This is a genomic window from Kribbella sp. NPDC004138 (assembly GCF_053603655.1).
In genome coordinates, this window is record NZ_JBSGFZ010000013.1 from 110,966 (window position 1) to 224,139 (window position 113,174).

Sequence of the window (113,174 nt, forward strand, 5' to 3'; positions counted from 1 at the left end):
ACCGCGTGATCGCGTACGTGGTCGGCGTGATGCTGCTCCTGCTGCTGTTCGTGGCGATGCCGCTGAAGTACCTGGCCGACGACCCCGGCGCGATGAACGTGATCGGCCCGATGCACGGCTTCCTGTACGTCGTGTACCTCCTCGGCACGTTCGACCTGTTCCGCCGGGTCCGCTGGTCCTTCCCCCGGCTGGTCCTGATGGCGGTCGCCGGCACCATCCCGTTCCTCTCGTTCTACGCCGAGCGCAAGACGTCGCACGAGCTTCTCGGTCGCTAGTCGTCGATGTTTCACATGAAACATTCGCGGGGGGTGGCGACATGGATTTGTCGACATGTCTCTCTGGTGATGAATCCCGACAGTTCGTGCCGTTAACTAGCTCTGTCAGCGCGATCCTAAGCCACCCGGCCGGACTTACATCCGTGTGATTTCCGGGCTCGACGCCGCAGGATCGCGGCCATTTCAGGTCCGCAGAACGGCGTAGTGGAGCCGAACGCTGCCGCCGGCATCCGCTCGCATCGAGAGCAGCTGCAGCCGGGTCGGAGCCTCGCCGATCGCGAGCGGAGCGCCGTCCATGATCGACGGCGTGCCCAGCCCTCCGACCAGAGCGGGCGCCACCGTCAGGTGCAGCTCGTCGATCAGATCTGCTCGCAGCAGCGTGCCGTTCAAACCGCCGCCTGCCATCGACAACACGCAGCTGATGCCCAGCTCGGCACCCATCGCGGCGATCGCCTGCGCCAGGTCGACGCGCTCCTCGCCGGCGACGAGATAGCAGATGCGCTCCCGGCGGAGATACGCCAGATAGTCCGCCGGCGTCGATCGCGCCACCAGAACCAGCACATCCCAGCCTTCATGCTTCTCGGTCCAGCGCACCCGTCCGCGGCTGTCGACCACCGTGAACCACATGTGCGGCGGCGACGGCTGTCCGATCACGTCGGCCGGAAGGAAGTGGCCGTAGAGCCCGGCCGGATCACCGTCGTACGCCGGCAGCTCGTCGGGCGTATCGTCCTCGGCGACCAGGCTGCCACTCCCCTCCAGAACGGCGCTGCAGCCGTACTGCTGCCTGACCAGCTCGACGACGTCGAGCGCGACCGAGTCAGGCGCCGATGGAGTCATCGCCTCCCACAGCCGCGAGCTGGGCTCACGCATCAAGAGGGCATCCCGGACGAGCGCGACCTTCCCGTCGGCACTTGCTCCTACGCTGACCACCACGCGCGGTCGGTTCTGCACCTGGGCCTCCTCGGGCTCGACAGGCCCCAGACATACCAACGCCCGCCGACAATTCGGCGGGCGTTCGTCTGTGTGATCGGCGTCAGGCCCCGCTGGCCTTGTTCGGATCCATCAGCGTGACGATGCGCTCGAGGTCGTCGAGAGAGGCGAACTCGACGGTGATCTTGCCCTTGGTCTTTCCGAGGTCGACCTTCACGCGCGTCTCGAACCGGTCCGACAGCCGATCCGCGAGATCGACCAGCCGCGGTGCGACCGGCTTGTTCCGGCGGCGCGGCGCGGCCGTGTCGTCGCCGTGCATGTCCCCGAGCGCGACGATCTCCTCGACCGTCCGCACCGAGAGCCCTTCGGCGACGATCCGCTGCGCGAGCCGCTCGATCGCGTCACCGCTGGGCAGACCGAGCAGCGCCCGCGCGTGGCCGGCGGACAGCACCCCGGCCGCGACCCGGCGCTGAACGGATGCCGGCAGCTTCAGCAGTCGCAGTGTGTTGGAGATCTGCGGGCGCGACCGCCCGATCCGCGTGGCGAGCACCTCCTGCGTGCACCCGAAGTCGTCGAGCATCTGCTGGTACGCCGCGGCCTCTTCCAGCGGGTTCAGCTGGCTACGGTGCAGGTTCTCCAGCAGGGCGTCCCGGAGCATCGCGTCGTCCGAGGTCTCCCGCACGATCGCGGGGATCGTCGTCAGGCCGGCGGCCTGCGTCGCGCGCCAGCGGCGCTCGCCCATGACGAGTTCGTACGTGTCGTCCTCGAGCCGGCGGACGACGATCGGCTGCAGCAGGCCGATCTCCTTGACCGAGTGGACGAGCTCCTCCATCGCGTCCTCGTCGAAGACCGTTCGCGGCTGCTTCGGGTTCGGCGTGATCTTGTCGACCTCGATCTCCGCGAACGACGCTCCCGGCACCACGGCGAGCTCCGGCCCCTGCGCTCCCTGCGGCACGGTCGGCGTCGCCACCGGCGGCGCCCCCGGGATCGAGTTCGACTTACTGCCGAGGGTGGTGGTGCCAGGCGCCGGCGAGCTGGGGATCAGCGCACCAAGTCCGCGTCCGAGTCGGGTGTTCATCGCGCTCCCTCGAGTTCGACTGCCTGCTGAGCTACTGCTGACCTAATCACAACGCTGACCGACGACCGCAGCCGTCACCGCAGCCTGCGTGTCCTGTTTCACGTGAAACGAGCGGGGCCCGTTCCACGTGAAACACTGCCACGCCGCTGCGCCTGGCTCAGGAGTTGTTCCGCATCGCGATCTCGCGCGACGCCTCCAGGTACGACAGTGCACCGGCCGACGCCGGGTCGTACGCGAGCACGGTCTGCCCGTGGCTCGGGGCCTCCGAGATCCGCACCGACCGCGGTACGGCGGTGCGCAGGACGGCGTCCTTGAAGTGACCGCGGACCTCGGCCGCGACCTCGCCGGCCAGCTTCGTCCGGGCGTCGTACATGGTCAGCAGGATCGTCGACACGTCCAGCGACGGGTTGAGGTGCGACTTCACCATGTCGATGTGCCGCAGCAGTTGCGACAGACCCTCGAGCGCGTAGTACTCGCTCTGGATCGGGACCAGGACCTCGCGGGCGGCGGTCAGGGCGTTCACGGTCAGCAGGCCGAGCGACGGCGGGCAGTCGATGAAGACGTAGTCGTACTTCTCCCCCGCGGTCTCGGTCTCGGTCAGGTAGGCCTCGAGCACACTCTTCAGCCGGCTCTCCCGGGCCACCAGGCTGACGAGCTCGATCTCGGCGCCGGCCAGGTCGATGGTCGCCGGGATCACCTGGATGCCGGGGTGTTCGGCGCACGGCTGGATCAGCTTGCGCAGCGGCTCGCCTTCGATGATCGCCTCGTACACACCCGGCGTACCTTCGGCGTGGTCGATACCGAGGGCCGTCGACGCGTTGCCCTGTGGGTCGAGGTCGATGACGAGGATCTTCGCGCCGTAGAGGGCGAGGCCGGCCGCGACGTTCACCGTCGTCGTGGTCTTGCCCACGCCACCCTTCTGGTTGGCGACGACGAAGACTCGGGTCTCGGCAGGCAGCGGGAATTCGCGGCCCATCGTGCGTCCTTCATTCACCAGCAGGGTCCGTTCGGTGGCGGCGGCGATCGGAGTCTCCAGGAGTCGTCGCTGAAGCTCGTCCGACGTGGCCCGCGCGGCGATCTGTGCGGCAGTCATAGCGCCCATTCCAATAGGTGCGGGACTTGGCCCGAAGAGGATGTCTGTAGGGGTCGGGGCGGGTCTGCCCCCAGCTCCGTCCACAGGCTTCTGTGGACGAATTCCCGTGTGCAGAGGCAGTTTCATGCGGTGGTCATCCACAGGCGGTGGAGACTCCGAGAGGTCCGGCTCGACGTCCACCAGTGACGCCGAATCGGACCCGGGACCATCATCCCGCATCTCAGGCGTTTCACGTGAAACAGACGCCTGGTCGCCGTCCGCCGCACTGCCGAGACCGGCCGCGGCAGCGGCCTGGAGTCTCGAGGTGTCGATCGGCGGCGCGAGGTACGGCTGCTCGGCGGCCGGCGTCGAAGAGGTCTGGACAGGGGGTGCCGGCGCGGGCGACGAACTGGGAGCGGGTTCCTGAGTCACCACACGGACGGCGGAGTCCGGTTCGGTCGGCCAGCCGATCCCCTGGGACGCCCCTGGCTCCCCGGTGCTCTTCTCGGGCCATCCGAGGGCACGACTCACCAACCCGCTCACCTCCCGTGTCTTGCGTGCCGGGATCCCCCTGCAGCACGTCCGGCCACAATACTCACCACAGTCGTGGGGTTGGCCAGTTCATCGCCGCCAAGTTCGTGAATATGACAAACCTCTGCGCCGAGCTTCATCAACTCGCGTTCTGAGGCGTCCAGTTCCTCCTCTGCGGACGCCCCTTTCATGGCCAGCATCAGTCCGCCCTCGACACAGAGCGGCAGACACCAGCGGGCCAGTTTCCCGAGCGGAGCGACCGCCCGCGAGGTGACGACGTCGTACGACGCCGGCGGCAGATCCTCGGCCCGCGCGCGGACGACCGTCGCGTTGGCGAGCTCCAGGGAATCGACCGCCTCCTGGAGAAAGGTCGTGCGCCGGAGCAGGGGCTCGACCAGATCCACCTGGAGGTCGGGCCGCACGATCGCGAGCACGATGCCGGGCAGTCCGGCGCCGGTGCCCACGTCGGCGACCGACGCGCCCTCCGGGATCAGCCGCTCGACCACGGCGCAGTTCAGCAGGTGGCGGTCCCACAGCCGCGGAACCTCGCGCGGTCCGATCAGGCCGCGCAGCGTGCCCTCGGTCGCCAGCAACTCGGCGTACGCCGAAAGCCGGACCGCCGCCCGTGGAAACAGCTTGTCCACGAGCGGCGGTGTTTCACGTGAAACGTGTTCGGTCATCGGTGCGCTGTCATGGCTGAACCACCACGCGGCGGCGGGGCTCCTCGCCCTCGGACTCCGACGTCAGGCCGGCGGCCGCGACGACGTCGTGCACGACCTTGCGCTCGAACGGCGTCATCGGGTCCAGCCGCACCGGGGTGCCGGTCGCCTTCGCCTCCTCGACGGCCTTGCGGCCGACCTCTTCGAGCTCCGCCTTCCGGTTCGCCCGGTAGTTCGACACGTCGAGCATCAGCCGCGACCGCTCACCGGTCTCCCGGTACACCGCGAGCCGGGTCAGCTCCTGGAGCGCCTCCAGGACCTTGCCGTTCTCGCCGACGAGGTTGTTCAGCTCGGCGCCGACGATCGAGACCGCGGCCCGGTCCCCGTCGATGTCCATGTCGATGTCGCCGTCGAGATCGGCGATGTCCAGCAGTTCCTCGAGGTAGTCCGCCGCGATGTCGCTCTCCGCCTCGAGGGCCTTCAGGCGATCCTCGGCCGAGTTCGTACCGGCGGACTGCTCCGCCGTGTCGGTGTTCTGCATGCCGTCGGTCACGGCCACTCCTTCACAGTGTCGGGATCCGCCTCACGGGGACCCGGGGCTCGGGGCAATCAGGGGTGCGCCGGGTCAGCGCGAACCGCCGGAGCGCTTCTGCGCCGCCTTCTTCTGCGCGGCCGACTTCGCCGCGGGCTGGCGCTTGGCTCCGGTGCCCTTCTTGCCGGCCGGCTGCTTCTTGGCAGCTGCGGCCTGAGTCTTCTTCGGTGCGTCCTGCTTCGGCGCCGTGTCCTGCGGCCTGCTCGAGGACGGCTGTCCGTTGCTCGAGGCGTCCGCGCCGCCGGCTGCCGGTCCGCCGGTCCTCCGGTCACTGCGCGACTGCCGCTTCGGCTGCTGGCGCTGCGCGGGACGACGGTCCGTCGTCTCGGTCTCGGTGTCGGTGCCGACGGCGCCCGGGACGCCCTCGTCGGCCGCCCGGCCGTGGCGCAGGTTGTGCTCGCGCTTGCGGGCCTGCATCGCGTCGTACGCCGGGGTGCCCGGGGCGGGGTTGCGGCGGATCACGTAGAACTGCTGACCCATCGTCCACACGTTGGAGACGAACCAGTAGATCAGCACACCGATCGGGAAGTTGAAGCCACCGATGAGGAAGAAGATCGGGAAGACGTACAGCATGATCTTCTGCATCTGCGCGGCCTGGCCGGTGAGGGCCTCCTTCGGCATGTTCTTCCGCATCAGCTGCAGCTGAGTGATGAACATCGTCGTCGTCATCAGGATGATCAGGACGATCGCGACGACCTTGACGTTGTTGGCGCCGGGGCCGCTGGCCTTCAGGAAGGTCTGCGAGATTTCCGCGCCGAAGATCTTCGCGTGCTGCAGCGAGTAGACGTACGGCTCCATGATCGCGCTGTGCGCCTTGCCGTTCGCCGCGTAGTCGAGCACCCGGAACAGGGCCAGGAAGATCGGCGACTGCAGCAGCAGCGGCAGGCACGAGGAGAACGGGTTGGTCCCGGTCTCCTTGTACAGCTTCATCATTTCCTGACCGAGCTTCTCCCGGTCATGGCCGTACTTCTTCTGCAGCTCCTTCATCTTCGGCTGCAGCAGCTGCATGTTCCGGCTCGAGCGGATCTGCCGGACGAACAGCGGGATCAGCAGCGTCCGGATGGTGACGGTCAGACCGACGATGGACAGCGCCCACGCCCAGCCGCTGTTCGGGTCGAGCACCTGGCTGAACAGCCAGTGCCAGCCGACGAGCAGCGCCGACACGGCCCAGTAGAGCGGGGTCATCACCGTGTTGAACAGGTCTACGATCCCGTCCCACACCGCGAGTCCGGGGATGGCCAGAAGAGTCACTCACACACCTCGCTGCGCAGGCCCGGCGTCGGCCGACGGTCCGGGCTGGTTGGCGGAGAAAGACTCTCCGCGCTGGTCGACATCTCTGGGAGGAACGGGGTCGTAGCCTCCGGGGTTCCACGGGTGGCAGCGGATGAGTCTCCTCATCGCCAGCCAGCTACCGCGCACCGCACCGTGGCGTTCGACCGCTTCCAAGGCATACGCCGAACAACTCGGGTAGAACCTGCAGACCTGCCCGTACAGCGGGCTGATCAGCAGCCGGTACAACTTCAGGAAACCGATGATCCCGCTCCGCACGGGATTGATCCGCATCATGGCCGCAGCACCCGGCCCAGGGCGCCGTCGACGTCGGCCGCCAACTCGTCGTACGACGCCGCGGCGGACGACGGGAGAGCGCGGACGACGGTCAGGCTGCCGGCCGGCAGATCGGGTAAGCGCGTAGCCAGGACCGCACGCAGACGGCGGTGGACCCGGTTCCGCAGAACCGCGTTGCCCACCGCCTTGTTCACAACGAACCCGACGCGCGCCGGGCCGACAGCATCGCGTGTGTCGGCCTGCGCCAGCACATGCAGGACCACCGCGCGTCGCGCCGCGCGCCGACCGGACCGGACGGCGCGACGGAAGTCGTCGGACCGGCGCAATCGGTTCGACGCGGGCAACACGAGGTGGTCACCGTCCGACGGGTCGCTCAGGCCGCGAGGCGCTGACGACCCTTGCCACGGCGGGCGGCGATGATCGCGCGACCCGCGCGGGTGCGCATCCGAAGACGGAAGCCGTGCTTCTTGTGCCGACGACGGTTGTTCGGCTGGAACGTCCGCTTGCTCACTGGAATGACTCCGGTTACTCGAGAACACAAATTTGTCGACAAATCCACTGATTCGGATCTGCCCGTTGGTGCATCCTGCACACCGTCGGAGAACCAGAGATGGTCCCGCAGGGAGCGCAGCACGAAACGGCCGGCTCAACACCGACCGATCCACGGTACGTGGCTCCTTGTGGACAGGTCAAACCAGGTATCCCCAAGGTTTTCCACAGGCTTGTGGACAGGATAGTGGACGAGCGGTCGGTCGAGGACTCGTCACTGTCCGGCCGGATCGGCGACAGAGAGCGACCTCGCACCATGACTACGCTCCGGCGTCTACCCGACACGCCGCAAGTTGCCCCCAATTTCCTGTTCATAGCCTGTGGATGACGGCTTGAAGCCGTGTGGGCGGACTTGTTAGCGTCACTTCTTCACACCAGAGGTCCCACACCCCGCGATCGGTAACCAACCTGCTCCGGCGGTCGTTCACAACTGTGGACAACCGTGTGGACAGCGGCCCGCACGGTGGTCGGGTCGAATGGTCGCGCAGCCCGGATCAGTTCGGAACGCGCCGGCCACCGCAGCGATGGATTCGGGGAGCAACGCGTGGTCGAGGACCATTCCGCCAGTGCGGAATTCACACCGGTGGAATTCAGCCCGGCCGAGCACCGGACGGACCACACCGCTGACGGCCGGCAGGACCTCCGGCCCGAACCCGACGCCGGCCTCCGGCCCGAGCCCGAGGCCAACTTCCGCACCGAGGTGCCGACCGCGCCGGAGCCGCTGCCCCGGACCGAGACCACACCCGGTCCGCGCGCGGAGACGCCGATGCCGCGGATGGATCCCGGTGACTACCTGAGCCCGTCGCTCCCGATCCCGATGCCCGAGCCGCCGGCCGCCGGTTACCGGCCCGCGCCGCCCCCGGGTCCGTACGGCTACCGCTCCGAGCTCGAGCGTGCGGCCACCGATCTTCCGTCCGGCCCACCCCAGTCCACAGCAGGTACGTCGTACTTCGGTGCGGCACCGGCCGTGAATCAGCACCCCGGCGCGGGCAACGCCTGGGGTGCCGGCGATTGGGGTACTGGCGGCACTGCAGCAGGAGCGGTACCGATCGAGGGGGAGGCACGTGTGGACGACGCAGCCACTAACCAGTGGTCACCCGACGGCAGACCGGATCAGCAGAGCGCGGCGGCGCCACCAACCGCCGAGCACACCTCCACGGAGCTCCCCCAGGTAGAGCAGACGCCCGAGCCGGCCGTCTCCGACCAGCAGGCACCGCAGCAGCCGGTGGCCGTCGAGCGCACGCCCGACGAGCGAGCAGCTGAGCACCAGCCGGCCGAGCCGCAATCCGCTGACGTGCAGGCCCCGCATCGGGACGCACCGCAGCACCACCTGCCCCCGCAGCTCCACCACAACCAGCACCTGCCTCTGCAGCCGCACCAGCAGGCGCTACAGCCTCCGGTCGCTCAGCAGAGCGCTCCACAACACTCGCAGGAGCAACTGCCGCAACACCCCGCCCACCAGCAGGGCGCACCACAACACCCGCAGCAGCAGTCAGCGGAGCAGCAACCGCAGGCGCAGCAACCGACGCAGCAACCCACGCAGCCACAGCCGGCGGAACAGCAACCGCAGGCGCACGCGGCGCAGCAGCCACAGGCGCAGCAGCCACAGGCGCAGCAGCCACAGGCGCAGGCGCAACAGCCGGCAGTGCTACAGCCGACGCAACCGCAGGCGCAGCAGCACGCGCCAGCGCAGCAGCCGCAGCAGCCGCCACTCCAGCAGCCGCAGCACCACCAGCCGCAGCCACAGCCACCCCAGTCGCAGCCACAGCAGTCGCAGCCACAGCAGTCGCAGCCACAGCAGTCGCAGCCACAGCAGTCGCAGCCACAGCCGACTCACCAGGTGCAGCCCCAGCAGATGCACCCGCAGCACCCGCAGCAGCAGGTGCAGCAGGTGCAGCCGCCGGTGCAGGCGGTGCAGACGCAGCCGGCGGCTCCGGCTGCGACGGACCTGGGTGAGGCGTGGGCTCGCGTGCTTGCCGGGCTGCCGCCGAACCAGCGTGCCTGGTTGACGAACTCGCGTCCGGTCACGCTGCACGAAAGCACGGCGATCGTCGCGGTGCCTGACGACTTCACCCGCGGACAGCTCGAGACGCGCCTCCGTCCGGACCTCGAGCGGATCCTCACCGAGAGCTTCGGCCGCGACATCCGGATCGCCGTCACCGTCGACCCGTCCCTCGACCCGGAGCTCCGCGAACAGCAAGCTCCGCCGCAACCGCAGTACACACAGCAGCCTCCACAACAACACGCGCCGCAGCAGCACGCGCCCCAGCAGCACGCGCCGCAGCAGCCGATGCAGCAGCAGCCGCCGCCCGTCCGCGAGCCGCTGCGCACCGACGGTGCCTTCCAGCCGACCATCCAGTCCGCGCTGACCGATCCGGACAACCACTTCAGCGCGCCGCCGGCTCCGCAGCACTACGAGCAGCAGCCGGCCCCGCAGCAGCAGTCGTCGTTCGGTCAGCCGCTCGGATCGGTCGCCCCGCCGCCGAACGGTTCGTCGCAGGCGGCCACCGAGGCGCAGGGTGAAGCGCGGCTGAACCCGAAGTACACCTTCGAAACCTTCGTCATCGGCAGCTCGAACCGATTCGCGCACGCAGCGGCCGTCGCCGTCGCCGAGGCACCGGGCAAGGCGTACAACCCGCAGCTGATCTACGGCGACTCGGGTCTGGGCAAGACCCACCTGCTGCACGCGATCGGGCACTACGTCCGCAGCCTCTACACCGGCGCCCGCGTGCGGTACGTGTCCAGCGAAGAGTTCACCAACGACTTCATCAACGCGATCCGCGACGACAAGGCGTCCCAGTTCCAGCGCCGGTACCGCGACGTCGACGTGCTGCTGATCGACGACATCCAGTTCCTGGAAGGCAAGATCCAGACCCAGGAAGAGTTCTTCCACACCTTCAACACGCTGCACAATGCGAACAAGCAGATCGTGATCAGCTCCGACCGTGCGCCGAAACGCCTGGAGGCGCTGGAGGACCGGCTGCGGAACCGGTTCGAGTGGGGCCTGATCACCGACATCCAGCCGCCGGACCTCGAGACCCGGATCGCGATCCTGCGGAAGAAGGCCGCGACCGAGCGGCTGACGGCGCCGCCGGAGGTGCTGGAGTTCATCGCGTCGAAGGTGCAGACCAACATCCGCGAGCTCGAGGGCGCGCTGATCCGTGTCACCGCGTTCGCGAGCCTGAACCGGCAGCCGGTCGACCTGAGCCTGGCCGAGATCGTGCTGAAGGACCTGATCCCCGAAGGCAGCAAGCCCGAGGTGACCGCGAGCATGATCATGGGCCAGACGGCGTCGTACTTCGGTCTGTCGATCGACGACCTGTGCGGCTCGAGCCGGAGCCGCGTGCTGGTGACCGCCCGGCAGATCGCCATGTATCTGTGCCGTGAGCTGACCGACCTGTCGCTGCCGAAGATCGGTCAGCAGTTCGGCGGCCGCGACCACACGACGGTGATGCACGCCGAACGGAAGATCCGGCAACTGATGTCGGAGCGGCGCAGTGTCTTCAACCAGGTCACCGAACTGACCAACCGGATCAAGCACCAAGCCAAGCAGCAGTGAGAGGTCCCGAGATCAGGTGGTGCCGTCGCGAGCGTCGTCCCGCGGAGTGCTGGGCAAGGCGGAGGAGGGAGGCAGGACGGAGTCCTTCCGACCGACGACAACGCCGCCCAGTGCCCGCGGGACGACGCGTAGCAGGCGCCACCTGATCTCGGGACCTCTGACCACACAGGCTGGGGACACAGCTGTGGAAAAGTGTGGGTATCGCAGTGGAAAGACTCGTCTGTGGTGTGGATTGGCTGTGGGGACAGATTTCGCCATCCACCGTCGTCCTCAGCACAAGCGAGCGTCGTCCACACGGTGTCCCCACCCCGATTTGGCCTCTGACCTGGGAAGTCGCCGCTTTTCCACAGTATCCACCGGTGCGAAGAACACTATGGAAACTGTAGAGAGCTCGAAGGCCACAAAACGATCGAGCGGCCCGATCTGGGGAAAACCCCGATCTCGCGCCGGCTTGCGGGACCTGTCAGGCTGTTCTCGGAAGTACTCGGAGCAGTACTGGAACGACGCCGACGCGACCCGCCCGAAGCGCCACGTCAGGCCCGATGGGCGCACAGCACACTTGTCCGTGGCAGGATCTGCCTGGCACACAGCCGAATCAGGAGGCACCCAGCGGTGAAGTTTCGCGTCGAGCGCGACGTACTGGCCGAGTCGGTGGCCTGGGCCGCGCGCAGTTTGCCCAGTCGTCCCAGCGTCCCGATCCTTGCCGGCCTTCTCGTCGAAGCCGAGGACGGGCAGATCACCCTGTCCGGCTTCGACTACGAGACGTCGGTGCGGGTCACGGTGCCCGCGCAGGTGGCCGACTCGGGGAAGTGCCTGATCTCCGGCCGGCTCGTTGCCGACATCTCCAAGAGCCTTCCGAACCAGCCCGTGGACGTCGCAGTGGACGGCGCGAAGGCACAGGTCACCTGTGGCAGCTCGCGGTTCACGCTCCAGACGCTTCCCACAGAGGAATATCCGGCCTTGCCGGAGCTCCCGGCAGCCAGCGGGACGGTCAAGGCCGACGTCTTCGCCCAGGCCGTCTCCCAGGTGGTGACCGCGGCAGGCCGCGAGGACACGCTGCCGGTGCTGACCGGTGTCCGGGTCGAGATCGAGGGCTCCACGATCTCGCTGCTGGCCACCGACCGCTACCGGCTGGCGATCCGCGAGCTGCAGTGGAACCCGCAGTCCCCCGACGCCTCCGCGGCCGCGCTGGTGCCGGCCCGGGTGCTGTCGGAGACCGCCAAGGCGATGACCGGCTCCGACGTGATCGTGTCGCTGGCCGCCCCGGGCAGCGGTGACGGCATCGTCGGCTTCGAGGGCGAGGTGTCCGGTGGCAACCGGCGCGCCACCACCCGGTTGCTGGACGGCGAGTTCCCGAAGGTGCGCGGCATCATCCCGACCGACGCGGCGATCGCGACCCGGGTGCGGATCGACACCGCGACCCTGGTCGAGGCCGTGAAGCGCGTCGCACTGGTCGCTGAGCGCAACGCTCCGGTCCGGCTGACCTTCGAAGACGACAGCGTCACCCTCGACGCGGGCAGCGGTGACGAGGCGCAGGCGTCGGAGTCGCTCGAGGCCCGGGTGGTCGGCGATCCGGTGACCGTAGGCTTCAACCCGACGTACCTGCTCGACGGTCTCGGCGCGATCGGTACGCCGGTCGCGCACCTGGCGTTCACGCAGGCGACGAAGCCGGCCGAACTGACCGGTGTGACGGACTTCGACGGTGAACCGATCAGCGAGTTCCGCTACGTCCTGATGCCGGTCCGCCTGAACAGCTGAACACCAACAGAACAAGGGGATTCACGATGGAGCTCGGCCTTGTCGGTCTCGGCAAGATGGGCGGCAACATGCGCCAGCGGATCCGGAACGCCGGTCACACGGTGGTCGGGTTCGATCACAACCAGGACATCTCCGACGCCGAGGACCTGGCCGGCATGGTCGGCAAGCTCACCGCCTCCGACCAGCCCAAGGTGGTCTGGATCATGGTGCCGGTGCAGGCGATCGACGCGGTCGTCACCGAGCTGGCCGAGCTCCTGTCCCCCGGCGACATCGTGATCGACGGCGGCAACAGCCGCTGGACCGATGACACCCGGCGCGCCGCGCAGCTCGCCGAGAAGGACATCCGCTTCGTCGACTGCGGCGTGTCCGGCGGTGTCTGGGGCCTGGAGAACGGCTACGCGCTGATGTGCGGCGGCGACAAGGAAACCGTCGAGCAGGTGATGCCGATCTTCGAGGCGCTGAAGCCCGAGGGCGAGTTCGGCTTCGTGCACGCCGGCAAGGTCGGCGCCGGGCACTTCTCGAAGATGGTCCACAACGGCATCGAGTACGGGATCATGCAGGCCTACGCCGAGGGCTACGAGCTGCTCGAGGCCGCGGACGTCGTGGAGAACGTGCCGGAGGCCTTCGAGTCCTGGCGCGAGGGCACCGTGATCCGCTCCTGGCTGCTCGACCTGCTCGTCGCCTCGCTGAAGGACGACAGCCACCTGGCCAAGATCCGCGGGTACGCCGACGACTCCGGCGAGGGCCGCTGGACGGTCGAGGCCGCGATCGACCACGCGGTACCGATGCCGGCCATCTCGGCCGCGCTGTTCGCGCGGTTCGCGTCCCGGCAGGAGGACTCGCCGGCGATGAAGGCGATCGCCGCGATGCGCAACCAATTCGGCGGACACGCGGTGAAGGGTGCCGAGGCCGCCGATCCGTCGTACGCGACCCCGCCCAAGAACTGAGGTGTACGTCACCGCCCTGGGTCTGCTCGACTTCCGGTCCTACCAGCAGGCGGAGGTCCAGCTCGCTCCGGGCGTGACGGCCTTCGTCGGGCCGAACGGCCACGGCAAGACCAACCTGGTCGAGGCGATCCACTACACCGCGACGCTCGGTTCGCACCGGGTGGCCAACGACGCACCGCTGGTGCGGGCCGGCGCCACCCGGGCGATCGTGCGGACGGAGATCCGCAGCCAGTACGACCGCGACGTGGTGGTCGAGCTGGAAATCAATCCTGGGAAGGCAAACCGGGCCCGGATCAACCGGTCGCCGGTGCCGCGGCCACGGGAAGTGCTCGGTCTGCTGCGCACGGTGCTGTTCGCGCCGGAGGACCTCGCGCTGGTGAAGGGCGATCCGTCCGAGCGCCGGCGGTTCCTCGACGAGCTGCTGACGCTGCGAGCGCCGCGGATGGCCGGCGTACGGCAGGACTACGACCGGGTGCTCAAGCAGCGGAACTCGTTGCTGCGGAGCGCTTCGCAGGCGCGCCGGCAGAACCGGACGAGTGCCGCCGAGGGCCAGCTCCGGACGCTCGAGGTCTGGGACTCGCATCTCGCCCGCTCCGGGGCCGAGCTGCTGGCCACCCGCCTGGAGTTGCTGGAGTCGCTCCGCCCGCTGGTCTCGAGCGCGTACGACGCTGTTGCCCGCGGCAAGGGTGACGCGCGGCTCGAGTACAAGTCGTCCGTGCTGCTCGAGCCCGGGGTGGCGTCCCGGGAGCAGGTCGAGGAGGTGCTGCTCGCGGCGGTGCGGGAGAAGCGGCAGGACGAGCTCGACCGCGGCGTGTCGCTGGTCGGCCCGCACCGCGACGACGTACTGCTCGGGCTCGGGGACTTGCCCGCGAAGGGGTATGCGAGTCACGGTGAGTCCTGGTCGTTCGCGCTCGCGCTGCGACTGGCGTCGTACGACCTGCTCCGCGCGGACGGTGGTGAACCGGTGCTGATCCTCGACGACGTGTTCGCCGAGCTCGACTCGCAGCGCCGGGACCGGCTGGCCGAGCTGGTCGCACCGGCCGAGCAGGTGCTGGTGACCGCGGCGGTCGGCGCGGACGTGCCCGCCGAGCTCAGCGGAGCGCGCTTCGAGGTGGGTGAGGGGGTCGTTCAGCGTGCCTGAACCCCCGGATTCCTCCGAGAGCGTCCCCGAGAGCGAGGCCGAGCACGACAAGCAGGGCCTGGAGCTCGCCAAATCCCTGGCGGCGCGGCTGAAGCAGCAGGCGGCGAAGGGCGGGATCAAGCCGGTCAAACGCCGCCGCCGGCCGCGGCTCGGAGCCCAGATCAGCAGCGCCCGCCCCGACGACCGCGATCCCCAGCGCCTGACCAACACGCTCGGCCGGCTGATGCGCGACCAGGGCTGGGAGGTCGACGTCGCCGTTCACGGCGTGATGGCGCGCTGGCCGTCCATCGTCGGCCCCGAGATGGCCGAACACTGCAAGCCGGAGTCGTACGACGACACCGTCCTCACCGTCCGTACGTCGTCGACCGCGTGGAAGGTCCAGCTCGACCTGCTCGTCCCGCAACTGCTCTTCCGCCTGAACGCCGAACTCGGCGAAGGCACCGTCTCCCAGGTCAAGGTCCTCGGCCCCAACACCTACACCTGGCGCAAGGGCCCCCGCACCATCCGCGGCGGCCGCGGCCCCCGCGACACCTACGGATGACGGACTGAATTGCTCGGAGGACCCGGCCCTCCCCTAGGATCAGGCGCGATGCGCACGCTCGTCGACGGCTTTCGCGAGATGGTCCACCTGATCGGGGATACATTCCGGCTCTGGTGGAAGAACCTGCTGCCCATGACCACCTGGTGGGTGGCCGGGTTCGTCGGCTTCACGGTGTGCTCGCAGGGCGCGATCTGGCTGGCCGAGCACCTGCACTCGAGTCTCGGCACCGGCCTGTTTGCGGTCGGCGTCCTGCTGCAGATCATCGCGGCCGTCGGCATGATCCGGACCTGCGCCATGTCGCTGTACCGCTGGCGGGATGCGGCGAGTGACGACGCGGAGGAGACGTCGGACCCGACGCAGCGCGGCCTGCTCGAACTGCTGGCCGTCACACTGCTGCCGCTGGTCGCGGTCTGGTCGGCGTGGGGCTTCTTCGATGCTCAAGTCAGCCAGTTGAGTGCGACGTACCTCGTCCAGAACGGGCTGCAGCCCGGCTCGGGGTTCTTCAAGGTGGGAATCCACAGTTGGCACAACTACCTGCCCGCGCTTGCCGTCCTCCTGGTGCTGCGCCGCGTCCTCCAGTCCGTCGACGACCGCTGGCCGAGCCGGCCGGTCAAGCTGACCCAGGTCTGGGCCGAGGCGTTCTTCGTGCTGCTCACCTTCGTGATCACGCCGTACGCGATCGACGAGGGCAAGGAGTGGTTCAAGGACCGCAGCTTCTGGTACTGGTCGCTCGACTGGTGGGACGGCGTGAAGGGCTTCTTCGACAAGATCCACATCCCGATCCCGGCCGGTATCGAGTTCCTCTGGGGCTTCCTGTGGGAGACGCTCTGGCCGATGTTCAAGCTGGGCATCGCCGAGCCGTTGACCTGGCTGGCGATCACCACGGTCGTCTTCGGCCACCGGGTGCTGTCCAGCGGAGGCGTCTTCCGCGGGACGCGGCTGGAGCGCCGGCTCGGCGCGCAGACCGAGGCGGAGGAGGCGCCGCAGCGGGGCCGGATTGTCGGCCTGACCTACAAGGCGCCGGACCTGCTGCTGGCCGGTGTCCGGGAGAAGTTCTACCCAGCGATCAACGCGTTCCGGCTGCTGGTCCGGGTCGGCCCGGTGTTCCTCGGCGTGGTCTGCCTGGTCTACACGTTCTGGCTGCTCGGCAACGACTGGGCGTTCGTCGCCTTCCAGCGGCTGCTCGGCATTCACGGGCAGTACTGGGGCCTGATGAACCACGAGATTGCGAACCTGATCCAGGGGCTGCTCTTCGAGCCGCTGCGGATCGCGCTCCTGGCCGCCGCGTTCGACCTGTGCATCTCGGTCGGCAGCGAGCGTCGCGCCGAGGCCGCGGCGATCGCCCAGGCCAAGGCGCCGCGCGAGGTCGTCAAGCGGCCGGCTCCCGCGACCGTCTGACGGGCTTTTCGTCAGGGAGTGATCAGGACCCGTCGGTGGATGTAGAAGTCCTCGACGACCAGGCCGACCAGGTTCGGTACGGCGCTCTTCGGGACGATGTACACCTTCGCGATCTTCGCCGGCTTGTCCATCGTGAACGGATGGTCGTCGTCACCGCAGAACGTCGGCAGCGGGTAACCGGTGGCCAGCGTGTCATCCCAGGTGTTGCCCTTGCTGTCCCGCAGCAGCGCGTCACAGCTGAAGCCCTGGTCCTTGAGCATGAGCCCCTTCCGCGGGGTCACGGTGAGGGTGGCCAGCATGAAGATCGACCCGGCCGGGGCGTCGAGCTCGATCGCCTCGCCGTCCTCGTTCAGGATCGCGGTGTAGGCCTGCAGTGAGTCCAGCTTCCACTCGATGCTCTGGACCGTCACCGGGCCCTGGGTGACGACCTCGTCGACCCGCCCCTGCTTGTACAGCTGCTCGTCGTCCCTCAGGTACGGGTGCAGCATGGTGAACGATCCGAGGCCCAGCAGGCCGACCATCAGCGACGCCTGCACGACCAACCGGCTCGCCCGGCTCGCGAGGTTCACGACGCCACCCGGGTGACCGAGTCGTTGACGACGTACTGGTCGTCGGCGTGGTCGACCATCTGCTGGGCGATGTCCTCGGTCGGGACACCCAGGTCGACGCGCACCTCGGAGTTGTAGACGTTCCAGAGCATGCTCGGCTTGAGTCTCAGGGTCAGGCCCTTCAGGTCGGTCGGGTTGACCTCGAAGACGATGGCCCCCGTGCTGGCGAAGCCCGCATCGGGGAAGCTCATGTCGCTCTCGTTCGGGTCGCTGACCTTCTCGTACACGCTGTCGCCGTCGGTGATCAGCGTCGGCGTGAACGTGTCGGGGTCCTTCACGCCGCGCACGGCGTCCCACTCGACCGCGACGAAGATGCCATTGGTGTCGATCGGCTTGTCGTCGGAGCCCCCGTCCCCGCTGAGGATCTTGCGGGCGAACTTGATCCGGGTCACCTTGATCGTCGATCCGCTGCCCGCGTACGGGAGGGCCTCGCCGATGGTGCCGTGCACGACCTTCAGGTTCGAGTCGTCGCCGTACACCTGGTCGGGGCCGGCCAGCCGGGCCACGCCGCCGATCAAGATGAACAGCAGACCGACCAGGATGGTCGCGGGGCGGTAGAGCTTCACTTGTTCTTCCCGTCGTCGATGACAACGGTCGGCTTCAGCCGGACGACGGCGGCCGGATCCTCGTTGTGCCAGTACGGCTTCTCGTTCACGCCGAGGGCCCCGTTGTCGCTGTCGTAGTGCTCCTGCAGGACGCCGATCTCGACGACGTCGGCGGCGAAGTCCGGTTCGACGTCGAACTTCGTGCTGCACTCCTCGGGCGGGAGCCCGTAGACGAGCACCCAGTTGAGGTTGTCGCCGCGGCACGACCCGCCGTTCGACTTGATCAGGTCCTCGCCCCCGCCCGGGACGAACCTGAGCAGATCGCCCTGGATCGACTCACTGCTGTATTCCTCGGAGTCGATGTTCTTCGCGGTGAAGTAGACCCGGAGCGTGGTCTCGGCGTCGCTGTACTCGCCCTTGGGCTTGCGGATGATCTCGGCCTTGGTGAAGTTGAACTCGAACCGGCCGGCGGTCACCGTCGCCGGCGCGTCCAGGGTCGGGACCGTGCGGCCCGTCTTCTCTTTCCAGCCGCCGGTGGCCAGCACGACCAGCGCCGCCACCACGACGAGGGCGATCAGCAGCAACCAGATCCGCCGGTGCCGGTGAATCACCCGGTCGGCGATCATCGCATCGATGACCTCGTCGAGACTTTCCACGGCTGCGATCCTAGAGGGCCGTGGGTGCGCGCCGGCCACACGCTCCCCGGCCGGACTGTGCGGTCTGGACCGGTAGCCGCCGGAGTGGTCAGTGGCGAAACACCCGGAGGCCACTGAGAGGCCGTGAGCGCTTTCTGGCCCCCCTCCCGCGAGAGGGGACATGGCAATGAGGGAGAAAAGACGCCCTGGCATGAGTTTCAGGCGGCTGGTGGCCGGTTCTGCTTCGGTCGACGGGTAGAATGGACCGTGTAGAGCGAGCCGCACCTCTGCCATCACCGTGGAGGGCGGCTCAACTGTGCCGCGATGCCTCGCGAACGCGGGGTCCGAGGAGGACAACCACCGGTGACCGACGAGCCGACCGAGATCGACGCCAACCAGTCCGCCGACCCCATCGGCCCCAGTGATACCGCCGCAGCCGATCTGCACGAGATTCGCTCCTCGGTCGTCGAGCGCGAGTACGACGCGAGCGCCATCCAGGTCCTGGAGGGTCTCGACGCGGTCCGGAAGCGTCCCGGTATGTACATCGGGTCCACCGGCGAGCGGGGTCTGCACCATCTGGTCACCGAGGTGGTCGACAACGCGGTCGACGAGGCGATGGCCGGGTACGGCGACCGCATCGTGGTGACGCTGCTCGCCGACGGCGGGGTCCGGGTCGAGGACAACGGCCGTGGCATCCCGGTCGGCATCGTCGAGTCCGAGGGCAAGCCGGCCGTCACCGTCGTACTGACCGTGCTGCACGCCGGCGGCAAGTTCGGCGGCGGCGGTTACAAGGTGTCCGGCGGTCTGCACGGCGTCGGCGTCTCGGTCGTGAACGCGCTGTCCACCCGGCTCAAGGTCGACGTGAAGACCGGCGGCAAGCTGTACACGCAGTCCTTCACGATGGGCAACCCGGACGAGGACCTGGCCGAGATCGGCACCTCGACGTCGAACGGTACGACGATCACGTTCTGGGCCAGCCCGGACGTCTTCGAGACCACGACGTACTCGTACGAGACGCTGGCCACCCGCTTCCGCGAGTACGCGTTCCTGAACAAGGGCCTCGAGCTGGTGATCCGGGACGAGCGCCCCGATCACATCGACGAGGACGGCAAGCCGCTCGAGCAGTCCTTCCGGTACGCCGACGGCCTGGTCGACTACGTGAAGTACCTGACCGGGATCCGCGAGACCGTGCACCGCGACGTCATCTCGTTCGAGGCGGCGGCCGCCGACGACACGATGAGCCTCGAGGTCGCGCTGCAGTGGAGCGGCTCCTTCCAGGAGTCCGTGCACACCTTCGCGAACGCGATCAACACGCACGAGGGCGGCACCCACGAAGAGGGCTTCCGGGCCGCGCTCACCTCGCTGGTGAACGGCTTCGGCGAGGACCAGGGGATGATCAAGAAGAAGGAGGACAGGCTCACCGGTGACGACATCCGGGAAGGCCTGACCGCGATCATCTCGGTCAAGCTCGCCGAGCCGCAGTTCGAGGGCCAGACCAAGACCAAGCTCGGCAACACCGAGGTCAAGGGCTTCGTCCAGCGGGTCGTGAACGACCGGCTCGGCGCCTGGTTCGAGCAGAACCCGGCCGAGGGCCGCGAGATCATCCGCAAGGCGACCGCCGCGGCGAGCGCCCGGATCGCGGCCCGCAAGGCCCGCGACCTGGCCCGCAACCGCAAGGGTCTGCTCGGCGGCGGCGGCCTCCCGGGCAAGCTGGCCGACTGCCAGTCGACCAACCCGGAGGAGTGCGAGGTCTACATCGTCGAGGGTGACTCGGCGGGCGGCTCCGCGAAGGGCGGCCGGGACCCGAAGTTCCAGGCCATCCTGCCGATCCGCGGCAAGATCCTGAACGTCGAGAAGGCCCGGATCGACAAGGTCCTGCAGAACAACGAGGTCCAGGCGATCATCTCGGCGCTCGGCACCGGCATCCACGAGGACTTCGACGAGGAGAAGCTCCGGTACCACAAGATCGTGATCATGGCCGACGCCGACGTCGACGGCCAGCACATCCGGACCCTGCTGCTGACCCTGCTGTTCCGGTTCATGCGGCCGCTGATCGAGCGCGGGCACGTGTACGCCGCGCAGCCGCCGCTGTACAAGATCCGCTGGAGCAACCAGCCGCACGAGCTGGCCTACAACGACCGGGAGCGCGACGGACTGCTCGAAGCCGGCCTCGAGGCGGGCAAGAAGCTGCCCAAGGAGAACCCGATCCAGCGCTACAAGGGTCTGGGCGAGATGAACGCGAACGAGCTGTGGGAGACCACGATGGACCCGGCCAACCGGGTGCTGCTGCAGATCACCCTCGACGACGCGGTGCGCGCCGACGAGACGTTCCAGACGCTGATGGGCGACGACATCGAGGCACGGCGCAGCTTCATCCAGCGCAACGCCCGCGATGTCCGGTTCCTCGACATCTGAGTTCTCGCCCCACACCGACGTACCTGATCTGAACGGGACTTTTTCATGACCGAGACCCCCACCACGCCGGGCCACGACCGAGTCGAGCCGCTCGACCTGCAGACCGAGATGCAGCAGTCGTACCTCGACTACGCGATGGCCGTCATCGTCGGCCGCGCGCTGCCGGAGGTTCGCGACGGCCTGAAGCCGGTGCACCGCCGGATCCTCTACGCGATGTACGACGGCGGCTACCGGCCGGACCGCGGTTTCAACAAGTGCTCCCGCGTCGTCGGTGACGTCATGGGTCAGTACCACCCGCACGGCGACTCGGCGATCTACGACACCCTGGTCCGGCTCGCGCAGCCGTGGGTGATGCGAGCGCCGCTGATCCAGGGCCAGGGCAACTTCGGCTCGCCCGGCAACGACCCGGCGGCTGCCATGCGGTACACCGAGTGTCGGATGGCGCCGCTGGCGATGGAGATGGTCCGCGACATCGACCAGGAGACCGTCGACTTCCGGCCGAACTACGACGGCAAGTCGCAGGAGCCGGTGATCCTGCCGGCCCGCTTCCCGAACCTGCTGGTCAACGGCTCGTCCGGGATCGCGGTCGGGATGGCGACCCAGATCCCGCCGCACAACCTGCGCGAGGTCGCGGCCGCGGTCGACTGGGCGCTGGAGCACCCGGACGCGACGCAGGAGGAGCTGCTCGAGGCCTGCCTGCAGAACATCAAGGGCCCGGACTTCCCGAACGGCGCGCTGATCGTCGGCTACAAGGGCATCGACGATGCGTACCGCACCGGCCGCGGCTCGGTCACGATGCGCGCGGTGGTCGACATCGAGGAGGACGCCAAGGGCCGTACCAGCCTGGTCGTCACCGAGCTGCCGTACATGGTGAACCCGGACAACCTGGCGCAGAAGATCGCCGAACTGGTGAACACCGGCAAGGTGAACGGCATCGCCGACATCCGTGACGACAGCTCGTCGCGGACCGGTCAGCGGCTCGTCATCGTGCTGAAGCGGGACGCCCAGCCGCGCGTCGTGCTGAACAACCTGTACAAGCACACCCAACTGCAGGACACCTTCGGCTGCAACATGCTGGCGCTCGTCGACGGCGTACCGCGCACGCTCAGCGTGAACCTGTTCATCAGCCACTGGATCGACCACCAGATCGAGGTCATCCAGCGGCGCACCCGCTTCCGGCTGCGTGAGGCGGAGAAGAACGCGCACATCTACCGCGGGTACGTGAAGGCGCTGGACGCGCTCGACGAGGTGATCGCGCTGATCCGGCGCAGCCCCGACGTGGACGAGGCGCGCACCGGCCTGATCCAGCTGCTCGAGATCGACGAGATCCAGGCGCAGGCCATCCTCGACATGCAGCTGCGCCGGCTGGCCGCCCTGGAGCGGCAGAAGATCATCGAGCGGTTGCAGGAGCTCGAGGCGATCATCGCCGACCTCGAGGACATCCTGGCCAGCCCCGAGCGGCAGCGCAGCATCGTCAAGGACGAGCTCGCCGAGATCGTCGAGCGGTACGGCGACGAGCGGCGGACCGAGATCATCGCGGCCGACGGCGACCTGTCCGTGCAGGACCTGGTGCCGGACGAGGACGTCGTCGTCACGATCTCCCGCGGCGGGTACGCGAAGCGGACCAAGACCGACCTCTACCGGACGCAGAACCGCGGCGGTAAGGGCGTCCGCGGCGCCGCGCTGCGGGCCGAGGACGAGATCAGCCACTTCTTCGCCACCACGAACCACCACTGGATGCTGTTCTTCACCACCAAGGGCCGGGTCTACCGGGCCAAGGTGTGGCAGCTGCCCGAGTCGGCCCGGGACGCGAAGGGTTCGCACGTGGCCGGTCTGCTCTCGTTCCAGCCGGACGAGCAGATCGCGCAGGTGCTGACGCTGCGCGACTACGGGCAGTCGGACTACCTGGTGCTCGCGACCAAGAAGGGCCTGGTCAAGAAGACGGCGCTGGGCGACTACGACTCGGCCCGGCAGAGCGGCATCATCGCGGTCAACTTCCGCGAGGAGGACGACGAGCTGATCGGCGCCGACCTGGCCACCGCCGAGGACGACCTGCTGCTGGTGTCCCGCAAGGGCCAGTCGATCCGCTTCACCGCGAACGACGAGCAACTGCGGCCGATGGGCCGGGCCACCTCCGGCGTCACCGGCATGAAGTTCCGCGACGGCGACGAGCTGCTGTCGATGTCGGTGATCCGGGCCGGTGCGGACGAGGACACGCAGTTCGTCTTTACGGTGACCGACGCCGGGTACGCCAAGCGTTCGCGAGTGTCGGAGTACCGGCAGCAGGGCCGCGGCGGTCTCGGCATCAAGGCGGTCAAGCTGAACGACGAGCGCGGCTCGCTGGTGGGCGCGATCATCGTCGTCGACGAGGACCAGGTGCTGGCGATCAAGGCCAGCGGCCAGGTCGTCCGCAGCCGAGTCGACAGCGTCCCGGTGAAGGGCCGCGACACGATGGGCGTCCGGTTCGCCGGCGTCGCCGAGTCCGACGCCGTGGTCGCGATCGCCCGGAACACCGATCTGACCGTGGCTCTGGAGGAGTCGGAAGGCGCGGAAGCGGGTACAGAACCGGCTGATGCCCAGAATGTGGACGGATCGACAACCGAATCCACCTCTGAGAGCGTCCAGAATGATGACGAGCGTTCGACGGACGTGGACGGCGCGGCTACCGTCGAAAGCGACGAAGCCGGCCAGGAGGGTGACTGATGACCAACCGCGCGAGGCCGACATGGCCTGAAGGTGCGGCCGACAGCTCCAACTCCCAGCGCACGGCGCCGGGCGCGAAGCCGTCTGCCGCCCCGGCCAACCCGGCCTCCAACGGTCGTTCCAACGGCCAGCCGAGGACAGGTACGCCGAACGGCCAGCGGCCGTCCGAGTACCGCCCGCAGGCGAGACCGGCCACTCCAGGGGCCACCCCGGCGCGCCCGCAGCAGCCTGCGCCGAGTACGCCGGGCCGCCCGGAGCCGTGGTCGGCGCCTTCGGCAGGCGCACCCGCTGCCGCCGGCGCCGCGCCGTACGGCGGGGGCGAGGCGAAGACCGAGTCGCTCGGTGACCGGATGAACGCGGCGCGTCAGGCGGTGCTGGACAAGGCCAACTCGGTCAAGGACGCCAAGGCCGAGCGCACCGAGACCCGGCAGAACCGGCTCGCCGCGAAGGACGCCAAGGAGGCGAAGACCTCGAGCCGCCACCAGACGCGGAAGGCGCGGCTGCGGATGTCCCGCATCGACCCGTGGTCGGTGATGAAGACGGCGTTCCTGCTGGCGATCGCGTTCGGCATCGTCACCTGGGTGGCGGTCTTCATCGTCTGGTCCGCGATCGGCGCGGCCGGCGTGTTCGACAACATCAACTCGACCGTCCAGGAAGTCCTCGGGACGCCGGCCGGCGAGCCGTTCCGGGTCGAGAACTACATCAACACCGGCAAGGTGATGGGCTTCACCACGCTGCTGGCCTGCGCGGACGTGCTGATCATCACGGCGCTCGCGACCCTCGGATCCTTCCTCTACAACATCGCCGCGACGCTCCTCGGCGGCCTCGAAGTCACCCTCGCGTCGGAGGACTGACCAGCTACGGCCGGGCCCGATGAGGCCCGGCCGGAACCGGTTTGGGAGTAGGGCACTTGGTGCGGTAATCTCTCCCGGGTTCGACACCGCAGTTCGCGGGCCTATAGCTCAGACGGTTAGAGCGCTGCCCTGATAAGGCAGAGGTCACTGGTTCAAGTCCAGTTAGGCCCACTTTGTTCGAAGCCCGACCCAAGGAGTCCCAGTGCTGCGAAAGATCATGCTGGTGCTGCTGGCCGGCGTCGGCGGATACTTCGTCTACAAGAAGACCCAGCAGTCCCGCGCCGAAAAGGACCTCTGGGCCGAGGTCGCCGACCCGGTAACCCCGGGCCACTGACCACCCCACGGGGGCGTAGCTCAACTGGCAGAGCACTGCCTTTGCAAGGCAGGGGTTAGGGGTTCAAGTCCCCTCGTCTCCACCACTCTCGGTGTAGCTCGTCGGAGCGAGGGAAGCCCGCTCATGGTTACCGGCCGCATCCGGCTTCCCTGACTCCGACGGCACCGTTGCGCTGCTGGTCCTGCTGCTATTGAAGGTGGCGGCGGGGTTTGAAGCGGCGGATTTCGTGGGGCCACCCGCAGGCCTCGGCTACCTTGGCGGCCCACATCTTGGCGGCTTCGTCGTCGGCGACGCTCACCAGGGCGAAGCCGCCCAGGTACTCCTTGGTCTCGACGTACGGGCCGTCGGTGACGAGCACCTCGCCGCTCGTCGGGTCTGCGTTGTAGATCGGTCCGTCCTCTTCCTCCAGTCCCCCGGCGAAGACGTACACGCCGGCCGCCTTCATCTCCTCCGTCACGGCCCGGGCGCGGTCTCCACGGCCGCGGTACCACTCCTCGGGGTAGTCGCCGACCCACTGCTGGTTGAAGTAGATGAGGTACTCGGGCATCCCTGCTCCCTCGGCTCGAGCGAACCCGGTGTCCGCTTCCACCTACGCTACGAACAACCCCGGGCGAATCCGACAGCCATCGGCAAGAGTCTTGTCGGATTCGGGTGGTGCTGTTCGTGGTGTTGGTGTGGCGGCTGGTTGGTCGCCGGGCTGAGAGGAGATGGCTGTGGCGCAGTATTTGATCTCGTTCAATGACGAGTGGGTGCCTGAGCACACGGGTGAGGAGTTGGGGGCGAAGAGCATCGCGGGGCGGGCGGTGATCGCGGAGATGGAGGCTGCTGGGGTCTTCGTGTTCAGCGACGGGGGTATCGACGCCTCGACCGCGATCTGCAGCGTGGAGGCGAAGGACGGGGAGCCGATCTTCAGCGACGGGCCGTACGTCGAGACGAAGGAGCACCTCGGCGGCTTCTGCGTCGTCAACGTGCCGGACGACGAGACCGCTCGCTACTGGGCCGGCCGACTCGCCGTCGCGCTCGACTGGCCGCAGGAGGTCCACCGCTTCCCGGGCAGCGAGCGCCACAACCGCCCGTGACCCACGCGGGGTGGGTCAGGCAAGGCGCGTGACCCACCCTGGACTGGGCAGGTTGAGAGCATGAGACTGGCCGGCGAGGGAAGGAGATGCTCGTGCAGGTGACGCATCTGTTCGCGAATCTGTCGGTTCCGGACATCGACGAGGCTCGCGGGTTCTACGTGGACTACCTGGGTCTCAGCGACGCCGGGCTGACCGAGCTGAGTTGGGTCGCCAGGTTCCAGACGCCGGACGGACAGGCCGCCGTACAACTCGTCACGCGCGATGCGACGGCGCCGGCGGACTCGGTGCTTTCGGTTGCCGTGGGCGACGACATCGAGGAGGCGTACGAGGAGGCGCGGAGGCGCGGCTTCGAGATCGTGTACCCGCTGACCACCGAGCCGTGGGGGATCCGGCGGTTCTTCGTCCGCGCGCCCGACGGCAATCTGATCAACGTCAACGGGCACAAGGACGGCTAGCGACCGAAGGCCCAGGCTGCCATCAGCGGGAACTCGGCCTGCCAGAACGGATCGCCGTGGTTGCCGGGGCGTTCGGTGATGACGACGTCCGCGTCGGCGTCGCGGAGGGCGTCTGCCCAGCGGGCGGCGTTCTCCATGAACCAGGGCTCTTCGGTGCCGGCCACTAGATACGCGCGCGGGAGCGGGCTGGGCATGACGTCCGGCGGCCGATAGCCACCTCCGGGTGAGGCGGCGAAGACCGCCCCGTAGATGTCGGGATGCCGGAGGCCCATGGCGAGCGCGAGTTCGGCACTCGCGGACACGCCGAACACCGCGGTCCGCTCGGCGGGCAACGCGACTCCGAAGCGGGATCGCACCCAGTCGCGGACGTCGTCGACGAAGAACTTCTCGTGTGCCGCGAACCGTTCCGGGTTGAACGACGGCGAGTACTCCTCGATCCGTGCCATCTCGTCCGGATCGTCGGTCCGGTACGCACCGACCACCAGCGTCGGCGATACGTCGGCTTGCTCGAGATCCCTGCCCCACTGCGAGATCAGCTGGCCGTCACCCGCGAACACGACCGCCTCGGGCGGATCCGACGGCACGTATACGGCGACCTGGCGCCCACCGTCGTACTCGAACATCTCGGTGACGAGCTCGCTCATGCGCAGCGAGTATTCCACGCCTGGCAGACTGACGCGCGTGACTGATCAGGGTGCGTTCGACTTCAGCGGCTACCAGGAGGCGGCGGCGCGGACCGCCGGGCTGGTCGCGACCGATCATCCGATCGTGTACCCGACCTTGGGCCTGGTGAACGAGGCCGGCGAGGTGGCCGGCAAGGTGAAGAAGATCTTCCGCGACCGGCAGGGCATGATCACCGACGCCGACCGGCAGGCGCTGACGCTCGAGCTGGGCGACGTGCTCTGGTACCTGTCGGAGCTGTGCACCAGACTCGGCATCAGCCTCGAGGACGTCGCCGAACAGAACATCGCCAAGATCGCCGACCGCGCCTCCCGCGGCGTCCTCCACGGCGACGGCGACCACCGCTGATCAGCCGACGGCGCCGTGGCTAATGCTCGATCAGGCCGCCGGCGTGGATGGGTGGGACGTGGCCGGTGGGTGGGCGTGAGTGGGACAGGGTGATGCCGACGTCGACGAGGGCGGCGCGGCGGAGGGTTGGGACGTCGGTCAGCGGTGTCCACACGGATTCGGCGGTTTCGCCGTTGGGCTCGGGGCGGGTGGTGCCAGCGGTGATGCGGACGGCGTAGAAGATGCCGATGTTCTGGTGATCGTCCGGCCCCGGACGACGGCGTACGGCGGCCGGGACGATGCGCGAGTCGACGCCCAGCAACTGCTCGACCACCGACTCGTACCCGGTCTCCTCGGCCACCTCACGGGTCACGGTGTCGAACGGATCCTCCCCCGGCTCGACGCCGCCGCCCGGCAGCGTCCACCAGGTCCCGTCGCCGTACGGCGAGACGTAGCGCGCCAGCAGCACCCGCCCGCCCTCGACACACACCGCGTACGCCGCCACCCGTCGACTCATCCCCGGACCTTAACCCGCGGGACATGTTGCCTCGGGCAATAGCGGTCTCGCGGTGGACGCATCCGGCCAAGCGCTGGCCACATCCGCACACGCCAGGAGGATGTGACCGACCGCAACTAGTGTCGACCCTCGGTGATCGTACGATCACAATAAGCAATCATCACTGAGGAGGACTGAATGCGGAAACTTGCGGCCCTGGTGGCCGGCTTGGTCGCGGCGGCCGGCGGGGTCTACGTCTTGGCGGCGCCCGCGGCGCAGGCGGCTGACTGCGGCGGGACGTACACGATCGTCGTCGGAGGGACCGGGGACAACGACTCCAACGCGCCGTACTGGCAGGGAAACATCAGCCAGCGAGTCGGGTACCCGGCCCAGCCGATCGGCTACAACGCGCGGCAGGGTGTCAATGAGCTGAACCGGCTGATCCGCGATCACCGCAACGCCTGTCCCGACCAGCATGTGAAGGCGGTCGGGTTCTCGCTCGGCGCCGCGGTCGTGCACACCTGGGTGACCGAGAACTGGCAGACGATCGACAACGTCAACGCGGTGCTGATCGCTGATCCCAAGCGCGCGGCAGGTCCTGGCTCGGCGGGCGCTGCTGCTCACCCGCTGGTTGCCCCGGTCGTCGGAGCGCCGCTGGCCGGTGCCGACAACTTCTTCGGCGACATCCCGACGCTGACGCTGTGCACCGACGACATCATCTGCGACGCCAACGCGGCGTCGGGCCTGCCCGGATACCTGTGGGAAGGCAGGCACGGCAACTACAACTTCAACGTCGACGTGTACACCGACGACGCCCGCGGCCAGTGGTTCAACGGGGTCTACATCCCCTGACCGTGCCCGCTCGACAGGTAGTGCACCAGCGAGACACCGTACGCACGAGCGTGTCCACGCCTAGGTGCACTACCTGACTGCAGGACACCTCCTGTCGAGCGGGCCCGCAGGGAATGCGGCCCGCCTCGAGCAGGGTTGCGACGGGTATGACGATTGAGATCGGAGTCATCCTGCCGACGTCCTCGCCGGATCCGGCGCGGCCGATCCTCGGTGACGTGCGCGAGAGTGCGCGGTACGCCGAGGAGGCCGGGCTGGACTCGGTGTGGTCGACGGATCATCTGATCGCCAGTGCGCCGATGCTGGAGAGTTCCGTCGTGCTGGCGACAGCGGCCGCGGTGACCGAGCGGATCACCATCGGGTACAACGTGATGCTGCTGGCGCTGCGGCCGGTCGCATGGGCGGCGAAGCAGATCAGCACGCTGCAGCTGGTCTCGAACGATCGGCTCGTGCTCGGTGTCGGGACGGGCAATCCCGCGCACGGCGATGCCGGATGGCGGGCGGCCGGTGTCGAGTTCGCCGATCGCGGGCGGCTGACCGACGAGGCGCTCGCCGTCCTGCCGGACCTGATCGCGGGCACCAGCCCCGATGTCCAGATCTCACCCGGCGCCAAGGTCCCGCCGATCTTCGTGGCCGGCAACGGCGCCCGGGCGCACCGGCGAGCGGCGGCGTACGGCGACGGGTGGGCGACGATCGCGATGACGCCCGACGAGGTACGCATCAACCTGAAGCGGATCAACGAACTTGCCGACGGCAAGCAGTTGAAGGCCACCGTGGTCGCGCCGCAGCTCGACGGCGACCCGGTCGAACAGCTCGCCGCGTACGAGGAGGCCGGCGTCGAGCGCATCATCCTCCCGCCCACGGGTGACTGGCACCGCGACTACGACCAAGCCGCGGAGCTTCGCAACCGTTACCACCGCGGCTGAGTGGGCTGATGGAAGGCCGATCGATTGGACCTGTCCGACCGAGGCGTCGGTAGGGAAACTGGTTCCATGTATGTTCCTGCGCACTTTGCCGGTGAGGACGAGGCCGTCCAGGAGTTGCTGCACAGCCGTGGAGCGGCGGATCTGGTGACGGCCACGCCGGAGGGGCTGGTGGCAACGATGTTGCCGTTCCTGTACGACCAGGAGCGGAACGTGTTGCTCGGCCATCTGGCGCGGAACAACGAGCACTGGAAGCTCCCGGTGATCGGCGACGCGCTGGTGATCATGCGCGGCCCCGACGCGTACATCTCCCCGACCTGGTACGCCTCCAAGCAGGAGCACGGCCGCGTCGTCCCGACCTGGAACTACATCACCGCTCACATCCACGGCACGATGACCGTGCACGACGACCCTGCCTGGGTGGAGGACGTCGTACGGCGGCTGTCGGATCGGCACGAGTCCGGGCGCGCGGAGCCGTGGTCGGTGGACGACGCGCCGGCGAAGTTCGTCAGCGGGCAGCTCCGGGCGATCGTCGGCGTGGAGATCGCGATCCAGCGGATCGAAGCGAAGTTCAAGCTCAGCCAGAACCGTCCGGCCGCGGACGTCGACGGCGTGATCGCCGGCCTGCGAGCCGACGGCGACGATCGGTCGGCCGCCGCGGTGGAGCACCATCGCCCGGTTTGACCTTGACCTTGGGGGCAACGTTTATCCTCCGGATCATGTCTGGAGTCGTGGTGGTGGGAGTGGGGCCCGGGATCGGCCTGGCGGTGGCGCGACGGTTCGTCCGGGAGGGGATGAGCGCCGGCCTGATCGCGCGGTCGGACGCGACGGTGAAGTCGGCCGCCGAGGAATTCGGAAGCGCCGACGTGCTCCCGGTGACCGCGGACGTGACCGATGAGCGCGTGCTGCGTGCGGCACTCGACCGGATCGTCGACGCGTACGGCGTACCGGATGTGGTCGTCTACAACGCGGCAATGATCCGGTCGGACCGGATCGGTGACCTCACCGCCCAGCAGCACCTCGACGCGTTCGCGGTGAATGTCGTGGGTGCGATCACCACCGCCGCCCACCTCGCGCCCGCCATGGCCGAGCGTGGCAGCGGGTCGTTCCTGATCACCGGCGGCATGCCCGTGCCGAAGCGGGACTACGCGAGCCTCTCCCTCGGCAAGGCCGGTGTGCGCGCGGTCGTCACGCTGCTCCACCTGCAGTACGGCGCGGCCGGCGTCCACGCCGCGAGCGTCACCATCAGCGGCGGCGTCTCTCCCGGCAGTCTCTGGAACCCGGACGACATCGCCAACCACTACTGGCGCCTCCACCAGCAGGCTCCGGCGGAATGGATCCACGAACTCGTCGTCTGAACTCTTGTCGTATTGTTCAACAATCTCTATCGTGAGATCACCTGAGAGGGGGTCTCATGACGATCGCAACGCTCACTCCGGCCCAGGCGCGGTCCCTGTTCCGGGACGACTACAGCGGACCCACCACCGGTTGGGCCGGCGGCTACACGCAGACCAACCTCATCGCGGTCCCCGCGGACTGGGCGTACGACGTGCTGCTCTTCTGCACGCGCAACGCCCAGGCCTGCCCGGTGCTCGACGTGAGTGACCCCGGCGACGCGGCGACGCGGCTCGCGCGCGGCGCCGACCTGCGGACCGACCTCCCGCAGTACCGGATCTGGCGCGACGGCGAACTGGTGGCCGAGGTGGCGGATGCGACCGAGGCGTGGCGGGACGACCTGGTCGCGTTCTCGCTCGGCTGCAGCTTCACGTTCGAGAGCGCGCTGGCGGCCGAGGGGATCCCGCTGCGGCACGTCGAGCAGGGGCGGAACGTGGCGATGTACGTGACCAACCGCGAGTGCGAACCTGCCGGACGGCTGCACGGTCCGCTCGTGGTGTCGATGCGCCAGCTCCCCGCCGATCGCGTGGACGACGCGGTCCGGATCACGCGAGCGATGCCCGCGGTGCACGGCGGTCCGGTGCACATCGGCGATCCGGCTGCGCTGGGGATCACCGACCTGACGCGGCCGGACTTCGGCGATCCGGTCGACGCGGCCGACGGCGACGTACCGGTGTTCTGGGCGTGTGGGGTAACGCCGCAGGCGGCGCTGATGGCGTCGCGGCCGCCGTACGCGATCACCCACGCGCCGGGCTACATGTTCATCACCGACCGCCGCGACAGCGACTACCGCCTCTAGCGCAGACCGCGTCCGGAGCCCTCGGCGACGGCGCCCACCTGGATCAACCGATCGGTGGATTCCCCCGGTGCCGCCAGCGGAAATCGCAGACGACCGCGCGGTGGTCGGAGGGATGGATGCCGTCGACGGCGTCTCCCGCGACGACGGCCGACTCGACGTTGACGAGCTGGTCCTCGTGGCCCGGCCGGTAGAAGATGTGGTCGATCCGCTGGTCGACCAGCTCCGGGCCGGCCTCGAGCGGTGCGGACGGATGCGTCGACGACAGCGTCACTGCATCGGGTACACCGTTGCCCGCTGTCCACGCGTCGATCATCACGTCGCGGAGTGGACGCAGTACGGCGCTGTCCGCCGCGGCGTTCAGATCGCCCATCACCAGGGACGGGCACGGCCCGTCGGCCGATGGATCGGTGCCGAGGTCGGCGAGCAGCGTCGCCTGGGCGAGCCGGTCGTCGCTGAAGGTCGTCGCATGTTCCAGGCAGGCCGCCACGACCGGGAGCGGGCCCGCCGGATGAGCGACCCGGGCACGGAGCGCGACCGGATCCCAGGATCGGTGGCGGGCGGGCATCGGGATCGTCTCCTGCTCGACGATCGGCCAGCGACTCAGCAGTGCGACGCCGAGCTCGACCCCGGCGTGGTCGGGCGCCTGTGCCGGATCCGGGGACCGCGGGTACGACGGCGACGCGAAGACCGCGTGGAGTCCGAGCGCGTGGGCGAACTCGTCCGCCTGGGTGGTGCCGTCGCCGCCCCACACCTCGTGCAGGGCGATCACATCTGGCGTGAACCGCTCGATCGTCGCGAGGATCCCCGGCTGCCGCTCCCGCCAGCGCGGGCCGAACCGCCACCAGATGTTCCACGTCATCGCGCGAAGCTGCGGATCGACCACGGCTGTTCCCTCCGAATCGGCTGCAACCGATCCCCTGTACCCACCTCCGGCCCGCACACGATCGTTGCCTCGAGCACCTTCCTTCGGTGTCAATTTGTGCACGGAGTATCACAGACTGTCACGACGGGTTTACGGCTGCGTGCAGATGTCCGGACAGGGCTGGCGGCAGTACCGGCGGTCGGCTGATCGTCGAGTCAGGAAGTCGAGAAGAGTTCGAGTCAGGTCGACCACGGGAGGGTCCGGACACGTGCTCGAGACTTATCGCGGGATCCCACACCTGTTGGACACCTGGCTCGTGCTGACCGGCATGGCGTTGCCGGTGGCGCTGTCCTCGCTCCGTCGCCCGGGCGATGTGGTCCCCCGGCTGGCGGCGTTCTGTGCACCGGCCGCGTTCGCGCTGGTGATCGCGGCGACGCTCAGCCCGACGACCCACCGGCTCGGTCAGATCGGCCAGTGCGGCACGCACCTCACCACCACCGGCGGGCTGACGTCGCTCCAGGGGCTGCTCAACGTCGTGCTGTTCGTGCCGGCCGCGGGCATGCTGACGCTGGCCAGCGGTCGCCCCGGGGACGGCATCGCGGCCGGGATCGGGATGTCGGCCGCCGTCGAGGCCGTCCAGGCGCTGGTGCCGCAACTCGGCAGGTCCTGTCAGTTGCACGACCTGATCGCGAACTCGCTCGGCGCGGCCTGTGGAGTCGGCTTGGCCGCCGGCGTCCAGACGCTGACCCGCCGGGTCGGCCCGGGCTTCCTGGTCGTCAGCCCGGCGGTGGTCGAGCACGCCGCGATGCTCGTCGTCCGGCGGCCGCGGCCTCCAGCCCGGCACCGCCGGGGAACCCTCACCCGCCCGGTGCGGTATCACAGTACGAACACACAGTTATCCGGATAGTTATCCACAGGCTGTGGATAGGACCGTGGATGACCGCCTGGCTACCTGGGGATATCCACAGCCTCAGGGGCGGACGTCGAGCCCGAGAGCGGCCGCGACGACCATCGCCTGGGTGATGTCGATGCGGGCGTCCCGGAGTGTGACGGTCACCGGGTCAAGCGTCGACAGGTCGGATCCGCGCAGGTCGGCGCCGGTGAAATCGGCCTTCTGCAGGTACGCCCCGGACAGGTCGAGGTCCCGCAGCACCGCCTTCGGGGCCCGGACGCCGGTCAGATCTGCCTCGCGGAACTTCACCCCGGTGAACTCGGCGCCCTTCAGGTCCGCGCCGGGCAGTCCGGTGAACGACCAGTCGCCGCCGGACACCTTCATCAGGCTGTACGTGCAGTCGTCGAAGAAGCTGCCGACGAACTTGCACCGGGCGAAGGTCGTGTCGAACAGCGAGCACCGGACGAACGTGCAGTTCACGAACGCGGCGTCGGTATGCGTCGACGCGTTGAAGCGCACCCCGCGGAACGTGCACTCGTCGAACACACCGCCGCGGTTGTCCACCTCGGTCAGGTCACAGTCCACGAAAAGCACCCGCCGGTACGTCTGTCCGGACGGGTCCGCGTCGTCCCAGTCCCGGATCGTCGACTCGGTCGGCGCCGCCGGACGCCCGTCCACTCGATCGGCCATGGCGCCCAGAGTGCCACGCCGTACGGACAGATACGGACAGAGTTGTGATGCTGACGACGGAGAACTCCCACGCGACCGACAACTACGGGCCGCACGATGGAGGAGTGACCGGAACTGAGCGGGTGATGGTGTTCGGCGCGGGAGGCTTCCTCGGCGCCAGGATCTGCGCGCTGCTCGCCGACCGGGGCATCGAGTACCGCGGGCTGAGCCGGACCCGGAGCGAGCCGTACCGGCGCTGCGACCTGGCCGTGATGCACCCGTACGCGCTGGACACCCAGATCGGGATGTACAAGCCGACGGTGATCGTCAACGCGGTCGGCGCCACGGTCGGCGAGCCGTCCGACCTGGTCCGGGCGAACGTGATCGCGGTCGAGGCCCTGCTCGCCTCGGTCCGCAGCCAGGCCGACCATGCCCGGTTCGTCCAGCTCGGCTCCGCCGCGGAGTACGGCGGGGCGCCGCACGGCACCAGCCTGTCCGAGGAGAGTGCGCCGCGGCCGGCCGGCCCGTACGGCATCACCAAGCTCGCCGGGTCCGAGCTCGTTCTCCGGGCACAGCGGGCCGGTGCCGACGCCGTCGTCCTGCGGATCTTCGACGTGATCGGGCCGTGGGCTCCGGCCAGCACGCTGACCGGCCGGGTGATCCGGGATCTGCGGTCGCGCCAGTTGATCGAGGTCGGGTCGCTGGACGTGTGGCGCGACTTCGTCGACGTCCGGGACGTCGCCGAGGCGGTGCTCGCTGTCGCGCTCGCGGACCGGAAGCTGCCGCCGGTGCTGAACGTCGGGACCGGCCGGGCGACGCTCGCGCGGGACGTCGCCGGGCAGTTGTTCGAGCTCAGCGGCCAGCCGGCGACGATCGTCGACGACACCGGCCAGGAGACCGTCCTCGGCGCACCCTGGCAGCAGGCCGACACCACCCTCATCGGCGACGAACTCGGCTGGTCACCCAAGATCTCCCTGGACCAGTCCCTGTCCGACAGCTGGGCTGAGCCAGACTAGAGCCCGTGGAGATCCGCTCGCTCAGTGAGGCCGCGCCGGATCGGCGGTTGCCTGCCGTCAACGAGGATCTCGTGCTGACCGGCCCTGATTTCGCCGTTGTGCTGGACGGGGCCACGGCTCCGCAGGGCGTCGAGTCCGGCTGTCGGCACGACGTTCCGTGGCTGGTGAAGCAGCTCGCGCAGCAGTTGGCGCCTCCGCTGCTCGCCCAGTCGGCCAGATCGCTGCCCGACGTGCTCGCCGACGCGATCGCCGCGGTCCGGGCGTCCCACGCGGACACCTGCGACGTCAGCAATCCCGACAGTCCGTCGTCCACCGTCTCGATCGTTCGGCTGCACGCGGACTACGTCGAGCACCTGGTGCTGGCCGACTCGCCGGTGGTCATGCGCTCCCCTGACGGCAAGGTCACTGTGCACAGCGACGACCGGATCGACCGGCTCCCGGAGCGGACCCTCGAGGCGGTACGCCGGTTGCGTAATCGGCCCGGCGGCTTCTGGGCGGCGAGCACGGTGCCCGAGGCGGCGTACCAGGCAGTCACCGGGACGACCGACCGCGCCGACGTCGACGTGATCGCGATCCTCTCCGACGGCGCCTCCCGCTTCACCGAACGCTACGGGCACTCGTGGGACGAGCTGCTCGACGTACTCACCGTCGCCGGTCCGCGACGGCTGATCGACCGCGTCCGGGAGCACGACGCCGCCTGCGCCACACCGCGGTGGAAGCGGTACGACGACGCGAGCGCTGTCCTGCTTCAGGGACCGTAGGTCGGGAAACCCGGACCGGGGTGCTGCCGGCGCGGGGCGTACTGCGGCGGTTGGGGCGGGGACACGAAGTCCTGGACCCGCGGCGGCGCGAGGCGCTCCTGCTGCCAGCTGCCGACCTGGAGCAGCAGCAGCGCGGCCGTGATCGCCGCGACGACCAGCAGCACCGCCGCCACCGTGAACCCGATGTTGACGCCCAGCGCGAGGCGGACCATGAAGTCCTGCAGGTCGTAGATGTCGACGTACGAGCTGTTCGGATCGCCGCTGTCGGCGGCGTTGACCAGCCGGACGATCCAGACGATCATCCCGATCACCGCGGCCGCACCGCCGCCGACGATGATCACCCAGAAGGCGCTCCACGAGACCCACCAGGTGTAGAGCAGAGCGCGGATCCGGCCGGATCGCGCGACACCGGGCCGGCCGGGAGGCTCACTGGCGCGGGCGACGTCCTCGACGACCTGCAGCGGGTACCAGAACTGCACGATCGGGCAGAACCAGGAGCCGACGACCCAACCGGGTGCCCTCCGGTGCATGCGCTGGACAGGCACGGTCGGGGTCGGGGAGAACGGTGAGTAGAGGAAGTCGACGTTGTCGCGGGCCCGCCACAGCCAGACCAGGAACGCGATCCCGGTCCCGACCAGCAGGTAGCCCACCAGGTCGAGGAGCGGTCCGCTGCCGGCGATCGACCCGAGGGCGCGGTCGATCTCCTCGTCCGAGAGCAGCCCGTACACGAACCGCTTCACCTCGTCGTACGAGCGCCACATCAGCACGCACTGAATCACGGCGCCGAGCGCTGTCACCCCCATCAGCGCGATGCTCACGATCGCCAGCGCCCGCAACGGCCGGTACTGCGGCACCACCGGCATCGGCTGATACGGCATCGGCTGATATGGCCCGGGTCCTTGGTACGGCCCCGGATACGGCTGCGTCACACTCCACCTCCCCGGAGCCAAGTTAACCCCACGGCTGGAGTCACACCGCCGCGAAGGCCTCCAGCACCGCGGGCAGGGCCAGCTCCCGGTCCGCCGCCGACAGCCCGATCCGCGTCCGCCGATCCAGTACGTCGTCCGCGGTCAGCGCCCCCTCGTGCCGGACCGCGAACTTCACCTCGGCGTACGTCGTCCGCAGCCCCGGCGCGATTGGGGCCCGCAACTCGGGCGGACCGGCGATCACCTGCGGCGCCTCCACGCCGTACCGCTGGACGAACCGGGCGGGCGCCCTGACCGCGGCCAGGTGCACGCGATCGGCCGCGCCGACCAACGGGATCCGATGCGTCTCACAGGACCGCCGCACCTCGAGCGTCGACTGCGCGAGCGCCGTATCGAGCGCGTCCTGTGCCATCCGGCGGTACGTCGTGAGCTTGCCGCCGACGATCGTCACGACGCCGTCCGGGCTGGTGATCACCGCGTGCCGCCGGGAGATGTCGGCGGTCTTGTCCTCGCCCTTGTGGTGGCCGGTGTCGAGCAGCGGCCGCAGCCCGGCGTACGTGCCGAGCAGGTCCGTGCGGGTCACCGGCTGCTGCACGGCCGAGCTGATCGTGCCGAGCAGGAAGTCGATCTCCGCGTCGCTCGCCCGCGGTACGTCGCTCACCGGGCCGGGCGCCTCCTCATCGGTGAGGCCGACGTACACCCGGTCGTCGGGCGCCGGGATCGCCATCACCACGCGGCGCAGCTCGCCGGGCACCGGCACGGTGAGGATGGCGGACAACCCGCCGAACACCGACTGCGGCAACACCAGATGGGCGCCGCGGCTCGGGCGGAGCTTGATGCCGGAGGCAACCTGGTCGGCCCAGATACCGGCCGCGTTGATCACGATCCGCGCGTCCACCGACCGCCGGTCCCCGGTCAGCTGGTCGACCAGGACCGCTCCCCGGCCGGTGACCTCGGTCGCGCCGACGCGGGTCAGGATCCGGGCGCCGTACTGCGCCGCGGTGCGGGCGATCGCGACGACCAGGCGCGCATCGTCGTACAACTGGCCGTCCCAGGTCAGGAAACCGCCGCGCAACCCGTCCGGGCGCAGCGTCGGCGCGTACCGGAGGATCTCGGCCGAGCCGATCCGGCGGGAGTGCGGGAGGTAGTCGTCGCTGGTGCGCGCGAACGTGCGCAGGACGTCGCCGCCGAGGAACGCCGACCGCAGCATCGCGGCCTGCGCGAAACTTGCCTGCGGCAACCACGGCGCGATCTGCGGGATCGGGTGCACCAGGTGCGGCGCGGTGGTCTTCATCAGGATGCCGCGCTCGACGGCGCTCTCGTACGCGATCCCGACATGGCCGGACGCCAGGTACCGCAGTCCGCCGTGCACGAGCTTCGAGCTCCATCGGCTGGTCCCGAAGGCCAGATCGTGCTTCTCCACCAGGGCAACGCTCAGTCCGCGCGCGGCCGCGTCCAGCGCCACGCCGGCGCCGGTGACCCCGCCGCCGATCACGAGCACGTCGACCGCGCGGAGCTCGCTCAGCTCCCGGGCCCGCCGTGCCGCGTTCAGACTCGCGTTACCCACTGTGCTGAATGCTTTCCCCGCCCCACCGCCCCGGTCGATCATGGCGTCAGATACCTCGTGAGCATCGTCCGCAGCTCCTCGTCGAGCTTCGGGTACTCGTCCTTCTCGGCCATCACCGGGCCGGACACCGCGGACGCCAGCGAGACCAGGATGATCTGCCGGGCCAGCCACACCGGGTCGCCGTCGCGGATCGAGCCGTCGGCCTGACCCTGGCGGATGCCCTCCTCGACCAGCGCCAGGTGCGCGACGGTGCTGCTGCCGCGGCGCTCCAGCAGGTACGGCGTGAGGAACTCGGGGTCGAGCTCGATGATCTTCCGCATCAACGGGTGCACGCGGGTCTTCGCGACCACCTCGACGACACCCTCGACCAGGCGGGCGCGACCGTCGACGGCGTCCGGCTGGAACGCGGACACCAGCGCGATCGTCCACTCCCGGGTCATCAACGCGGCGACCACGGCCTGCACATTCGGCCAGCGCCGGTAGAGGGTCGCGCGGGAGACCTCGGCGTGCCGGGCGATGTCGGCCATCGTCATCCGGCGCATCCCGATCGCGAGCAGCAACTCGTACGCCGCGTCCAGGATCCGCTCCTCGCCGATCGCGTTCGCCGGCGTCGGGCGCGTGCTGGTCTCTTGGTCCGGTTCGCTGCTACGCTGAGACATCACACGTCAGAGTGTATCAGCGACTCTGTCATCCCGGAACTGTCCAGGGGAGGTGGGAGCCAGGGGGTTCCACCTCCCCTGGACGCTACCTCGCCACACCACCTGAAAGGGAGTCAGCGATGACCGAATCCGACCTCCCGGTGGTGCAACTCACGCCCGGCCGCTGGGGCGACCCCGCCCACCCGGTCGACCTCCCCGCAGCCGCGCGGGAAGCCCTCAAACACCTAGGCGTCCACCGCCCCGCCCCAGCACCCAGTGCAGCGGCCGGTGGTGAGAGTGAGCTGTCTGCATCGCAGCTTGGGTTCTTGACGGCTGTTGTGGGCTCTCAGCACGTGGCGTCCGACTGGGACTCTCGCTGGGCACACACGCGGGGATACTCGACGACAGACCTACTGCGGTTCCGCGCCGGCGACACCTCCGACATGCCGGACGCGGTCGTCTACCCCGCCACACACGACGAGGTGCAAGAGCTTCTGACCGGCTGCGCAGAGCACGACTTGGCCGTCGTCCCGTACGCCGGCGGCACCTCGGTCGTGGGCGGGCTCGCACCCACTCGCCGCTTCATCACGGTGGACCTCAAGCGCCTTGACCAGCTGCTCGAGCTGGACGAGATCTCGAGAACAGCCACGCTCCAAGCGGGCGTCCGCGGCCCAGCAGCCGAGGCGCTACTGGCCGAGCGCGGCTACACGCTCGGCCACTTTCCCCAGTCGTACGAAGGCGCATCGATCGGCGGATACGCGGCGGCGCGCTCGAGCGGTCAGTCCTCCGCCGGATACGGCCGCTTCGACCAGATGGTGGTGGGCCTGACCGTCGCCACCCCGAGCGGCACGATCGAGCTCGGCCGGGCCCCGATGTCCGCGGCCGGCCCCGACCTGCGCCAGCTCGTGCTCGGCTCCGAGGGCGCGTTCGGGATCATCACCTCGGTCGTCGTACGGGTCCGCCCGCGGCCGACCGAGCGGCACTTCGAGGGCTGGCGTTTCGACTCGTTCGAGGCCGGCCTGACCGCCGTCCGGCGACTCGCGCAGGACGGCCCGCTGCCGACCGTGCTCCGCCTGTCGGACGAGGTCGAAACGGCGGTGAACCTGGCCGACCCGGACGTGCTCGGCGGCGGATCCGGCGGCGTCCTGGCGATCATCGGCTTCGACGGCCCGTACAACCAGGCGACCGCGGACGTGCTGACCGCGGCCGGCGGGCAGAACCTCGGCGAGGGACCGGGCGAGACCTGGCGGACCGGCCGCTACCGCGCGCCGTACCTGCGCGATCCCCTCCTCGACGAGGGCGCGCTCGTCGAGACCCTCGAAACAGCCGCGTTCTGGTCGCGCATCCCTGCCCTGAAGGCGGCCGTTACCGAAGCCGTCACCGGCGCGCTGAGCGCGACGCCGCCGTTGGTACTGTGCCACATCTCCCACGTGTACGAGACCGGCGCTTCGCTCTACTTCACGGTGATCTGCGCCCAGGCCGACGATCCGGTCGAGCAGTGGCGCACCGCCAAACACGCGGCGAACCAGGCGATCGCGGCGACCGGCGGCACGATCTCCCATCACCACGGCGTCGGCACCGACCATCGCGACGCCTACGCGGCAGAGATCGGCCCGCTGGCGATCGAGGCCCTCCAGGCCGTCAAGCACACGCTCGACCCATACAACGTGATGAATCCAGGCATCCTGCTCCCCGAAGAGCGGCCCTTGACTTCAAGTTGACTTGAGGTACGACGGTGTCGGCATGACTCCTGAACCGTCCGATCGTCCCGTTGCTCTCATCACCGGTGCGTCCGCCGGGCTCGGGCTCGCCCTTGCGCACGGGCTCGCCGATCGCGGCTGGGCGCTCGTCATCGACGCCCGCGGCGCCGAAGCGCTCAAGGACGCTGCCGACGCCTTGGCCGACCGTACGGACGTCGTACCGCTCGCCGGCGACGTCACCGACCCGGATCACCGCGCCGACCTGGTGGACGCGATCGCCGAACTCGGTCGGCTCGATCTGCTCGTCAACAACGCCAGCTACCTCGGGCAGAGCCCGCTGCAAGCACTCGGCTCGGCGGACCTCGACGAGCTCCGCCGCGTCTACGAGGTCGACGTACTCGCACCGATCGCACTGACGCAAGCCCTGCTCCCCGCACTCACCACAGCGTCCGGTGTGCTGATCAACATCAGCTCCGACGCGGCGGTGGAGGCATACGAGACTTGGGGCGGCTACGGCTCCGCCAAGGCCGCGCTCGACCATGCGACCCGGGTACTGGCCGCGGAGCACCCGGCGCTGGCGGTGTACGCCGTTGATCCGGGCGATCTGCGGACGGCGATGCACCAGGCCGCGTTCCCCGGTGAGGACATTTCCGACCGGCCCGAGCCCGCAACCGTCGTACCGGCGTTCCTCAACCTGCTGGACAGCCGGCCCGCGAGCGGCAGGTACCGAGCGGCCGAGTTCGCGCCGGCGGTGGCGTCGTGAAAGTGCACCCGCACACCCGATTCGTGCTGCCGGAGGCGCTGAACGCCGGCGAACCACCGGAAGCCCGCGGCCTGTCGCGGGACCAGGTGAAGCTGCTGGTCGCGGAGGGGTCGACCGTCACGCACACCCGCTTCGACCGGATCGGCGACCATCTGCGGCCCGGCGACCTGCTGCTCGTCAACACGTCGACCACCCTGGCGGCCGCCGTCGACGGCACGCCGTACACCGTGCACTTCTCGACGCCGCTCGACGACGGCACCTGGGTCGTCGAGCTGCGCAACGGCGGTCGTCCGATGTTCGACGGTACGGCGGGCGAGCGGGTGGAGTTGCCCGAAGGCGCGCTGACGCTGCTGGCGCCGTACCACGGCAATCGGCTGTGGATCGCCGAGCCGCCGGTCGACGACGTGCTCGGGTATCTGCGGCGGCACGGGCGGCCGATCACGTACGACTACGTCGGCAAGCGGTGGCCGGTGGCGTCCTACCAGACCGTCTTCGCGCGCGACCCCGGCAGCGCGGAGATGCCGAGCGCCGCACGTCCGTTCAGCTTCGAGCTGGTGAGTCACTTGGCGTCGGAGGGCGTCCTGATCGCGCCGATCGTGTTGCACTGCGGCGTGTCCTCGCTAGAGAGCCACGAGCCGCCACAGCCGGAGCGGTACGACGTACCCGCGCACACGGCTCGCCTCGTCAACTGGGTCAAGGCGAACGGCGGCCGCGTCATCGCGGTAGGCACCACGGCCGTCCGCGCCATCGAGACCGCCGCCACCGCCGACGGCACCGTCACCCCGTCCCGCGGCTGGACCGACCTGATCCTGAGCCCGGACCGCCCGCCGCACGTAGTCGACGGCCTGATCACCGGCTGGCACGCCCCCGAGGCCTCACACCTACTCCTCCTGGAGTCGGTAGCCGGCCCCGAACAGGTCCAGCAGGCCTACAACGCCGCGATCGCCCACAACTACCTCTGGCACGAGTTCGGCGACAGCTGCCTGCTGCTCCGCTGACGGTGGCGGTTCAAAGTGCAACTAATTGGCCTAGGCCACAACTTGTGCTCAGTTGGGTAAAACCTGGTGACAGGCCGGGCGCGGTACTCGTCTAATCAGGTGACGTCCCGACGGGGGACCAACTGGTAAGGACATCCACATGAGCCCACGCGCAGTGGACAAACGGGCCCGCCCCGGCAACGAGCATCAGGTCGTGCAGCCGGCCGCCCCGGAGGCGCCCAGCGCGGTCACAGCGCTCCAGGCCGCCGATCACACCAGGCGCATCTCCGAGCACAAGCAGCCCACCAAGGCCGCCTCCTGAGCTCAGGCGTTCTGTTTGTCGCGGTGGTTGTGATCTGAGAGCCGGACGAAGATCCAGCCGATCGCGGCGCCGGTGACGAAGCCGCCGAGGTGGCCTTCCCAGGAGACGCTGGGGATGGCGAAGGACAGGAACGCGGTGACGGCGACGTACATGATGATCCAGGTGATGTCGAGGCCGCGGGCGCGGCTGATCACCAGGAGGGCGCCGACCAGGCCGAGGACCGCGCCGGAGGCGCCGAGCGTCGCGCCGCCGGGGGACGACAGCAGCCAGACCGCGACGCTGCCGCCGATCGCGGACAGCAGGTACAGGATCGTGAACCGGAGCCGGCCGAGCATCCGCTCCAGTGGCGGGCCGAGCTGCCAGAGCATGAACAGGTTCGAGAAGATGTGGAAGAACTGCCAGTGCGTGAAGGCGGAGGTGAGCATCCGCCACGGCTCGGTCTCGACCAGGACCGGGACCATCACGAGGTCGCCCAGGAGTTGCGGGCTGCCGACGCGGACGGCGACGAAGACCAGGAGGTTCAGCGCGATCAGCGTGTAGGTGACGACCTGCTGGCTGCCGGCGCGCTGGATGCCGCCGAGTGACGTCCGGGTGCGCGGGATCGACCGGACGCCCTCGTTGAAGCAGTTCGGGCACTGGAAGCCGACGGCGGCGCTGTTCATGCAGTCCGGGCAGATCGGCCGGTCGCAGCGCTGGCAGCGCACCCCGGCGGGCCGATCCGGGTGCCGGTAGCAGACGGTCTCGGTCACGCGGGTTGCGTCCCTCCCCTGGAAGCGCGGGGCCGACGGTGCGCCGGCCCCGCGGGAAACTCAGGCGTTCTTGCGCTCGACGACGACCTTGTTGATGACGATCGGCTCGAGCGGCCGGTCGCCGGGCGCCGTCTTCGCGGTGGCGATCGCGTCCACGACCTTCTTGGACTCGTCGTCGACGACCTCGCCGAAGATGGTGTGCTTGCGGTTCAGGTGCGGCGTCGGGACCACGGTCACGAAGAACTGCGAACCGTTGGTGCCGCGGCCGAACTGGATGCCGGCGTTCGCCATCGCGAGCAGGTACGGACGGTCGAACTGGAGCTCCGGGTGGATCTCGTCGTCGAACTGGTACCCGGGCGTGCCGGTGCCGGTGCCGAGCGGGCAGCCGCCCTGGATCATGAACCCGTCGATCACCCGGTGGAAGCCGAGGCCGTCGTAGAACGGGCGGGTGACCTGCTGGCCGGTTTCCGGGTCGGTCCACTCCTTGGTGCCCTCGGCCAGGCCGACGAAGTTGCTCACCGTCTTCGGCGCGTGGTTGGGGAACAACCTGATGACGACGTCGCCCTTGTTCGTCTGCAGGGTTGCGTACAGCTCTTCGGCCACGGGAGTCACTCCTAGTCGGAATACAACGGCGTACCCCTCGATCCTGTCATGTGAGTTCAAGAACAACCGCATCGACCGGCGGAGCAGGACGCCCGGATCGGCACGATGTGTACGGAGAGTGCGGTGGGGGCACCGGGTTATCGGCTCGTGACGTCGTACGATGCAGATGAAGCCGGATTTGTCCAGAGCCGTAACCAGATGGAGCCCATGTCGCCGATGGGCGGGAGAGCTGTCCGCTGGGGCGGGTGGCACCGAGGAGGGAACCGTGGGTTTGAGGAAGTCCAAGGGCCGGGTCGAGACCGCCAAGGGCCGGGTCCGGCCACTTGCCGAGTCGGCGTCGGAGAAGCTCGGACCGGCCGTCGGCCAGGTCCGTGAGCACCTCGCACCGGCTGTGGGCACCGCACGGGAGAAGGTGTCGCCGTACGCCGAGAAGGCCGTCGAGCGGGGCGCGCATCTCGCCAGCCAGGCGGTGGAGAAGGCCGGTCCGGTGCTCGACGACGCGCTCGCCAAGGTGGGACCGGCGACCGAGCACGCGGCCGAGAAGGCGCGTGAGCGACTGAACGACGACCTGCTGCCGAAGGTGACCGCCGCGCTGGCGACCCTGGCAGCCGCCGCCGAGCCGGTCGTCGAGGAGACCGCCCGCCGGGGCAAGGCCACCAAGGCCGCGCTCAAGGGTGAGCTCGACGTGCCGAAGAAGAGCCACAAGCTCCGCAACGTGGCGCTGTTCCTGGGCCTCGGCGCACTGGGCGCGGCAGCGGTGAAGAAGCTGCTGACCCCGCCGGAGCCGGCCTGGCAGTCCACGCCGACCAGCGGTCGCGACTACAGCTCGGCCCCGGCCGGGACGGCGTCGCGCCCGACCGACACCGCGACGTCGTCCAACGGCCAGACGGATGCGAAGCCGGCCTCCGAGGCCAAGCCGGATGCCGCCACGACCGACGCTGCCAAGACAGCGGCAGCCAAGACAGAGGCAGCCAAGGCCGACGCCTCGAACGCCGAGGCCCCGAAGGCGGAGGCCAAGGCCGACGAGGCCAAGGATGACGTCACGGCCGCTTCGAACGGTGTGGCGAAGAAGACCACGACCAGGAAGTCGACGGGCTCCAGCGAGTCCAAGCCCAGCGACTCCTGACACGACCGCAACGGCGAAGGTCCCGAACCCCGGGTGGGGTTCGGGACCTTCGTCTGTCCGGACGTCGCCTTGCGCGAACGACGTCAGTTGGCCTCGGGCTCCGGGTCGCCAGACTTCGCGATCGTGTAACGGCCGGCGGAGAGCAGCTGGGTCGCATACCGGTGCGTGATGCACGGGTAGGTGCCCCCGCAGCTCAGGCAGACCGCGTCGTTGCGGTGCAGCCAGGGGACGACCTTGAGCCGCTTGGTCCAGGTCAACGGCTCCCGGTCAGGGGCGTGCATCCGGAGCGCCGCGCGCGCGGCGTCCTGGATCTCCGGGGCCGACCATTCCTCGGCGCTCTTGTTCATCAGGGCACTGAGGTCGGGGTGGAGGTGGTCAGTGGTGCGGGCTTTGTTCATTTGTATGTCTTCCAAGGCAGGTGGGAGGACGCCTGACGGATGGCACTGAATCACTCGCTTCAAACGTTAGTGCCCCGCAATGTCAGGCGCGCTCCGAGACGACCCGCCCGGGTGTCAGATCTTCGTTAGTTCCACAGCGTCTCGAGGGTGACCCGCGCCTCGAGCTCGAGCAGGTGCCGCTTGGTCGGGATGCCGCCGCCGAAGCCGACCATCTTCCCGCCGGCGCCGACCACCCGGTGGCAGGGCACGACGATCGCGATCGGGTTGCGGTTGCACGCCGTGCCGACGGCGCGGGCGGCACCGATGTCGCCGACGATCTTCGCGACGTCGCCGTAGGTCTGCATCTCGCCGTACGGGATCCGGGTGAGCTGTTTCCAGACGGCGCGCTCGAAGTCGGAGCCGCCGCGCACCGACAGCGGCAGGGTGAACTCCTGGAGCTCACCGGCGAAGTACGCCTTCAGCTGTTCGGCGGCCTCGGTCAGCAGCGGGTCGGTGCCGAGCGGCCGGTCGGTGGCCCCGAAGTGCAGCCGGCACAGTCCGGTCTCGTCGACCGCGAGCGTGAGGTCGCCGATCGGCGAGTCGACCACGGACCAGTCCATAGGACCATCCTCCCCACCCGGACCGACATTTTCTGGCAGGAATGCGCCACGGACCGGCCGCAACCGGATGTTCTCGCCCGGTCACGCCCTGTTGTGCTATCTCTGATCCATGCCGAGCCGGGCGTCGCAAGTCCCGCTGGACCGGTGGTTCAGTTCCGAGCGGGCGATGGGTATGGGTGCCTCGATCCTGATCGGACTCGTCACCGTCACCACGTGGTCGACCGCGTGGTCGGACTGGAACCTGTACCGGACCCGCAAGCTGTACGCCGACCGGCCGGGCAAACTGGCCGAGGCGGACCTGATCTCCGGCTCGCTCGGGATCGTCGCCGCGCTGGCGCTGCTCGCGGCGGCCGTGGTGTTCATCGTCTGGCTCTGGCGGGTCCGCTGGAACGCGGAGATGTTCTGCCGCGGCGAGCACCGCTTCACCCGCGGCTGGGTGCTCGGCTGCTGGCTCGTCCCGGTGGTGAACCTCTGGTACCCCAAACAGGTCGTCGACGACGTGATGGCCGCCAGCGATCCGCGCACCGACCCGTTGACGCCGGCGCTCAAGGACATCCCGGGCACCCGGCTGGTGTGGGCCTGGTGGCTGACCTGGGTGGTCGGCCTGGTCACCGGAAACATCGTGCAAAGAGGCGTCCTCGTCGGCGCGTCGCAGCTGGGAGACCTGCGGACCAACGTCATACTGTCCTCCGTCTCGGCGCTGTTCACCACCGCCGCGGCCGTCTTCGCGGTGATCCTGGTCCAGCGGATCGACGAGCTGCAGACCCAGCGTCCCTGGGTGCCGTGGTGGGCGGTCGGGACACCGCACAGTGGCTTCCAACCCCCTGCGCGGTAAACCAAACCGTCACGCCCCGTCCGGTGCCTCGTTACCAATGGTGATGGGCGTACGAAAAGAACACGTTAAGTCGACACCCTCCGTACTGGGGCCGACTGCCCTGGCATACCTACTTCGTGGTATCAATGTGGCTCGGTCACGCGGGGGCAGGGCCAGGCAGACAAGCCGGACAGACGACGGAGTTCCAGCAACGCGAGGGACGCGAGACGTGAGCCACCCGCAGGCATTGATGACTGCTGTCGAGGATCAGGAAGAATGGCAGCCGCACGCGGCTGAGGAGTTCCAGCAGGTCGGGACGGTCGGGAAGATCGCCATCGGACTGCTCGGGGCCTCGACGGTCACCCACCTGTTGTCCACCTGGTCCGACTGGAACACGTATTCCGTGGTGCACCGCTATCTCGGCGGGATGCCGAACGTCGACGACGCGGACCTGAACCGCGCCGACGCGATCGCCAAGGTCACCGCGATCCCGAACGTGGTCGTCTCGGTCGCGGCCGCGGTGGTCTTCGTGATCTGGCTGTGGCGGGCCCGGGTCAACTCCGAGGTGTTCTGCCAGGCCGACCACCGCCGCAGCCACGGCTGGGTGCTGGCGAGCTGGTTCTGCCCCGGCCCGAACCTCTGGTACCCGAAACAGATCGTCGACGACGTGTGGCTCGCCAGCGATCCGAAGACCCCTGTGTACAGCGACGACCTGCGCCGGTTCAGGACCCCGACCCTCACCTCCGTGTGGTGGGTCGCCTGGATCGGCGCTCTCGCGTTCGACGTCGTGGTCCGCCGGTTCCTGATGTGGATGGAAGCCACCGTCGGATCGCTGCGCGGGATCGCCCTGGCCGGTACGGCGTCGCTCGTGCTGACGGTCGTCTCCGCGATCGCCGCGACGATGGTGATCCGCAAGATCAACCACATGCAGACCACCCGCAAGTGGGTGCCGTGGTGGGACCAGGGCCCGAAGCTGAGCGCGGTCCCGGCGTACGAGTCCGCCGCTGTCCCGTCGTACGCGAACGACGACACCGACGAGCAGCCGGCGATCTCCGAGCCGATCGCGTCCGGCCCGGCGCTGGGCCTGGTCCGCGAGCCGCAGCTGCAGATGGCCGGCGCTCCCGAGGCAGCCGGCCCGTTCGCCCCGGCCGCCCAGGCGCCGACGCCGTTCGCGCCGACTGGTTTCGCTCCGGCGCCCGCTCCGCAGACCCCCGCTCCGTACGCGCCGGCCGCCGAGCAGGCGCCCGCGCAGAGCCCGTTTGCGCCGCAGAACTTCCCGGGTGACGGCGCGGCCGCACCGGCCGCGTTCGCCGGGAACCCGCAGCTCGACGAGGGCCCGAAGTGGAGCCCGTTCGCCCCGGTCGTGGAGAACTGGCGCGACGACGACGCCGGTCCGGCGACCGAGCAGTTCAGCCCGGTCGAGTCGTGGCGGGACGAGAAGCCGGTCGAGGAGACGACGTACGAGGCGCCGCAGCAGAGCTGGGAGGACTACCGCAGCTCGGTCACCGCGGACGTGCTCGGTACGACGGGCAGCTGGCGCGACGACGCCGCCCCGATGACGGTCGTCCAGCCGGACCCCTACGCGTACCAGCCGGAGCCGGAGCCGGCTCCGCAGCCCGCCGAGGAGCCGTGGGCGGCGCGCTACTCCGAGCCGTACTCCTACGAGTCCGACTACCTCACCTCGACGGCCTCCCCCGCGGAGGCGCAGACCGCACCCGAGCCTGAGCCCGCGCCTGTTGCGCGCGCCGGCCGCCGGGCCGCTCGGGTCGCGGTCGACAGCCCGTCGGCGATCCAGCCGGCGGTCCCGGACAACACGACGCACGCGGCGCCTGCCGAGACCTACTCGGCGTACTCGGACCACAACGTCTACGGCCAGTCCGAGCACGCCCAGCCGTCGTCGCACGTGTCCGCCTCGTCCGGGTACTACGAGCCCGCGCCGGCCCCGAGCCACCAGGAACAGGACGACTTCCTGACCCCGTCGAAGCCGCTCCCGCCGGTGCCGTCGTACGGTCCGGAACCGACGTACTCGTCGAACAACGACTACACCGACTACGGCTCGTCGTACACGCCGGACTACTCGTCGTCGTACAACTCGAACACCTCGAACGGCTACGAGTACGACAGCTACAGCAGCGAGTACAACAGCACCGAGACGTACGAGACCTACAGCCCGAACTACGCCACCGAGTCGTACCCGTCGCAGTACGAGCCGGAGCAGACCGAGTACCAGCAGCAGTCGCCGTACCAGTACGAGCAGCAGCAGCCTGCTGACTCCGACCAGCCGACCGGTCCTCGGACACACGGTCGCCGTGGTCGCTGGGGCGTCTGATCTGATAGCGGTATGCGTCTAGGTTTCGCCACCCTCGGTTGTCCCGGAGCTCCACTCGACGACGTCCTGGCACTTGCCCGGGACAACAAGTTCACGGGTCTGGAGCTGCGGGCCGCGCCGGACGAGTTCACGCACACCGGGCTGTCCGCGGCCGAGCGGCGGGAGCTGCGAACCCGGATCGAGGACGCGGGCCTGGAGATCTTCGCGGTCAGCAGCTACGTGAAGCTGTGCGCGGTGGAGGACCAGCCGCTGGAGGCGCACCTCGAGCTGGCCGCCGATCTCGGCGCGCTTGGCGTCCGGGTGTTCCCGGGTGACCAGACAGACGACCAGACAGACGACAGTACGGCGGAGGGCCCGAGCGCGGGCGAGATCCGCGCGCTCGATCGCGTCACGGCCGCGCCGCGCGACGTACCGATCCTGCTGGAGACGCACGACTCGCACTCGACCGCCCGTCAGGTCGCCGCGTTCTGTGCGCTGCTCGACGCCGATGTCCCGGGCCACAACGTCAAGGCGCTCTGGGACAGCTCGCACACCTGGTCGCACGGCGAGACCCTCGCCGAGTCGTTCGCGCTGTTGCGGCCGTGGCTGCAGGTCGTCCAGTTCAAGCAGGCCGATTCGGGGCAGGACTACCGTCCGGTCGCGATCGACGCCGGCGACTTCCCGATCGGCGAGCTGATGACTGTGCTCGACGGTACGGACTACCCGCTCTCACTCGAGTGGGAGCTGAAGTGGCACCCGCAGCTGCCGTCCCTGGCCGAGACCCTGCCCGCCGTTCACGCCTGGCTGGGATCCGGCGCGGTCAGGTAGCGGGCCAGCGTCGGCCCGAGCCAGGCGATCACCTCGTCGTCGGGCATCTTCGCGATCGGCGGGAAGCCGAGGATGTAGCGGCACAGCGCGAAGCCGAGCACCTGGCTCGCGACCAGACCTGCCCGGACCTCGGGCTGGTCGACCGCCTGCACCCGCAGTGTGGGTGCGAGCTGGGCGGCGAAGATCCCGCGCATGCGCTCGACCGCGACCTCGTTGGTGACCGCGGTCCGCAGCAGGACGCGCAGTGAGTCGTCCGCCTCCCATCGCTCCAGGAAGTGCCGCACCAGCACCTGCCCGAGCGACTCCAGCGGTACGCCGTCGAAGTCCGGCAGCCGGATGTCGAACTCCGCCGCCGCCGCGAACAGCTTCTCCTTGTTGCCGTAGTACCGCATGACCATCGCCGGGTCGATCGCCGCGTCCGCCGCGATCGCCCGGATCGTCGCCCGCTCGTACCCGTCCTGGGCGAACCGTTCGCGGGCCGCCGCGAGGATCGCCGCGCGGGTCCGGTCGGACTTCTTCTCCGTCATGCCCGGAGCATATGCCAACACGTGTTGACTTTTCGAGCCGAGAGTTCTAGCGTAAAAGTCAACAAGCGTTGATAAAGGAGGAGTGACGATGACTCCGAAGCAGGCAGAGGTCGTGGTGGTGGGTGCGGGTCCGGTCGGGCTCGCGGTGGCGGTCGGTCTCCGGCTGCACGGACGCGACGTGGTGGTGGTCGACCAGCAGGCCGCGGGTGCGAACACCTCGCGGGCCTGCGTGATCCACCCGCGGACGCTGGAGGTCCTGGAGCAGCTCGGGGTGACCAAGCGGCTCGTCGATCTCGGCCTGGAGCTGCAGCACTTCGCGATCCGCGCCGACGACCGCCTGCTGGTCCCGGTCGGCTTCGCGGACCTGCCGACCGAGTACCCGTTCGTCACGATGATCCCGCAGCCGGTCACCGAGCAGGTCCTGCTCGAGCGGCTCGAGGAGCTCGGCGGCGCGGTGCTCCGTCCGTACGCCGCGACCGGCCTGGCCCAGACCGCCAACGGCGCCGAGGTCACGCTCGACAACGGCGACGTGATCACGGCTCGGTACGTCGTCGCGGCCGACGGCATGAACAGCACGATCCGCGAGCTCGCCGGCCTGCGGATGCCCGGCAACACCCTGCAGATCTCTTGCAGCCTGGTCGACGTGCGCGTCGACAGCGGCCTGCCGGTCGACGAGGTCGCGCTGTACTTCGCCTCCGCCGGGTTGCTCGTGGTGGCGCCGCTGCCGGACGGGAGCTTCCGGCTCGTGGCCGAGGTGCCCGACGCGCCGGAGCACCCGGACCTCGCATACGCCCAGCGACTGCTGGCCGACCGCGGCCCGCGGAAGTCGCACCCCGAGGTCACCGAGGTGGTGTGGGGCTCGCGGTTCCGGATCCACGAGCGGGTCGCGGATTCGTACCGGGCGGGCCGGGTGCTGCTGGCCGGCGACGCGGCGCACACGCACAGCCCGGCCGGCGGCCAGGGGATGAACCTCGGGCTGCGTGACGCGGTGACGCTCGCCGACGCGCTGTCGCAGGCGCTGAACGGTGCCGAGGCCGGCCTGGACGCGTACGCCGAGAACAGCCGCGAGGAGGCGGTCCGGGTGATCGGGCTGGCACACCGCCTGACCCGCCTCGCGAACGTCCCGCACGCGATCCGCCCGGTGCGCAACGCCGTACTCGGCCTGATCGGCCGGGTCGGCAAGACCCAGAACGGCCTGGCCAAGCAGCTCGCCGGCTTCCCGGAGCGCTAACCGCCCGTGGACTCGCGGACCTCCAGCGTGTACGGGACGCTGAGGTCGCGGTGCGTCGAGTCGGTCTTGCCGGCGATGCGGTCGAGGAGCAAGCTGACGGCGCTGTCGGCCAGCCACTCCTTGTCCGGCGAGATCGTGGTCAGCGTCGGCGAGTGGTACCGGCCGTCCTCGATGTCGTCGAAGCCGACCACGGCGACGTCCTCGGGCACCCGCAGGCCCGCGTCGGCCAGCGTCCGCAGCGCGCCCAGGGCGAGCAGGTCGTTGAAGCAGAACACCGCGTCCGGCGGCTCCGGCAGCGCGAGCAGTTCACGCATCGACGTGGCGCCGTCGAGCCGGTGGTAGCCGGCCGCGGCGAGCTCGAGCGCCGGGTCGTGCGGCATCCCGGCCGCTTTGAGCGCCTTGCGGTACCCCTTCCGCCGGACCGCGCCGGTGCCGGTCCCGCCGACGCCGATCGCCGCGATCCGGCGCCGTCCCAGGGAGACCAGGTGCGTGGTCGCGTCGTACGACGCCTGCACGGAGTCGACCGCGACCCGGTCGAACTGGCCGCCGGCCGGGCGTTCGCCGAGCAGCACCAGCGGCTTCCCGGTGTCCGCCGAGGTGAGCTTGGCCGGGGCGGTGGCGAGCGGGGAGAAGATGATGCCGTCGATCAGCTGCCCGCGCATCCCGTCCAGCACGAACTGCTCGGCGGCGGCCTCGCCCTCGGTCTGGTCGATCAGCACGGTGATCCCGCGGCGTTTCGCGGCCCGGCTGATCTCCGCGCCGAGCTCGGCGAAGTACGGCGATCCCATCTCCGGGATCGCCAGCGCGATGAAGTCCGAGCGGCCCTTGCGCAGCGAGCGGGCGCTGACGTTCGGCGTGTAGTTCAGGGCGGCGATCGCGGCCTCGACCTTGGCCCGGGTGCGGGCGGTGATGTGCGGGTAGTCGTTGATCACGTTCGAGACGGTCTTGACCGAAACCCCGGCCCGCGCGGCCACGTCACTCAGCCTGGTCGCCATCGGAGAACCTCCTGTAACCGACTTGTCGCCCGAGTGTGCCACCGCCGAGCCCTTTACACCGATTGTCAATCGTTGTAGACATCCACGTTAAACGTTGTAAACGGCCCTGTGGAGGTCTTGTGGCGCGGCTCGTAGTGGATCCGGCATTCGTGGTCGGTGCGCTGGACCGGCGTGTCTTCGGCTCGTTCGTGGAGCACATGGGCCGCTGTGTCTACACCGGGATCTACGAACCGGGGCATCCCGCCGCCGACGCGGACGGGTTCCGGCAGGACGTGCTCGAGCTGGTCCGGGAGCTCGGCGTGACCGCGATCCGCTACCCCGGCGGCAACTTCGTCTCGAACTACGACTGGGAGGACGGCGTCGGCCCGAAGGACGAGCGGCCGCGGCGGCTCGACCTGGCCTGGCGGGCGATCGAGCCGAACCAGTTCGGCACCGACGAGTTCGTCGCCTGGTCGCGCCGGGCCGGCGTCCAGCCGATCTGGGCGGTCAACCTCGGCACCCGCGGCATCCGCGAGGCGGTCGACCTGCTGCAGTACTGCAACCTGCCGGCCGGCACCGCGCTCGGCGACCGCAGGGTCGCGAACGGCAGCCCGGAGCCGCACGACATCCGGATCTGGTGCCTGGGCAACGAGATGGACGGCCCCTGGCAGATCGGCCACAAGACCGCCGAGGAGTACGCGCGGCTCGCCGAGGAGACCGCGAACGCGATGCGCCGCGTCGACCCGGGCCTCGAGCTGGTCGCCTGCGGATCGAGCAACGCCGGCATGCCGACATTCGGCGAGTGGGAGCGCGTCGTCCTCGAACGCACCTACGACCTGGTCGACCACATCAGCCTGCATGCCTACTACGAGCCGCGCGACGGCGACCAGGCGAGCTTCCTCGCCGCCGCCGAGGAGATGGACCGGATGATCTCGTCGGTGATCGCCACCGCCGACCACGTGAAGGCACTGCGGCGCAGCGACAAGGAGCTGACGCTGTCCTTCGACGAGTGGAACGTCTGGTACCAGCAGCACTTTCCCGGCGAGCTCGGGCTGCCGATCCGCGAGGCCGGCCCGCTGATCGAGGACACCTACACCGTCGACGACGCGGTCGTCGTCGGCAGTCTGCTGATCACACTGCTCCGGCACGCCGACCGGGTGAAGATCGCTTGCCTCGCGCAACTGGTGAACGTGATCGGCCCGATCCGCACCGAGCCCGGCGGCCGCGCGTGGCGGCAGACGATCTTCCACCCGTTCGCGCTGACCGCGCGGTACGCCGGTCCGACCGTGCTGCGGACCGCGGTGAGCGGCGGTCCCGAGATCGACACGGCCGCGTTCGGCCGGGTCCCGGCGCTGTGGAGCACCGCGACGTACGACGAAGACACCGGGGAGACCGCGATCTTCGTGGTGAACCGGAGCGAGACCGACAAGATCGATCTGGAGATCCCGGTGGCCGGACACGTGGTCCGGCACCTGGCCCTGTACGACGAGGACCGTTCCGCGGTGAACACCGCGGACGATCCGGACCGGGTTCAGCCCCGGGCCGTCGACACCACCGAGGTGGTCGACGGTGTCTGCCGTGCCACGCTGCCGCCCGCATCGTGGCACGTGATCCTGCTCAGCAGTTGATTCGAGAGGGGACCCGCCCGTGCCTTCGAAACGACTACTTGCCGCAGCCCTGGCTGTGGTTGCCGTCGCAGCCGGTACCTCGGCCGCGACGGCCGCGCCTCTGGTGACGTCTGGGGTGACCACGACCAACGCGATCAGCTCCAGCTTCGCCGACACCTTCGCCGACCCGTCGATCATCCAGGGCCGCGACGGCTACTGGTACGCCTACGCCACCTCCGACCCGTTGGTGGCGAACGGCCCGTTCGGCCTGATGCACATGGCCCGGACCAAGGACTTCAGCTCGTGGGAGTACCTCGGCACGGTCTTCAACGACCAGACCAAGCCGGCCTGGGCCGCGCCCGGATCGTTCTTCTGGGCCCCCGACATCCGGTACTTCGACGGCCACTACGTCATGTACTTCACCGTCACCGACACGAACGCCAACGCCGGCGGCGACCCGGCCATCGGCGTCGCGACGGCCCCCACGCCGGCCGGCCCGTGGACCGCGACCGACGGCCCGGTCGTGACGCCTAAGCCGGACGGCAACGGCGGCTTCTACGGCACCATCGACCCGGCGATGCTGACTGCCGCGGACGGGAAGCGGTACCTGTACTACGGCGGCTTCTACGGCGGCATCTCCGTCACCGAGCTGAGCGCCGACGGCATGCACGCGGTCGGTGAACCGACCCAGGTCACGATCGGCGACCGCTACGAGGGCTCGTACGTCGTCTACCGCGACGGCTGGTACTACTTCATGGGCTCGTCGATGAACTGCTGCGCCGGCCCGACCACCGGGTACTCCGTCTTCGCCGGCCGCTCGCGCTCGCCGCGCGGCCCGTTCCTCGACGCCGACGGCGCCGCGCTCACCGATTCCCGCGTCGGCGGGACGACGGTCAACACGCAGAACGGCAACAAGTGGATCGGCCCGGGCCACCACGCGTTCATCACCGACGTGGCCGGTCAGGACCACATCGTCTACCACGCGATCGACCGCGGGACGCCGTGGCTGACGAATCCGTTCGGGATCAACCGCCGCCCGATGTTGATCGACAGGATCGACTGGGTCGACGGATGGCCTCGCACGCGCGCCGGCCTCGGCCCGTCCGAAGGCCCGGTGCCTGCGCCGACCACCGGCTCGTCGCTCGGCATCGACTCCACGGATCCCGCCGCTGCTCTCCAAGGCGCCACCGAACAACCCGGCGACGCACTGGGCGGGCCGACTGCGTCCATCAACGGCGCGGCCCAAACCCGGCAGTCGGCACCGGCCGGCGACCTCCGGGTGGAGGCGGACGTTCGCCTGGGCACCTCCTTCAGCACAGTGCTTGGCAATCAGGTGGTGGCGACTGTCGCGAACAACCGGCTGACAGTGACGGCCGGCCGACGGACGACGTCCGTGAACCTGCCGACGGACTTCGATCGCACCCAGTGGAACAAGCTGTCCGTCCAGGTGTCCGGATCGTCCGTGACGGCACGCCTGAATGACGCCGGTCTGGGAGATGTGTACGGAGAGGCGCGGTTGACCGTGCCGGGTCTGCGGCTGGGTTCTGCGCCGGTGCGTTGGTTGGGGTCGGCGGAGGTCGACAACCTGACCGTGCGGCCGGTGGCGAAGCCCGTGACGCGGATGGCCGACGTACCGCGGACCGGGGACCTTCTGAGTGCGGACGACTTCAACGTGCCGCTCGGCGCCGACTGGTCGTGGGTGCGGCCGGACGCCAAGGCGACCGTTGCCGACGGCAAGCTGTCGTGGCCGCTGGAGAACGCCGACATGACCGGCTCGTCGAACAATGCCGGGCTGCTGTTCCACACGGTCCCCGCCGGAGACAGTTGGATCGCGGAGACCAAGCTGCACCTCGACACCGGCGCGGGCGACGTCCGCAACTACCAGCAGGCCGGGATGATCGCGTACCTGAACGACAGCGACTTCGCCCGCCTCGGCAACGTGGCGATCTGGAAGACCCGGCAGACGGAGTACGGGCGTGAACTCGTGGCCCGGCCGTCGGACGGTGCGACGTCGTACGGCGCGGCCGCGATCGGGCGTTCGGCGCCGACGTTGTGGATGCGGCTCGCGTACCACCGGAACGCCGCCGGGGAGCACGTGTACCGCGCCGGTACGTCGGTGGACGGGAAGAACTGGACCTGGGGCGCGTCCTGGGTGCTGCCGTCGGCGGCGAAGATCGGCCTCTACGCCCACGGCGAGTTCACCGGCGCGAACCCGTCGCCGGTCGCCACGTTCGACTACCTGAAGTTCTACGAGAGCAGATAAATGGGATTCTCCAATCCGGTGTACGACGGCAGCTTCGCCGATCCGCAGATCATTGCGGTCGGCAACGACTATTACGCCTTCGCGACCAACGGGCCGCTGGGCAACGTGCAGACGCTGACCTCCCGTGACCTGGTGTCGTGGGAGACCGTCGGTGACGCGCTGCCGTCGTTGCCGGATTGGACGGCGCCCGGACGGGTGTGGGCGCCGGAGGTCGCCGTGCACGCGCCCGACCGGTTCGTCATGTACTACACGTCCCGCGACGTCGCCGCCGACCGGCAGGCGGTCGGCGTCGCGGTGGCGTCCACCCCCACAGGTCCATATGTCGACAAATCGATGAAGCCGCTCATCAGTCAGGATGCCGAGGGCGGCTCGATCGACGCGTCGCCGTTCCAGGACTCGACCGGTCGACGCTGGCTGTACTGGAAGAACGACGGCAACGCGATCGGTGCCGACACCTGGATCTATGTGTCCGAGCTGTCCGCCGACGGCCACACGCTGACCGGCCCGGTACATCGGCTGATCAAGCAGGACCTGCCCTGGGAGGGCAACCTGGTCGAAGCGCCGTACATGGTCGAACGCGAAGGCAAGTTCCACCTGTTCTACTCCGGCAACGCGTTCGACAAGGCGTCGTACGCCGTCGGCCACGCACTGTGCGAGTCCCCGACCGGCCCGTGCGTGAAGTCCGGCGCCCCCATCCTGTCCACCTCCCCCGACGCCGCCGGCCCCGGCCACAACATGGTCCTCGGCGACTGGTTCGTCTACCACGCCTGGGACCCGACCCAGGTCGGCACCGACCCGAAGGGCCGCACGATGTGGTTGTCCCGCCTGACCTGGGACGGCGATCGCCCGCTCGTCGAACAACCGCGCTCCAGGAATCCATAACTTGTCCGGTCCCTCCCGCATCAAGGTCTGTGAAGGCCGAAGCTCCGGGAGAGATCATGAAACGACGCAGCACCTTCGCCTGCCTGGCCGGGACGGTCGCGCTGACCGCGGCGACCTTCGTGCCGACAGCCCACGCCGCGCCGCAGGCCGCGACCGAGGCCTGCACGTTGGGGCTCGGATCGGTCGACGCTGCCGGTGCGCAAACCTCGGCCGGCGTGACCGCCGGCATGCCGCCGACGATGAAAGGTCCTACAGCGGTCGACGAGCCTGTCTTCCCGCCCGGCAAGGTACGGCTCAGCTCGACCTGGGTGACCGAACCCAACGTCGCCGGCTTCGACCGGTCCGGCTACGTCGTGCAGGGCGACGCGCTGTACCGCTACTTCTACAACTTCGGTTTCGGCGACGCCATTGTCTCGCGGATCGGCGGCGGCTGGTCGAACTTCACCGCGTTCGAAGTCTCCTCGTTCGACGACAGCGCACGGAAGATCTCGCACTTCATGGCGTACGGGCTGCGCAGCGACGGCACGCTGTTCCGCTGGAACGGCGGGTTCAAAAGGGCGGCCCAGTCGGCGCCCGGGTTCTCGTCGGTGAAGTCGATGGCGCTGATCAGCAAGACGGCGACGTACGACACCTTCCTCGCGAACACCCGCGGCGGCGCCCTCTACACGATCCGGATCCCGATCACGTCGCCGCTGAAGCCGATCGTGACGCGGGTGCGGACGAGCACCTGGCAGGGCTTCGAGGCGCTGGTCGCGGACAAGTGCGGCAACTACGGCACGCTGCTGCTCGGCATCGACAAGGACACCAAGAGCGGCTACCTCTACGCCGTCGGCCATGCGAACGGCACGGCGACGGTGATCAACGCCCTGGGCAAGGTCGACGGAACCTTCCCGAATGCCCCGTATTACCGCTGGGGCGTCGTCCCCTACCTCGACCCGCTGAACGGAGACTGAGATGAAACGCTGGGCAGTACTGCCGATCGCCGTACTGATGCTCGCCGGAACCGCTACGGCGCACGCCTCGGGTACGGCGACTCAGCGAACGACCGCGACCTGTGACGTCGCCCTGAGTTCCTTCGGACCAGAGGGTGACCCGACGACCGGGCTCGGTCCGGTGCGACTGGCCTCGACCTCGACCCAACTGGGCAACGGGTACGGTCTCGACCTCTCCGGCTACGCGGTGTCCGGCGACAAGGCGTACTACTGGTACTACTCGCTCACCAACGAAGCCGAGGTCGACCCCGGCCTGCCGCGCGGCTCGCAGCCCGTCGGTTCCGGCTGGTCGGCGTACAAGGCGCTGGAAGTTTCGCAGTTCGCGGCGAAGGGCGCGACCGCGCGGAACACGGCGTACGGACTGTCCGGCGACGGGACTCTGAGGCGCTGGAGCTTCGACATCAACGTCCCGTGGAGGTTCAAAGCCACCGGTTCGGCGCCGGGGTTCGCGTCGGTGAAGTCGATGGCGTTGATCAGCAAGACCGCGACGTACGACACGTTCCTGGCCAACACCCGCGGCGGCGCGCTGTACACCATCCGCATCCCGGTCAGTTCGCCGATGAAGCCGATCGTCAGGCCGGTCCGGACCCGCACGTGGCAAGGCTTCGAGAAGCTCGTCGCGACCAAGTGCGGTCAGTACGGCACGTTCCTGGTCGGCATCGACTTCGACACCCGGACCGCCTATCAGTACGCCGTTGGCCACACCAACGGAACGTCCACAGTCATCCTCGGCCTCGGCCGCCGGAGCGGCTCGTTCCCGGCGCGGGCGTACTACCGGTGGGCCACCAATCCCTACGAGCCGCTGAACGGCGACTGACATGAGGCGACTGTTCTCCTTCGTGGGCGCCGCGGCGCTGATCGCCGGTGTGGTCACCGCGCCGGCTGCCCAGGCGGCTTCGGTGGCTTGTTCCCTCGCGCCGGGCTCCGTGCTCGCCAGCGGCGCGCAGAACAACGGGGGCATCACCGTCGGCTACCCGCCGCGCACCGTCGGGCTGCCCGGCCCGATCTTCGGTGTCTTCGATCCGGGCAGGGTCCGGCTGAGTACGTCGTTCACGAGTGACGCCCACGACAACTGGGGCGCCACCAACCACGGCTGGGTGGTGGCAGGCGACTCGTTGTACTACCGCGAGTACTCCATCGACACCATGAACGAGATCCGCACCGACCAGCCGAACGAGACCCGGCGGGTCGGCGGCGGCTGGTCGAACTTCACCGCGGTCGAGGTCTCCGAGTTCACCACCCGCACCACGGGGTACGGACTGCGCAGCGACGGCACGCTGTTCCGCTGGGGAGTCGTCGCCTGGACTTGGAAGGCCACCGGATCCGCCCCCGGGTTCGCCGCCGTGAAGTCGATGGCGCTGATCAGCAAGACGCCGACGTACGACACGTTCCTCGCGAACACCCGCGGCGGTGCGCTCTACACGATCCGCATCCCGGTCTCCGCGCCGATGAAGCCGATCGTGAAGCCGGTGCGGACGAGGACCTGGCAAGGGTTCGAGAAGTTGCTGGCGAGCAAGTGCGGCAACTACGGGACGCTCCTGGTCGGCATCGACAAGGACACCAGTACCGCGCACACGTATGCCGTCGGTCGCGCGAACGGGACGGCGACGGTGATCAACCATCTGGCCGTTTCCACGGTCAGCAACGATCCGGTCCACTTCCGGTGGGGTGGCATTCCGTCGATCGACCCGCTCAACGGCGACTGAGCACCTCGGTCAGGATCGTCAGGGCCTTGTGCAGATCGGACGTCGACGGCGTCGCGTATCCGATCACCAGCCCTGGCGGTCCTGCCACGCTCCGGCGGTACTCGGACAGCGGCGCGACCACGACACCTGCCTCGCGGGCCGCACGGGCGATCCGCAGATCGTCCTCGCCGTCGGGCAGCAGCAACGTGATGTGCAGGCCCGCGTCCTGGCCGACGATCCGGCCGTACGGCGACAGCACCGCGCAGGTGTGCGTACGCCGGTCCGCGTACAGCCGACGCCCGCGACGGACGGCCTGGTCGAGGTACCCGTCGCGGAGCATGGCGAGCAGGGCCGCCTGCATCGGCCAGCCGGGCCAGTCGCCGGAGTCGGCCCGGAACGTGGCGAGCCGCTCTACCATCGCCTCGGACGCCACCAGCCAGCCGAGGCGGAGCGCCGGGCTGAGCGTCTTCGACAATGTCCCGAGGTGGACGACCCGCTCGAGGTCGAGCTGGGCGAGCGCGGGCAGCGGCGCGACGTCGTACCGGAACTCGCTGTCGTAGTCGTCCTCGATCAGCAGGCTGCCGGTCCGGCGCGCCCACCGGACCAGCTCGTTGCGGCGGGCAACCGGCAGCCGCCCGCCGAGCGGGTACTGGTGGGAGGGCGTGACGTAGACGGCGGCGAGGTCGTCGGTCAGCTCCCCGACCAGCAGGCCGTCCTGGTCCACCCCGACGTCGACGATGTCGAGCTGGTGGTCGCGGGCGGCGACGACCGCGTTCAGGTACCCGGGGTCCTCGATCGCGATCCGGTCGCCGGCCGCGCGCGTGACCGTGAGCAGCAGCCGGAGGCCGTGGACGGTGCCGTTGGTGACCAGGACGTTCTCGGGGCCGCAGGCGATCCCGCGAACGCGGCCGACGTGGTCCGCGAGTGCGGCGCGGAGCGCGGGCAGCCCGGCCGCGTCGTCGTACCCGCGCGGCGGCGACTGGGTGGACACCTCACGCCACGCGCGCCGCCAGCCCGGGTCCGGGGCCGGGGCGATGTACGGGATGCCGGGGCGCAGCGTCAGCAGCTCCGTGTCGGCGTCGGGCCGGTGCTCGACGTGCCGTCGTACGGCGGGTTGCAGCGGGACGACGTCGGTGACGTACGTACCGGCGCCGGTACGGCCCTCGATCCAGCCCTCCGCGTGCAGCTGGTCGTACGCCGCCTGCGTCACCGATCGCGAAACGGCGAGCTCCCGCGCCAGGTCACGGGTCGACGGCAGCCGGTGGCCCGCCTGCAGCCGGCCGTCCAGCACCGCCGCCCGGAACTGCTCCGCGAGCTGCAGGTGCAACGGCAGCCCGGACGTCCGGTCGATCGTCAGCGGCAGCGAACTCTGCACGCCAACTAGGATGCAGCATGGCCATGACCTCAGAGGACGTGTCTCGTTTCGAGCGGTCCAAGGGTCGGCTCGAGGCGATCGCGTACCGGATGCTCGGCTCGGCCAGTGAGGCGGAGGACGCCGTCCAGGAGACGTTCCTGCGCTGGCAGGCCGCGGACCTCACCCGGATCGAGGTCCCCGAGGCCTGGCTCACGAAGGTGCTCACGAACCTCTGCCTCAACCAGCTCGCCTCCGCCCGCGCGCGGCGCGAGACGTACGTCGGTCAGTGGCTGCCGGAACCGCTGCTCGACGGCGACCCGATGCTCGGCCCCGCGGACACCGCGGAGCAGCGCGAGTCGGTGTCGTACGCCGTGCTGACGCTGATGGAGCGGCTGTCCCCGAACGAGCGGGCGGTCTACGTTCTGCGGGAGGCGTTCGACTACGCCCATCGGGAGATCGCCGAGATCCTCGAGATCAGCGAGTCGTCCAGTCAGCAGCTCTTCCGCCGGGCCAAGCAGCACCTCGCGGACGGTCGCGCCCGGACCCACGTCGACGAGGCCGTGGCGCGGCGGATCGTGGACGAGTTCCTCGCCGCCGCCACCAGCGGCCGGACCGATTCGATCGTGCGGCTGCTGACCGCCGACGCGATCTCGGTCGGCGACGGCGGCGGGAAGGTCGCGGCCCGGACCACCGCGGTCGAGGGCGGCCTCGCGGTCGCGCGCTTCCTGCGCGGCATGTTCAAGCCGACCGACGCGAAGCGGCTGTACGTCGGCGGTGCGGCGGAGGTGTACGCCTGGGCGGTCAACAGCGAACCCGCTCTGGTGGTGGTCGTGAACGGTGAGGTCATCGGCGTGATGTGCCTCGAGGTCACCGCCGACGGAGTCACCGCGGTCCGCACCCAGGCGAACCCGGACAAGCTGGCGCGCGCGACCGGGCTGTTCGCCGCCTCCGACCACGGGGAGCCGCTGACCACCATCCTGTGACGTGCTTCACAGTCCGTACCTGTCATGAAACCGCGCGCTGCCCGGTTCAAGGGCTGACACCACATCAGACAGGAGTACGGATATGAAGCACCGCATCGTCGTCCTCGGCGCCGGGTACTCCGGAGCCGTCGCAGCCGGCCGCCTCGCCGCGCGGCTGTACCGCGACGAAGTGAGCATCACCCTCGTCAACGGCGAGACCGACTTCGTGGAGCGGGTTCGCATGCACGAGCTGGCCACCGGCCGGGACCTGAAGCCGCGCCCGCTGGAGCAGGTGTACGCCGGGACCGGCGTCGACCTGAAGATCGCGAAGGTCACCGGCGTGGACGTCGAGCGCAAGACCGTCGCCCTCGACTCCGGCGAACTGGAGTACGACACGCTCGTCTACGCGCTCGGCAGCGGCTGGAACTCGCAGGGCGTCCCGGGTGCCGCCGAGCACGCGTACCAGATCGCCAGCCGTCCCGGCGCGCTCGAGCTGCGCGAGCGCCTGGCGTCGCTGACCGCCGGCCAGACCGTGACCGTTGTCGGCGGCGGCCTCACCGGCGTGGAGTTCGTGACCGAACTGGCCGAGTCGCGGCCGGACCTCGACGTCTCGCTGGTGGTCCGCGGCGAGCTCGGAGACTGGCTGTCGTCCAAGGGCCGCCGGCACCTGCGGAAGGTCGCCGACAAGCTCGGCATCACCGTGCACGAGAACACGGCAGTCGCAGGCGTCGACGCGGATCACGTCACCACCGGCGACGGTACGTCGATCCCCGCGGCGGTCACGGTCTGGACGGCCGGGTTCGCCGTCCACCCGATCGTGCGGGAAACCACGCTGGAGGTCAGCGACACCGGGCGGATCGTGGTCGACGAGACCATGCGGTCGGTTTCGCACCCGGACGTCTACGCGATCGGCGACGCGGCGTACGCGTTGGGCTCGAAGAACAAGCCGCTGCGGATGTCGTGCGCGTCGGGTCAGCCGATGGCGTGGCAGGCCGCCGACTCGATCGCGGCCCGGTTGACAGCGCGCAAGCTGCCGCACGCGCCGCTGGCCTACTTCAACCAGTGCATCTCGCTGGGGCGCAAGAACGGCCTGATCCAGTACGTGACCAGCGACGACCGCGCGATCAACGCGACGCTGAGCGGCCGCGTGGCCGCCGTCTACAAGGAGTTCATCTGCAAGGGCGCCGCGTGGGGAGTGGAGAACCCGATGACCGGCCTGCCGGTCCGGCGTCGCCACGTCGTCGAGCAGCCGGTCCCGATGCGCGAATGGACTAGGTGATTCGTCGCGGAATGGCCCGTGCCACCATGCCACTGCACACCGACTCTGGTCTTATGACCGCTTTGCAGCCAACCGCCCGGACCTCCCTGCGCCGCTCGAAAGAACGCGCCGCCACCGATCGCCAGGCGCTGCACGACGTACTGCTCGACGGTATGTTCTGCCACCTCGGCGTCATCGTGGACTGCGATCCGCTGGTGCTGCCAACGGCGTACGGCGTGGACCTGGACCGCGGGCCGGACGGCGAGATGTACCTGCACGGCTCGGTCGCGGCCAGGAGCGTGGTCGCGGCCCCGCTGCAGACCGTCTGTGCGACGGTGACGCACACCGACGGCCTGGTGCTGGCGAGGTCCGCGTTCCACCACTCGGTGAACTACCGGTCCGCCGTCATCTTCGGCATCCCGCGTCTCGTCACCGATCCGGAGGAGAAGCTGCACGGGCTCAACCGGATCGTCGAACACCTCGTCCCCGGGCGTTCGCTCGAGGTCCGGCCGCCGAACCGCAAGGAGCTGGCCCAGACCTCGGTGCTCGCGCTGTCGCTCACCGAGGCCTCGGTGAAGACCCGCTCGGGGCCCGCCAACGACGAGGAGCAGGACCTCGACCTGCCGTACTGGACAGGCGTGCTTCCGCTCCGTGTCGTGGCCGGCGATCCGGACACCAACCCCGACTGCGACCTTCCGGTCCCCGCCCACGTCCGCACCCGCGCGAAGCTGCTGGGCGCACAGTCCTAGGCCACGGTCCCCTTGTTGTAGCTCGACTGGGCCCAGAAATACCCGACCACCGCGATCGCCACGCACCAGGCCGCGGAGAGCCAGCCGCTGCTGCTGTCCATCGGCGTCCCGAGCAGCAGGTGCCGCAACGTGTCGATGATCGGCGTGAACGGCTGGTACTCGGCGAACCAGCGGATACCGCTCGGCATCGCCTCCAGCGGGATGAACGTGTTGCTCAGGAAGGGCAGCAGCAGGCTGATCGGCAGCACGACGTTGCTCGCGCCCTCCGGCGTCTTGCTGGTCAGGCCGAGCGCGATCGCGAACCAGGTCAGGCCGATGGTGAGGCCGATCAGCAGTACGGCGGCCAGCAGCCAGTCGCCGACCGAGGCGTTCGGCCGGAAGCCGATCAGGACCGCGAAGCCGACCACCAGGGTCAGGCTGACGCTCGTCACCAGCACGTTGGCGAGCACGTGCCCGGTCAGCACGGCCGGCCGGAAGATCGCCATCGTCCGGAACCGGGCCACGATGCCCTCGGACATGTCCATGCAGACGGCGACCGCGGGCGACATGGTCCCGGACGCGATCGACATCAGCAGGATGCCGGGCGTGAGGAAGTCGATGTAGTCGAAGTCGCCGCCGGCCCCGCCGAGGCCGGCCGCGAACGTGTCGCCGAACACCAGGCCGAACAGCAGGATCATGATCACCGGCATCCCCAGGGCGCCGAGCGACAGGCCGGGGTAGCGCTGGGCGTGCCGCAAGTTGCGGCGCAGCATCGTCGCGGTGTCGTTCAGTGCGTAACTCATTTCGCCGTCACTTCCTTCGGAGCGGGCTGACCGGTGACGGCGAAGAACACGTCGTCCAGGTCGGGGGTGTGGACAGTCAGTTCGTCGACCTCGAGCGACGAGTCGTCGATCCGGGCCAGCAGGTCGCGCAACGCGTGCACGCTGCCGTCGTTCGGCACCTGCAGGACCAGTGCTTCGTGGTTCGGTACGGCGGTCGGCAGCGCCCGGCCCGCGAGCGTGAACTCCTCGGGCGACGTGAACCGCAGCCGGATGTGTCCGCCCGGCGCGAGCCGCTTCAGCTCCTCCGGCGTCCCTTGGGCGACCAGCCGCCCGTGGTCGAGCACCGCGACCCGGTCGGCCAACTGGTCGGCCTCCTCGAGGTACTGCGTGGTGAGCAGGACCGTGACGCCGCCGGCGACGAGCTCGCGGATCAGCGTCCACATGCGGTGCCGGCTGCGAGGGTCGAGACCCGTGGTCGGCTCGTCGAGAAAGATGATCCGCGGCCGGCCGACCAGCGTCATGGCCAGGTCGAGCCGGCGCTTCATACCGCCCGAGTAGGTCGACGCGAGCTTCTTGCCGGCGTCGGCGAGGTCGAACCGTTCGAGCAGCTCGTCCGCCCGGCTGCGGGCCTCCTGCTTGCCGAGGTGGTGCAGGTCGCCCATCAGGATCAAGTTCTCGCGGCCGGTCATCAGGCCGTCGACCGCGGAGAACTGGCCGGTCACGCCGATCGCGGCGCGGACCGCGTCCGGCTCCTGGTGCAGGTCGTGGCCGGCCACCCGGATCTCGCCGGCGTCGGCCGTGCTCAGCGTGGACAGGATCTGGACCGCGGTGGTCTTGCCGGCGCCGTTCGGGCCGAGCAGGGAAAAGATGGTGCCTTCGGCAACGTTCAGGTCGATGCCGTCGAGCACGAGTTTCTCGCCGTAGGACTTGCGCAGTCCGCGGACGTCGATCGCTGCTGACATGAGGGATCCTCGGTGGTTTTCGGGCAGGGGGAACCTGACCCGGGACGGTTGACGGGTCTGCTGAGGGAGGATTCGGGCGTGCCTGATCACCCGGGCGCCCGCGACGGGGCTCCGGTGCTGGTGCGGGGGTTCAGTTAGATGTCGAGATCCTCGACCGCCGGCTGCTCGGCGGCCTCCTCGACGAGGGTGTACAGGTCCTCCGGGATCAGGGCGCGGAGCTCCTCGACCGTGTCCACGACGTGCAGGGTGGCCTCGCCCTGCGCCATGCTCCAGGACTGGTCGGTGCTCCAGTTGCCGACCCAGGAGCGCCACCCGGTCAGGTAGCGCTCGTCGTCGGCGTTCTGCTTGAACTGGCTGCGGCGGTCCGCGTGCAGGACGAACTTGCCGGTCCGGCTGCGGTAGACCTTGAAGGCCTCGTAGCCGTCCTTGCTCGACCGGCCGCCTTCGGCGAGCAGCACGCCGGAGAACCGTTGCTTGCGGCCGGTGCCCCGGCCCACCCGCACGGTGATCTCGTCGTACCCCTCGAGCCGGCCCTCTTCCATCTCGACGTACCTGCGCAGTGCGATCGAGATCGCCGAGGACAGGTTGCCGGCGAGCTCCTGGGCCCGCTTGTACAGCGGCAGGTCGTCGTCGGACACGTAGATCGTCTTGTTCGGCATCGCTTGTCTCCTCCTACGTAGAACTATACGCACATGGGTACGCAGACGTCTACGTATAGCTCTACGTAGAAGTGGAGGCGGCCGTGATCGGCCGCCTCCAGAGGGTCGTGGCTGGTTACCTGGGCGAGTACAGCCAGGGATGCTCGATGTCGTAGAACATCGGCGGGCCGGCCGCGAGACTGTTCATCTCGTCCATGTCCGCCTGCAGCTCCGGCGGTACCTCCTTGCGCTCACCCGCGCGCGCCTCGGCCTCGGTGGTGAAGTACATCGCCATCGTGTAGTCGCCGTCGTCGTACATGGCGACCTCGCTGCCGAGGATCTCGGGCCGGAACGCGGCCCATTCGTCGCGGTGCTGCCCCATCACTTCCCGTGCGCGCTCCGGGTTGCTGCCGGCGCCCTGCATGACCTGCACGAAGCCGGCCGAGTCCGGATTCCCGTGCACGTCCAGTACGACGTCCTCCGTGTCGTGGAAGGTGGCATTGCCGTCGCTGAGCAGCGACGTGAACTCGTGCCACCACTTGTCCTGCGCCGGGCTGTCGCTGTTCCGCCGCGCGGCGTCGGCGGAGTCGAAACGAGCCAGCGCGATGAACTTGCCGTCCGCGGTGACACCGGCCGTGGTCCCCAGCCAGCCGGATGCCTCGGGCGCCAGTTCTTCCATCCACCGATCCATCGCTTGATGCGCCTGGTCGGCGTCGGTGACCTGCCCCTGAATGACCTGAACGAACATGTGAGACCCTCCCCGTCTCTCAGGCCGCTACTTGGCATTTCGACGGTACGCCCGCCTGGCGTGAGCGGCGAGCGTCGGCAGGATCGCGACGGTGGACAACTGGGGCCGGCCATCTGAACGGTGTGGAAACTGGGGCCGCTAAACCTGACTTATCCACAGATTCGGGGCGGTTTTCGGTGGAATCGGTGGAGAAGTAAGGAATGAGCTGGGGACAACTCGCCCGAATCGGTGTGCACAACTGGGGATACGGGTGTGGATAACTCCGGAGATCCCAGGCAGCCTAAGGCAAGCCTTGCCTTATTTAGCTCGATCCGGACCTCGGCCGGGTGCGCCCGGTCGCCGGCTGAGGTCCGCTGCAGAGGTCGGTCAGCGGGCGGTCAGACCCACTGGGTGGAGACGACGAAGCCGACCGCGATCAGGCCCATGCCGATCAGCAGGTTCCAGTTGCCCAGGCCGTCCATCACCGGGATGTCCTGGCCGGCCACATAGAAGACGACCAGCCAGGCGAGTCCGAGCAGCCAGCAGGCCAGCATCAGCGGCGCGACCCACACGCGGCTGGTGGTGCGCGGCTTCTTCGGCGTCTTCTCCGCCTTGACCTTCTCGGTCTTCTTCTTATTGCGACTGCTCGACTCGGGCACGACTGAACTCCTTGTAAGGACGCATAAGCTGACCGCTGCGGACCTTTTGGGGCCCGGTTCCGGGTTAGCGTAGTGCAGAGAGCAATGTGGAGATCACGGGTGCGTAGGTTGAGGCGGATTTCTTTGTGGCGTGTGGGCGCGCCACTGGCGCTGTTGTGCGCCGGTCTGCTGTTCGCGACCAGCGCCACCAACGCCCGGGGCACCGACCTGCGACCCAGCCGTAACACTACGCTCGCGGGCCTTGTGGAGGAACAGAGCCGCCGCAGCGCCAGCCTGGTCCGCCAGCACGCGGCGCTGACCCAGGACATCGAGAAGCTGCAGGCGCAGCAGGGCTCGATCGACCCGGCGCTGGCCAAGCAGCTCAAGGACCTGTCCGACGCCGTCGGCACGACGCCGGTCACTGGGCCGGGGCTGACCGTGACACTGAAGGACGCGCCGTCCGAGGTGGTCAAGGAGAACCCGGACGTCGACGCCGACTGGCTGGTGATCCACCAGCAGGACATCCAGGCGGTGGTGAACGCGCTCTGGGCCGGCGGCGCGGACGCGATCTCGATCCAGAACCACCGGGTCATCTCGACGACCGGGATCAAGTGCGTCGGCAACTCGGTCGTCCTGCACGGCGTCCCGTACCTCCCGCCGTACAAGATCACCGCGATCGGGGACCGGCGGAAGCTGCAGAAGGCGCTCGACGACTCGCAGTACATCGAGAACCTGCAGGACTACGTGGTGAAGTTCCAGCTCGGGTACGACGTGAAGAACGAGTCGTCGATCTCGATGCCGGCCTACGAGGGCACGCTGGACCTGCAGAGCGCCACGGTCCCGGGCTTCGACCGCACCCCGTCGGCCAGTCCCACGGCCTCGGGCCGATAGCTGTCACAATGGTCCGCATGCCGCGGATCCTTGTCGTCGACAACTACGACTCCTTCGTCTACAACCTGGTGCAGTACCTGCAGCAACTGCAGGCCGACACCACCGTGCTGCGCAACGACGAAGTCACCCCTGACCAGGTCGGCGAGTACGACGGTGTGCTGCTCTCCCCCGGCCCTGGTACGCCGGAAGAGGCCGGCGCCTGCATCGACATCGTGAAGGAGAAGGGCAGCGAGGTCCCGATCTTCGGCGTCTGCCTCGGCCTGCAGGCGATCGGTGTCGCGTACGGCGGCGTCGTCGGCCGCGCGGACGAGCTGCTGCACGGGAAGACCAGTCAGGTGTTCCACGAGGGCGCCGGCGTGCTGTCGGGTCTCCCGTCGCCGTTCACCGCGACCCGGTACCACTCGCTGGCCATCGCGCAGGACAGCGTGCCGAACGAGCTCCAGGTGACCGCGCGGACCGAGGCCGGTGTGATCATGGCGGCCCGGCACCGCGACTACCCCGTCGAGGGTGTGCAGTTCCACCCGGAGTCCGTGCTGACCGAGGGTGGCCACCGGATGCTCGCCAACTGGCTCGAGATCTGCGGCGACGACGGCGCGGTCGCTCGCTCCGCGGGCCTGGCCCCGGTCGTCAGCTGAACCACCCGCAACCGAAGAACCCCCGGAGCGACCGCTCCGGGGGTTCTGTCGTCTCAGCCGCCGATCGTGATGCCGGGCGTCGTCGGCCCGGACGGCGGAGGCGTCTCCGTGTTGCTCGGCGGCGGTGTGTTGGTGGGCTGCTCCTGCAGCTTGTTCACCGTCAGCGTGATCAGCGAGCCCTTCGCGGCCTTGCTGCCGGCCTTGACGGACTGCTGCAGCACGGTCCCCTCGGGGGCGTTCTGGTCGTTGCCGAAGGTGTACCCGACCTGGAAGCCGGCCTTCTCGAGGGTCAGCTTCGCGTCGTCGTACGTCTGGGTGACGACGTTCGGTACGTCGACCTCGGTCTTGCCGCTGGAGATCGTCAGGGTGAACTCCTGACCCGACGGGTACTGCGCCGTCGGATCCGGGCTGACAGCGATGACGGTGCCCTTCTTCTCCTCGCTGTCCTGCTCGATCGCCTTGTCCTTGACCTTGAACTGGCCCTTGGCGTCCTCGAGCGCGTTGCGCGCCTTCGACTCCGACAAGCCGATCACGTCCGGCACCGAGAACGCGGTCTGGCCCGCCGACACCACGACGTTGACGGTCGAGCCCTGCTCCGCCTCGGTCCCGCCCTGCGGCGTCTGCCGGATGATGAGTCCCCGCCCGACCGTGTCGCTCTTCTCCGATGTGGACGAGATCTTCAGGCCCTGCTGCTCGAGCAGCGCGGTCGCGTCGGCCAGCGACTTGAGCTTCAGATCGGGCACGGCGACCTTGGCCGGCGGCGTGGCCGTCGTACCGCCGCCGGCGGTGTCGTTCTTGTTCATGTTCGAGAACAGGGCGTACGCGCCGACGGCGACCGCGACGATCGCGAGACCCAGCAGGAAGTACGCCAGGCCGCGGTTGCGGCGGGAGCGCGAGTCCTGCTCCTCGTCCAGGTCGTCGCCGCCCGGGGGCAGCAGGTCGTTCGCGGCGGTCTGCCGGTACTGCTGGGTCGCGGCCGTCGCCGCCAGCGCGGTGGGGGCCATCGACCGGGTTTCCGCGACCGCCGCCATCGGCGCGGTCACCTGCTGGCCGGCCAGCACCCGGTGGATGTCGGCGCGCATCTCCGAGGCGCTCTGGTACCGCTCCTCGCGGCTCTTCGCGAGCGCTTTCAGGACGACCGCGTCGACCTCCGGCGGGATGTCGGGGTCGAACGACGACGGCGGCAGCGGCTGCTCGCGGACGTGCTGGTAGGCCACCGAGACCGGCGACTCGCCGACGAACGGCGGCCGGCCGGTGAGCAGTTCGTACAGCAGACAGCCGGTGGAGTACAGGTCGGAGCGGGCGTCCACGGTCTCGCCGCGGGCCTGCTCCGGGGACAGGTACTGCGCGGTGCCGATCACGGCCGCGGTCTGGGTCATCGTGGAGGACGTGTCGGCGACCGCGCGGGCGATACCGAAGTCCATCACCTTGACCTGGCCCTGCGGGGTCAGCATCACGTTCCCGGGCTTGATGTCGCGGTGCACGATGCCGGCCCGGTGGCTGTAGTCGAGTGCCTCGAGCACACCGGAGGTGATCTCCAGCGCCCGCTCGGGCATGATCTTGCGGCCTTCGCGGATCAGGTCCCGCAGCGTCTTGCCGGTGACCAGTTCCATCACGATGTACGGAATGGTGACGCCGGAGCCGTTCGGGTCCGGCTCCTCGCCGGTGTCGTAGACCGAGACGATCGTCGGGTGGTTGAGTGATGCGGCCGACTGCGCCTCGCGGCGGAACCTGGCCTGGAAGGTGGCGTCGCTGGCCAGGTCGATCCGCAGCCGCTTGATCGCGACGCTCCGGCCGAGCCGGTTGTCGACACCCTTGCGGACCTCGGCCATGCCGCCGCGGCCGAGCGGTTCGCCTTCTTCGTACCGGCCGCCGACGAGACGTGCCTGCGATGTCATGACCTCAGCCTTCCAACCTGTCTGCGTTAGACACGAAAACCACACTCAACTTGCCCACGGTAGCGGCCGCCACACGTGGATCCCCGTTGGAAAGACGCGCTGTGATCGCATCATTCCGTATGGTGCTCATTGGCTCAGCACCGCCTCCATCACCTTCTTGGCGATCGGCGCGGCCAGCCGGCCGCCGGCCACGTCGTCGCGCGCGACGTCGGCCTTCTCGATCAGCACCGCGACCGCGATCTTCGGATCGTCGGCGGGCGCGAAAGCGGTGAACCACGCGAACGGCGGGCGGTCCTTCGACGTCTGCGCCGTACCGGTCTTGCCGGCCACCTGCACGCCGCTGATCGCGCCCGGCTTGCCGGTGCCGTTGGCGACGACGTCGACCATCATCGCCGTCAGCTGCGACGCGACCTGCGGGGTGATCGCCTGGTGCAGCGACTCCGGCTTGGTCTCGGACACCGTCTTCAGGTCCGGGGTCTTCACGTTCTGGACCAGGTACGGCTTCATCACCTCGCCCTTGTTCGCGATCCCGGCCGCCACCATAGCCATCTGCAGCGGGGTGGCCCGGACGTCGAACTGGCCGATCGCGGACTGCGCGGTCTGCGGCTCGTTCGGGTCGCCGGGGAACTGGCTGGTGGCCACGCTCGGCAGCTCGGTCAGCGGCCGGGCGCCGAAGCCGAACTTCGCGGCCTGCTCGCGCAGCGCGTCCGGGCCGACGTCCAGACCGACGCTGCCGAACGCCGTGTTGCAGGAATACCGCAGCGCGATCGTGAGGGTCGCGTTGTTGCTGCCGCCGCAGTTCTTGCCGTCCTCGTTCACCAGCGGGACCGTGGTCTGCGGCAGCGGCAGCTCGGCCGGCGAGTTCACCTTGCTCTCCGGCGTGTACTTGCCGCTGGACAGCGCGGCCGCCGCGGTCACCAGCTTGAACGTCGACCCCGGCGGATACAGCTCCTGCACCGCGCGGTTCGACAGCGGCTTGTCCTTGTCGGCGTTCAGGTTCTTCCAGGCCGCGCCGACCTTCTCGCTGTCGTGCGACGCGAGCAGGTTCGGGTCGTACGACGGGCGGCTCGCCATCGCCAGGATCCGCCCGGTCTTCGGCTCGATCGCCACCACCGCGCCGGTCTTCCCGGCCAGACCGCTGTACGCCGCCTGCTGGGCCGCGGCGTTCAGCGTCAAGGTCACGCTGCCGCCCTGCTGTGGCCGGTTGCTGATCACGTCGATGATCCGGCGGAACGCCATCGACGGGTCCGACCCGTTCAGCTCGGCGTTCATCGTCAGCTCGATGCCGCCGCGGCCGAACAGGTACGAGTAGAACCCGGTCACCGGCGCGTAGACCGGGCCGCTGGCGTACGTGCGCTGGTACTTGAACCGGTCGTCGGACGGCTTGCTCTGCGCGACCGGCGTACTGCCGATCAGGATCGGGCCGCGGTTCACCGAGAACTGCGAGTCCCGGACCCGGTTGTTGTCGTTGCGGCCGTTGATCTCGTTCGCCCGGAACGCCTGCAGGTACGTCGAGTTCGCCATCAGCGCGAGCATCAGGATCATCGCCGCCACGGCCAGTCGTCGGATCGCCGAGTTCACTGCTTCTGCACCGCCATTGCGATCGTTTCGTCGGACACGGGAGCGGCCGGGGTCTGCGGCCGCCGGGCCTGGTCGCTGATCCGCAGCAGCAGCGCGATGATCGCCCAGTTGGCGACCAGCGACGTACCGCCGAGGGCCATGAACGGGGTGGCCAGACCGGTCAGCGGGATCAGCCCGGTGACGCCGCCGACGATCACGAACACCTGCAGCGCGAACGACATCGCCAGACCGGTCGCGATCAGCTTGCCGAAGATGTCCCGGCAGCCGAGGGCCGTGCGCAGGCCGCGCTCGATGATCAGCGTGTAGACCAGCAGGATCGCGATCAGCCCGGTCAGCCCGAGCTCCTCGGCGAACGAGGAGATGATCATGTCGCTCTGCGAGTACAGCGTCGCCTCCGGGTGGCCCTGCCCGAGGCCGCGGCCGAGGATGCCGCCCCAGGCCTGGCCCATCAGCCCGAGCTTCACCTGGCCGCCGTCGATCGCCCACGGGTCGAGCCAGTCGGTGACCCGGCGGTGCACGTGACCGAAGGTCGTGTAGGCGAAGAAGGCGCCGCCGGCGAACAGCAGGCCACCGATGATCAGCCAGCCGGCCCGCTCGGTGGACACGTACAGCAGGAACAGGAACAGGCCGAAGAACAGCAGCGACGAACCGAGGTCGCTCTCGAACACCAGCACGCCCAGGCTGACCGCCCAGGCGATGCCGATCGGCCCGAGGTCGCGGGCCCGCGGCAGGTCGAGCCCGAGGAACCGGTGCCCCGCCAGCGTGAGGACGTCGCGTTTCACCACCAGGTAGCCGGCGAAGAACACGACCAGGCAGATCTTCGCGAACTCACCGGGCTGGAAGGACATGCCGGCCAGCCGGATCCAGATCCGGGCGCCGTTCAGGTTCACGCCGAGGCCGGGAATCAGCGGCAGCACCAGGAGCACCAGACCGGCCAGGCCGGCGGTGTAGGTCAGCGCCTGCAGCCGGCGGTGATCCCTGATCACGAGGATGACGACCAGGAACAGCACGATGCCGACCGCGGTCCAGGTGATCTGCTGCGGCGCCGCGGCCGCCTTCGGCGTGTTCCCGCGCGCCTCGGCGACGATGGCCAGGCCGAGGTCGATGCGGTGGATCATCGCGACCCCGAGGCCGTTCAGCAGCACGGCGCAGGGCAGCAGCACCGGATCGGCGTACGGCGCCCGGTACCGCAGGGCGAGGTGCGCGATCAGGGCGAGCAGCCCGATCCCGGCGGCGTAGTACCCGGTGCTCGCCGGGACTGCGTTCTGCACGGTGACGCCGATGTTCACGTACGCGCCGACCGAGACCGCGATCGCGATCACGAGCAGCAGCAGCTCCACCCCGCGTCTGGTCCGCGGGATGATCTGGATGACTGAGGTGGACGCGATGCTCATCGGCGTCCTCGCTTCGCTCCGGGCGCCGATGAGGCACGAGCACGCTGTGTTGTCTTGATGCCCTCGCTCCGCTCGGTCATCGGACCCCGTCGCAGTCGTCGGGGTCGACCGGCGTGCTCGGGGACGCCGTACCGGTCGGGGCCGTCGACGCGGGCGGCGTGGAGACCGGCGGCTTCGAGACGGGCGGTTTCGAGACCGGCGTGGAGACCGGGGGCTTCGCCGGTGTGGTCGAGGGCTTGGGGGTCGGCGTCGGCTTGACCTTGGCGGCGCACTCCGCCGCGGTGTGCTGCAGCTCGGCGACGATCGACCGCGCACCGGCCAGGTTGTCCGCCTGGATGTTGCCCTCCACCTGCTCCCGGCTGTACGTCGGGAGCTTGTCGACCTGCAGCGCCTGCCGCTCGTACACCTTCGACAGCGACAGGCCTGGCAGGTCCGCCTCGACGCCCTTGAAGATCGCCACGTAGTCGCCGTCGGTGCCGACGTAGTACTGCTTCTGGGTCCAGCTGTACGCGAACCAGGCGCCGCCGCCGATCAGGCCGAGGATCACGACCAGCACGGCGATCCGCCGCAGCCACGGGAACCGCTTCGGGGGCCGCGGCGCGTACCGCAGCTCCTCCGGGTCGAGAGCCGTGCCGTGACCGCCGTGACCGCCGCCGTGGCCGTGACCGCCGCCGGCGCGGACCGCGGTCGTCGGCTCACCGCGACCCGTGCTGCCCTGCGCCAGCTCGGCGGCCGCGCCGACCAGCTGCGGCCGGGCACCGCTCGCGGGCTCGGTCTCGACGACGTCCGCGACGACACAGGTGACGTTGTCGTTCGAGCCGGCCTCGAGCGCGTGCGTGATCAGCTCGACGACGACCGAGTCCGGCGTACCGGAGGCCATCGAGGCTCCGATCACCTCGTCGCTCACGTAGTCGGGCAGGCCGTCGCTGCACAGCATCAGCCGGTCGCCGGCCTGGACGTCGAGGATCTCCAGGTCCGGGTCGGAGTCCGGGCGGCCGTCGAGGACGCGCAGGATCAGGTTCCGGTGCGGGTGGCTGAAGGCCTCCTCCTGGGAGATCCGGCCCTCGTCGACCAGCGACTGCACGAAGGTGTGGTCGTGGCTCAGCTGGTACAGCTGACCGTCCCGCAAGCGATACGCCCGGGAGTCGCCCAGGTGCGCCAGGCCGAGCTGCTTGCCGTCGAACATCAGCGCGGTCACGGTCGAGCCCATGCCCTCGCGCTCCGGGTCCTCCTCGACCAGCTCGGACAGCCGCTCATTGGCCCGGTGCACGGCGCCGGCCAGCGCCTCGATCATGTCCTCGCCGCTGATCTCCGCGGTGTCCAGCCGCCGGATCACCTGGACCGCCGCCGCGCTGGCCACCTCACCGGCCGCCGCACCGCCCATCCCGTCGGCGAGCAGCAGTAGGTGCGGACCGGCGTACGCCGAGTCCTCGTTGTTGCGGCGCACCCGTCCGACGTCGGAGAGGGTTGCGTAGTCGAGCGACAGGGTCATCGAGGCAGGCCTACTTCGCGATGTTCAGCGTCGTCCGGCCGATCCGGATCGAACCGCCGATCTCGGCCGGGACCGGGCGGGTGACTCGCTGGCCGTCCAGGTACGTGCCGTTGGTGGAGCCGAGGTCCTCGACCCACCACTGGCCGTCGGACTGGAAGACCCGGGCGTGCCGGGTGGAAGAGTAGTCGTCGTCCAGGCGGATTTGACAGTCCGAACCCCGGCCGATGATCACCGGCTCGTCGGCGAGCGACGCGCCGACCCCGGCCTGCGGGCCGTCCGCGATGCTCAGCGAGCCGGGCAGACCCTTGCGCTTCTTGGCCGGTTTCGCGGGCTTCGGCGTCCGGGAGGTCTGCGGTACGACGGCCGCGGCGGCGCGGCTGTCCACCTTCGCGCCGAACAGGTCGGACCTGATCACGGACAGCACCGCGAGGACGAACATCCACAACAGGGCCAGGAACCCCAGTTTGATCAGGGTCAGGGTCAGTTCCGACATGGAAGGTCAGTCACCACCCGCTGCTCGGCGGCTGGGCCATCGGCTCGTCCGCGAGACGCAGCGTCATGGTCGTGTTGCCGATCCGGACCGTCGAACCGTCGACGAGCTCGGCCTCGGTGCTCCGGCGGCCGTTCACCAGCGTGCCGTTGGTGGATCCGAGGTCGACCAGCACAACGCGGATACCGCCCGGGCCTTCCGGCATCAGGCGGATCTCGGCGTGCCGACGGGAGACGCCCGGGTCGTTGATCTGGATGTCCGCGTCGGTACCGCGGCCGAGCACCACGCCGGGCGGGTTGACCGGGCGGCGGCGGCCGTTCACCTCGAGCATGACCTGCGGGTGCCCACCGCGGCGCGGGGCCGGCTGCTGCGGGGGCTGCTGGTACTGCTGCGGCGGCGGCGGGGTCTGCACGACCGGCTCGTTCGGCGGCACGTAGGGCTCCTGCTGATAGGGCTGGGGCTCGTAGGACGGGCGCCGCTGGGGCGTCCCGACCGTGGCGCTGACCACCCGGAACTTACCGGTCGGCAGCTCATCCTGCTGGACCAGCTCGATGTCGATCGGCCCGGAGAACGTGTAGCGCTGGATGTCGGCGTGGTCCCGCAGTTCGTTGGCGAGCTCGTGGTTGAGGGTCCGGCCGTACGCGTTCAGCCGCTCGAAGTCGTCCGGGCCCAGCTCGATGGTGAAGTGGTTCGGCACCAGCCGGCGGTCCCGGGACAGGATCCGCGCGGTGTTGTCGATCTCACGCTTGAGGGCGGCCGCCAGCTCGATCGGCTCGACGTCACCCTTGAAAGCGCGCGCGAAGACACCGCTCACAATGCCTTCCAGTCGTCGCTCGAAGCGCTGCAGCGGTCGCACGCCTCCTCCTCCATGGTCGGTACGTCGGACGTCGTCCACCGGCACGGCGGACACACCGGGTACGACGATCGATCGTATCGGGAGGTTCGACCCAACCCGCAATGTGAAGCTCGAGCAGTTCCCGTGCTACTGTTTCTCCTCGTCGCCAGGAGATCATCTCAGGCGGCAGCGCGCGGGTGGCGGAATAGGCAGACGCGCACGGTTCAGGTCCGTGTGCCCGAAAGGGCGTGGGGGTTCAACTCCCCCCTCGCGCACAACGAAAGTCCCGGTCGAGTCGACCGGGACTTTTTCGTTGCCGGGCGAGAGCGATGTCACTCGCGCACCGGTCCGCGGGTGCGCGGGGCGCGGAGTTCGAGGACCGTGCCGTGCTCACCGTTCGGGCCGAGCTCGATCGAGCCACCCAGCGCGGCCGCCCGGTCGCCGAAGTTGCGCAGGCCGCTGCGCCGCTCGCTGCTGCCGATGCCGATGCCGTCGTCGGCGACCCGCAGGACGACGAAATCGGTGCCGACGGCGAGGTCGACCCGCACGGCAGCGGCCCGGGCGTGGCGGACGACGTTGGACAGCGCCTCCCGGAGTACGGCGAGCAGGTGCTGCCCGGCGTCGGGACTCAAGGCGTTGTCGAGCGGCCCGCTGACCGTGCAGCTCGGCCGGAACCCGAGCGCGGTCGCATACTCGTCGACGAGCGCCGTCACCGCGGAGCTCAGCGAGCCGCGCTCCTGCGCCCTGCGTTGCTCGAAGATCGCGTCTCGCAGGTCGCGAATGGACACGTCGATGTCCTCGACCGAGCGCGCGACCTGGCCCGCTGCTTCCGGCGGCAGCAGCCGTTGCAGGCCTTGGAGCTGGAGCCCGATGCCGAAGAGCCGGTCGATGACCGAGGTGTGCAGGTTCCTGGCGACCCGGTCGCGATCCGCGAGCACGGTGAGCAGCGATCGGCCGGCGTGTGCCTCGGCGCGGTCGAGAGCCAGCGTCGTCTGGTTCGCGAACATGGTCAGCAGGTCCGTGCCCGGCGTCACGCCGAGCACGGCGTCCCGAGCGGCCGAGACCACCAGGAAGCCGCCGTCATGGTCACTGCCCGCCGGAAGCGGGGCGATGATCGTCCGGCCGAGTTCCTCGACCTCGGGCAGCAGCGGCAGCAGTCCGTGCTCCTCGGCCAGCCGGGCGATGTCCTCGAACACGATGCGGTTCCGGCCGTCCATGATGTTCTCGGCCGACGATGCGCTGCCTGGGAACCGGCGGCCCACATAGGCCCCGAAGGCCGGTGGGCCGTCGACGGCCCTGATCACGAGGTCCTCGTCGTCCGTCACCAGGATCGCCCCGACCTGCGAACGGGAGACCTCCCGGGCCTTGCGGACGATCAGCCGCAGCGTGTTCTCGGGGTCGACGTCGTCGAGCAGTAGTTGGATGATCTGCGCGGTGGCCTCGTGCCATCGCTGCCGGCGTTCGGCGTCGGTGTAGAGGCGGACGTTGTCGATCGCCACACCGGCCGCCGAGGCCAGTGCCAGGACGATGCGCTCGTCGTTCTCGGAGAAATCCGAACCGTCGGCCTTCTCCGTCAGGTAGAGGTGCCCGTAGGTCCGATCGCGCGTCCGGATCGGGACACCGAGGAAGCTCCGCATCGTCGGGTGGCCGGCCGGGAAGCCGTACGAGCGCGGGTGCTGTGCCAGGTTCTTCAGGCGCAGGGACTCGGGGTGCTCGATGAGCAGACCGAGGATGCCGTGGCCCTTCGGGTAGGGCCCGATCGCCGCGATCTCGTCCTCTCCGACGCCGAACGTGATGAACCGGGACAGGTGCCTGCCGTCGGGGCCGACCACACCGAGCGCGCCGTACCTGGCGTCGGCCAGCTTGCACGCGGCCCGGACGATGCGCTCGAGTGTGCTGGTCAGATCCAGATCGGCGCCGAGGCCGACGACGGCGTCCAGCAGTTCCCGGAGGCGGTCCTGGGCGTCGAGGATCTCGTCGACGCGGCCGAGCAGCTCCTGCAGCAGCGAGTCCAACCGGACGCGCGACAGGGTATCCGGTTCGAGTGCGCCACCGTCCCATGAAGAGGCGGTGTTTTCCGGCGTAGTCACGCGAGCGTGAGCCTCCCCCAGAACAGAATCTCGGCACCGGGGTCCGGGGCACCTTTCTGCATTTCACGATAGCCCAGCGTGTCCGGGCCTGCCAGAAGTGGTGTTCGCTGCTCTGCGACCGGATGAGACGCCGGGTCGGCCTTCAGGTGGACGGCTGATGATGCCGGCTGCTGTCAGAGTGCCGGCATGGAGCAAGCGCTTGAGCTCGTGGGCCTCACCAAGGTGTTCGGGGAGCAGCGGGCCGTCGACGGTGTGAGTCTGACGGTGCCGGCCGGGTCGTTCTTCGGGGTGCTGGGGCCGAACGGGGCCGGCAAGACGACGTCGCTGTCGATGGCGGTCGGGTTGTTGCGGCCGGACGGCGGTACGGCGCGGATCTTCGGGGTGGATGTGTGGCAAGAGCCGACGCGCGCCAAGGCGCTGGTCGGGGTGCTGCCCGACGGGCTCGGCATGCCGGAGCGGCTGACCGGGCGGGAGGTCCTGACGTACCTCGGCCTGCTGCGTGGACTGCCGGAGGACGAGGTGAAGGCGCGGGCCGGTGAGCTGCTGGAGGTGCTCGAGCTCGACCATGAGGACGACAAGCAGGTGATCGGCTACTCGACCGGGATGCGGAAGAAGCTCGGCCTGGCGGTCGCGTTGCTGCACGCGCCGCGGCTGCTGGTGCTGGACGAGCCGTTCGAGGCCGTCGACCCGGTGTCTGCGGCGACCATCCGGACCATCCTGCACCGGTTCGTCGCGGGCGGCGGGTCGGTGGTGATGTCGAGCCACGTGATGGCGCTGGTCGAGCAGCTGTGTGACCGCGTCGCGGTGGTCGCCGACGGGAAGGTCGTTGCCGCGGGCACCGTCGCAGAGGTGCAGGCCGGCGGCAGTCTGGAGGACGCCTTCGTGTCGCTCGTCGGTGCGTCGACCCGGGGTGCCGAGGGGCTGACGTGGCTCTCGCACTGACGTACGGGACGTCCCGCACGCTGGTGCGGATGCGGCTGGCCGCGTTCCGGCACGCGCTCGAGGACCAGTTCCGGCGCTCGTGGATCGTCACCGGCGGGTTCGTCGGCCTGGCGCTCGCGGGCGGCACGCTCTGGGTGGCGGCGCGGGGCGATCAGGACACGCTGGGCGTCGTACTCGGTCTGTGGATGCTCGGGTGGGTGGTCGGTCCGCTCTTCGCCGGTGGCGGCGACGAGACGCTCAAGCCCGAGTACTTCACGATGATGCCGCTGCCTCCGCGCACGCTCTCCACCGGATTGCTGGTGGCCGCGCTGGCTGGTGTCGCACCGGCCATCAGCCTGATCGCCCTGCTCAGCCTGGTGGTTGCGAGCGGCGGTGTCGTTGCGGGACTCGTTGCTGTGCCCGCACTGGCGCTGCAGTTGCTCTGCATCGTCCTGGCGTCGCGTCTGGCTGTTGCGGTGTACGGAGTGCTGTTGCAGGTGCGGGCCGGTGCGGTGATCGCAGCGCTGGTCAACGCGTTCATCCTGGCGTTCACCGCGCAGGGGTGGGCGCTGATCGTCGCTTTCGTGTCGACCGACGTCCAGGGTGCGTTCGCGACGGCTGCGCGGATTGCTCCGTCGGGGTGGGGTCTTGTGGCGGTGGAGTCTGCTGGTCGGGGCGAATGGCTGCAGGCAGTTGGGCTGCTCCTCGGCCTGGCAGTGCTTGCGCTGGCGATGCTCGTGGCGTGGTCTGCCCTACTGGTACGACGTACGACGGTCAGCCTCACCGGCCGGAAGCCGAGGCGGGTGCTGGCGGCCAGGTCTCCCGAAGGGGCCGCGGCTGCCAAAGAGCTGCGGTCGTGGACGCGTGACCTGCTGTACGGGCACCGGGCCGTCTTTGCGATCGCCTACGGGCTGTTCTTTTGCCTGATGCCGTTGGCGATCGGGGTGAAATCGATGCTGCCATGGGCCGGTCCGGCCGCAGTGGTGATGGCAGGTTCGATGGCTGCCAACTTGTACGGCGCTGACGGTACGGCGTTCTGGACCACGCTGATGACGCCCGGCTCCAGCCGGCCGGACGTACGGGCGCGGCAGCGAGCGTTCCTGCTCGTCTTCGGGCCGTCGACGCTGCTGATCACTCTGGTGCTGACGTGGTGGTCGGGCGTGACCAGTGCATGGCCCTTGGTTCTCAGCGTGCTACCCGCTCTGCTCGGAGGTGCGGCCGGTCTGGTGGTGGCGTGCTCGGTGTACGCCGCCGTGCCGACGACCGATGCGCACAAGCGGTCCGGCAATCCGCTCAACTCGGGTGAGAACGAGGGCGAGACGATGGGCATCGTCTACAGTGATGCTCGTGCTGGTCGCGACGACCTGTGCCCCGGCGCTCGTCGTGACGCTCTACGCCGGCTGGTGGGGTGTGCCGATCGGCGTCGCGTCCGGCGTACTGGCTTGGTGGTACTTCGGGCGCGTGGCAGCCCGGCGTCTCGACGTACGGGGCCCTGAGCTCCTGACGCTGCTCAGGCACGGCCGGTCGCCCGCGGAGCAGGCCAAGAAGACCGCGGGGCTCGACGCCCTGCCCAGGTGGCGGCGTACGCTGGCCGGCTTCTGCCTCGGATTCGGGGCGATCCCGTTGTTCCCGCAGGCCCTCGTACCGGCGATCTTCAAACTGACCGGCAACGACGACACCAAGTCGTGGTTCCTGGCGCTTTACCAGGACGGACTGTGGCAGTGGGTCGTGATCGCGGTGATGGCCGCGCTCGGCTTGTCGATGTACGGGTTCGGCGGGCTTACCTGCTACCGCGCGAGGAAGCGCGCTCCGGGTGCGTCGGTCGTGGCAGCCGCAGAGTAGGCGCGCCGCGGTGCCTGGCGGTCGGGGCGACCGCGCGGTGATTGCGGAGCATCCAGATCGCCACTGCGGCCGCGGCGATCAGGCCGGCGATCCCGGCGTAGTCGGTGAAGCTCATCATGGGTCTCTTCTCCAGGGCGGTTGGCTCGGCGGCGGCGAGTTCCGCTGGCGTCTGACCGGAAAGTGACGGGCGCGCACCCGGCCTCTGATGACACTTAGGTGCCATGGCTCGACAATGCCAATAGGAAAGCGCTCGCTTCCGGATTGCGAAGCCTGATTAGGTGGTGGCCGGAGGTGGGGTGGATGCCGGACGGTGCGTTGCTGGACGAACGCGAGGAGCAGGCCTACCGGCTGCTCGTCGGACTGGCGGCGGCCAGGGCCGGTGACCTTGCCGAGGTCGCCGAGCTGCCGCAGCAGGAGGCCGACGAGGTGCTGCAGCGGTTGCAGGCCAAGGGGCTGGTGACGGTGCAGCCGGCCGACGATCCGGTGTTCCGGCCGTTGCCGCCGGACGTGGCTTTCGGTACGACGCTGCTGCGGCGCCAGGAGTCGCTCGAGGCGGCCCGGAAGACCGTGGCCGCGCTCAGCGAGGAGTTCCGGGCCAGCGCGAGCCGGCGCGACGCGCACCACCTGGTCGAGGTGATCGTCGGCGCCACCACACTCCGCGAGCGGCTGCGCGACCTGCAGAACGCGGCCCGCGAGGAGATCCTCTGGTTCTGCCGCGCGAACCCGCTCGCGATGCAGGGCGCCGACAACACCGAGGAGTACGGCGCGTTGTCCCGCGGGGTCCGGTACCGGGCGATCTACGAGCGCGCGCTGATCGAGACGCCCGGTGAGCTGGACTCGATCGCGGAGGGGGTCAGCTGGGGCGAGGAGGCGCGAGTGGTGCCGACGCTCCCGGTCCGGATCGCGATCGTGGACCGGTCGACGGCGATCTGCCCGCTGGTCCGCGACGACGAGCAGAGCATCGGGGAGCCGTCCGCCGCGATCATCAGCCGCGGCCAGTTGCTGGACGCGCTGCTGGCGCTGTTCGAGAGCTACTGGGAACTGGGGACACCGGTCCGCCTGCAGCCCGAGGATGCCGAGGAGTCGGAGGGGCTGGACGACTCCGAGCGCTTGCTGCTCTCACTGCTGGTCGGCGGCGTACCGGACAAGTCGATCGCGACCCAATTGGGAATCAGCCGCCGAACCGTCCAACGCCGCCTGGACCGCCTGATGGCCCTGGCAGGTGTGGACACAAGAACTGGGCTGGCCTTCCAGGCAGCCAAGCGCGACTGGCTCTAGCCCCACCCCGTTACGTCCGAAGAACTCGTGGGAGCTCCCACGAGTTCTTCGGACGTAAGTGAATTGTTAGTGGACGCCGTACGCGCGGATCACCGTCTGCGTCACGCTGCCGGCGCCGCTGGTCGCCTTCACCTTCAGCGACACGGTGTCGTGGGCGTTCGGGACCACGGCCAGGTAGTGGCCGGCGGCACCGACCACCGCGAGCCGCGTCCAGGTCTTGCCCTCGTCGAACGAGGCCCAGGCCTGCAGCGCGGTCGCACGCGGCGACTCGAGGCCGACGACGTGCGTCCGGGCGCCGACCCGGCCGGTCAGGTCGACCGGGACCTTGTAGTCGATCTGCTGCAGCGCGAGCGGCACTGCCTTGTCCTCGGCCTGCTTGGCCGAGCGGAACTCCCAGGAGGTCTGCGTCCGGGTACCCCAGTTCCACTCGCAATCGCTGTCGATCCGCTCGGTCGACAGGTCGAGTTTGTACGCCGCGTCCGCGCTGGAGGTGATCACGTCCTCCCACGCGTCCGGAAGGTCGGCGATGACCTGACCGTTGCGTGACAGGGTCGCCGACGCCTTCGTGGTCTCACCGATCGTGTAGTGCCTGGCCGCGTCGACGAACGCCGGGATGCGGAGCGACAGCCGGTCCCCGGTGCGCGTGGACTGCACACCAGGCGCTGCCGCGGGCCGTACGACCGGACCGAACCACGTCTCGTCGGACACACCGGTCCGGTAGCTGCGCGGTACGGACGTCATACCGCCGGCCAGCGGGTTCATCGTGTCCCACGTGTACAGGTGGTGCACGCGGTGCTGCCAGAGCGAGTCACCCGACGTCACCCACTCCTCCCGGACCTTCGGCGTCTCGACGAAACGCTGGGAGTCGTTCCACGCGTACTCCTGCCACGGCCGCCACCCGAACCGCTGCTCCTTGGCCCAGTTGAACCCGCCGTTGTCGGCGTACCGCGTAGTGATCCGGGCGCTGTTCGCCGTCGTCACCTTGTAGGTGATCTTCGCCGGGATGAACCCGCTCGACACCTGCTGTACGTCGTACAGGTACGGGCTGGACGTGGTGAGCGTGAGGTCGATCGTCGCTCGACCCTGACGCGCACGGGCGAGAAGCTTCTGACCGTCGTTGTACGTCGTGACCATGGCCGGGATCGGCTCGCGGTCGCCGACCGGACGCCAGACCGTCCACGCGGACCAGTCGGCCGGCCGGACCAGGATCACCGCGGCGGCACCGGCCTTCGCGGCCGCCTCGATCTGGTCTCCTTCGCTGCCGTTCCCCCAGCCGTCCTCGCTGGAGTCCAGAACCGCGACAGCGCCCTTCACGCCCTGCAGCGACGAGTCGGCGTACACCAGCGGGAACCGCTTCTTGCCCTCGTACGACGGCGACTGGTGCAGCAGGTTGATGTCCAAGGGGCCAGGGACCCCCTGCACCGACGCCTGGACCAGGGGTGCGACGAGTTGCCAGCGGGACGAGAACTCGAAGCTGCCGTCCGTGACCGGCTTCGTCGGCGTCACGTTGACCTGCTTGACGGTGCTGAAGTGCATGACACCGTGGCTGATCGACCGGCCGTTGCCGTACTCGCGGTGCACGTAGTAGCTCAGGATCGCCTGCTGTTCCGACGGCTTCGGGGTCTCGATCGTGATCGGGACCGCCTTCCGCGCGTCGATGACGATCTCGGTGTCCTTGCTGACCACGATGTTCGGGTCGGTGAACAGGCTGACCTGCTCGTCCTGCGGGTCGTAGTTCTCCACCAGCGAGTGCAGCAGGTAGGTGCCCTCCTCGACCTCGGCGGTGAACGTCTCGCCGTCCCCGATCCAGGCCAGGACGTCGGAGCGCGAGTTGTCGCCGTACAGCGAGATCACCGGGACGCCGGTGGGCTGACCGTCGAGGCCGACTGCGCGCAGCGTCACCTTGTGCTTGGGGCCGGCCCGGAGCGCGCCGACCGCGGTGTGGGTGACGACGCCGTCGGCGCCGGTGGCGACGATCCAGCCGCTGTACTGACCGCGGCCGAGCTTGGCCGGATCCAGCGTCAGCGGTACGTCGGCGGTGCCGTTCGCCGGGACCGTGACGGTCGCCGGCAGGCCGAAGCCATCGGTCTCCGGCTGCTTGTCGTCGAGGTTGGTGACCTGGACGGAGAGGTTCAGCGTGACCGCGGCATCGGAGTCGTTGCGGTAGGTGATGGTCCGGATGCCCGCGTCCGCGGTGTCCACGCCGAAGTCGGCCACGCCGCTGGCGGTCACCTTCTGCGCGACCGCCCGGGTCAGGTCGACCCGACCGGAGCCCTGCTGGTACACGGTCTGGTCCGGCTGCGTCTTCGCGGTGCTGACCAGCGCGTTCTTCAGCTGGTCGGCCTTCCAGTCCGGGTGCTGCTGCGCGAGCAGCGCCGCCGCGCCGGCGACGTGCGGCGTCGCCATCGACGTACCGGACGCGGAGGTGTAGAGGTCGTCGACCGGGCCGCCCATCGCCGTGCCGGTCGCGCGGGCGGCGATGATGCCGACGCCGGGCGCGGTGATCTCGGGCTTCACGCCGGCGTCACCGAGCCGCGGTCCGCGGCTGGAGAAGTCGGCGAGCTTGTCCTCGCGGTCGACGGCGCCGACGGTCAGCGCGGACGCCGCGGCGCCCGGCGTACCGACCGACTCGTCCTGGCCGTCGTTGCCGGCCGCGACCACGAACAGGGTGCCGGTCTGGGCGGTGATGTCGTTGACCGCCTGGCTGAGCGGGTCGGTGCCGTCGGTCGGGCCACCGCCGAGGCTCATGTTGACGACCTTCGCGCCCTCGGCCGCGGCCCACTCCATCCCGGCGATGATCCAGGAGTCGTAGCCGTACCCGTCGTCGTTCAGCACCTTGCCGACCAGCAGGTCGGCCTTCGGCGCGACGCCCTTGCGGGTACCGCCGGCGCCCGCACCGGTGCCGGCGATGGTCGCGGCGACGTGCGTGCCGTGACCGAAGTGGTCCTCGGTGCCGGTCGCGCTGCCGGAGAAGTCCTGGCTCTCCTTGACCTTGCCGTCCAGGTCCGGGTGGGTCGCGTCGACGCCGGTGTCCAGGACGGCGACCTGGACGCCGGAGCCCTCGTACCCGGCCTTCCACGCGTCCGGGGCGCCGATCTGCGGCACGCTCTTGTCGAGCACCGGACGGACCTTGCCGTCCAGCCAGATCTTGGTGACGCCGCTGTTCAACGACCGGGCACCCACGGACGGCTTCAGCGATTTCCACAGCTCCGGCAGCTGGTCCTTCGCCGCGGTCAGCGCGCGGCCGCCGATCGAGGGCAGCTGCCGCGTGGTCGTCGTACCGGCGAGGCTCTGCGCGGCGCGGGCGCCGGGCGTGTCCTTCACGATCAGCGGGAGGCTGGAGGCCGTGCCGTACCCGTCGGCGATCAGTTCGTCGACGTCGAACAGGTCCACGTCCAGGACGCCGGAGGAGACGAGCGGTACGGCGTCGCTCGGCAGCACGCGGAGCCCGCCGTCGACCTCGACCGTGTGGAACGAGACGCCTTCGCGGCCGGCGGCCGGTCGGACCGTGGCGGCCTTCTTGCCGCCGCCGGCGTCGGTCACTTCGACCACGTCACCGGTGATCAGGGTGACCGCGGACGTCGTGACCGCGGTGGACCCGGAGGGAGGGGCGGCGGCGGACGGGATCACCGTCGCCGCGCCGAGCGCAAGGACCGCCGCGGTGGTGAGCGCGGCGGCACGTCGGGTGGAGGACATAGGCGGGATTCTCCTTCGAGAGGCTTGGGGCAGGCACACCTCTGCTTCCGACAGAGTTTGCAATCCCGTCACACCGATCCGCCCTGTCCACGACCGCCGTGGATGCGACATGGCGCAACCACGCCACGAACCGGCACCATTCAGCTCATGAGCGCACAGCAACTGGTCCGCCGGTGGGCCTGGGTCGGAACCTTCCTGGTCGGGGCCGGGCTGTACCTGGCCGTACTGGCCGTCCTGACCGACACCGGGAACCCGAACCTGTTCCCGACGATGATCCTGCTCGGGGCGCTCGTCGTACCGCTGACCTTCGTGACATTCGCCGCCGGCCGGTCCGGGCGGTGGCTGATCGACGGGCCGACGCTGGGCGGCTGCCTGCTGTTCGGCGGCGTGGTCGGCGTCCTGGTCGCGGGGCTGCTCGAGTACGACGCGATGCGCCGGCTCGGGACGCTGCCGATGGTCGGGGTGGGGCTGATCGAGGAGGCGGCCAAACTCGTCGTACCGGCGGTCCTCGTGGTGTTCTTCGGGCACCGGTACCGGACGTCGATCGGCCGCGGGATCATCATCGGCGTCGCGGTCGGCACCGGGTTCGCCGTGCTGGAGACGATGGGCTACGCGTTCGTCGCGCTGCTGCAGTCGAACGGCAACGTCGGCGCCGCCGAGCAGACGCTGTTCATCCGCGGGCTGCTCTCCCCGGCCGGTCACGCGGCCTGGACCGGTTTGGCGTGCTGGGGCCTGTGGCGGTTCGTGACCGCGCCGAGCGGCAAGCACTTCGCGGGCTTCCTCGGCATGTACGCGCTGGCGGTCGCGCTGCACTCCACGTGGGACGGTCTCGGCGGCCGGGTCACGTACGCCGTGGTCGGCGCGATCTCGATCGGTCTGCTGCTCTACGGTCTCAAGCGCGCGCAGCGTGCCGAGCTCGGGCAGGTCGTGAAGGAGTCGTATGCCGACCCTGCCTGACTTCCGCCTGGAGACCTATTTCGCGCGGTGGGAGTTCAGCGCGCGCTACCACTTGACCGCGTCCGACGCGCAGACTCTGCCGATGTCCGAGCTGCTCGCGCTGGCCGACGAGGACGGCCGGGAGCGCTGGGAGTCGCTCACCCTCGGCTACACCGAGACCCGCGGTCTCCCGGCGTTGCGCGAGGCGATCGCCGCGACGTACACCACTGCTGAGCCCGAGGACATCCTCAGCTTCGCGGGCGCCGAGGAAGCCATCTACCTGGCGATGCGCACCCTCTTGGAGCCCACGGATCACGCTGTCGTGCTGACCCCCAACTATCAGGCAGCGGAAACCATCCCGCTGTCCGTGTGTGAGGTGACCGGGGTGGCACTGCAGCCCGGCGACGGATGGGCACTCGACGTCGACGCGATCGCAGCCGCTCTGCGCCCGAACACGAAGCTCGTGTCGGTCAACTTCCCCAACAACCCCACCGGCGCGCTCCCGGCCCCGGACGCCTGGGCGCGGCTCGTCCAGCTGTGCGACGAGCGCGGCATCATGCTGTTCTCGGACGAGGTCTACCGCGGCCTCGAAGCAGATCCATTGCCGCAGGCAACAGATCTGTCGGGGACGGCGATCTCGCTCAACGTGATGTCCAAGGCGTACGGCTTGCCGGGCCTGCGGATCGGGTGGATCGCCTGCCGCGACCGCACGGTCCTGGACCGGCTCGAACGTGCGAAGCACTACACGACGATCTGCAACGCGGGGCCGAGCGAGGTCCTCGCGCTGATCGCCCTGCGGGCAAGGGACCGCATCCTGGAGCGCAACCGGGGCATCATCGCGCGCAATCTGCCCCTGTTCGAGGAGTTCTTCGGGCAGCACTCCGAGCTGTTCGAGTTCGCTGCGCCGGACGGCGGCTGTGTCTGCTATCCGCGCTACCTCGGCACTGACGGCGTCGAAGCGATGTGCGCCGAGCTGGTCGAGCAGGCGGGCGTGTTGTTGCTGCCGGCCAGTATCTACACGTCGGAGCTGACCGAGACGCCGAAGGATCGCTTCCGCCTCGGGGTGGGGCGCAGCGGGCCGGAAGCGGCGCTCGCGGCCTGGGCCGACTGGCTGGACTAGCTGGTGCGGGTCCAGGTCGGGCCGTCGGCGGTGTCGGTGACCTGGACACCCAGCTCGGTCAGCTCCGCGCGCAAGGCGTCGGCCCGCGCCCAGTCCCGGGCAGCGCGTGCGGCCTCGCGGTCCGCCACCAGTTGCTCGACGGCCCCCTCGTCCACCGCGGAAAGGTCGGCTGCCTGGTTGACGTCCAGCGCACCGAACGGCAGCCCGAGGACGGCGGCGCACGCGGCCACGACCGCCTGTTGGCCCTGCTCGGACAGCGCCTGATCGCGCAGTGACTCCTGCAGCAGCGCGAGCACGCGAGGCGTGTTGAGGTCCGCGCTGATCGCCTCGTCGATCTGGTCGATCACCGCGACAGCCGCGGCATCGTCTCCGGCCGCGGCGCGGGCCTCGTCCGCGGTCGTCACCACCGGCAGCTCGCCGAGTGACGCCGTACGACGAGCCAGCCGCCGCAGCGCGGACTGTGCGCTGTCGAGCCCGGCCATGGTGAACTCGAGCTGAGCGCGGTAGTGGCCGCCGAGCAGGAACAGCCGGTACGCGAGCGGGTGGTAGCCCTGCTTGGCCAGGTCGCTCACGGTCAGGATGTGCCCGGCCGACTTCGAGATCTTCGCCGAGCCGAGTTGCAGGAACTCGTTGTGCAGCCAGAACTTCACCCACGGCTGCCCGTCGCCGAGATACGCCTCGCTCTGGGCGATCTCGTTGACGTGGTGCAGCTGCCGGTGGTCGACGCCGCCGGTGTGGATGTCGAAATGCTCGCCGAGCAGCAGCATGCTCATCACCGAGCACTCCAGGTGCCAGCCCGGCGCACCCCAGCCCCACGGCGAGTCCCACCGCATCGCCCGCAGCTGTCCGGGCGCCTCCGCCCGCCACAGCGCGAAGTCGGTCTTCGCCCGCCGGCCGGGCACCTCCTCGACGCGCGCGCCCTCGAGCTGGCCGCTCACGTCGATCAGCCCGAGCTGTCCGTACGTCGGGTCCTTCGAGGTGTCGAAGTACAGCCCGGACTCGATCTCGTACGTGAAGCCGCGCTCGACCAGACGCTCCGCGAACGCGATCATCTGCTCGACGTACTGCGTGGCACGGGGATAGTGGTGTGCGGGCAGGATGTTCAGCGCGGACAGGTCGGCGAAGAACGCCTCGGTGTACATCGCCGCGATCTCCTCGACCGACCGGCGCTCGCGGGCGGCCGCGACCTCGAGCTTGTCCTCGCCGAGCTCGGCCTCCGCAACGGCGTGGCCGACGTCGGTGATGTTGATGACGTGCTCGACCTGCCAACCCTTCCAGAGCAGGGCGCGGCGCAGTGTGTCGGCGAAGGTGTAGGCGCGCAGGTTGCCGATGTGCGCGAAGCTGTAGACCGTCGGGCCGCAGCTGTACAGCCGCACCACACCGTCCGTGGCGGGTGTGAAGTCTTCGATGCGGCGTCCGAGGGAGTTGAAGAGACGCAACGGCACGGTCACCCGCGCGATGCTACCGGTCGAACAGTGAGATGGCCCGGGCGGAGGCATGGACAACGCGTGGTGGAGTGAGTACCGTCCGTAAACGGCGTCCGCTCCACGCCGACCTCGACGGTGAGGTGCCGCCCGCCAGTGGCACCTCGCTGGTGTGTGGGCAGAGCGGGCCGCGGCGGTCAGTCACGGCCTGATGGGGGCCCGTACACCCAGGTGGGGTGGTGAACGGCACTCACTCGTTCACCGCCCCACCGGTTCAACTCTTCACCTGCTGTTTGTTAGGTGGCCCGGCATCCGGGGCAGACTGATCTGCGTCCGGTCCCCAACCGCCCCTGGGAGTAGCCGTGTCCCGATTCTTCCGTCCGGCGTTGCTCGTCACCGCCGTACTGGCACTGCTCGGCTTCGGCATCACACCGTCGAACGCCGCCACCGCAATCTCCGTCAGTACGGCGATCAGCCGGCAGGACGGATCAGTTGCCTCGGTCACCGGGTACGTCGTCGGCCAGCCGACGGCAACCACCACGGTTGTCCGCAGCAACTTCCCGAACGACTACGCACTGGCGCTCGCCGACTCGGCGTCCCAGACCAGTACGTCGGCGATGCTCTACGTGCAGATCCCGGCCGAGTTCCGCGCGTCGTACGGGCTGCAGAGCAACCCGAGCCTGCTCGGCCAACAGATCACCGTCACCGGCTCGCTCACGGCGTACTTCTCGCATCCCGGCCTGAAGAACGCGACCGCCTTCACCGGCGGTGGCGGCTCGTCGGATCCCGGTGATCCCGGCGACTACTACGCCGGCGCCGAGGGCAAGACGGGCGCTGCGCTGAAGTCCGCGCTGCACACGATCATCTCGAGCCAGACCAAGCTCACCTACGACCAGGTCTGGGACGCGCTGAAGGTCACCGACCAGGACCCGAACAACAGCAGCAACGTCATCGAGATCTACTCCGGCCGCTCGATCAGCAAGAGCCTCAACGGCGGTGACGCCGACGACTGGAACCGCGAGCACGTCTGGGCCAAGTCGCACGGCGACTTCGGCACCGCGACCGGCCCGGGCACCGACATCCACCACCTGCGTCCCGAGGACGTCACGGTGAACTCGGCGCGCGGCAACCTCGACTTCGACAACGGCGGGACGTCGGTCGCGCAGTGCTCCGGCTGTACGGCGGACTCGGACTCGTTCGCGCCGCGAGCCGCCGTGCGCGGCGACGTCGCCCGGATGATCTTCTACATGGCCGTGCGGTACGAGGGCGACGACGGGTTCGCGAACCTCGAGCTGAACAACTCGGTCGGCAACGGCACCGCGCCGTACATCGGCAAGCTGTCGGTGCTGAAGGCCTGGGCCGCGGCCGACCCGCCGGACGCGTTCGAGAAGAACCGCAACGAGGTCATCTACAGCCAGTTCCAGCACAACCGGAACCCGTTCATCGACCACCCGGAGTGGGTCGCCTCGATCTGGCCGTGAGCTAACGCTTGGCCTGCAGGTCTTCGCGCTTGGGCCCGCCAGCACCGAGGGCGGGCCTGAGTGTGTCCGCCGAGGCGAGCTGTGCGCGGGCCGCGGACGGCAGCGCGACTCCGGCCTGGGCGGCGCTGACGCCGAGGCGGGTCTGGACCCAGTCCTGGAAGCCCGGGTCGGCGACGCGGATCTGGTGACCGGTACGGGTCAGCAGGCCGCGCGAGACGAGTTTCTGCGCGGCGCTGTCGAGGTCCCAGCGGGCCGGCCCGGCGGCCTCGGAGCGGGACGGGATCGGCATCCCGCGAGAGCCGTGCGCCGCGGTCTTCGCGAGCAGCTCCTTCTCCGTCGGTGCGCAGTTGTACCAAGCCGCGTCGTACAGCGCCCGCGACTGGGCGTTGAGCCGGCTCGTCGCGGTCGTGGCGACCTCGGTCGTGATGCCTCGCTCGGGTCCGGCGAGCTCGAGGGCGGCGCTGGTCAGCGTCCGCAGCCGGCTCGGGTTGCCGTTGGCGGCGTCGACCAGGTGGTCCACCGCCTCCGGCTCGAACCGGATCCCGGCCTGCTCCAGCGGCCGGGTGAGCGCGGGCCGCAGTTCCTCGGCGCTGAGCGGCGTGAGCCGCCGTACGTCGAACCGCGCGGCGTCCTGCGTCTCCACGCCGGCATGCCCGCCCGATGCCTCGAGCAACCGGCTGGTGGCTTCCTCGCCGCCCGCCGCGATCAGGAACAACGGCTTGCGGGACCGGTGCAGGTGCGCCGACAGCTCGGTCAGCGCGACCAGGTCGGTCTTCGACGCGGCGTCCAGGTTGTCGACCATCAGCAGAATCGGCTGTCGCTTGGGGTGCGCCATCTTCGCGAGGTGCTCGGCGACATCGTTCAGCGTCGTACCGACGGAGTCCTTCTTGACGCCCTCCCACGCGGTCCCGACGCGGATCTTCGGCCCCGGCGCGATCCCGAGCCCGACCTGCGCGGTGTGCATCGAGTTCCGGGTCCGGATGGCCATCTTGTTCAGGAGCTGCTTGAGCTCCTTCACCTCACCGGCCGGGTACTTGCCCTCGAAGTTCCGCAGCTGGCCCTGAACGGCGCGGATGACGCGGGCCTCCAGCGACTCGCGGCGGGACGCGTCCAGCCGGATCGAGATCCAGCCCTGCTCGTCGGCGAACGCCTTCGTCCTGGACAGCTCCTGGCTGGTGCCCATTCCCGGCGGGCCGGTGAACAGCACCGAGGTGCCGCGCGGGGTCCGCTGGTCGAGCGAGACCGGTCGGCCCTGCTCGTCGGTGCGGTCGACCTGGTGAACGAGCTCCCGGGCATTGCCGAACACCTGGTTGACCAGGGCGCGGTCGCCGAGCGGATGGGCCGGTGCGAGCGCGGCCTCCTGGCGGCCGGGCTCGATCGGCTGCGCGGCGGAGTCCGCCGGCGTCTGGCCCAGATGGTCGTTCAGCCAGTCGCGGAATCCGCGGTCGGGGATCGTCACGACCCCGCCGTCGTGTTCGCGCAGCAGCCCGCGGGCCACCAGTTCCTGGCGAGCCCGGTCGATCTCCTGCCAGTTCCCGGGGCCGGCGGCGCCGGTCTCGGCCGGCATGGACAGCCCGGCCGGGCTCTGGGCGGCGACGCGCGCGAGCAGGTCCTTCTGCGCGTGCGTGGTGCCCTTCTGGTCCCACACGCTCTGGTACATCACCGCGGTGTCGGCCCTGACCTGGGCGGTCGCGGTGGCGGCCGACCCGACCGTGATCCCGCGCTCCGGGTCCCGGTACGCGACCGCGGCCTGCCCGAGCCGTCGCAGCCGGCCGGGGTCGCCGTTGGCCGCAGCCAGGAGGTCGTCGACCGCGGCGTGATCGTAGGCGATCCCGGCCCGGTCCAACGGCTCGGTGAGTGCCGGCCGGAGCTGCGCGTCGGTCAGCGGCCCGAGCTCGCGGATGTCGAACTGGTTGGTGATCGTGGTGGCGATCCCGGACATCCGGCGGGACGCGTTCATCAGCGCGCTGGTCGACATCGAGCCGCCGGCCGCGACCAGCCAGACGGGACGGTTCAGCTCCTCGATGTGGATCGCCAACTCGTTCAGGCCGGCCCGGTCGTGCTCCGACGCCTGGTCGATGTTGTCCACCAGCAGCAGGATCGGCTTGCCGTCGATCTCGGTGAGCTTGCCCAGCTCGTCGGCGAAGTCGTTCAGCGTGGTGCCGAGATCGTCGTACGCCGTGGTGTCCTTCTCGCTCTTGCCGATCAGCTCGACCGGCATCGGACCGCCGCCGAGCCGGTACTCGATGCCGACCCGGGTCTTGCGGCCGCTGCGGGTGAGGTCGCTGACCGTCCGGCTCAGCTTGCGAACCGCTCCGCGCCGGAACCGGGTCCGCAGCGCGTCGAGGTTGGTCCGGACCGCGCCGGTCAGCTGGTGCTCGAGCGGGACGTTCGCGGAGGCTGTCAGCCGGATCGCGGTCCAGCCCTGGCGGGCCGCCAGGTCCTCCGCGCGGTCCAGCTCCGAGCTCTTGCCCATCCCGGGCGGACCGGTGAACAGGATCGCCTTGCTCTCCGGCAGCACGTCACCCAGCGAGATCGGGTTGCCGAGCCGGTCGGTCCGCGTGACGGAGTACGCCGGGTGCCGGACCGTACCGAAGACCTGGCTCATTGCACCAGCCTGCGGACCGTAGCCGTCGCCGACGCGGGCGACGCGTGACCGAGCGGTTAACAGTCGGCCCCCGGAAGTTGAACCCCGGGCGCGCGGCAACCGGTCTACACACTCCGGCCCGATCGCGCAGTCCTGGACCGAAAAGGTTGGAACGACCCTGTACCGCTGTCACCCTCAGTTGCATGCGAATCAGACGAGTACTCGCGGCGCTGCTGGCAGCACCGCTTGCGGGAGTCATGCTCGGTGGTGCGCCGGCCGCCCAGGCCTCACCCGATCCCTACCTGACCATCTCTCAGGTCACCCTCGACCGTACGACGGTCGCGGTGTCCGGCCTGAACACCTACCCGATCAACGTGACCGTGAAGGGCGGCTACCACTCCGGTGAGCCGGGCGACAACGGTTTGGTGCTGAACGTCCTGCTCAAGCGCACCGGCGGCACCGGCCCGCGGGACAGCATCGTGTCCGCGGACCTCAAGCGCACCGCCGGCACGATCGAGAACGGCACCTGGACCGGCCGGCTGAACGTGGCGTCGACCGCCAACGGCACCTTCAAGGTGACCGGCGTGATGACCGGCCCGTACGGCTCCCCGGGCTCCGGGACCCCGGTCGACCCGACGCCGTACTCCGGCCAGACGATCACCGTGAAGGGCACGAACCTGCCGAAGATCACCGCATCGGTGAATCCGAAGGTGGTGCCGTGGGACAAGCCGTACTCGATCACCTGGGCGGTCACCAACACCGCGACCGGCAAGCCGTACGGCTCGCAGATCCCGATCGGCCTCGGCGTCGACACGCCGTGCGCCGAGGGCGGCAGCCCGATGTTCAAGACCGGGACGAACGGCCTGATCACCAAGTCGTACACCGCCTCCGACGGCGGCGCGCTGAACTGTGCGCACATCTACGCCGACCCGTACTACATCGTCGGCCAATGGCTGTTCGTGGCGCACCCGGCGATCGTGTCGGCAGTGCCCTCGAAGACCAGCGCCCCGGTCGGAACCATCGTCCCGGTCAACGGTTCGGTGTACCGCGTCGGTGGTTGCTCCGTGCAACTGCAGCGGCTGTACGGCGCCTCGCAGTGGCGGTCGGTCGGCACCGCGTCGGTCCGGCAGTCCGGGCGCTTCACGGTCAACGCGCAACCGGCGTACAAGGGTCTGATTCCGTACCGCGTCTACTTCCCGACCTGCGGCAGCATCGTCGCGGGGCTCAGCAAGACCTTCTACATCCGAGGGACGTGACCCATGAAGCGAGCACTGTCCGCCCTGCTTGCCGTACCGATGCTGGGGCTGGGGTTGGCCACCGCGCCGTCGGTCGCGCAGGCCGAGCCCGATCCTGACCTGCACATCACCTCGGTGACGCTGAACAAGACCAGCGTCGCCGTCAGCGGCCTCAACACCGCACCGGTCACGGTGACGGTCAAGGGCACGTACGACGCTGACGCGAAGACTTCGGTGAACGTGATCCTCGAACGGACCGGCGGCACCGGCCAGCAGCGGACGCTGTTCTCCACCAACCTGCCGCGGCTGGCCAACGGGACCTGGAGCGGCCCGCTGCAGGTGCCGTCGACCGCGAACGGAACGTTCAAGGTCACCGGCGTGCTGACCGGCCCGTTCTTCCCGGGTAGCGGGAGCATGACCGACCCGACGCCGTACTCCGGGCCGTCGCTCGCGATCACCGGGACGCACCAGCCGAAGATCACCGCCTCGGTGTCCCCGAAGGTGGTGCCGTTCGGCTCCGGCTTCAAGATCACGTGGGCGGTCACCGACGCGCAGACCGGCAAGCCGTACGGCAGCCGAGTCCGGGTGGTCCTCGGGACCGACAACATCTGCGCCGAGTACTTCGGCCCGGGCTACACGAACCTCACCGGCACCAACGGCTTGGTCACGAAGTCCTACTCGGCCGATTCCGCCAACTGGGTCAACTGCCTGCTGCTCCCCGGCAACCCCGCGTCGGTCGGCGGGCTCGGGCTCGTCGTCGTCCGGCCGGGCATCGTGTCCGCGGCCCCGTCGAAGACCAGCGCACCGGTCGGCACGATCGTCCCGGTCAATGGGTCGGTGATGGGTGCACCGTCCGCGTGCAAGGTCCAGCTGCAGCGGCTGTACGGCGCCTCGCAGTGGCGAACCGTCGGCACCGGCGCGATCCGTCAGAGCGGCCGCTTCACCCTGAGCGCGCAACCGGCGTACAAGGGACTGATCCCGTACCGCGTGTACTTCCCGAAGTGCTACAACTACCTGGCCGGCGTCAGCAAGGTCTTCTACATCCGCGGAACCTGAGCGGCTCTTGGGCGGGTGGGTTAAGGTTAGTTAGGTTGCCCTAACCTGCCCGCCCGAGAGGATCGTCGTCGCGTGACCACTCCCGCACCCCGCCGTAACCGCGTCTGCAAGCGCGCCGTCGTCCTCCGGACCGAGCGGATCACGCCGCACATGATCCGGGTCGTGTTCTCGTCCGACGACTTCGCCGACAACGGGTACACCGATCACTACGTGAAGCTGCTGTTCTGCAAGGACGGCGTCGAGTACCCCGAGCCGCTGGACATGGGCGTGGTGCGGGAGACGTACCCGGCCGAGCAGTGGCCGACGATGCGGACCTACACGGTCCGGAGCTGGGACGAGGCGACGCGTGAGCTCGCGATCGACTTCGTGCACCACGGCGACGAAGGGGTGGCCGGTCCGTGGGCGGCGTCGGCGCAGCCGGGCGACGTGCTGTGGTTCAACGGCCCCGGCGGCGCCTATACGCCGGACACGGCGGCCGACTGGCACCTGCTGGTGGGTGACGAGAGCGCCCTGCCGGCGATCGGTTCCGCGGTCGAGCAGTTGCCGCCGGGAGCCCGCGCGACCGTTCTCGTCGAGGTGGCGGACGGCGCGGAGGAGCAGAAGTTCGGCGGCTCCGGCGACGTCGACGTGCGCTGGTTCCATCGCGGGACCGCCGGCGCCGAGCGCGGCGACGGTCTGGTCGCGGCGGTGGAGGCGTTCGACTTCGGCGACGGAACGCCGCACGTGTTCGTGCACGGCGAGGCCGGGTTCGTGTTCCGCATCCGCAAGAACCTGTTCCAGGTCCGCGGACTCTCCCGCGACCAGGTCTCCCTGTCCGGCTACTGGCGCCTCGGCAAGAACGAGGACGGCTGGCAGGCGGAGAAGGCCGAGACCGCCCGCCAGGAACGTTCCTCCTAGAGCTCAGTCGCGCTCGACCGTCTGGCCCGGGCGGCCACGGGACGCGCTCTGGCGGCCGGCCTTGCCGGCGTCCTGCTGTTTCGTGGTCCGGGCCGATGCCTCGTTCGGATCGAGGCCGGCGACGCGGCGGGCCTCCTTCAGGTCCGCGGGGAGCAGCGTCGCGCTCGGTCCGCCGGGCCGTGGCTCGGCGATCGCCTTGAAGACCGGCACCATCATGTCGGGCACCGGCTCGTACTTGCCGAGGTCCGGATCGGTCAGCATCGAGCGCTGGTTCCACACCGCCGGCGGGACCTTGGTGAAGTCGAGCTGGTACGGCGACAGCTCGGACACGTGCTGCATGAAGACCTTCGCCGCCCGCCCGTTGCCCTCGCGCTGCGGATGGGCCTGGTTCACGTACGCGTGCACCTCGGCGGCCTTCGCCGCGAACTCGTCCAGGTCCATCGACGCCCAGTCGGCGGACTCGATCAACTTCGCGGCGTCGGCCAGGTAGCGGTCGATCTGGCCGATCGGCGCGAAGCCGCCCGGGCCGCTCTTGGCCAGCTCGACCGTCCGGCGCTGACCGGCCCAGTCGTACACGTCCTGGAACAGGTGCGCGTGGATCGCCTCCACGTGCCGGCCGTCGTACGTCCGCGGGATGTCGGCCTCGCCGGACTCCAGCTGCCGCTGACGTTCGGCCGCCGCCGCGTACTCCAGGCCCTTCAGGGTGTCCTTGTCGAGCTCGCCGAACTTGTTCCGCAGCGTCTCCTGGTGGGGCGGTGGGTAGACGTACGGGTCAATTGCCACCCGCGTCAGCCCTGATTCGTCGCGCGCCGGCGGGCGGCGGCGTGGGCGCGACGCAGGTACTCGTCCTGGTCGATGGCGCCGCGGGCCCGGTCGGCGAGGTTCTCGATGTCCTCGCGGTTCGGCTCCCAGCCTTCGTGCCAGGCGTTCGCGAGCGACTGCAGGACGGCGCGCCGCTGCTCCTCGTCGAGCGGAGCGAACAGCTCGGGCCAGCGGTCCTCGACGTCCAGCTGCTCGGCCACGACCCAGCCCCTCTCTCCTCCGCTTGGATCCACTTCATCCTACGGAACGGCAGGGTCCGGATCAGGCTCCGCGGCGCTCGGCGAGGACGTCGATCAGCGAGCCGGCCTGGTTCGTCGGGAGCACCCAGTCCTCGCCGTTCACCTGCAGGATCACGGCCGGTCCCTCGCTCGCGACGGCGTGCGTGATCGCGATCGGGAACCGGAGCCGCTCCGCGCCCGACAGCGAGAACTCGTGCGTGGCGGTGATCGCGCTCAGCGGGTAGGTGCGGAACTGCTGCTCGGACCGCGGCACCGGATGCGACTGCACGGTGACCGAGTCCGCGCCGACCAGCACCGCGGCGAGCGGGATGCCCCGCAGCCGGAAGACCAGCTCGTACGGCGTACCGGCGAGCTCGGGGTCGAACGGGACGAGCAGGGCGCGGTCGGCGGCGCGCGCGAGCGCCAGCCCGCCGACGATGCCCACGATCAGCCCTGGCAGGGCGAGGATCGCCGGCCACCACACCCCGACGGCCAACGGGAAGAGCGTCACCGTCAGCCCGGCCAGCCCGCCGAACAGCCCGGCGACGCCCAGCCACCAGCGCGGCGTGTATCGGTGCCGCCGGCGCAGCACGAACCCGAGCACCAGCATCGCGACCGGCACGACGCACCCGATCCACGCGGCCGCCGGACCCGTCGCCGCGATCGCCGCGACGACCACCAGCAGCACCACGGGAATGCCCAGGTACGCCACTGCCACCAACCGCTGCGCCCGCCGATGCCTGCTCTCCACGGGAAAACCCAAGCACATGTCTGCCGCAGCACCTACTCTGCCGAGGGTGATCGAGATCCCCGCGAAACTCGTCCGGAACCACAGCGCGAAGGCCGCCGACTGGCTGGACGGGCTGCCCGGGGCGGTCCAGCGGTACGTCGACGAGTGGCAGCTGACCGTCTCCGGCGACCCGTTGAGCGGCGAGGCGTCGCTGATCGTCCCCGTCGTACGGCGCGACGGCGCCGCGGCGATGCTCAAGCTACAGCGCGTCGACGAGGAGTCCGAGAGCGAGGCGCTCGCCCTGCGCGCCTGGAACCACGACGACGTCGTCGAGGTGTACGAGGACGACCCCGACACGTCGACCCTGCTGCTCGAGCGCCTCCAACCTCGGACGCTGAACGACCTTCCCGATGACGTCGAGGCGACGCGCATCCTCGCGGAGCTCCTGACCCGTCTGATGGTCGTCCCCGCGCCACCCGGGATCCGTCAGCTGTCGGACATCGCGGCCGGGATGATCGAGGACGCGCCACGGATACTTCCGATGCTCGCGGACCCGGCCGAACAGGCACTGGCGCGGCGCCTCGCCGACCGGATGGCCGAGTTGCTGCCGGAGCCGGGTGACCGGTTGCTGCACTGGGACCTGCACTACGGCAACGTGATGGCCGCGGAGCGGCGACCGTGGCTGGTGATCGACCCGAAGCCGCTGGCCGGCGATCCGGCGTTCGAGCTGATGCCGGTGTTGTGGAACCGGTGGGACGATCTGGTCGCGACCGGCGACGTCTCGCAAGCGATCCGCAACCGGTTCGACCTCATGCTCGGGGTGACCGGCATCGACCGGGACCGGGCCCTCGGCTGGACTGCGGGGCGGATCCTGCAGAACATTCTGTGGTTCACCGAGGACGGCGACACCCGGATCGAGGACGAGCTCGCGGCGGTGTCCGCTGCCCTGTTCTCGTGATTACATGATTACGTGACTACTCCGACGCTGTACGAATGGGCCGGCGGCCACGAGGCGCTCCGCCGGCTGACCGAGGTGTTCTACGACCAGGTGCTCGAGGACCCGATCCTGGCGCCGGTCTTCGCGCACATGAGCGAGAACCACCGCGAGCACGTGGCGATCTGGCTCGGGGAGGTGTTCCGCGGCCACAGCCGCTACACCGACGAGCTCGGCGGCTACCCGGCGATGCTGTCGCACCACCTCGGCCTCAAGCTGACCGAGGAGCAGCGGTCGCGCTGGGCCGCCCTGATCGCCCGCAGCGCCGACCCGGCCGGCCTCCCGGACGACCCGGAGTTCCGCTCGGCCTTCGTCGCGTACGTCGAGTGGGGCACCCGCATCGCCCTGGCCAACTCGCAACCGGGCGCGACCCCGCCGCCCAAGGCTCCGGTGCCGCACTGGGGCTGGGGCGAGGCGCCGCCGTACCAGCCCTGACAGGAGTTGGGGGCCCGGCGGTTGGGTAGAGTCCCGGTTCACGTTGTGTCTGCCGGCGGGGATGCGAGGGTTTACCTGTGACCGCTCAGCTCGAGTACCCCGACATTCAGGATTCCGAGGCGCTGCTGTCCGTGCAGGGCCTGTGGAAAGTCTTCGGCCCGAAGGCGCAGCGGATCCCGCACCGTCCGGACCTCGCCGCCCTCGATCGCCCGGAGCTGTACGCGAAGACCGGGTGTACGGCGGCTGTCCGCGACCTGAGCTTCGACGTGGCGCCCGGCGAGGTGTTCGTCGTGATGGGGCTGTCCGGCTCGGGCAAGTCCACACTGGTGCGCTGCCTGACCCGGCTGATCGAGCCGACGGCCGGGCGGCTCACCTTCGAGGGCGAGGACCTGCGCGCGGCCGACGAGAAGCGGCTGCGCGCACTGCGGCGGAGCAAGTTCTCGATGGTGTTCCAGCACTTCGGCCTGCTGCCGCACCGCAAGGTGATCGACAACGTCTCGTACGGCCTGGAGATCCGCGGCGAGAGCAAGCCGGACCGGCGGCGCCGCGCCCAGGAGGTCATCGACCTGGTCGGCCTGGCGGGCAACGAGCACCTGTACCCGGAGCAGCTGTCCGGCGGCATGCAGCAGCGCGTCGGGCTGGCCCGCGCGCTCGCGAACGATCCCGACGTGCTGCTCTTCGACGAGCCGTTCTCCGCGCTCGACCCGCTGATCCGGCGCGAGATGCAGACCGAGGTGGTCCGGCTGCACCGCGAGGTCGGCAAGACGATGGTGTTCATCACCCACGATCTGTCCGAAGCGCTCAAGCTGGGTGACCGGATCCTGCTGATGCGCGACGGCGCCGCGGTCCAGCTCGGCACCGGCGACGAGCTGGTCGGCGCGCCGGCCGACGACTACGTGCGCGAGTTCGTCCGCGACGTACCGCGGGCCGACGTCCTGACGCTGCGCTGGATCGTCCGCGATCCGCGCCCGGACGAGCCGCTCGACGGCCCGGAGCTCGCGCCCGACGTCCTGGTCCGCGAGGCGACCCGGCTCGTGCTCGAGTCCGACCGCCCGGTGAAGGTCGTCGACGGCGGGACGTTGCTCGGGGTGATCGGCGACGAGGAGATCCTCGCCGTCGTCGCGGACCACTGATGGCTGCCATCACGAGCGACGTCGAGGTCGAGGTCCGGCGGCCTCGGCGCAGCGTGGTCGTCGGCGTCCTGCTCGTCGTCTGGGTCGCGGCGTACTTCGTCCTGCGCGGCATCGACACGCTCGTCCTCGGCGGCCAGGACACGACCGCGCTGCACCGGTGGCTGAACGATCACCGCGACGACGTCGGCCAGGGCAACGCGTTCTTCGACGCGATCCGGTTCGTCGTCGACCAGTTCGTCGTGCTGCTGCAGAACGTCATCTCGCAGCCGTCGTTCGACCGTCCGGTGCCGGTGATCGGGTGGCTCGGCGTGGTCGCCATCGCCGCGTACTGCGCGTGGGCGTTCGGCACCTGGAAGGTCGCCGTACTGACCGCGGCGGGGCTCGTCTTCGTCGGGCTGCAGGGGCTGTGGCAGGAGAGCATGGACACGCTCGCGCTGACGATCGCGGCGGTGCTGCTGTCGCTGCTAGTCGCTATCCCGCTCGGGATCTGGGCGGGCCTGTCGAACCGTGCGTTCCGGGTCGCGACGCTGGTGCTCGACCTGATGCAGACCTTGCCGACGTTCGTGTACCTCGCGCCGCTGACCTTGTTCTTCGCGATCGGGCCGGCCGCGGCGACGATCGCCACGCTGATCTACGCCGCTCCGCCTGCGGTCCGGCTGACCGCGCACGCGATCCGCTCGGTGCCGCCGGAGAGCGTCGAGGCGGCGCGCTCGCTCGGCTCGACGCGTGGGCAGACGCTGCTGAAGGTGCTGCTGCCGATGTCGCGGTCGACCGTTGTCGTCGGCATCAACCAGACCATTATGGCCGCGCTCTCGATGGTGACCGTGGCCGCGCTGATCGACGCGCCGGGCCTCGGCCAGACCGTGCTGAAGGCACTGCAGACCCTCGACGTCGGCGTCGCGTTCAACGCGGGGCTGGCGATCGTGGTGCTCGCGATCGTGCTCGACCGGGTGACGACCGCGGCGGGCGACCGGCCGTGGCGTACGGCGAGCGTGCGCCGAAAGGTGCTGCTCGGCGCCGGCGCAGTCGGTGTGCTGGTCGCGGTCTGGTTCTCCCGGACCTACGTGTGGGCGGCCGAGTTCCCCTCGGACGTGAACATCGGCTCGCGGATCGCGGTGGTGGCGTCGGACGTGACCGCGTGGGTCCAGGACGTCTTCGGCGGGTTCACGTACGGCGTCCGGGACGTGGTGACCGTGGGGCTCCTCAACCCGCTCGAAGGTTTGCTGACCGGATCGCCGTGGTGGCTCGTCAGTGCGGTCCTCGTGGCGCTGGGGGCCGTCCTCGGAGGCTGGCGCGGCGCGGCCCCGGCGGCGGTGTGCTGCGCGCTGCTGGTCGCCACCGGGGTGTGGCACGACAGCATGGTCACCCTGGCGTCGACCCTGCTCGCGACCGTCGTGGTGGTCGCGGTCGGGCTCGCGCTCGGCGTGTGGGCCGGGCGGAACCGGCGGGTGGACGGCTGGATCCGGCCGGTGCTGGACGCGGGGCAGACCATGCCGCCGTTCGTGTATCTGGTGCCGTTCCTGGCGTTGTTCGGGACCAGCCGGTTCACCGCGATCGCGGCGGCGGTGGTGTTCGCCGTACCGGTCACCACGAAGATCGTTGCCGACGGCATCAAGGCGGTGCCGGGCGCGACCGTCGAAGCAGCCAACTCGGTCGGGTCCAGCGCCTGGCAGGTGATCAGCAAGGTGCAACTGCCGGTGGCCCGGCGGGCGATCACGCTCGCCGTCAACCAGGGCCTGATCTACGTGCTGTCGATGGTGGTCGTCGGCGGGCTGGTCGGCGCGGGCGCGCTCGGGTACGACGTGGCCGCCGGCTTCGCGCAGAGCGAGTTGTACGGCAAGGGGCTGGCCGCCGGGCTGGCGATCGTCCTGCTGGGCGTCATGCTCGACCGCGTCACGCAGGCCGCGGCACGCCGTACCCAGGATTTCCAAGGTAGAGGAGACAAGCGGTGAAGAAGCTCCGGTACGCCGGTGTGCTGACGGCGGTCGCGCTCGCGGTCGCGGGGTGCGGCGGGGAGAAGGTCGGCGCGCAGCCGCAGCCGAGCGCCGGCAAGGAGTGCGGCTCGTTCAACCTGACCGTCAGCCCGTGGGTCGGGTACGAGGCGAACGCGGCGGTGGTGGCGTACGTCGCGACCAAGGACCTCGGCTGCAAGGTGGAGAAGAAGAACCTCAAGGAAGAGATCGCCTGGCAGGGCTTCTCGACCGGTGAGGTCGACGTGAACCTGGAGAACTGGGGCCACGAGGACCTGAAGAAGAAGTACATCGAGACCGACAAGGTCGCGGTCGAGGCGGGCTCCACCGGCGTCAAGGGCGTGATCGGCTGGTACGTGCCGCCGTGGATGGCCGAGAAGTACCCGGACATCACCGACTGGAAGAACCTGAACAAGTACGCCGCCCTGTTCAAGACGTCGGAGTCCGGCGGCAAGGGGCAGTTGCTCGACGGCGACCCGTCGTACGTCACCAACGACGAGGCGCTGGTGAAGAACCTGTCGCTGAATTACAAGGTCGTGCAGAGCGGCAGCGAGACCGCGCTGATCCAGGCGTTCCGGGACGCGGAGAAGAACAAGCGGCCGCTGCTCGCGTACTTCTACGAGCCGCAGTGGTTCTTCAACGAGGTCAAGCTGGTGAAGGTCAACCTGCCCGCGTACACGGCCGGCTGCGACGCGGTGCCCGCGAAGGTGGCCTGCGACTACCCGCCGTACGACCTGGACAAGATCGTCTCGAAGAAGTTCGCCGACTCCGGCAGCCCGGCCTACGACCTGGTCAAGAACTTCCAGTGGACCAACGAGGACCAGAACGCCGTCGCCCGAATGATCGCGGTCGACAAACTCACCCCCGACCAGGCCGCCGAGAAGTGGGTGAAGGCCAACGAGTCCAAGGTCAACGCCTGGCTCGGCAAGTAACTGCCTGGCTTGGTTTGGCGGTGCGGTGACACTCGGCATGCCAGAAGATGCCCGCCCCCATCAGCACCACCAACCGAGTCGGCAGAACCAGAGGCGGCTGGTGATGCGGCTGTTCGCACAGTTCCCCGTCGGCGCCAAGGTTCCTCCAGCAGTACATCGCGGTTGGCGAACACGCCGGTCAGCTCGGGTTCGTGAGGCACAGCACCCTGGTCGAGCAGCGGCATGATCGCGCGGTAGATCTGCGCAGCTGCGGATTCGTTGAGGGCTTCGCGACCGGGTGATGGACAGCGCTGGGTTGGCTGGGATGTTTGCTGGGTGTTTGCTGGTGTGGGCCCACAGGCAGCCCACGAATAGCCCACAAAATAAGGGGATTCCGGGTCGAGAACTGTCGGTGGCGCCGTCTAGGGTCGGTGGTATGGAACTCCTGGGAGAGCGGCCGGTGTGGTCGATGAGTGGCGGCGAACTGCTGTCCACTCTCGACACGCTGGAAGCCGAGCTCGCCCGCCTGGAGTCCTACCGGCTGAGCGTGATCGCCGCGATTGAGTCCACCGGGTACGCGCAGGAGCTCGGCGCCCGCGACACCGCCGAGCTGCTGCGTTTCCGCTACCGCCTGGACCCACCGGCCGCCCGCCGCACCCTCCGCCTCGCCCAGACCGCCACCCACTACCCAGCCGTCTCCGCCGCCCTCGAGCGCACGGCCTCGCCCGCCTCCGCCACGACCGCCGACATACCCGACAGCGGATCCGCAGACGCCGGATCCGGGGACGGCGTACCAGACGACAGCGGATCCGGGGACGGTACTGGCAATGGCTGGTTGCTGCGGCCGGCGCAGGCGGCCGCGATCGTGTTCGGTCTCGACCGGGTCCGGTCGCGGGTCCCGGTGGAGCACCTGGACGCGGCCGCGGAACAGCTGGTCGGGCTGGCCGGTCACCTGTCGCCCGGCGAACTGCGCACCGCCGCCAAGGAGATCGCCGACCTGCTCGACTCCGACGGCCCCGAACCCGAGGAGCTGAAGGCGTATGAACGGGAGTCCCTGACGTTGTCGGCTGCGGACAACGGCGTGAAGTTCAAGGGGTTCTTGGCCAATGAGAACGCCGAGCTGTTGCGCGCGGTCGTGCATGCCGGTGCTCGCCCGCACAAGACCGTCGACGGCGAGCACGACCCGCGGCCGCGTGACAAGCGCCAGGCCGACGCCTTGTCCGGCGCTCTGGGCGTCGCCGCCGCTGCATGGGACACCACCGGCCCCGGCCCCACCACCGGCCCCACCACCGGCCCCACCACCGGCCCCGCCACGGGCACCGAGAACGCCGCGAGCACCGCCGCTACAGAGCACACAGCCGGCGCCGCGGGCACGGCGGGTGCCGTGGGCACGGGTGGTCGGGTGGCCGGGTACGGCGCGAAGGCGAACATCACCGTCACGATCGACCTGGACGACTTGAAGGCCGCGACCGCGGACGCGATCGGGCGCACCGTCTACAGCGGCGGGCTGTCGGCGGCCACGATCCGGCGGCTGGCCTGTGACGCGAACATCATCCCGCTGGTGCTCGGCTCGAACTCCGAACCGCTGGATGTCGGGCGCCGCGTGCGGCTGGTCACCGGGGCGATGCGTCGCGCCCTGGACGCCCGCGACCGCGGCTGCGTGGTGTGTGGAGCCCCGCCGGTCATGTGCGACGCCCACCACCTGATCTCCTGGATCGACGGCGGCGACACCAAAGTCTCGAACCTGGCGTTGCTCTGCCGTCGTCACCACGTCGACCTCCACAAAGGCCACTGGCATATCCGCATCACCAACGGCATCGTTCACGTCGCCCGCCCGAGCTGGGCCGAGCCATCACCTACCTTCACCGCAGGCCGACAAACGGCACCACGGGACGCCCACCCACCGAGGCACCGGACCGGATCGAGCGAGTCGGTGCCCGCCGAGGCCGCCCTGTGGGCACCCGAAGACGTCGCGACGCCGACCGTCGCCGACCGTTCCCGATGGCGGGCCGACGAGGCTGCCCTCCGGGAAGCGGCCGCCTTCGCAGCGACCGCTTGAGGCCGGACGACACAGCAACCTCCTGCCCGCAGGCATGCGGGCAGGAGGCGGCTCTGCTGCGCCGGGCCGGTCGGTTGCTGGCGTTGGCAGCGGCAACGGTGCAGGCAAGGTCAACGCAGCACCCGTACACGCAGGCTGCTGTCCGCGTCAGGAGAGGCCGGAATCCTTCCCAGCAGCCCGCGCCCGGCGCCCCCACCAGCCATCCGCGCCCCCGTGTGTCGTCGACGGCGTCTGTCCTCCGCCGATCGTGGCGGACACTGAACGGTCGGCCGCGAGGGCGGAACAGGGCTGCCCCGGGGTCGGGTGGTTGTGGAGCGCCGTACGAGCAGCGGTCCCGGCTCGGCCGCTTCTGGCTACTCCGAGGTTTCCGCTCGTGCAAGTTGTCGGAGGTAGGGGCCGAGTAGTGCAACAGTCGCGCCGGTCAGCGGGATGAGGGTGCTGATGATGCGGGCGGGCTCCGGTCGCGCAGGCAACATACGGCTGACCGCCGAAGCCGGCCACCGTTCTAAATCTCTTTCTTCTTCATCTTTTCGTTGACCACAGATCTGCTAGGCCAGGTTGAGTCTGGCTTCGATCCGGTCCACGTCGAAGCGTTCGGCTGGTGGCAGGGGGACGCCGGTCTGTTGACGGAGGGCTGCTGCTTCGGCGAGGAGGGTCAGGGCGCGGCCGGGGTCCTCGGTCGCGCCCGCTAGGCCTTCGAGGGCGAGGGCGACTGCGCGGTGGTCGCCGATCTCGCGGGCCAGTTCGAGGCCGCGTTCGTGGAGTGCGCGGGCCGTCGTGTAGTCGCCGCGTTGTTCGGCGACGAAGCCGAGTTGGTTGCTGATGAAGGCCATCCCGGGGGTGCCGCCGACCTGCGTCAGCCAGGCGAGCCATTTGCTGAAGTGCCGCTCGGCGTCGTCGAGGCGTCCCTGGCGCCGGGCGGTCAGGCCGAGGCCGACTTCGGCGTACTCCTCGGCCGACTTGTTCGAATGCTCGACCGCCAGCCGCCGCGCCTGCTCGTGCAGTTCGTCGGCCCGCGCGTAGTCGCCGGTCAGCAGCGCGATCCGGCCCAGCCCGGCGGTGCGGAACGAGACCTCGGTCCACAGCCCGAGGGACTCCGCGTGCCGGATCGCGTCCTCCAGGTACGCCGTGGCGGTCGGATAGTCGCCGCTGATCTCGGCGGCCACGATCAGCGTGTACGTCGCCTGCAGCCGGCCCCAGTCGTCGTCGAGCGCGTCGAACAGTTCGAGGCTGCGCAGACTGTCCCGGCGCATCGCGGCCAGATCCGCGTGCACGATGTTGAGCTGCGCCCGCGTGCTCAGCGCCGCGGCGAGCCCCCAGCGGTCGCCGCGGTCGGTGAAGGTCTCGATCGCCCGGTCGATCCAGCTGAACAGCACGTCCGCGTCGCCGTACGCCCACCGGGTCATGGTCAGGAACCAGAGCGCGTACGGGTCGTCGCCGACGGCTCGCAGCGCTTCCTCGCCGGCACGCGCGACATCGGTGCCTTCGGCATCGGTCGCCGTCATCCCGACGAGCCAGACCGTGGCCTGCGCGCGCAGCGCCGGGTCCTGGCCTGGCGCCGCGAGCGCGGCCGCGAGTGATCGACGTGCTTCACCGTGACGACCCCGCAGGTACCAGTACCAGGCGAGCGCAGTGGCCAGCTCCAGCGACGGTGGGACAGCTCGGAAGTTCGCCGCCTCCTGGTCGAGCCGCTGCAGCCACTCGCGCTGACCGGTGCCGCGCAGCTCGGCCCGCCGCGCGAGCGCCAGGTAGTAGTCCGCGTGCTTCCGGCGGGTGGCGGCCTCCTCACCGGCATCGGCCAGCCGCTCCAGGCTGTACGCCGCGATCGACTCGAGCAGGCGGTATCTACCGCCGCCGGCCACGACAAGAGACTTGTCGACCAGAGCCAGCAGGAGGTGCTCGGGCAGCTCGCTGACCTCGACAGCCGCTTCCAGCGAGAACGTGCCCGCCTGGACCGCGAGTCGCCGGAGCATCCGTCGCTCCTGGTCGTCCAGCAGGTCCCAGCTCCAGTCGAGCGTTGCCCGCAGCGTCCGCTGTCGCTCCGGTCCGCCCTTGCCGCCGGACAGCAGCCGGAAGCGGTCGTCCAAGCGATCCGCGAGTCCTTGCACCCCGAGCGCGCGAACCCGGGTTGCAGCGAGCTCCAGGGCGAGCGGGATGCCGTCGAGGCGTTCACAGATCGCTGTCACGTCGCCGGTGACACCCGCGCGGGCCTTGAACAGCTGGGCCGCTGCTTCGGTAGTCAGCGGCGGTACGTCGAGCACGCGTTCACCGGTCAGCCCGAGCGGCTCACGGCTGGTCGCGAGTACGCGCAGACCGGGCGCTGCGGCGAGCAAACGCCGTACCAGGTCTGCCAGGTTCAGGTGCTCGCAGTTGTCGAGGATCAGCAGCAGCTGCCTGTTGCTGAGCGAATCGAGCAGCCGCGGGAGCAGGTCGGTCGACTCGTCACGCAGCTCCAGTGCTGCGGCCAGCGCGTCCAGTACGTCGTCTTGTCGCAGCGGGGCGAGTTCTACCAGGCAGGCGCCGGGCGAACCGAGCTCGAGCGCCAGGCGGGTCTTTCCGACGCCACCGGGGCCGACCAGCGTCACCAGACGGTTCGTGTCGAGGAGCTGTCGTGCGTCAGCCAGCGCCTGCTCCCGTCCGATCAGGTCGTTGAGCGGCGCGGGGAGCGTGGCGCGCCGGCGGAGGGACCGGTCGTGGCGCAGGATCGCCTGGTGCAGCTCGGTCAGCTCGGGGCCGGGGTCGGCGCCGAGCTCCTCGGCCAGTGCAGTGCGCAACTCGGCGTACCTGTCGAGCGCCTCGTGCTGCCGACCCGCCCGGTAGAGCGCCTTGAGGTGGATGGCGTGCAGCCGTTCGTCGAGCGGGCGCTGCTGGATCAGTGCGGTCGTGTGGCGCAGTACGTCGTCACTGTGCTCGACCGCGGTCAGGTACAGGTCCTCCAGACGCTCACGAGCCGGCCGGGCGAACTCGTGGTCAGGCACGTCGGCGTACGGCTGACCGCGCCACAGCTGGAGCGCCTGTCCTATCTGCCCGGCGCGCACCTGCTGCTCGAAGATGTTGCTGTCGACAACGTCCGTGGTCAGCGCGTAGCCGGCCGGGCTGTGTTGGACGAGGCTGCGGGCACCGGGCTCGGCGCGGTCGAGTGCGGTCCGCAGCTGGGACACGCGGGCCTGCAGGGTGCCTGTCGCGTTGCGCGGCGGTCGGGCGCCCCACAGGTCGTCGATCAGCCGGTCGGCGCTCACCGGCCGGCCCTGGTTCGCCAGCAGGTCGAGGAGCAGGGTCCGGACCTTCCGGTCGGGTACGGCGACCGGTTCGCCGGCGTCCGTCCGCACCAGCAGCGGACCGAGCACCCCGAAGTACATACCCGTAGTAAACCCGTAGCGCGTTCTCCGAGCATCGGGTGCATGAGTTCACGAGAAGCAGTGACAGTGATCGGGCTCGGCGCGATGGGCTCCACGATGGCCCGGACCTTCCTCGACGCCGGGCATCCGACCACCGTCTGGAACCGGACCCCCGGCAAGGCGGCAGGGCTCGGTGCGGTCGAGGCGACGAGCGCGGCCGAGGCGGTGGCCGCGAGCCGGCTGGTGGTGATCAGCCAGGTCGACTACCAGGCGATGTTCGATTCCCTGGCGGACGCGGATCTGAGCGGGCGGGTGCTGGTCAACCTGAGCTCGGACAGTCCGGCGCGATTGCGTGCGGCGGGCGAGTGGGCCGAGGAACGCGGAGCGACGCTGGTCGCCGGCGGCATCATGGTGCCGCCGCCGGGGATCGGCAAGCCGGGCGCGTACGCCTTCTACGCGGGTCCTGCCGACGTGGCGGCGGCGCACCGCGAGACGCTGGAGGCACTGGGCCGCGTCGACCACATGGGCAGCGATCCCGGACTGGCGATGCTGTACTACCAAGCGATGCTGAACATCTTCTGGACTACGTTGATCAGCTACTTCTACTCGGCGAGCCTGGTCGGCAGCGCCGAACGACTCCGTCCGTACGCCGCGGCGATGCTGACCGACCTGACCGCGGACGGGCCGATGGGCTTCCTCCGCATCCTCACTGCGGAACTGGAATCCGGCGAACACCCTGGCGCCGAGAACAATCTCCACATGCAGGCCGTCGGCGCCGAGCACGCCGTCCACGCGTTCACCGAGGCCGGCCTCGACGTGACCGTGCCGGGCGCCGTGGCCGAGCTGTTCGCCCGCGCCGATGCGGCCGGATACGGCGCCGACGGCCTGAGCGCGCTGGTCGAGCTGGTCCGCAAGCCCTAGGCCCTAGCCCACGGACGTCAGCTTGCACTGGCCGTCGACGCAGTCGCGTTGCAGCCTGCCGCGCGAGACGGTTTCGATCAGGCCGATGACCCAGCACGTCGGACAGCCGCGGAAGGCCAGCAGCGTGACGGGGAGCAACAGGAGGCTGAGTGGGCCGACGGAGGGCAGCAAGGCGAAGGCGGCGATCAGGCTGCCGAAGCCGATCAGGCCGCGGAGCAGATGGCGGGGCAGAGAGGCGCTGGCGAAAGTCATGACAGGGCTCCGAGAGATTCGCGCACGGTACTCCGGGCGCGGTGCAGGCGGGATTTCATGGCGGGAACGGTGAGGCCCAAGGCCTTCGCGACCATCGGGCCGCTGTAGCCCTGGACGTCGCGGAGGATCAGGACGCTGCGCTGATCGGCAGGCAGTTGCGCGATGGCCGCGGCAACTGCCTGCGCCTCCAGTTGGCGCAGCGCCTCCTCCTCCGCGGACGGCGCGGTGTCCGGAACCAGCGGCTGGTCGCGCAAGACGGTGCGGGCCCGGCGCAGGCACTCGTTGCGGATGATCCGGAACATCCACGACGTGAGCGCACTCGTGGCGCGAAGCATGCCGATCTTGCGGTACAGGATGATCAACGCCTCCTGTGCCGCGTCCTCGGCGTCCTCCGGCGTGGCGCACAACGTCCGCGCGAACCGCCGTACGGTCGGGTGCGAGTCGGCGACGAGCGTGGTGAGCGCGTCGACGTCGCCGTGCTGGGCGGCGCGGATCAGGTGCTCGTCGAGGTCAGCCACGGGCCCGCCGGCGCAGGACGACGACGCTGCAGGTGCCGAGCAGCGCGACCGTGACGGCCGCGGCGACGATGATCCAGATCATGAGGTGCTCCTTCGTCAGAGTGCGATATCGGGAGTAAGAGGCACCGGGCCGGCCAAAGGATTCACGCTGAAGTCTGCTTGAGCTTGTACACACGGGCCACGGGCAACTATCACGATGTGCCGGAGCAACGCCGACGACACGCCGGATTTCGGACAAAACCGGGTAAGTTCTCTCTCATGATCATCGTGACAGCTGCACTGAAGGGCGGGGTCGGTAAGACAACCACGTCGGTGTACTTGGCCGCGCTGGCATCTTCCAACCGTCGCACATCCACTCTGATCGACGCCGATCCGCAGGGCAGCGCCGCAGACTGGATCGCGGAGTCCGAGGACGGCCAACTGAACCGCATCGAGATCGCGGAGGCGCCGACCGAGCGCCTGCTGAACAAGGCACTGGACAAGGTCCCGCCGGAGGGCATCGGCATCGTGGACATGCCGCCGTCCCACGAGCGGCTGCTCAACAAGGCCCTCGAACGGGCCCGCATCGTGATCATCCCGACCCGCGTCGGCGGCGTCGAGACGCCACGCGTCAAGGCCGTCCTGGAGCTCGTACCGGACGGCGTCCCGGCCGGCCTGGTGATCTGCTCGGCG

At 69.5% G+C, this 113,174-nt stretch carries 110 protein-coding genes, 3 tRNA genes and 1 pseudogene (2 of these 114 running past the window's edge); 63 read left to right on the plus strand and 51 right to left on the minus strand.

Translation table 11 applies throughout. The features are described 5' to 3' along the window. A protein-coding gene (locus ACWEOO_RS19860) for a DUF3817 domain-containing protein (protein ID WP_359934950.1) crosses the window boundary here: on the plus strand, window positions 1-275 show its 3' portion. The gene continues 82 nt to the left of window position 1, outside the view; the window shows 275 of its 357 coding nt (coding positions 83-357); its start codon lies beyond the left edge, outside the window; the stop codon is at window positions 273-275. Between the two features lie 183 nt (window positions 276-458). On the opposite strand, the gene ACWEOO_RS19865 is transcribed toward ACWEOO_RS19860, so the two are convergent. From ACWEOO_RS19865 to ACWEOO_RS19920, 12 genes and pseudogenes are all read right to left on the minus strand, one after another. Continuing rightward, window positions 459-1,226 (minus strand): RibD family protein, encoded by a 768-nt coding sequence (locus ACWEOO_RS19865; protein ID WP_452144232.1) that lies wholly within the window; start codon window positions 1,224-1,226, stop codon window positions 459-461. An 82-nt stretch (window positions 1,227-1,308) separates the two neighbouring features. Beyond that, window positions 1,309-2,283, minus strand: coding sequence for a ParB/RepB/Spo0J family partition protein (locus ACWEOO_RS19870; RefSeq protein WP_452144233.1), 975 nt, complete (start codon window positions 2,281-2,283; stop codon window positions 1,309-1,311). A 157-nt stretch (window positions 2,284-2,440) separates the two neighbouring features. Next, window positions 2,441-3,376 (minus strand): ParA family protein, encoded by a 936-nt coding sequence (locus ACWEOO_RS19875; protein WP_363706626.1) that lies wholly within the window; start codon window positions 3,374-3,376, stop codon window positions 2,441-2,443. A 518-nt stretch (window positions 3,377-3,894) separates the two neighbouring features. Continuing rightward, a complete protein-coding gene (gene rsmG, locus ACWEOO_RS19880; RefSeq protein WP_363706628.1) occupies window positions 3,895-4,566 on the minus strand; it encodes a 16S rRNA (guanine(527)-N(7))-methyltransferase RsmG in 672 nt (223 codons plus the stop codon). A gap of 10 nt (window positions 4,567-4,576) precedes the next feature. After that, a complete protein-coding gene (locus ACWEOO_RS19885) occupies window positions 4,577-5,098 on the minus strand; it encodes a Jag family protein (protein ID WP_452144234.1) in 522 nt (173 codons plus the stop codon). A 300-nt stretch (window positions 5,099-5,398) separates the two neighbouring features. Beyond that, window positions 5,399-6,379, minus strand: a pseudogene (gene yidC, locus ACWEOO_RS19890) (membrane protein insertase YidC); the annotation flags it as partial. Between the two features lie 9 nt (window positions 6,380-6,388). Continuing rightward, the gene (gene yidD / locus ACWEOO_RS19895; protein WP_359934942.1) at window positions 6,389-6,703 is read right to left on the minus strand and encodes a membrane protein insertion efficiency factor YidD; all 315 of its coding nucleotides are present in this window, start codon (window positions 6,701-6,703) and stop codon (window positions 6,389-6,391) included. Next, complete coding sequence (rnpA, locus tag ACWEOO_RS19900; RefSeq protein WP_452144235.1) at window positions 6,700-7,050, minus strand: ribonuclease P protein component; 351 nt, start codon at window positions 7,048-7,050, stop codon at window positions 6,700-6,702. The genes yidD and rnpA overlap by 4 nt, the downstream gene beginning before the upstream one ends. Before the next feature lie 26 nt (window positions 7,051-7,076). After that, complete coding sequence (rpmH, locus tag ACWEOO_RS19905) at window positions 7,077-7,214, minus strand: 50S ribosomal protein L34 (RefSeq protein ID WP_130386492.1); 138 nt, start codon at window positions 7,212-7,214, stop codon at window positions 7,077-7,079. A gap of 1,131 nt (window positions 7,215-8,345) precedes the next feature. Beyond that, the gene (locus ACWEOO_RS19910; RefSeq protein WP_452144236.1) at window positions 8,346-8,630 is read right to left on the minus strand and encodes a hypothetical protein; all 285 of its coding nucleotides are present in this window, start codon (window positions 8,628-8,630) and stop codon (window positions 8,346-8,348) included. Window positions 8,631-8,744: 114 nt separating this feature from the next. Continuing rightward, on the minus strand, window positions 8,745-8,888 hold the full coding sequence (locus ACWEOO_RS19915) for a hypothetical protein (RefSeq protein WP_452144237.1): 144 nt from the start codon (window positions 8,886-8,888) through the stop codon (window positions 8,745-8,747). Window positions 8,889-8,900: 12 nt separating this feature from the next. Next, the gene (locus ACWEOO_RS19920; protein ID WP_452144238.1) at window positions 8,901-9,287 is read right to left on the minus strand and encodes a hypothetical protein; all 387 of its coding nucleotides are present in this window, start codon (window positions 9,285-9,287) and stop codon (window positions 8,901-8,903) included. On the opposite strand from ACWEOO_RS19920, the gene dnaA reads away from it, so the two are divergent. The 6 genes from dnaA to ACWEOO_RS19950 all read left to right on the plus strand — a co-directional run bounded on the left by dnaA (window position 9,258) and on the right by ACWEOO_RS19950 (window position 16,596). Further along, window positions 9,258-10,811, plus strand: coding sequence for a chromosomal replication initiator protein DnaA (gene dnaA / locus ACWEOO_RS19925; RefSeq protein ID WP_452144239.1), 1,554 nt, complete (start codon window positions 9,258-9,260; stop codon window positions 10,809-10,811). The two genes, ACWEOO_RS19920 and dnaA, sit on opposite strands and share 30 nt — an antisense overlap. A 612-nt stretch (window positions 10,812-11,423) precedes the next feature. Continuing rightward, window positions 11,424-12,569 carry a DNA polymerase III subunit beta gene (gene dnaN, locus ACWEOO_RS19930; protein WP_452144240.1) on the plus strand — a complete coding sequence of 382 codons (1,146 nt, stop codon included), beginning with the start codon at window positions 11,424-11,426 and terminating at the stop codon, window positions 12,567-12,569. A gap of 26 nt (window positions 12,570-12,595) precedes the next feature. Next, window positions 12,596-13,516: a phosphogluconate dehydrogenase (NAD(+)-dependent, decarboxylating) gene (gene gnd / locus ACWEOO_RS19935; RefSeq protein ID WP_359934935.1), complete on the plus strand. Its 921-nt coding sequence runs from the start codon at window positions 12,596-12,598 to the stop codon at window positions 13,514-13,516. A 1-nt stretch (window position 13,517) separates the two neighbouring features. Continuing rightward, complete coding sequence (gene recF / locus ACWEOO_RS19940; RefSeq protein WP_452144241.1) at window positions 13,518-14,657, plus strand: DNA replication/repair protein RecF; 1,140 nt, start codon at window positions 13,518-13,520, stop codon at window positions 14,655-14,657. Then, entirely contained in the window at window positions 14,650-15,198 is a 549-nt protein-coding gene (locus ACWEOO_RS19945) for a DUF721 domain-containing protein (RefSeq protein WP_355693690.1), read from the plus strand. Before recF ends, ACWEOO_RS19945 begins: the two co-directional genes overlap by 8 nt. A gap of 48 nt (window positions 15,199-15,246) precedes the next feature. Further along, window positions 15,247-16,596, plus strand: coding sequence for a hypothetical protein (locus ACWEOO_RS19950; protein WP_452144242.1), 1,350 nt, complete (start codon window positions 15,247-15,249; stop codon window positions 16,594-16,596). A gap of 11 nt (window positions 16,597-16,607) precedes the next feature. Here the strand turns inward: ACWEOO_RS19950 and ACWEOO_RS19955 are convergent, their stop codons facing one another. From ACWEOO_RS19955 to ACWEOO_RS19965, 3 genes are read right to left on the minus strand one after another with little or no spacing between them, the layout of a single operon-like run. Continuing rightward, entirely contained in the window at window positions 16,608-17,165 is a 558-nt protein-coding gene (locus ACWEOO_RS19955; protein ID WP_452144243.1) for a hypothetical protein, read from the minus strand. Beyond that, window positions 17,162-17,770 carry a hypothetical protein gene (locus ACWEOO_RS19960; RefSeq protein WP_452144244.1) on the minus strand — a complete coding sequence of 203 codons (609 nt, stop codon included), beginning with the start codon at window positions 17,768-17,770 and terminating at the stop codon, window positions 17,162-17,164. The genes ACWEOO_RS19955 and ACWEOO_RS19960 overlap by 4 nt, the downstream gene beginning before the upstream one ends. Further along, window positions 17,767-18,405: a hypothetical protein gene (locus ACWEOO_RS19965; protein WP_452144245.1), complete on the minus strand. Its 639-nt coding sequence runs from the start codon at window positions 18,403-18,405 to the stop codon at window positions 17,767-17,769. Before ACWEOO_RS19965 ends, ACWEOO_RS19960 begins: the two co-directional genes overlap by 4 nt. A gap of 342 nt (window positions 18,406-18,747) precedes the next feature. Between ACWEOO_RS19965 and gyrB the strand changes: the two genes are divergently transcribed. The 6 genes from gyrB to ACWEOO_RS19995 all read left to right on the plus strand — a co-directional run bounded on the left by gyrB (window position 18,748) and on the right by ACWEOO_RS19995 (window position 24,775). Then, entirely contained in the window at window positions 18,748-20,799 is a 2,052-nt protein-coding gene (gene gyrB / locus ACWEOO_RS19970) for a DNA topoisomerase (ATP-hydrolyzing) subunit B (RefSeq protein ID WP_359934923.1), read from the plus strand. Between the two features lie 108 nt (window positions 20,800-20,907). Then, complete coding sequence (gene gyrA, locus ACWEOO_RS19975; protein WP_452144318.1) at window positions 20,908-23,502, plus strand: DNA gyrase subunit A; 2,595 nt, start codon at window positions 20,908-20,910, stop codon at window positions 23,500-23,502. Beyond that, window positions 23,502-24,356, plus strand: coding sequence for a DUF3566 domain-containing protein (locus ACWEOO_RS19980; protein WP_452144246.1), 855 nt, complete (start codon window positions 23,502-23,504; stop codon window positions 24,354-24,356). The genes gyrA and ACWEOO_RS19980 overlap by 1 nt, the downstream gene beginning before the upstream one ends. Before the next feature lie 97 nt (window positions 24,357-24,453). Then, window positions 24,454-24,527 (plus strand) — tRNA-Ile (locus tag ACWEOO_RS19985). A 31-nt stretch (window positions 24,528-24,558) separates the two neighbouring features. Continuing rightward, window positions 24,559-24,690, plus strand: coding sequence for a DLW-39 family protein (locus ACWEOO_RS19990; protein WP_238175383.1), 132 nt, complete (start codon window positions 24,559-24,561; stop codon window positions 24,688-24,690). A 9-nt stretch (window positions 24,691-24,699) separates the two neighbouring features. Then, window positions 24,700-24,775: transfer RNA gene (locus ACWEOO_RS19995), tRNA-Ala, on the plus strand. Between the two features lie 102 nt (window positions 24,776-24,877). Here the strand turns inward: ACWEOO_RS19995 and ACWEOO_RS20000 are convergent. Beyond that, complete coding sequence (locus ACWEOO_RS20000; RefSeq protein ID WP_452144247.1) at window positions 24,878-25,237, minus strand: YciI family protein; 360 nt, start codon at window positions 25,235-25,237, stop codon at window positions 24,878-24,880. 166 nt (window positions 25,238-25,403) lie between these two features. Between ACWEOO_RS20000 and ACWEOO_RS20005 the strand changes: the two genes are divergently transcribed. After that, window positions 25,404-25,769 (plus strand): YciI family protein, encoded by a 366-nt coding sequence (locus ACWEOO_RS20005; RefSeq protein ID WP_359934901.1) that lies wholly within the window; start codon window positions 25,404-25,406, stop codon window positions 25,767-25,769. Between the two features lie 92 nt (window positions 25,770-25,861). Next, window positions 25,862-26,224 carry a VOC family protein gene (locus ACWEOO_RS20010; protein WP_452144248.1) on the plus strand — a complete coding sequence of 121 codons (363 nt, stop codon included), beginning with the start codon at window positions 25,862-25,864 and terminating at the stop codon, window positions 26,222-26,224. Here the strand turns inward: ACWEOO_RS20010 and ACWEOO_RS20015 are convergent. Continuing rightward, window positions 26,221-26,868 (minus strand): alpha/beta hydrolase-fold protein, encoded by a 648-nt coding sequence (locus ACWEOO_RS20015; RefSeq protein ID WP_452144249.1) that lies wholly within the window; start codon window positions 26,866-26,868, stop codon window positions 26,221-26,223. The genes ACWEOO_RS20010 and ACWEOO_RS20015 overlap by 4 nt on opposite strands. Before the next feature lie 37 nt (window positions 26,869-26,905). On the opposite strand from ACWEOO_RS20015, the gene ACWEOO_RS20020 reads away from it, so the two are divergent. Continuing rightward, the gene (locus ACWEOO_RS20020) at window positions 26,906-27,253 is read left to right on the plus strand and encodes a nucleoside triphosphate pyrophosphohydrolase family protein (RefSeq protein ID WP_452144250.1); all 348 of its coding nucleotides are present in this window, start codon (window positions 26,906-26,908) and stop codon (window positions 27,251-27,253) included. Between the two features lie 19 nt (window positions 27,254-27,272). Here ACWEOO_RS20020 and ACWEOO_RS20025 read toward each other — a convergent pair whose 3' ends face one another. After that, window positions 27,273-27,749, minus strand: coding sequence for an NUDIX hydrolase (locus tag ACWEOO_RS20025; protein ID WP_452144251.1), 477 nt, complete (start codon window positions 27,747-27,749; stop codon window positions 27,273-27,275). A gap of 177 nt (window positions 27,750-27,926) precedes the next feature. Here ACWEOO_RS20025 and ACWEOO_RS20030 point away from each other — a divergent pair, with 177 nt between their 5' ends. The 5 genes from ACWEOO_RS20030 to ACWEOO_RS20050 all read left to right on the plus strand — a co-directional run bounded on the left by ACWEOO_RS20030 (window position 27,927) and on the right by ACWEOO_RS20050 (window position 31,694). Beyond that, window positions 27,927-28,580 carry a cutinase family protein gene (locus tag ACWEOO_RS20030; RefSeq protein WP_359934891.1) on the plus strand — a complete coding sequence of 218 codons (654 nt, stop codon included), beginning with the start codon at window positions 27,927-27,929 and terminating at the stop codon, window positions 28,578-28,580. Between the two features lie 146 nt (window positions 28,581-28,726). After that, window positions 28,727-29,503, plus strand: coding sequence for an LLM class flavin-dependent oxidoreductase (locus ACWEOO_RS20035; protein ID WP_452144252.1), 777 nt, complete (start codon window positions 28,727-28,729; stop codon window positions 29,501-29,503). A gap of 66 nt (window positions 29,504-29,569) precedes the next feature. Beyond that, a complete protein-coding gene (locus tag ACWEOO_RS20040; RefSeq protein WP_359934887.1) occupies window positions 29,570-30,184 on the plus strand; it encodes an FMN-binding negative transcriptional regulator in 615 nt (204 codons plus the stop codon). Window positions 30,185-30,219: 35 nt separating this feature from the next. Continuing rightward, window positions 30,220-30,858: an SDR family NAD(P)-dependent oxidoreductase gene (locus ACWEOO_RS20045; RefSeq protein WP_452144253.1), complete on the plus strand. Its 639-nt coding sequence runs from the start codon at window positions 30,220-30,222 to the stop codon at window positions 30,856-30,858. Between the two features lie 56 nt (window positions 30,859-30,914). After that, complete coding sequence (locus tag ACWEOO_RS20050; protein ID WP_452144254.1) at window positions 30,915-31,694, plus strand: putative hydro-lyase; 780 nt, start codon at window positions 30,915-30,917, stop codon at window positions 31,692-31,694. Window positions 31,695-31,737: 43 nt separating this feature from the next. Here the strand turns inward: ACWEOO_RS20050 and ACWEOO_RS20055 are convergent, their stop codons facing one another. Further along, window positions 31,738-32,553, minus strand: coding sequence for an endonuclease/exonuclease/phosphatase family protein (locus ACWEOO_RS20055; RefSeq protein WP_452144255.1), 816 nt, complete (start codon window positions 32,551-32,553; stop codon window positions 31,738-31,740). 271 nt (window positions 32,554-32,824) lie between these two features. Here ACWEOO_RS20055 and ACWEOO_RS20060 point away from each other — a divergent pair, with 271 nt between their 5' ends. Next, window positions 32,825-33,463: a VanZ family protein gene (locus ACWEOO_RS20060; RefSeq protein ID WP_452144256.1), complete on the plus strand. Its 639-nt coding sequence runs from the start codon at window positions 32,825-32,827 to the stop codon at window positions 33,461-33,463. A 63-nt stretch (window positions 33,464-33,526) separates the two neighbouring features. Here the strand turns inward: ACWEOO_RS20060 and ACWEOO_RS20065 are convergent, their stop codons facing one another. Next, window positions 33,527-34,138: a pentapeptide repeat-containing protein gene (locus ACWEOO_RS20065; RefSeq protein ID WP_452144257.1), complete on the minus strand. Its 612-nt coding sequence runs from the start codon at window positions 34,136-34,138 to the stop codon at window positions 33,527-33,529. Between the two features lie 104 nt (window positions 34,139-34,242). On the opposite strand from ACWEOO_RS20065, the gene ACWEOO_RS20070 reads away from it, so the two are divergent. Both ACWEOO_RS20070 and ACWEOO_RS20075 read left to right on the plus strand, forming a co-directional pair. Then, on the plus strand, window positions 34,243-35,133 hold the full coding sequence (locus tag ACWEOO_RS20070; RefSeq protein ID WP_452144258.1) for an NAD-dependent epimerase/dehydratase family protein: 891 nt from the start codon (window positions 34,243-34,245) through the stop codon (window positions 35,131-35,133). Between the two features lie 5 nt (window positions 35,134-35,138). After that, a complete protein-coding gene (locus tag ACWEOO_RS20075; protein ID WP_452144259.1) occupies window positions 35,139-35,894 on the plus strand; it encodes a protein phosphatase 2C domain-containing protein in 756 nt (251 codons plus the stop codon). On the opposite strand, the gene ACWEOO_RS20080 is transcribed toward ACWEOO_RS20075, so the two are convergent. The 3 genes from ACWEOO_RS20080 to ACWEOO_RS20090 form a co-directional block, all read right to left on the minus strand. After that, window positions 35,882-36,772: a DUF4328 domain-containing protein gene (locus ACWEOO_RS20080; RefSeq protein ID WP_452144260.1), complete on the minus strand. Its 891-nt coding sequence runs from the start codon at window positions 36,770-36,772 to the stop codon at window positions 35,882-35,884. The genes ACWEOO_RS20075 and ACWEOO_RS20080 overlap by 13 nt on opposite strands. Before the next feature lie 91 nt (window positions 36,773-36,863). Further along, window positions 36,864-38,387, minus strand: a complete 1,524-nt coding sequence (locus ACWEOO_RS20085; protein WP_452144261.1) for a glycerol-3-phosphate dehydrogenase/oxidase — start codon at window positions 38,385-38,387, stop codon at window positions 36,864-36,866. A 38-nt stretch (window positions 38,388-38,425) separates the two neighbouring features. Continuing rightward, window positions 38,426-39,046: a TetR/AcrR family transcriptional regulator gene (locus ACWEOO_RS20090; protein ID WP_452144319.1), complete on the minus strand. Its 621-nt coding sequence runs from the start codon at window positions 39,044-39,046 to the stop codon at window positions 38,426-38,428. 119 nt (window positions 39,047-39,165) lie between these two features. Between ACWEOO_RS20090 and ACWEOO_RS20095 the strand changes: the two genes are divergently transcribed. From ACWEOO_RS20095 to ACWEOO_RS20110, 4 genes are all read left to right on the plus strand, one after another. Next, a complete protein-coding gene (locus ACWEOO_RS20095) occupies window positions 39,166-40,746 on the plus strand; it encodes an FAD-binding oxidoreductase (RefSeq protein ID WP_452144262.1) in 1,581 nt (526 codons plus the stop codon). A 22-nt stretch (window positions 40,747-40,768) separates the two neighbouring features. After that, window positions 40,769-41,488 (plus strand): SDR family NAD(P)-dependent oxidoreductase, encoded by a 720-nt coding sequence (locus ACWEOO_RS20100; RefSeq protein WP_359934862.1) that lies wholly within the window; start codon window positions 40,769-40,771, stop codon window positions 41,486-41,488. After that, complete coding sequence (locus tag ACWEOO_RS20105) at window positions 41,485-42,486, plus strand: S-adenosylmethionine:tRNA ribosyltransferase-isomerase (RefSeq protein ID WP_452144263.1); 1,002 nt, start codon at window positions 41,485-41,487, stop codon at window positions 42,484-42,486. Before ACWEOO_RS20100 ends, ACWEOO_RS20105 begins: the two co-directional genes overlap by 4 nt. Before the next feature lie 139 nt (window positions 42,487-42,625). Beyond that, window positions 42,626-42,787 carry a hypothetical protein gene (locus tag ACWEOO_RS20110; protein ID WP_452144264.1) on the plus strand — a complete coding sequence of 54 codons (162 nt, stop codon included), beginning with the start codon at window positions 42,626-42,628 and terminating at the stop codon, window positions 42,785-42,787. A 2-nt stretch (window positions 42,788-42,789) separates the two neighbouring features. Here the strand turns inward: ACWEOO_RS20110 and ACWEOO_RS20115 are convergent, their stop codons facing one another. Both ACWEOO_RS20115 and ACWEOO_RS20120 read right to left on the minus strand, forming a co-directional pair. Beyond that, window positions 42,790-43,536 (minus strand): rhomboid family intramembrane serine protease, encoded by a 747-nt coding sequence (locus ACWEOO_RS20115; RefSeq protein ID WP_452144265.1) that lies wholly within the window; start codon window positions 43,534-43,536, stop codon window positions 42,790-42,792. 60 nt (window positions 43,537-43,596) lie between these two features. After that, on the minus strand, window positions 43,597-44,139 hold the full coding sequence (locus tag ACWEOO_RS20120) for a peptidylprolyl isomerase (RefSeq protein ID WP_452144266.1): 543 nt from the start codon (window positions 44,137-44,139) through the stop codon (window positions 43,597-43,599). 265 nt (window positions 44,140-44,404) lie between these two features. Here ACWEOO_RS20120 and ACWEOO_RS20125 point away from each other — a divergent pair, with 265 nt between their 5' ends. Beyond that, window positions 44,405-45,265 (plus strand): hypothetical protein, encoded by an 861-nt coding sequence (locus ACWEOO_RS20125; RefSeq protein WP_452144267.1) that lies wholly within the window; start codon window positions 44,405-44,407, stop codon window positions 45,263-45,265. A gap of 83 nt (window positions 45,266-45,348) precedes the next feature. On the opposite strand, the gene ACWEOO_RS20130 is transcribed toward ACWEOO_RS20125, so the two are convergent. Continuing rightward, window positions 45,349-45,663 (minus strand): hypothetical protein, encoded by a 315-nt coding sequence (locus ACWEOO_RS20130; protein WP_359934852.1) that lies wholly within the window; start codon window positions 45,661-45,663, stop codon window positions 45,349-45,351. 125 nt (window positions 45,664-45,788) lie between these two features. Then, on the minus strand, window positions 45,789-46,262 hold the full coding sequence (locus ACWEOO_RS20135) for a methylated-DNA--[protein]-cysteine S-methyltransferase (RefSeq protein WP_452144268.1): 474 nt from the start codon (window positions 46,260-46,262) through the stop codon (window positions 45,789-45,791). Between the two features lie 109 nt (window positions 46,263-46,371). Between ACWEOO_RS20135 and ACWEOO_RS20140 the strand changes: the two genes are divergently transcribed. From ACWEOO_RS20140 to ACWEOO_RS20150, 3 genes are all read left to right on the plus strand, one after another. Continuing rightward, complete coding sequence (locus ACWEOO_RS20140; RefSeq protein WP_452144269.1) at window positions 46,372-47,097, plus strand: DUF4328 domain-containing protein; 726 nt, start codon at window positions 46,372-46,374, stop codon at window positions 47,095-47,097. A gap of 229 nt (window positions 47,098-47,326) precedes the next feature. Continuing rightward, entirely contained in the window at window positions 47,327-49,405 is a 2,079-nt protein-coding gene (locus ACWEOO_RS20145; protein WP_452144270.1) for a DUF4328 domain-containing protein, read from the plus strand. 12 nt (window positions 49,406-49,417) lie between these two features. After that, window positions 49,418-50,212 (plus strand): sugar phosphate isomerase/epimerase family protein, encoded by a 795-nt coding sequence (locus ACWEOO_RS20150; RefSeq protein ID WP_452144271.1) that lies wholly within the window; start codon window positions 49,418-49,420, stop codon window positions 50,210-50,212. Here ACWEOO_RS20150 and ACWEOO_RS20155 read toward each other — a convergent pair. Then, window positions 50,179-50,739 carry a TetR/AcrR family transcriptional regulator gene (locus tag ACWEOO_RS20155; RefSeq protein ID WP_452144272.1) on the minus strand — a complete coding sequence of 187 codons (561 nt, stop codon included), beginning with the start codon at window positions 50,737-50,739 and terminating at the stop codon, window positions 50,179-50,181. The two genes, ACWEOO_RS20150 and ACWEOO_RS20155, sit on opposite strands and share 34 nt — an antisense overlap. A gap of 88 nt (window positions 50,740-50,827) precedes the next feature. Here ACWEOO_RS20155 and ACWEOO_RS20160 point away from each other — a divergent pair, with 88 nt between their 5' ends. Beyond that, complete coding sequence (locus ACWEOO_RS20160; protein WP_452144273.1) at window positions 50,828-51,970, plus strand: FAD-dependent oxidoreductase; 1,143 nt, start codon at window positions 50,828-50,830, stop codon at window positions 51,968-51,970. Here ACWEOO_RS20160 and ACWEOO_RS20165 read toward each other — a convergent pair. Then, window positions 51,967-52,965: a LacI family DNA-binding transcriptional regulator gene (locus ACWEOO_RS20165; RefSeq protein ID WP_452144274.1), complete on the minus strand. Its 999-nt coding sequence runs from the start codon at window positions 52,963-52,965 to the stop codon at window positions 51,967-51,969. The two genes, ACWEOO_RS20160 and ACWEOO_RS20165, sit on opposite strands and share 4 nt — an antisense overlap. Before the next feature lie 119 nt (window positions 52,966-53,084). On the opposite strand from ACWEOO_RS20165, the gene arfA reads away from it, so the two are divergent. The 6 genes from arfA to ACWEOO_RS20195 all read left to right on the plus strand — a co-directional run bounded on the left by arfA (window position 53,085) and on the right by ACWEOO_RS20195 (window position 60,394). Next, window positions 53,085-54,572: an arabinosylfuranosidase ArfA gene (gene arfA / locus ACWEOO_RS20170; RefSeq protein WP_452144275.1), complete on the plus strand. Its 1,488-nt coding sequence runs from the start codon at window positions 53,085-53,087 to the stop codon at window positions 54,570-54,572. A 115-nt stretch (window positions 54,573-54,687) separates the two neighbouring features. Beyond that, window positions 54,688-56,814 (plus strand): family 43 glycosylhydrolase, encoded by a 2,127-nt coding sequence (locus ACWEOO_RS20175; RefSeq protein WP_452144276.1) that lies wholly within the window; start codon window positions 54,688-54,690, stop codon window positions 56,812-56,814. Further along, window positions 56,815-57,696, plus strand: a complete 882-nt coding sequence (locus tag ACWEOO_RS20180) for a glycoside hydrolase family 43 protein (protein ID WP_452144277.1) — start codon at window positions 56,815-56,817, stop codon at window positions 57,694-57,696. Window positions 57,697-57,752: 56 nt separating this feature from the next. After that, on the plus strand, window positions 57,753-58,649 hold the full coding sequence (locus tag ACWEOO_RS20185; protein ID WP_452144278.1) for a hypothetical protein: 897 nt from the start codon (window positions 57,753-57,755) through the stop codon (window positions 58,647-58,649). Between the two features lies 1 nt (window position 58,650). Next, entirely contained in the window at window positions 58,651-59,505 is an 855-nt protein-coding gene (locus ACWEOO_RS20190) for a hypothetical protein (protein ID WP_452144279.1), read from the plus strand. A gap of 1 nt (window position 59,506) precedes the next feature. Next, on the plus strand, window positions 59,507-60,394 hold the full coding sequence (locus tag ACWEOO_RS20195; RefSeq protein WP_452144280.1) for a hypothetical protein: 888 nt from the start codon (window positions 59,507-59,509) through the stop codon (window positions 60,392-60,394). Here the strand turns inward: ACWEOO_RS20195 and pdxR are convergent. Then, on the minus strand, window positions 60,381-61,748 hold the full coding sequence (gene pdxR, locus ACWEOO_RS20200) for a MocR-like pyridoxine biosynthesis transcription factor PdxR (RefSeq protein ID WP_452144281.1): 1,368 nt from the start codon (window positions 61,746-61,748) through the stop codon (window positions 60,381-60,383). The two genes, ACWEOO_RS20195 and pdxR, sit on opposite strands and share 14 nt — an antisense overlap. Before the next feature lie 17 nt (window positions 61,749-61,765). Here pdxR and sigJ point away from each other — a divergent pair, with 17 nt between their 5' ends. The 3 genes from sigJ to ACWEOO_RS20215 all read left to right on the plus strand — a co-directional run bounded on the left by sigJ (window position 61,766) and on the right by ACWEOO_RS20215 (window position 64,696). Then, complete coding sequence (sigJ, locus tag ACWEOO_RS20205) at window positions 61,766-62,710, plus strand: RNA polymerase sigma factor SigJ (RefSeq protein WP_452144282.1); 945 nt, start codon at window positions 61,766-61,768, stop codon at window positions 62,708-62,710. Window positions 62,711-62,792: 82 nt separating this feature from the next. Continuing rightward, window positions 62,793-63,968 (plus strand): NAD(P)/FAD-dependent oxidoreductase, encoded by a 1,176-nt coding sequence (locus tag ACWEOO_RS20210; RefSeq protein WP_452144283.1) that lies wholly within the window; start codon window positions 62,793-62,795, stop codon window positions 63,966-63,968. A gap of 53 nt (window positions 63,969-64,021) precedes the next feature. Continuing rightward, on the plus strand, window positions 64,022-64,696 hold the full coding sequence (locus ACWEOO_RS20215; RefSeq protein ID WP_359934825.1) for a pyridoxamine 5'-phosphate oxidase family protein: 675 nt from the start codon (window positions 64,022-64,024) through the stop codon (window positions 64,694-64,696). On the opposite strand, the gene ACWEOO_RS20220 is transcribed toward ACWEOO_RS20215, so the two are convergent. The 5 genes from ACWEOO_RS20220 to ACWEOO_RS20240 all read right to left on the minus strand — a co-directional run bounded on the left by ACWEOO_RS20220 (window position 64,693) and on the right by ACWEOO_RS20240 (window position 68,443). Beyond that, window positions 64,693-65,478 carry an ABC transporter permease gene (locus ACWEOO_RS20220; RefSeq protein WP_452144284.1) on the minus strand — a complete coding sequence of 262 codons (786 nt, stop codon included), beginning with the start codon at window positions 65,476-65,478 and terminating at the stop codon, window positions 64,693-64,695. The genes ACWEOO_RS20215 and ACWEOO_RS20220 overlap by 4 nt on opposite strands. Next, entirely contained in the window at window positions 65,475-66,419 is a 945-nt protein-coding gene (locus ACWEOO_RS20225; protein WP_359934823.1) for an ATP-binding cassette domain-containing protein, read from the minus strand. The genes ACWEOO_RS20220 and ACWEOO_RS20225 overlap by 4 nt, the downstream gene beginning before the upstream one ends. Before the next feature lie 134 nt (window positions 66,420-66,553). Next, complete coding sequence (locus tag ACWEOO_RS20230; RefSeq protein ID WP_355693597.1) at window positions 66,554-67,078, minus strand: EXLDI protein; 525 nt, start codon at window positions 67,076-67,078, stop codon at window positions 66,554-66,556. A gap of 115 nt (window positions 67,079-67,193) precedes the next feature. Beyond that, window positions 67,194-67,805: a hypothetical protein gene (locus ACWEOO_RS20235; RefSeq protein ID WP_359934822.1), complete on the minus strand. Its 612-nt coding sequence runs from the start codon at window positions 67,803-67,805 to the stop codon at window positions 67,194-67,196. Between the two features lie 377 nt (window positions 67,806-68,182). After that, on the minus strand, window positions 68,183-68,443 hold the full coding sequence (locus ACWEOO_RS20240; RefSeq protein ID WP_359934821.1) for a cell division protein CrgA: 261 nt from the start codon (window positions 68,441-68,443) through the stop codon (window positions 68,183-68,185). Between the two features lie 132 nt (window positions 68,444-68,575). Here ACWEOO_RS20240 and ACWEOO_RS20245 point away from each other — a divergent pair, with 132 nt between their 5' ends. Continuing rightward, the gene (locus tag ACWEOO_RS20245; protein ID WP_452144285.1) at window positions 68,576-69,313 is read left to right on the plus strand and encodes a DUF881 domain-containing protein; all 738 of its coding nucleotides are present in this window, start codon (window positions 68,576-68,578) and stop codon (window positions 69,311-69,313) included. Window positions 69,314-69,330: 17 nt separating this feature from the next. Further along, a complete protein-coding gene (locus tag ACWEOO_RS20250; RefSeq protein WP_452144286.1) occupies window positions 69,331-69,948 on the plus strand; it encodes an aminodeoxychorismate/anthranilate synthase component II in 618 nt (205 codons plus the stop codon). A gap of 53 nt (window positions 69,949-70,001) precedes the next feature. Here ACWEOO_RS20250 and pknB read toward each other — a convergent pair whose 3' ends face one another. The 6 genes from pknB to ACWEOO_RS20280 all read right to left on the minus strand — a co-directional run bounded on the left by pknB (window position 70,002) and on the right by ACWEOO_RS20280 (window position 77,659). Further along, on the minus strand, window positions 70,002-71,846 hold the full coding sequence (gene pknB, locus ACWEOO_RS20255; RefSeq protein WP_452144287.1) for a Stk1 family PASTA domain-containing Ser/Thr kinase: 1,845 nt from the start codon (window positions 71,844-71,846) through the stop codon (window positions 70,002-70,004). A 126-nt stretch (window positions 71,847-71,972) separates the two neighbouring features. After that, entirely contained in the window at window positions 71,973-73,427 is a 1,455-nt protein-coding gene (locus ACWEOO_RS20260) for a peptidoglycan D,D-transpeptidase FtsI family protein (protein ID WP_452144288.1), read from the minus strand. Beyond that, window positions 73,424-74,821, minus strand: coding sequence for an FtsW/RodA/SpoVE family cell cycle protein (locus tag ACWEOO_RS20265; RefSeq protein ID WP_363706776.1), 1,398 nt, complete (start codon window positions 74,819-74,821; stop codon window positions 73,424-73,426). Before ACWEOO_RS20265 ends, ACWEOO_RS20260 begins: the two co-directional genes overlap by 4 nt. A gap of 76 nt (window positions 74,822-74,897) precedes the next feature. Then, a complete protein-coding gene (locus ACWEOO_RS20270) occupies window positions 74,898-76,313 on the minus strand; it encodes a PP2C family protein-serine/threonine phosphatase (RefSeq protein ID WP_452144289.1) in 1,416 nt (471 codons plus the stop codon). 10 nt (window positions 76,314-76,323) lie between these two features. Continuing rightward, a complete protein-coding gene (locus ACWEOO_RS20275; protein ID WP_359934808.1) occupies window positions 76,324-76,806 on the minus strand; it encodes an FHA domain-containing protein FhaB/FipA in 483 nt (160 codons plus the stop codon). A 10-nt stretch (window positions 76,807-76,816) separates the two neighbouring features. After that, window positions 76,817-77,659 (minus strand): DUF3662 and FHA domain-containing protein, encoded by an 843-nt coding sequence (locus tag ACWEOO_RS20280; RefSeq protein ID WP_359934806.1) that lies wholly within the window; start codon window positions 77,657-77,659, stop codon window positions 76,817-76,819. A gap of 170 nt (window positions 77,660-77,829) precedes the next feature. Between ACWEOO_RS20280 and ACWEOO_RS20285 the strand changes: the two genes are divergently transcribed. After that, a tRNA-Leu gene (locus ACWEOO_RS20285) sits at window positions 77,830-77,913 on the plus strand. Between the two features lie 57 nt (window positions 77,914-77,970). Here ACWEOO_RS20285 and ACWEOO_RS20290 read toward each other — a convergent pair. After that, window positions 77,971-79,653, minus strand: a complete 1,683-nt coding sequence (locus ACWEOO_RS20290; protein WP_452144290.1) for a GAF domain-containing sensor histidine kinase — start codon at window positions 79,651-79,653, stop codon at window positions 77,971-77,973. A 261-nt stretch (window positions 79,654-79,914) separates the two neighbouring features. Between ACWEOO_RS20290 and ACWEOO_RS20295 the strand changes: the two genes are divergently transcribed. The 4 genes from ACWEOO_RS20295 (at window position 79,915) to ACWEOO_RS20310 (ending at window position 83,769) form a co-directional block, all read left to right on the plus strand. Further along, window positions 79,915-80,670 (plus strand): ABC transporter ATP-binding protein, encoded by a 756-nt coding sequence (locus ACWEOO_RS20295; RefSeq protein ID WP_452144291.1) that lies wholly within the window; start codon window positions 79,915-79,917, stop codon window positions 80,668-80,670. After that, window positions 80,655-82,145 (plus strand): hypothetical protein, encoded by a 1,491-nt coding sequence (locus ACWEOO_RS20300; RefSeq protein ID WP_452144292.1) that lies wholly within the window; start codon window positions 80,655-80,657, stop codon window positions 82,143-82,145. Before ACWEOO_RS20295 ends, ACWEOO_RS20300 begins: the two co-directional genes overlap by 16 nt. Next, complete coding sequence (locus tag ACWEOO_RS20305; RefSeq protein WP_452144293.1) at window positions 82,111-82,491, plus strand: hypothetical protein; 381 nt, start codon at window positions 82,111-82,113, stop codon at window positions 82,489-82,491. The genes ACWEOO_RS20300 and ACWEOO_RS20305 overlap by 35 nt, the downstream gene beginning before the upstream one ends. Window positions 82,492-82,791: 300 nt before the next feature. Beyond that, window positions 82,792-83,769, plus strand: coding sequence for a helix-turn-helix domain-containing protein (locus ACWEOO_RS20310; protein ID WP_452144294.1), 978 nt, complete (start codon window positions 82,792-82,794; stop codon window positions 83,767-83,769). Between the two features lie 66 nt (window positions 83,770-83,835). Here the strand turns inward: ACWEOO_RS20310 and ACWEOO_RS20315 are convergent, their stop codons facing one another. After that, entirely contained in the window at window positions 83,836-87,465 is a 3,630-nt protein-coding gene (locus tag ACWEOO_RS20315) for a S8 family serine peptidase (RefSeq protein WP_452144295.1), read from the minus strand. Between the two features lie 147 nt (window positions 87,466-87,612). On the opposite strand from ACWEOO_RS20315, the gene ACWEOO_RS20320 reads away from it, so the two are divergent. Together ACWEOO_RS20320 and ACWEOO_RS20325 are read left to right on the plus strand one after the other, a co-directional pair. Beyond that, on the plus strand, window positions 87,613-88,422 hold the full coding sequence (locus ACWEOO_RS20320) for a PrsW family intramembrane metalloprotease (RefSeq protein ID WP_452144296.1): 810 nt from the start codon (window positions 87,613-87,615) through the stop codon (window positions 88,420-88,422). Beyond that, complete coding sequence (locus ACWEOO_RS20325; protein WP_452144297.1) at window positions 88,406-89,521, plus strand: aminotransferase class I/II-fold pyridoxal phosphate-dependent enzyme; 1,116 nt, start codon at window positions 88,406-88,408, stop codon at window positions 89,519-89,521. The genes ACWEOO_RS20320 and ACWEOO_RS20325 overlap by 17 nt, the downstream gene beginning before the upstream one ends. On the opposite strand, the gene cysS is transcribed toward ACWEOO_RS20325, so the two are convergent. After that, complete coding sequence (gene cysS, locus ACWEOO_RS20330) at window positions 89,518-90,972, minus strand: cysteine--tRNA ligase (protein ID WP_452144298.1); 1,455 nt, start codon at window positions 90,970-90,972, stop codon at window positions 89,518-89,520. The genes ACWEOO_RS20325 and cysS overlap by 4 nt on opposite strands. A gap of 335 nt (window positions 90,973-91,307) precedes the next feature. Here cysS and ACWEOO_RS20335 point away from each other — a divergent pair, with 335 nt between their 5' ends. Further along, the gene (locus ACWEOO_RS20335; protein ID WP_452144299.1) at window positions 91,308-92,426 is read left to right on the plus strand and encodes an endonuclease; all 1,119 of its coding nucleotides are present in this window, start codon (window positions 91,308-91,310) and stop codon (window positions 92,424-92,426) included. A gap of 1 nt (window position 92,427) precedes the next feature. Here ACWEOO_RS20335 and ACWEOO_RS20340 read toward each other — a convergent pair whose 3' ends face one another. Next, a complete protein-coding gene (locus tag ACWEOO_RS20340; RefSeq protein ID WP_452144300.1) occupies window positions 92,428-95,034 on the minus strand; it encodes an nSTAND1 domain-containing NTPase in 2,607 nt (868 codons plus the stop codon). Between the two features lie 182 nt (window positions 95,035-95,216). Between ACWEOO_RS20340 and ACWEOO_RS20345 the strand changes: the two genes are divergently transcribed. The 3 genes from ACWEOO_RS20345 to ACWEOO_RS20355 all read left to right on the plus strand — a co-directional run bounded on the left by ACWEOO_RS20345 (window position 95,217) and on the right by ACWEOO_RS20355 (window position 98,201). Then, window positions 95,217-96,269, plus strand: a complete 1,053-nt coding sequence (locus ACWEOO_RS20345) for a hypothetical protein (RefSeq protein WP_452144301.1) — start codon at window positions 95,217-95,219, stop codon at window positions 96,267-96,269. A gap of 3 nt (window positions 96,270-96,272) precedes the next feature. Continuing rightward, entirely contained in the window at window positions 96,273-97,304 is a 1,032-nt protein-coding gene (locus ACWEOO_RS20350) for a hypothetical protein (RefSeq protein ID WP_452144302.1), read from the plus strand. A gap of 72 nt (window positions 97,305-97,376) precedes the next feature. Further along, on the plus strand, window positions 97,377-98,201 hold the full coding sequence (locus tag ACWEOO_RS20355) for a siderophore-interacting protein (RefSeq protein ID WP_452144303.1): 825 nt from the start codon (window positions 97,377-97,379) through the stop codon (window positions 98,199-98,201). A 3-nt stretch (window positions 98,202-98,204) separates the two neighbouring features. Here ACWEOO_RS20355 and ACWEOO_RS20360 read toward each other — a convergent pair whose 3' ends face one another. The 3 genes from ACWEOO_RS20360 to ACWEOO_RS20370 all read right to left on the minus strand — a co-directional run bounded on the left by ACWEOO_RS20360 (window position 98,205) and on the right by ACWEOO_RS20370 (window position 99,992). Next, window positions 98,205-98,984 (minus strand): Fic/DOC family protein, encoded by a 780-nt coding sequence (locus ACWEOO_RS20360; protein WP_452144304.1) that lies wholly within the window; start codon window positions 98,982-98,984, stop codon window positions 98,205-98,207. Window positions 98,985-98,989: 5 nt separating this feature from the next. Beyond that, window positions 98,990-99,223: an antitoxin VbhA family protein gene (locus ACWEOO_RS20365; RefSeq protein ID WP_452144305.1), complete on the minus strand. Its 234-nt coding sequence runs from the start codon at window positions 99,221-99,223 to the stop codon at window positions 98,990-98,992. A gap of 61 nt (window positions 99,224-99,284) precedes the next feature. Next, window positions 99,285-99,992, minus strand: coding sequence for a hypothetical protein (locus ACWEOO_RS20370; RefSeq protein ID WP_452144306.1), 708 nt, complete (start codon window positions 99,990-99,992; stop codon window positions 99,285-99,287). A gap of 16 nt (window positions 99,993-100,008) precedes the next feature. On the opposite strand from ACWEOO_RS20370, the gene ACWEOO_RS20375 reads away from it, so the two are divergent. The 6 genes from ACWEOO_RS20375 to ACWEOO_RS20400 all read left to right on the plus strand — a co-directional run bounded on the left by ACWEOO_RS20375 (window position 100,009) and on the right by ACWEOO_RS20400 (window position 107,473). Next, window positions 100,009-100,929: an aminoglycoside phosphotransferase family protein gene (locus ACWEOO_RS20375; protein ID WP_452144307.1), complete on the plus strand. Its 921-nt coding sequence runs from the start codon at window positions 100,009-100,011 to the stop codon at window positions 100,927-100,929. A 12-nt stretch (window positions 100,930-100,941) separates the two neighbouring features. Further along, window positions 100,942-101,400, plus strand: a complete 459-nt coding sequence (locus ACWEOO_RS20380) for a group II truncated hemoglobin (RefSeq protein WP_452144308.1) — start codon at window positions 100,942-100,944, stop codon at window positions 101,398-101,400. 77 nt (window positions 101,401-101,477) lie between these two features. Then, window positions 101,478-102,533: a quaternary amine ABC transporter ATP-binding protein gene (locus tag ACWEOO_RS20385; RefSeq protein WP_359934771.1), complete on the plus strand. Its 1,056-nt coding sequence runs from the start codon at window positions 101,478-101,480 to the stop codon at window positions 102,531-102,533. Further along, entirely contained in the window at window positions 102,533-104,485 is a 1,953-nt protein-coding gene (locus ACWEOO_RS20390) for an ABC transporter permease subunit (protein WP_452144309.1), read from the plus strand. Before ACWEOO_RS20385 ends, ACWEOO_RS20390 begins: the two co-directional genes overlap by 1 nt. After that, a complete protein-coding gene (locus tag ACWEOO_RS20395) occupies window positions 104,482-105,435 on the plus strand; it encodes an ABC transporter substrate-binding protein (RefSeq protein WP_359934767.1) in 954 nt (317 codons plus the stop codon). Before ACWEOO_RS20390 ends, ACWEOO_RS20395 begins: the two co-directional genes overlap by 4 nt. A gap of 415 nt (window positions 105,436-105,850) precedes the next feature. Beyond that, complete coding sequence (locus ACWEOO_RS20400) at window positions 105,851-107,473, plus strand: DUF222 domain-containing protein (protein WP_452144310.1); 1,623 nt, start codon at window positions 105,851-105,853, stop codon at window positions 107,471-107,473. Between the two features lie 548 nt (window positions 107,474-108,021). Here ACWEOO_RS20400 and ACWEOO_RS20405 read toward each other — a convergent pair. Then, entirely contained in the window at window positions 108,022-110,832 is a 2,811-nt protein-coding gene (locus ACWEOO_RS20405; RefSeq protein WP_452144311.1) for an AfsR/SARP family transcriptional regulator, read from the minus strand. Between the two features lie 42 nt (window positions 110,833-110,874). Here ACWEOO_RS20405 and ACWEOO_RS20410 point away from each other — a divergent pair, with 42 nt between their 5' ends. Next, on the plus strand, window positions 110,875-111,732 hold the full coding sequence (locus ACWEOO_RS20410; protein ID WP_452144312.1) for an NAD(P)-dependent oxidoreductase: 858 nt from the start codon (window positions 110,875-110,877) through the stop codon (window positions 111,730-111,732). Between the two features lie 3 nt (window positions 111,733-111,735). Here ACWEOO_RS20410 and ACWEOO_RS20415 read toward each other — a convergent pair whose 3' ends face one another. Next, window positions 111,736-111,984: a hypothetical protein gene (locus ACWEOO_RS20415; protein WP_452144313.1), complete on the minus strand. Its 249-nt coding sequence runs from the start codon at window positions 111,982-111,984 to the stop codon at window positions 111,736-111,738. Next, complete coding sequence (locus tag ACWEOO_RS20420; protein ID WP_359934757.1) at window positions 111,981-112,502, minus strand: RNA polymerase sigma factor; 522 nt, start codon at window positions 112,500-112,502, stop codon at window positions 111,981-111,983. The genes ACWEOO_RS20415 and ACWEOO_RS20420 overlap by 4 nt, the downstream gene beginning before the upstream one ends. Before the next feature lie 258 nt (window positions 112,503-112,760). Here ACWEOO_RS20420 and ACWEOO_RS20425 point away from each other — a divergent pair, with 258 nt between their 5' ends. Then, window positions 112,761-113,174: the 5' portion of a ParA family protein gene (locus tag ACWEOO_RS20425; protein ID WP_363706827.1), read on the plus strand. 183 nt of this gene lie beyond the right edge of the window; the window shows 414 of its 597 coding nt (coding positions 1-414); the start codon lies at window positions 112,761-112,763; its stop codon lies beyond the right edge, outside the window.

Bases quoted from the DNA above. Each gene is read 5' to 3' on its own strand.
- ACWEOO_RS20345 (WP_452144301.1), top strand. From the start codon at position 95,217: ATGCGAATCAGACGAGTACTCGCGGCGCTGCTGGCAGCACCGCTTGCG.
- ACWEOO_RS19870 (WP_452144233.1), bottom strand. From the start codon at position 2,283: ATGAACACCCGACTCGGACGCGGACTTGGTGCGCTGATCCCCAGCTCG.
- sigJ (WP_452144282.1), top strand. From the start codon at position 61,766: ATGGCCATGACCTCAGAGGACGTGTCTCGTTTCGAGCGGTCCAAGGGT.
- gyrA (WP_452144318.1), top strand. From the start codon at position 20,908: ATGCAGCAGTCGTACCTCGACTACGCGATGGCCGTCATCGTCGGCCGC.
- ACWEOO_RS20375 (WP_452144307.1), top strand. From the start codon at position 100,009: ATGTCTGCCGCAGCACCTACTCTGCCGAGGGTGATCGAGATCCCCGCG.
- ACWEOO_RS20415 (WP_452144313.1), bottom strand. From the start codon at position 111,984: ATGACTTTCGCCAGCGCCTCTCTGCCCCGCCATCTGCTCCGCGGCCTG.
- ACWEOO_RS20390 (WP_452144309.1), top strand. From the start codon at position 102,533: ATGGCTGCCATCACGAGCGACGTCGAGGTCGAGGTCCGGCGGCCTCGG.
- ACWEOO_RS20090 (WP_452144319.1), bottom strand. From the start codon at position 39,046: ATGTCTCAGCGTAGCAGCGAACCGGACCAAGAGACCAGCACGCGCCCG.
- ACWEOO_RS20160 (WP_452144273.1), top strand. From the start codon at position 50,828: ATGACTCCGAAGCAGGCAGAGGTCGTGGTGGTGGGTGCGGGTCCGGTC.
- ACWEOO_RS20315 (WP_452144295.1), bottom strand. From the start codon at position 87,465: ATGTCCTCCACCCGACGTGCCGCCGCGCTCACCACCGCGGCGGTCCTT.
- ACWEOO_RS20110 (WP_452144264.1), top strand. From the start codon at position 42,626: ATGAGCCCACGCGCAGTGGACAAACGGGCCCGCCCCGGCAACGAGCAT.
- ACWEOO_RS20130 (WP_359934852.1), bottom strand. From the start codon at position 45,663: ATGAACAAAGCCCGCACCACTGACCACCTCCACCCCGACCTCAGTGCC.
- ACWEOO_RS20235 (WP_359934822.1), bottom strand. From the start codon at position 67,805: ATGTTCGTTCAGGTCATTCAGGGGCAGGTCACCGACGCCGACCAGGCG.
- ACWEOO_RS20320 (WP_452144296.1), top strand. From the start codon at position 87,613: ATGAGCGCACAGCAACTGGTCCGCCGGTGGGCCTGGGTCGGAACCTTC.
- ACWEOO_RS20185 (WP_452144278.1), top strand. From the start codon at position 57,753: ATGAAACGACGCAGCACCTTCGCCTGCCTGGCCGGGACGGTCGCGCTG.
- ACWEOO_RS20040 (WP_359934887.1), top strand. From the start codon at position 29,570: ATGTATGTTCCTGCGCACTTTGCCGGTGAGGACGAGGCCGTCCAGGAG.
- ACWEOO_RS20145 (WP_452144270.1), top strand. From the start codon at position 47,327: ATGACTGCTGTCGAGGATCAGGAAGAATGGCAGCCGCACGCGGCTGAG.
- ACWEOO_RS20210 (WP_452144283.1), top strand. From the start codon at position 62,793: ATGAAGCACCGCATCGTCGTCCTCGGCGCCGGGTACTCCGGAGCCGTC.
- ACWEOO_RS20045 (WP_452144253.1), top strand. From the start codon at position 30,220: ATGTCTGGAGTCGTGGTGGTGGGAGTGGGGCCCGGGATCGGCCTGGCG.
- rsmG (WP_363706628.1), bottom strand. From the start codon at position 4,566: ATGACCGAACACGTTTCACGTGAAACACCGCCGCTCGTGGACAAGCTG.
- ACWEOO_RS20275 (WP_359934808.1), bottom strand. From the start codon at position 76,806: ATGTCGGAACTGACCCTGACCCTGATCAAACTGGGGTTCCTGGCCCTG.
- ACWEOO_RS20405 (WP_452144311.1), bottom strand. From the start codon at position 110,832: ATGTACTTCGGGGTGCTCGGTCCGCTGCTGGTGCGGACGGACGCCGGC.
- ACWEOO_RS20350 (WP_452144302.1), top strand. From the start codon at position 96,273: ATGAAGCGAGCACTGTCCGCCCTGCTTGCCGTACCGATGCTGGGGCTG.
- ACWEOO_RS20265 (WP_363706776.1), bottom strand. From the start codon at position 74,821: ATGAGCATCGCGTCCACCTCAGTCATCCAGATCATCCCGCGGACCAGA.
- ACWEOO_RS19875 (WP_363706626.1), bottom strand. From the start codon at position 3,376: ATGACTGCCGCACAGATCGCCGCGCGGGCCACGTCGGACGAGCTTCAG.
- ACWEOO_RS20135 (WP_452144268.1), bottom strand. From the start codon at position 46,262: ATGGACTGGTCCGTGGTCGACTCGCCGATCGGCGACCTCACGCTCGCG.
- pknB (WP_452144287.1), bottom strand. From the start codon at position 71,846: ATGACATCGCAGGCACGTCTCGTCGGCGGCCGGTACGAAGAAGGCGAA.
- ACWEOO_RS20325 (WP_452144297.1), top strand. From the start codon at position 88,406: ATGCCGACCCTGCCTGACTTCCGCCTGGAGACCTATTTCGCGCGGTGG.
- ACWEOO_RS20295 (WP_452144291.1), top strand. From the start codon at position 79,915: ATGGAGCAAGCGCTTGAGCTCGTGGGCCTCACCAAGGTGTTCGGGGAG.
- ACWEOO_RS20025 (WP_452144251.1), bottom strand. From the start codon at position 27,749: ATGAGTCGACGGGTGGCGGCGTACGCGGTGTGTGTCGAGGGCGGGCGG.
- ACWEOO_RS20050 (WP_452144254.1), top strand. From the start codon at position 30,915: ATGACGATCGCAACGCTCACTCCGGCCCAGGCGCGGTCCCTGTTCCGG.
- ACWEOO_RS20035 (WP_452144252.1), top strand. From the start codon at position 28,727: ATGACGATTGAGATCGGAGTCATCCTGCCGACGTCCTCGCCGGATCCG.
- ACWEOO_RS20180 (WP_452144277.1), top strand. From the start codon at position 56,815: ATGGGATTCTCCAATCCGGTGTACGACGGCAGCTTCGCCGATCCGCAG.
- ACWEOO_RS20215 (WP_359934825.1), top strand. From the start codon at position 64,022: ATGACCGCTTTGCAGCCAACCGCCCGGACCTCCCTGCGCCGCTCGAAA.
- ACWEOO_RS20140 (WP_452144269.1), top strand. From the start codon at position 46,372: ATGCCGAGCCGGGCGTCGCAAGTCCCGCTGGACCGGTGGTTCAGTTCC.
- ACWEOO_RS19980 (WP_452144246.1), top strand. From the start codon at position 23,502: ATGACCAACCGCGCGAGGCCGACATGGCCTGAAGGTGCGGCCGACAGC.
- ACWEOO_RS20080 (WP_452144260.1), bottom strand. From the start codon at position 36,772: ATGCCGTATCAGCCGATGCCGGTGGTGCCGCAGTACCGGCCGTTGCGG.
- ACWEOO_RS20155 (WP_452144272.1), bottom strand. From the start codon at position 50,739: ATGACGGAGAAGAAGTCCGACCGGACCCGCGCGGCGATCCTCGCGGCG.
- ACWEOO_RS19950 (WP_452144242.1), top strand. From the start codon at position 15,247: ATGCGCACGCTCGTCGACGGCTTTCGCGAGATGGTCCACCTGATCGGG.
- ACWEOO_RS20230 (WP_355693597.1), bottom strand. From the start codon at position 67,078: ATGCCGAACAAGACGATCTACGTGTCCGACGACGACCTGCCGCTGTAC.
- ACWEOO_RS20225 (WP_359934823.1), bottom strand. From the start codon at position 66,419: ATGTCAGCAGCGATCGACGTCCGCGGACTGCGCAAGTCCTACGGCGAG.
- gnd (WP_359934935.1), top strand. From the start codon at position 12,596: ATGGAGCTCGGCCTTGTCGGTCTCGGCAAGATGGGCGGCAACATGCGC.
- ACWEOO_RS20100 (WP_359934862.1), top strand. From the start codon at position 40,769: ATGACTCCTGAACCGTCCGATCGTCCCGTTGCTCTCATCACCGGTGCG.
- ACWEOO_RS20095 (WP_452144262.1), top strand. From the start codon at position 39,166: ATGACCGAATCCGACCTCCCGGTGGTGCAACTCACGCCCGGCCGCTGG.
- ACWEOO_RS20065 (WP_452144257.1), bottom strand. From the start codon at position 34,138: ATGGCCGATCGAGTGGACGGGCGTCCGGCGGCGCCGACCGAGTCGACG.
- ACWEOO_RS20400 (WP_452144310.1), top strand. From the start codon at position 105,851: ATGGAACTCCTGGGAGAGCGGCCGGTGTGGTCGATGAGTGGCGGCGAA.
- ACWEOO_RS20150 (WP_452144271.1), top strand. From the start codon at position 49,418: ATGCGTCTAGGTTTCGCCACCCTCGGTTGTCCCGGAGCTCCACTCGAC.
- ACWEOO_RS20195 (WP_452144280.1), top strand. From the start codon at position 59,507: ATGAGGCGACTGTTCTCCTTCGTGGGCGCCGCGGCGCTGATCGCCGGT.
- ACWEOO_RS20340 (WP_452144300.1), bottom strand. From the start codon at position 95,034: ATGAGCCAGGTCTTCGGTACGGTCCGGCACCCGGCGTACTCCGTCACG.
- ACWEOO_RS20220 (WP_452144284.1), bottom strand. From the start codon at position 65,478: ATGAGTTACGCACTGAACGACACCGCGACGATGCTGCGCCGCAACTTG.
- ACWEOO_RS20015 (WP_452144249.1), bottom strand. From the start codon at position 26,868: ATGAGCGAGCTCGTCACCGAGATGTTCGAGTACGACGGTGGGCGCCAG.
- ACWEOO_RS20250 (WP_452144286.1), top strand. From the start codon at position 69,331: ATGCCGCGGATCCTTGTCGTCGACAACTACGACTCCTTCGTCTACAAC.
- ACWEOO_RS20000 (WP_452144247.1), bottom strand. From the start codon at position 25,237: ATGCCCGAGTACCTCATCTACTTCAACCAGCAGTGGGTCGGCGACTAC.
- ACWEOO_RS20165 (WP_452144274.1), bottom strand. From the start codon at position 52,965: ATGGCGACCAGGCTGAGTGACGTGGCCGCGCGGGCCGGGGTTTCGGTC.
- ACWEOO_RS20055 (WP_452144255.1), bottom strand. From the start codon at position 32,553: ATGACGTGGAACATCTGGTGGCGGTTCGGCCCGCGCTGGCGGGAGCGG.
- ACWEOO_RS20410 (WP_452144312.1), top strand. From the start codon at position 110,875: ATGAGTTCACGAGAAGCAGTGACAGTGATCGGGCTCGGCGCGATGGGC.
- ACWEOO_RS20310 (WP_452144294.1), top strand. From the start codon at position 82,792: ATGCCGGACGGTGCGTTGCTGGACGAACGCGAGGAGCAGGCCTACCGG.
- ACWEOO_RS20030 (WP_359934891.1), top strand. From the start codon at position 27,927: ATGCGGAAACTTGCGGCCCTGGTGGCCGGCTTGGTCGCGGCGGCCGGC.
- ACWEOO_RS20270 (WP_452144289.1), bottom strand. From the start codon at position 76,313: ATGACCCTGTCGCTCGACTACGCAACCCTCTCCGACGTCGGACGGGTG.
- ACWEOO_RS20190 (WP_452144279.1), top strand. From the start codon at position 58,651: ATGAAACGCTGGGCAGTACTGCCGATCGCCGTACTGATGCTCGCCGGA.
- yidD (WP_359934942.1), bottom strand. From the start codon at position 6,703: ATGATGCGGATCAATCCCGTGCGGAGCGGGATCATCGGTTTCCTGAAG.